The organism is Pseudarthrobacter sp. NIBRBAC000502772, from assembly GCF_006517235.1.
GTDB lineage: Bacteria > Actinomycetota > Actinomycetes > Actinomycetales > Micrococcaceae > Arthrobacter.
In genome coordinates, this window is sequence record NZ_CP041188.1 from 3,704,529 (window position 1) to 3,816,900 (window position 112,372).

At 64.4% G+C, this 112,372-nt stretch carries 110 protein-coding genes, 1 tRNA gene and 4 pseudogenes (2 of these 115 only partly in view); 54 read left to right on the top strand and 61 right to left on the bottom strand.

Translation table 11 applies throughout. The features are described 5' to 3' along the window. On the top strand, positions 1-504 hold the 3' end of the coding sequence (locus NIBR502772_RS17095; protein WP_141141084.1) for a DEAD/DEAH box helicase. Its footprint begins 1,191 nt before the window's first position; the window shows 504 of its 1,695 coding nt (coding positions 1,192-1,695); its start codon lies beyond the left edge, outside the window; its stop codon occupies positions 502-504. A gap of 8 nt (positions 505-512) precedes the next feature. After that, a complete protein-coding gene (locus tag NIBR502772_RS17100) occupies positions 513-1,385 on the top strand; it encodes a site-specific DNA-methyltransferase (protein WP_104062147.1) in 873 nt (290 codons plus the stop codon). On the opposite strand, the gene NIBR502772_RS17105 is transcribed toward NIBR502772_RS17100, so the two are convergent. Beyond that, positions 1,386-2,234 carry a PHP domain-containing protein gene (locus NIBR502772_RS17105; protein ID WP_141141085.1) on the bottom strand — a complete coding sequence of 283 codons (849 nt, stop codon included), beginning with the start codon at positions 2,232-2,234 and terminating at the stop codon, positions 1,386-1,388. Between the two features lie 70 nt (positions 2,235-2,304). Between NIBR502772_RS17105 and NIBR502772_RS17110 the strand changes: the two genes are divergently transcribed. The 4 genes from NIBR502772_RS17110 to NIBR502772_RS17125 all read left to right on the top strand — a co-directional run bounded on the left by NIBR502772_RS17110 (position 2,305) and on the right by NIBR502772_RS17125 (position 7,406). Next, positions 2,305-3,903 carry an aminopeptidase P family protein gene (locus NIBR502772_RS17110; RefSeq protein WP_141141086.1) on the top strand — a complete coding sequence of 533 codons (1,599 nt, stop codon included), beginning with the start codon at positions 2,305-2,307 and terminating at the stop codon, positions 3,901-3,903. Between the two features lie 204 nt (positions 3,904-4,107). Beyond that, on the top strand, positions 4,108-5,472 hold the full coding sequence (locus NIBR502772_RS17115) for an ABC transporter substrate-binding protein (protein WP_168223621.1): 1,365 nt from the start codon (positions 4,108-4,110) through the stop codon (positions 5,470-5,472). 33 nt (positions 5,473-5,505) lie between these two features. Then, positions 5,506-6,492: a carbohydrate ABC transporter permease gene (locus NIBR502772_RS17120; RefSeq protein WP_141141087.1), complete on the top strand. Its 987-nt coding sequence runs from the start codon at positions 5,506-5,508 to the stop codon at positions 6,490-6,492. Positions 6,493-6,572: 80 nt separating this feature from the next. Continuing rightward, positions 6,573-7,406, top strand: a complete 834-nt coding sequence (locus NIBR502772_RS17125; RefSeq protein ID WP_246848819.1) for a carbohydrate ABC transporter permease — start codon at positions 6,573-6,575, stop codon at positions 7,404-7,406. Between the two features lie 121 nt (positions 7,407-7,527). Here NIBR502772_RS17125 and NIBR502772_RS17130 read toward each other — a convergent pair whose 3' ends face one another. Beyond that, on the bottom strand, positions 7,528-8,496 hold the full coding sequence (locus NIBR502772_RS17130) for a general stress protein (RefSeq protein WP_141141089.1): 969 nt from the start codon (positions 8,494-8,496) through the stop codon (positions 7,528-7,530). Between the two features lie 77 nt (positions 8,497-8,573). Here NIBR502772_RS17130 and NIBR502772_RS17135 point away from each other — a divergent pair, with 77 nt between their 5' ends. From NIBR502772_RS17135 to NIBR502772_RS17145, 3 genes are read left to right on the top strand one after another with little or no spacing between them, the layout of a single operon-like run. Beyond that, a complete protein-coding gene (locus tag NIBR502772_RS17135; protein WP_141141090.1) occupies positions 8,574-9,857 on the top strand; it encodes a magnesium transporter MgtE N-terminal domain-containing protein in 1,284 nt (427 codons plus the stop codon). Then, entirely contained in the window at positions 9,850-10,620 is a 771-nt protein-coding gene (locus NIBR502772_RS17140) for a DUF1003 domain-containing protein (RefSeq protein ID WP_246848568.1), read from the top strand. The genes NIBR502772_RS17135 and NIBR502772_RS17140 overlap by 8 nt, the downstream gene beginning before the upstream one ends. Before the next feature lie 11 nt (positions 10,621-10,631). Continuing rightward, positions 10,632-11,759, top strand: coding sequence for an Mrp/NBP35 family ATP-binding protein (locus tag NIBR502772_RS17145; protein WP_141141091.1), 1,128 nt, complete (start codon positions 10,632-10,634; stop codon positions 11,757-11,759). A 31-nt stretch (positions 11,760-11,790) separates the two neighbouring features. Here NIBR502772_RS17145 and NIBR502772_RS17150 read toward each other — a convergent pair whose 3' ends face one another. The 3 genes from NIBR502772_RS17150 to sigE form a co-directional block, all read right to left on the bottom strand. Continuing rightward, positions 11,791-12,201: a Sec-independent protein translocase TatB gene (locus NIBR502772_RS17150; RefSeq protein ID WP_104062139.1), complete on the bottom strand. Its 411-nt coding sequence runs from the start codon at positions 12,199-12,201 to the stop codon at positions 11,791-11,793. A 69-nt stretch (positions 12,202-12,270) separates the two neighbouring features. Further along, positions 12,271-13,176: an anti-sigma factor gene (locus tag NIBR502772_RS17155; RefSeq protein ID WP_246848569.1), complete on the bottom strand. Its 906-nt coding sequence runs from the start codon at positions 13,174-13,176 to the stop codon at positions 12,271-12,273. 8 nt (positions 13,177-13,184) lie between these two features. Continuing rightward, positions 13,185-13,802, bottom strand: a complete 618-nt coding sequence (gene sigE / locus NIBR502772_RS17160) for an RNA polymerase sigma factor SigE (protein ID WP_058931858.1) — start codon at positions 13,800-13,802, stop codon at positions 13,185-13,187. A 227-nt stretch (positions 13,803-14,029) separates the two neighbouring features. Here sigE and NIBR502772_RS17165 point away from each other — a divergent pair, with 227 nt between their 5' ends. Further along, complete coding sequence (locus tag NIBR502772_RS17165; protein WP_056343985.1) at positions 14,030-14,662, top strand: O-methyltransferase; 633 nt, start codon at positions 14,030-14,032, stop codon at positions 14,660-14,662. 83 nt (positions 14,663-14,745) lie between these two features. Here NIBR502772_RS17165 and NIBR502772_RS17170 read toward each other — a convergent pair whose 3' ends face one another. From NIBR502772_RS17170 to NIBR502772_RS17185, 4 genes are all read right to left on the bottom strand, one after another. Further along, positions 14,746-14,913 (bottom strand): DUF3117 domain-containing protein, encoded by a 168-nt coding sequence (locus NIBR502772_RS17170; protein WP_009357720.1) that lies wholly within the window; start codon positions 14,911-14,913, stop codon positions 14,746-14,748. A gap of 235 nt (positions 14,914-15,148) precedes the next feature. After that, on the bottom strand, positions 15,149-16,396 hold the full coding sequence (locus NIBR502772_RS17175; RefSeq protein WP_371706695.1) for a hypothetical protein: 1,248 nt from the start codon (positions 16,394-16,396) through the stop codon (positions 15,149-15,151). Further along, complete coding sequence (locus NIBR502772_RS17180) at positions 16,393-16,791, bottom strand: DivIVA domain-containing protein (protein ID WP_104062137.1); 399 nt, start codon at positions 16,789-16,791, stop codon at positions 16,393-16,395. Before NIBR502772_RS17180 ends, NIBR502772_RS17175 begins: the two co-directional genes overlap by 4 nt. A gap of 23 nt (positions 16,792-16,814) precedes the next feature. Further along, positions 16,815-17,597 carry a TIGR00730 family Rossman fold protein gene (locus NIBR502772_RS17185; protein ID WP_056343990.1) on the bottom strand — a complete coding sequence of 261 codons (783 nt, stop codon included), beginning with the start codon at positions 17,595-17,597 and terminating at the stop codon, positions 16,815-16,817. 117 nt (positions 17,598-17,714) lie between these two features. Between NIBR502772_RS17185 and NIBR502772_RS17190 the strand changes: the two genes are divergently transcribed. From NIBR502772_RS17190 to NIBR502772_RS17205, 4 genes are all read left to right on the top strand, one after another. After that, a complete protein-coding gene (locus NIBR502772_RS17190; protein WP_104062136.1) occupies positions 17,715-18,470 on the top strand; it encodes an amino acid ABC transporter ATP-binding protein in 756 nt (251 codons plus the stop codon). 73 nt (positions 18,471-18,543) lie between these two features. After that, entirely contained in the window at positions 18,544-19,431 is an 888-nt protein-coding gene (locus NIBR502772_RS17195; RefSeq protein WP_141141092.1) for a glutamate ABC transporter substrate-binding protein, read from the top strand. Positions 19,432-19,526: 95 nt separating this feature from the next. Further along, a complete protein-coding gene (locus tag NIBR502772_RS17200) occupies positions 19,527-20,177 on the top strand; it encodes an amino acid ABC transporter permease (protein ID WP_056343998.1) in 651 nt (216 codons plus the stop codon). Next, positions 20,174-21,031, top strand: coding sequence for an amino acid ABC transporter permease (locus NIBR502772_RS17205; RefSeq protein ID WP_104062134.1), 858 nt, complete (start codon positions 20,174-20,176; stop codon positions 21,029-21,031). The genes NIBR502772_RS17200 and NIBR502772_RS17205 overlap by 4 nt, the downstream gene beginning before the upstream one ends. A gap of 65 nt (positions 21,032-21,096) precedes the next feature. Here NIBR502772_RS17205 and dapE read toward each other — a convergent pair whose 3' ends face one another. Continuing rightward, entirely contained in the window at positions 21,097-22,233 is a 1,137-nt protein-coding gene (gene dapE, locus NIBR502772_RS17210) for a succinyl-diaminopimelate desuccinylase (RefSeq protein ID WP_141141093.1), read from the bottom strand. A gap of 50 nt (positions 22,234-22,283) precedes the next feature. Between dapE and dapD the strand changes: the two genes are divergently transcribed. Together dapD and NIBR502772_RS17220 are read left to right on the top strand one after the other, a co-directional pair. Then, complete coding sequence (gene dapD, locus NIBR502772_RS17215; protein WP_141141094.1) at positions 22,284-23,324, top strand: 2,3,4,5-tetrahydropyridine-2,6-dicarboxylate N-succinyltransferase; 1,041 nt, start codon at positions 22,284-22,286, stop codon at positions 23,322-23,324. 7 nt (positions 23,325-23,331) lie between these two features. Further along, the gene (locus NIBR502772_RS17220) at positions 23,332-24,189 is read left to right on the top strand and encodes a hypothetical protein (protein WP_371706696.1); all 858 of its coding nucleotides are present in this window, start codon (positions 23,332-23,334) and stop codon (positions 24,187-24,189) included. A 55-nt stretch (positions 24,190-24,244) separates the two neighbouring features. Here NIBR502772_RS17220 and NIBR502772_RS17225 read toward each other — a convergent pair. Together NIBR502772_RS17225 and NIBR502772_RS17230 are read right to left on the bottom strand one after the other, a co-directional pair. After that, a pseudogene (locus NIBR502772_RS17225) lies at positions 24,245-24,855 on the bottom strand (hypothetical protein). 94 nt (positions 24,856-24,949) lie between these two features. Next, complete coding sequence (locus NIBR502772_RS17230; RefSeq protein WP_141141096.1) at positions 24,950-25,561, bottom strand: TetR/AcrR family transcriptional regulator; 612 nt, start codon at positions 25,559-25,561, stop codon at positions 24,950-24,952. A gap of 64 nt (positions 25,562-25,625) precedes the next feature. Here NIBR502772_RS17230 and galE point away from each other — a divergent pair, with 64 nt between their 5' ends. After that, complete coding sequence (gene galE, locus NIBR502772_RS17235; RefSeq protein ID WP_104062128.1) at positions 25,626-26,639, top strand: UDP-glucose 4-epimerase GalE; 1,014 nt, start codon at positions 25,626-25,628, stop codon at positions 26,637-26,639. 165 nt (positions 26,640-26,804) lie between these two features. Here galE and NIBR502772_RS17240 read toward each other — a convergent pair whose 3' ends face one another. The 3 genes from NIBR502772_RS17240 to fdxA form a co-directional block, all read right to left on the bottom strand. Further along, on the bottom strand, positions 26,805-28,088 hold the full coding sequence (locus NIBR502772_RS17240) for a citrate synthase (protein WP_104062127.1): 1,284 nt from the start codon (positions 28,086-28,088) through the stop codon (positions 26,805-26,807). A 229-nt stretch (positions 28,089-28,317) separates the two neighbouring features. Further along, entirely contained in the window at positions 28,318-29,466 is a 1,149-nt protein-coding gene (gene dapC, locus NIBR502772_RS17245) for a succinyldiaminopimelate transaminase (RefSeq protein WP_141141097.1), read from the bottom strand. Positions 29,467-29,479: 13 nt separating this feature from the next. Continuing rightward, the gene (fdxA, locus tag NIBR502772_RS17250; RefSeq protein WP_026265673.1) at positions 29,480-29,806 is read right to left on the bottom strand and encodes a ferredoxin; all 327 of its coding nucleotides are present in this window, start codon (positions 29,804-29,806) and stop codon (positions 29,480-29,482) included. 134 nt (positions 29,807-29,940) lie between these two features. On the opposite strand from fdxA, the gene NIBR502772_RS17255 reads away from it, so the two are divergent. Then, on the top strand, positions 29,941-30,186 hold the full coding sequence (locus NIBR502772_RS17255) for a hypothetical protein (RefSeq protein WP_246848570.1): 246 nt from the start codon (positions 29,941-29,943) through the stop codon (positions 30,184-30,186). A gap of 87 nt (positions 30,187-30,273) precedes the next feature. On the opposite strand, the gene typA is transcribed toward NIBR502772_RS17255, so the two are convergent. Continuing rightward, the gene (gene typA, locus NIBR502772_RS17260; RefSeq protein WP_104062125.1) at positions 30,274-32,202 is read right to left on the bottom strand and encodes a translational GTPase TypA; all 1,929 of its coding nucleotides are present in this window, start codon (positions 32,200-32,202) and stop codon (positions 30,274-30,276) included. 270 nt (positions 32,203-32,472) lie between these two features. Here typA and NIBR502772_RS17265 point away from each other — a divergent pair, with 270 nt between their 5' ends. Then, positions 32,473-33,318 (top strand): SGNH/GDSL hydrolase family protein, encoded by an 846-nt coding sequence (locus NIBR502772_RS17265; RefSeq protein WP_141141098.1) that lies wholly within the window; start codon positions 32,473-32,475, stop codon positions 33,316-33,318. Positions 33,319-33,451: 133 nt separating this feature from the next. Here NIBR502772_RS17265 and NIBR502772_RS17270 read toward each other — a convergent pair whose 3' ends face one another. The 5 genes from NIBR502772_RS17270 to NIBR502772_RS17290 all read right to left on the bottom strand — a co-directional run bounded on the left by NIBR502772_RS17270 (position 33,452) and on the right by NIBR502772_RS17290 (position 40,883). Continuing rightward, positions 33,452-35,155 (bottom strand): ABC transporter ATP-binding protein, encoded by a 1,704-nt coding sequence (locus NIBR502772_RS17270; protein WP_141141099.1) that lies wholly within the window; start codon positions 35,153-35,155, stop codon positions 33,452-33,454. Positions 35,156-35,166: 11 nt separating this feature from the next. Beyond that, positions 35,167-36,111 (bottom strand): ABC transporter permease, encoded by a 945-nt coding sequence (locus tag NIBR502772_RS17275; protein ID WP_141141100.1) that lies wholly within the window; start codon positions 36,109-36,111, stop codon positions 35,167-35,169. After that, entirely contained in the window at positions 36,101-37,030 is a 930-nt protein-coding gene (locus NIBR502772_RS17280) for an ABC transporter permease (protein WP_141141101.1), read from the bottom strand. Before NIBR502772_RS17280 ends, NIBR502772_RS17275 begins: the two co-directional genes overlap by 11 nt. A gap of 125 nt (positions 37,031-37,155) precedes the next feature. After that, positions 37,156-38,841 (bottom strand): ABC transporter substrate-binding protein, encoded by a 1,686-nt coding sequence (locus tag NIBR502772_RS17285; protein WP_141141102.1) that lies wholly within the window; start codon positions 38,839-38,841, stop codon positions 37,156-37,158. Positions 38,842-39,119: 278 nt separating this feature from the next. Beyond that, the gene (locus NIBR502772_RS17290; RefSeq protein WP_141141103.1) at positions 39,120-40,883 is read right to left on the bottom strand and encodes an ABC transporter family substrate-binding protein; all 1,764 of its coding nucleotides are present in this window, start codon (positions 40,881-40,883) and stop codon (positions 39,120-39,122) included. 168 nt (positions 40,884-41,051) lie between these two features. Here NIBR502772_RS17290 and NIBR502772_RS17295 point away from each other — a divergent pair, with 168 nt between their 5' ends. After that, positions 41,052-42,092 (top strand): LLM class flavin-dependent oxidoreductase, encoded by a 1,041-nt coding sequence (locus tag NIBR502772_RS17295; RefSeq protein WP_141141104.1) that lies wholly within the window; start codon positions 41,052-41,054, stop codon positions 42,090-42,092. 125 nt (positions 42,093-42,217) lie between these two features. On the opposite strand, the gene NIBR502772_RS17300 is transcribed toward NIBR502772_RS17295, so the two are convergent. Together NIBR502772_RS17300 and ychF are read right to left on the bottom strand one after the other, a co-directional pair. Continuing rightward, on the bottom strand, positions 42,218-42,736 hold the full coding sequence (locus NIBR502772_RS17300; protein WP_168223564.1) for a DUF1877 family protein: 519 nt from the start codon (positions 42,734-42,736) through the stop codon (positions 42,218-42,220). 198 nt (positions 42,737-42,934) lie between these two features. Further along, positions 42,935-44,020 (bottom strand): redox-regulated ATPase YchF, encoded by a 1,086-nt coding sequence (gene ychF, locus NIBR502772_RS17305; RefSeq protein WP_104062221.1) that lies wholly within the window; start codon positions 44,018-44,020, stop codon positions 42,935-42,937. Positions 44,021-44,150: 130 nt separating this feature from the next. On the opposite strand from ychF, the gene NIBR502772_RS17310 reads away from it, so the two are divergent. Further along, on the top strand, positions 44,151-45,359 hold the full coding sequence (locus NIBR502772_RS17310) for a DNA recombination protein RmuC (protein WP_141141106.1): 1,209 nt from the start codon (positions 44,151-44,153) through the stop codon (positions 45,357-45,359). 62 nt (positions 45,360-45,421) lie between these two features. On the opposite strand, the gene NIBR502772_RS17315 is transcribed toward NIBR502772_RS17310, so the two are convergent. Both NIBR502772_RS17315 and NIBR502772_RS17320 read right to left on the bottom strand, forming a co-directional pair. Further along, a complete protein-coding gene (locus NIBR502772_RS17315) occupies positions 45,422-46,501 on the bottom strand; it encodes a 4-hydroxy-3-methylbut-2-enyl diphosphate reductase (RefSeq protein ID WP_141141107.1) in 1,080 nt (359 codons plus the stop codon). A 9-nt stretch (positions 46,502-46,510) separates the two neighbouring features. Further along, positions 46,511-47,362: a hypothetical protein gene (locus NIBR502772_RS17320; protein WP_141141108.1), complete on the bottom strand. Its 852-nt coding sequence runs from the start codon at positions 47,360-47,362 to the stop codon at positions 46,511-46,513. Positions 47,363-47,565: 203 nt separating this feature from the next. On the opposite strand from NIBR502772_RS17320, the gene xseA reads away from it, so the two are divergent. Then, entirely contained in the window at positions 47,566-48,891 is a 1,326-nt protein-coding gene (xseA, locus tag NIBR502772_RS17325; protein WP_141141109.1) for an exodeoxyribonuclease VII large subunit, read from the top strand. Then, positions 48,872-49,090, top strand: a complete 219-nt coding sequence (locus NIBR502772_RS17330) for an exodeoxyribonuclease VII small subunit (protein ID WP_058931826.1) — start codon at positions 48,872-48,874, stop codon at positions 49,088-49,090. Before xseA ends, NIBR502772_RS17330 begins: the two co-directional genes overlap by 20 nt. Before the next feature lie 48 nt (positions 49,091-49,138). Here the strand turns inward: NIBR502772_RS17330 and NIBR502772_RS17335 are convergent, their stop codons facing one another. The 6 genes from NIBR502772_RS17335 to NIBR502772_RS17360 all read right to left on the bottom strand — a co-directional run bounded on the left by NIBR502772_RS17335 (position 49,139) and on the right by NIBR502772_RS17360 (position 54,901). Then, a complete protein-coding gene (locus tag NIBR502772_RS17335) occupies positions 49,139-49,993 on the bottom strand; it encodes a polyphosphate kinase 2 family protein (protein ID WP_141141110.1) in 855 nt (284 codons plus the stop codon). Positions 49,994-50,042: 49 nt separating this feature from the next. Then, complete coding sequence (locus tag NIBR502772_RS17340; RefSeq protein WP_058931824.1) at positions 50,043-51,263, bottom strand: pyridoxal phosphate-dependent aminotransferase; 1,221 nt, start codon at positions 51,261-51,263, stop codon at positions 50,043-50,045. Positions 51,264-51,397: 134 nt separating this feature from the next. Beyond that, a complete protein-coding gene (locus NIBR502772_RS17345) occupies positions 51,398-52,351 on the bottom strand; it encodes an ABC transporter substrate-binding protein (RefSeq protein ID WP_141141111.1) in 954 nt (317 codons plus the stop codon). Next, complete coding sequence (locus NIBR502772_RS17350; protein WP_141141112.1) at positions 52,348-53,094, bottom strand: ABC transporter permease; 747 nt, start codon at positions 53,092-53,094, stop codon at positions 52,348-52,350. The genes NIBR502772_RS17345 and NIBR502772_RS17350 overlap by 4 nt, the downstream gene beginning before the upstream one ends. Further along, complete coding sequence (locus NIBR502772_RS17355) at positions 53,091-53,801, bottom strand: ABC transporter permease (RefSeq protein ID WP_141141113.1); 711 nt, start codon at positions 53,799-53,801, stop codon at positions 53,091-53,093. The genes NIBR502772_RS17350 and NIBR502772_RS17355 overlap by 4 nt, the downstream gene beginning before the upstream one ends. Beyond that, complete coding sequence (locus NIBR502772_RS17360; protein ID WP_141141114.1) at positions 53,801-54,901, bottom strand: ABC transporter ATP-binding protein; 1,101 nt, start codon at positions 54,899-54,901, stop codon at positions 53,801-53,803. The genes NIBR502772_RS17355 and NIBR502772_RS17360 overlap by 1 nt, the downstream gene beginning before the upstream one ends. A gap of 230 nt (positions 54,902-55,131) precedes the next feature. Between NIBR502772_RS17360 and NIBR502772_RS17365 the strand changes: the two genes are divergently transcribed. After that, positions 55,132-56,172, top strand: a complete 1,041-nt coding sequence (locus NIBR502772_RS17365; RefSeq protein WP_141141115.1) for a pirin family protein — start codon at positions 55,132-55,134, stop codon at positions 56,170-56,172. Here NIBR502772_RS17365 and NIBR502772_RS17370 read toward each other — a convergent pair. Both NIBR502772_RS17370 and NIBR502772_RS17375 read right to left on the bottom strand, forming a co-directional pair. After that, positions 56,158-57,087: an N-acetylglucosamine kinase gene (locus tag NIBR502772_RS17370; RefSeq protein ID WP_104062219.1), complete on the bottom strand. Its 930-nt coding sequence runs from the start codon at positions 57,085-57,087 to the stop codon at positions 56,158-56,160. The genes NIBR502772_RS17365 and NIBR502772_RS17370 overlap by 15 nt on opposite strands. A gap of 126 nt (positions 57,088-57,213) precedes the next feature. Beyond that, positions 57,214-58,200, bottom strand: a complete 987-nt coding sequence (locus NIBR502772_RS17375) for a LysR family transcriptional regulator (RefSeq protein ID WP_141141116.1) — start codon at positions 58,198-58,200, stop codon at positions 57,214-57,216. 91 nt (positions 58,201-58,291) lie between these two features. Here NIBR502772_RS17375 and NIBR502772_RS17380 point away from each other — a divergent pair, with 91 nt between their 5' ends. After that, on the top strand, positions 58,292-59,578 hold the full coding sequence (locus NIBR502772_RS17380; RefSeq protein ID WP_141141117.1) for an MFS transporter: 1,287 nt from the start codon (positions 58,292-58,294) through the stop codon (positions 59,576-59,578). Between the two features lie 121 nt (positions 59,579-59,699). Next, positions 59,700-60,203: an Lrp/AsnC family transcriptional regulator gene (locus tag NIBR502772_RS17385; protein WP_056344094.1), complete on the top strand. Its 504-nt coding sequence runs from the start codon at positions 59,700-59,702 to the stop codon at positions 60,201-60,203. On the opposite strand, the gene NIBR502772_RS17390 is transcribed toward NIBR502772_RS17385, so the two are convergent. Further along, entirely contained in the window at positions 60,200-61,441 is a 1,242-nt protein-coding gene (locus NIBR502772_RS17390; RefSeq protein ID WP_141141118.1) for an MFS transporter, read from the bottom strand. The genes NIBR502772_RS17385 and NIBR502772_RS17390 overlap by 4 nt on opposite strands. Positions 61,442-61,608: 167 nt before the next feature. Here NIBR502772_RS17390 and NIBR502772_RS17395 point away from each other — a divergent pair, with 167 nt between their 5' ends. The 3 genes from NIBR502772_RS17395 to corA are packed head-to-tail and all read left to right on the top strand — an operon-like array spanning position 61,609 to position 63,577. Then, on the top strand, positions 61,609-62,145 hold the full coding sequence (locus NIBR502772_RS17395) for an Lrp/AsnC family transcriptional regulator (protein WP_210412313.1): 537 nt from the start codon (positions 61,609-61,611) through the stop codon (positions 62,143-62,145). Positions 62,146-62,154: 9 nt separating this feature from the next. Next, entirely contained in the window at positions 62,155-62,580 is a 426-nt protein-coding gene (locus NIBR502772_RS17400; protein WP_141141120.1) for a DUF1761 domain-containing protein, read from the top strand. 1 nt (position 62,581) lies between these two features. Next, entirely contained in the window at positions 62,582-63,577 is a 996-nt protein-coding gene (gene corA, locus NIBR502772_RS17405) for a magnesium/cobalt transporter CorA (protein WP_141141121.1), read from the top strand. 36 nt (positions 63,578-63,613) lie between these two features. Here corA and NIBR502772_RS17410 read toward each other — a convergent pair whose 3' ends face one another. The 3 genes from NIBR502772_RS17410 to NIBR502772_RS17420 all read right to left on the bottom strand — a co-directional run bounded on the left by NIBR502772_RS17410 (position 63,614) and on the right by NIBR502772_RS17420 (position 68,047). Beyond that, positions 63,614-65,209 carry an ABC-F family ATP-binding cassette domain-containing protein gene (locus NIBR502772_RS17410; RefSeq protein ID WP_141141122.1) on the bottom strand — a complete coding sequence of 532 codons (1,596 nt, stop codon included), beginning with the start codon at positions 65,207-65,209 and terminating at the stop codon, positions 63,614-63,616. A 230-nt stretch (positions 65,210-65,439) separates the two neighbouring features. Then, positions 65,440-67,062 carry an ABC transporter permease gene (locus NIBR502772_RS17415; protein WP_210412314.1) on the bottom strand — a complete coding sequence of 541 codons (1,623 nt, stop codon included), beginning with the start codon at positions 67,060-67,062 and terminating at the stop codon, positions 65,440-65,442. A gap of 1 nt (position 67,063) precedes the next feature. Next, positions 67,064-68,047 carry an ABC transporter ATP-binding protein gene (locus tag NIBR502772_RS17420; protein ID WP_141141123.1) on the bottom strand — a complete coding sequence of 328 codons (984 nt, stop codon included), beginning with the start codon at positions 68,045-68,047 and terminating at the stop codon, positions 67,064-67,066. 204 nt (positions 68,048-68,251) lie between these two features. Between NIBR502772_RS17420 and NIBR502772_RS17425 the strand changes: the two genes are divergently transcribed. The 5 genes and pseudogenes from NIBR502772_RS17425 to NIBR502772_RS17445 all read left to right on the top strand — a co-directional run bounded on the left by NIBR502772_RS17425 (position 68,252) and on the right by NIBR502772_RS17445 (position 72,484). After that, positions 68,252-68,716 (top strand): hypothetical protein, encoded by a 465-nt coding sequence (locus NIBR502772_RS17425; RefSeq protein WP_141141124.1) that lies wholly within the window; start codon positions 68,252-68,254, stop codon positions 68,714-68,716. Next, complete coding sequence (locus tag NIBR502772_RS17430; RefSeq protein ID WP_141141125.1) at positions 68,713-70,461, top strand: DUF5671 domain-containing protein; 1,749 nt, start codon at positions 68,713-68,715, stop codon at positions 70,459-70,461. Before NIBR502772_RS17425 ends, NIBR502772_RS17430 begins: the two co-directional genes overlap by 4 nt. A gap of 228 nt (positions 70,462-70,689) precedes the next feature. Next, positions 70,690-71,150, top strand: a pseudogene (locus NIBR502772_RS22640) (universal stress protein). Beyond that, positions 71,147-72,001 (top strand): universal stress protein, encoded by an 855-nt coding sequence (locus tag NIBR502772_RS17440; protein WP_141141126.1) that lies wholly within the window; start codon positions 71,147-71,149, stop codon positions 71,999-72,001. The pseudogene NIBR502772_RS22640 and the gene NIBR502772_RS17440 overlap by 4 nt, the downstream one beginning before the upstream one ends. A 24-nt stretch (positions 72,002-72,025) precedes the next feature. Next, complete coding sequence (locus NIBR502772_RS17445; RefSeq protein ID WP_141141127.1) at positions 72,026-72,484, top strand: pyridoxamine 5'-phosphate oxidase family protein; 459 nt, start codon at positions 72,026-72,028, stop codon at positions 72,482-72,484. Between the two features lie 36 nt (positions 72,485-72,520). Here the strand turns inward: NIBR502772_RS17445 and NIBR502772_RS17450 are convergent, their stop codons facing one another. From NIBR502772_RS17450 to NIBR502772_RS17470, 5 genes and pseudogenes are all read right to left on the bottom strand, one after another. Further along, positions 72,521-74,422, bottom strand: coding sequence for a heavy metal translocating P-type ATPase (locus NIBR502772_RS17450; protein ID WP_141141128.1), 1,902 nt, complete (start codon positions 74,420-74,422; stop codon positions 72,521-72,523). Positions 74,423-74,497: 75 nt separating this feature from the next. Next, complete coding sequence (locus NIBR502772_RS17455; RefSeq protein ID WP_141141129.1) at positions 74,498-74,941, bottom strand: SRPBCC family protein; 444 nt, start codon at positions 74,939-74,941, stop codon at positions 74,498-74,500. Between the two features lie 148 nt (positions 74,942-75,089). Next, positions 75,090-76,616, bottom strand: coding sequence for a DUF4389 domain-containing protein (locus tag NIBR502772_RS17460; RefSeq protein ID WP_246848571.1), 1,527 nt, complete (start codon positions 76,614-76,616; stop codon positions 75,090-75,092). 143 nt (positions 76,617-76,759) lie between these two features. Then, complete coding sequence (locus NIBR502772_RS17465) at positions 76,760-77,611, bottom strand: universal stress protein (RefSeq protein WP_141141130.1); 852 nt, start codon at positions 77,609-77,611, stop codon at positions 76,760-76,762. A gap of 281 nt (positions 77,612-77,892) precedes the next feature. Then, positions 77,893-79,277 (bottom strand): annotated as a pseudogene (locus NIBR502772_RS17470) (MBL fold metallo-hydrolase RNA specificity domain-containing protein). A gap of 221 nt (positions 79,278-79,498) precedes the next feature. Here NIBR502772_RS17470 and NIBR502772_RS17475 point away from each other — a divergent pair. Further along, positions 79,499-80,182: a response regulator transcription factor gene (locus tag NIBR502772_RS17475; RefSeq protein WP_141141131.1), complete on the top strand. Its 684-nt coding sequence runs from the start codon at positions 79,499-79,501 to the stop codon at positions 80,180-80,182. Positions 80,183-80,185: 3 nt separating this feature from the next. On the opposite strand, the gene NIBR502772_RS17480 is transcribed toward NIBR502772_RS17475, so the two are convergent. After that, positions 80,186-81,931, bottom strand: a complete 1,746-nt coding sequence (locus NIBR502772_RS17480) for a GAF domain-containing sensor histidine kinase (RefSeq protein WP_141141132.1) — start codon at positions 81,929-81,931, stop codon at positions 80,186-80,188. Positions 81,932-82,248: 317 nt separating this feature from the next. Here NIBR502772_RS17480 and NIBR502772_RS17485 point away from each other — a divergent pair, with 317 nt between their 5' ends. The 3 genes from NIBR502772_RS17485 (at position 82,249) to NIBR502772_RS17495 (ending at position 84,859) form a co-directional block, all read left to right on the top strand. After that, positions 82,249-83,253 carry a zinc-dependent alcohol dehydrogenase family protein gene (locus tag NIBR502772_RS17485; RefSeq protein WP_141141133.1) on the top strand — a complete coding sequence of 335 codons (1,005 nt, stop codon included), beginning with the start codon at positions 82,249-82,251 and terminating at the stop codon, positions 83,251-83,253. Positions 83,254-83,330: 77 nt separating this feature from the next. After that, positions 83,331-83,798 carry a universal stress protein gene (locus tag NIBR502772_RS17490; protein WP_141141134.1) on the top strand — a complete coding sequence of 156 codons (468 nt, stop codon included), beginning with the start codon at positions 83,331-83,333 and terminating at the stop codon, positions 83,796-83,798. Positions 83,799-83,983: 185 nt separating this feature from the next. Next, positions 83,984-84,859: a universal stress protein gene (locus tag NIBR502772_RS17495; protein ID WP_141141135.1), complete on the top strand. Its 876-nt coding sequence runs from the start codon at positions 83,984-83,986 to the stop codon at positions 84,857-84,859. A 222-nt stretch (positions 84,860-85,081) separates the two neighbouring features. Here NIBR502772_RS17495 and NIBR502772_RS17500 read toward each other — a convergent pair whose 3' ends face one another. Further along, a complete protein-coding gene (locus tag NIBR502772_RS17500; RefSeq protein WP_246848822.1) occupies positions 85,082-85,237 on the bottom strand; it encodes a pyridoxamine 5'-phosphate oxidase family protein in 156 nt (51 codons plus the stop codon). A 298-nt stretch (positions 85,238-85,535) separates the two neighbouring features. Here NIBR502772_RS17500 and NIBR502772_RS17505 point away from each other — a divergent pair, with 298 nt between their 5' ends. After that, entirely contained in the window at positions 85,536-85,958 is a 423-nt protein-coding gene (locus NIBR502772_RS17505) for an Hsp20/alpha crystallin family protein (protein WP_141141136.1), read from the top strand. A gap of 30 nt (positions 85,959-85,988) precedes the next feature. Here the strand turns inward: NIBR502772_RS17505 and NIBR502772_RS17510 are convergent. Beyond that, positions 85,989-86,168: pseudogene (locus NIBR502772_RS17510) on the bottom strand (6-phosphofructokinase); the annotation flags it as partial. Positions 86,169-86,600: 432 nt separating this feature from the next. Here NIBR502772_RS17510 and NIBR502772_RS22855 point away from each other — a divergent pair. Beyond that, a complete protein-coding gene (locus NIBR502772_RS22855; RefSeq protein WP_246848823.1) occupies positions 86,601-86,888 on the top strand; it encodes a DUF1508 domain-containing protein in 288 nt (95 codons plus the stop codon). 200 nt (positions 86,889-87,088) lie between these two features. On the opposite strand, the gene NIBR502772_RS17525 is transcribed toward NIBR502772_RS22855, so the two are convergent. Further along, complete coding sequence (locus tag NIBR502772_RS17525; protein ID WP_141141138.1) at positions 87,089-87,511, bottom strand: pyridoxamine 5'-phosphate oxidase family protein; 423 nt, start codon at positions 87,509-87,511, stop codon at positions 87,089-87,091. Between the two features lie 396 nt (positions 87,512-87,907). Between NIBR502772_RS17525 and NIBR502772_RS17530 the strand changes: the two genes are divergently transcribed. From NIBR502772_RS17530 to NIBR502772_RS22865, 5 genes are all read left to right on the top strand, one after another. After that, positions 87,908-88,405, top strand: a complete 498-nt coding sequence (locus NIBR502772_RS17530) for a universal stress protein (RefSeq protein ID WP_141141139.1) — start codon at positions 87,908-87,910, stop codon at positions 88,403-88,405. Between the two features lie 282 nt (positions 88,406-88,687). Continuing rightward, positions 88,688-89,434: a glucose 1-dehydrogenase gene (locus NIBR502772_RS17535; protein WP_141141140.1), complete on the top strand. Its 747-nt coding sequence runs from the start codon at positions 88,688-88,690 to the stop codon at positions 89,432-89,434. A gap of 91 nt (positions 89,435-89,525) precedes the next feature. Continuing rightward, on the top strand, positions 89,526-89,822 hold the full coding sequence (locus tag NIBR502772_RS22485) for a hypothetical protein (protein WP_168223566.1): 297 nt from the start codon (positions 89,526-89,528) through the stop codon (positions 89,820-89,822). A 49-nt stretch (positions 89,823-89,871) separates the two neighbouring features. Then, positions 89,872-90,093 (top strand): hypothetical protein, encoded by a 222-nt coding sequence (locus NIBR502772_RS22860; protein ID WP_246848824.1) that lies wholly within the window; start codon positions 89,872-89,874, stop codon positions 90,091-90,093. Beyond that, entirely contained in the window at positions 90,066-90,239 is a 174-nt protein-coding gene (locus tag NIBR502772_RS22865) for a hypothetical protein (protein ID WP_246848572.1), read from the top strand. The genes NIBR502772_RS22860 and NIBR502772_RS22865 overlap by 28 nt, the downstream gene beginning before the upstream one ends. 273 nt (positions 90,240-90,512) lie before the next feature. Here the strand turns inward: NIBR502772_RS22865 and NIBR502772_RS17545 are convergent, their stop codons facing one another. The 3 genes from NIBR502772_RS17545 to NIBR502772_RS17555 form a co-directional block, all read right to left on the bottom strand. After that, positions 90,513-90,983: a pyridoxamine 5'-phosphate oxidase family protein gene (locus NIBR502772_RS17545; protein WP_141141141.1), complete on the bottom strand. Its 471-nt coding sequence runs from the start codon at positions 90,981-90,983 to the stop codon at positions 90,513-90,515. Between the two features lie 129 nt (positions 90,984-91,112). Beyond that, positions 91,113-92,561, bottom strand: a complete 1,449-nt coding sequence (locus tag NIBR502772_RS17550) for a multicopper oxidase family protein (RefSeq protein ID WP_141141142.1) — start codon at positions 92,559-92,561, stop codon at positions 91,113-91,115. Next, positions 92,561-92,821 carry an SHOCT domain-containing protein gene (locus tag NIBR502772_RS17555; protein WP_104062542.1) on the bottom strand — a complete coding sequence of 87 codons (261 nt, stop codon included), beginning with the start codon at positions 92,819-92,821 and terminating at the stop codon, positions 92,561-92,563. The genes NIBR502772_RS17550 and NIBR502772_RS17555 overlap by 1 nt, the downstream gene beginning before the upstream one ends. A gap of 340 nt (positions 92,822-93,161) precedes the next feature. Here NIBR502772_RS17555 and NIBR502772_RS17560 point away from each other — a divergent pair, with 340 nt between their 5' ends. The 3 genes from NIBR502772_RS17560 to NIBR502772_RS17575 all read left to right on the top strand — a co-directional run bounded on the left by NIBR502772_RS17560 (position 93,162) and on the right by NIBR502772_RS17575 (position 95,086). Next, positions 93,162-93,632: a pyridoxamine 5'-phosphate oxidase family protein gene (locus tag NIBR502772_RS17560; protein WP_141141143.1), complete on the top strand. Its 471-nt coding sequence runs from the start codon at positions 93,162-93,164 to the stop codon at positions 93,630-93,632. A 342-nt stretch (positions 93,633-93,974) separates the two neighbouring features. Further along, a complete protein-coding gene (locus tag NIBR502772_RS23145; RefSeq protein ID WP_168223567.1) occupies positions 93,975-94,139 on the top strand; it encodes a hypothetical protein in 165 nt (54 codons plus the stop codon). Between the two features lie 242 nt (positions 94,140-94,381). Then, a complete protein-coding gene (locus NIBR502772_RS17575; protein WP_246848573.1) occupies positions 94,382-95,086 on the top strand; it encodes a potassium channel family protein in 705 nt (234 codons plus the stop codon). Between the two features lie 269 nt (positions 95,087-95,355). Here the strand turns inward: NIBR502772_RS17575 and NIBR502772_RS17580 are convergent, their stop codons facing one another. The 5 genes from NIBR502772_RS17580 to NIBR502772_RS22490 all read right to left on the bottom strand — a co-directional run bounded on the left by NIBR502772_RS17580 (position 95,356) and on the right by NIBR502772_RS22490 (position 100,590). After that, complete coding sequence (locus NIBR502772_RS17580) at positions 95,356-95,820, bottom strand: pyridoxamine 5'-phosphate oxidase family protein (protein ID WP_141141145.1); 465 nt, start codon at positions 95,818-95,820, stop codon at positions 95,356-95,358. 47 nt (positions 95,821-95,867) lie between these two features. After that, positions 95,868-97,229 carry a phenylacetate--CoA ligase family protein gene (locus tag NIBR502772_RS17585; RefSeq protein ID WP_141141146.1) on the bottom strand — a complete coding sequence of 454 codons (1,362 nt, stop codon included), beginning with the start codon at positions 97,227-97,229 and terminating at the stop codon, positions 95,868-95,870. A gap of 9 nt (positions 97,230-97,238) precedes the next feature. Further along, positions 97,239-99,776 (bottom strand): cation-translocating P-type ATPase, encoded by a 2,538-nt coding sequence (locus tag NIBR502772_RS17590; protein WP_210412315.1) that lies wholly within the window; start codon positions 99,774-99,776, stop codon positions 97,239-97,241. A gap of 175 nt (positions 99,777-99,951) precedes the next feature. Further along, positions 99,952-100,212, bottom strand: coding sequence for an SHOCT domain-containing protein (locus NIBR502772_RS17595; protein WP_210412316.1), 261 nt, complete (start codon positions 100,210-100,212; stop codon positions 99,952-99,954). 213 nt (positions 100,213-100,425) lie between these two features. Then, a complete protein-coding gene (locus tag NIBR502772_RS22490; RefSeq protein WP_168223568.1) occupies positions 100,426-100,590 on the bottom strand; it encodes a hypothetical protein in 165 nt (54 codons plus the stop codon). Between the two features lie 188 nt (positions 100,591-100,778). On the opposite strand from NIBR502772_RS22490, the gene NIBR502772_RS17600 reads away from it, so the two are divergent. Then, positions 100,779-101,756 (top strand): magnesium transporter, encoded by a 978-nt coding sequence (locus NIBR502772_RS17600; protein WP_141141147.1) that lies wholly within the window; start codon positions 100,779-100,781, stop codon positions 101,754-101,756. Positions 101,757-101,839: 83 nt separating this feature from the next. Here the strand turns inward: NIBR502772_RS17600 and NIBR502772_RS17605 are convergent, their stop codons facing one another. Then, positions 101,840-102,166 carry a hypothetical protein gene (locus NIBR502772_RS17605; RefSeq protein ID WP_141141148.1) on the bottom strand — a complete coding sequence of 109 codons (327 nt, stop codon included), beginning with the start codon at positions 102,164-102,166 and terminating at the stop codon, positions 101,840-101,842. 419 nt (positions 102,167-102,585) lie between these two features. Here NIBR502772_RS17605 and NIBR502772_RS17610 point away from each other — a divergent pair, with 419 nt between their 5' ends. Further along, entirely contained in the window at positions 102,586-103,173 is a 588-nt protein-coding gene (locus NIBR502772_RS17610; protein WP_141141149.1) for a hypothetical protein, read from the top strand. Positions 103,174-103,412: 239 nt separating this feature from the next. Beyond that, a complete protein-coding gene (locus NIBR502772_RS17615; RefSeq protein WP_246848574.1) occupies positions 103,413-104,672 on the top strand; it encodes a wax ester/triacylglycerol synthase domain-containing protein in 1,260 nt (419 codons plus the stop codon). Between the two features lie 3 nt (positions 104,673-104,675). Here NIBR502772_RS17615 and NIBR502772_RS17620 read toward each other — a convergent pair whose 3' ends face one another. From NIBR502772_RS17620 to galU, 5 genes are all read right to left on the bottom strand, one after another. Continuing rightward, the gene (locus NIBR502772_RS17620) at positions 104,676-105,179 is read right to left on the bottom strand and encodes a flavodoxin family protein (protein ID WP_141141150.1); all 504 of its coding nucleotides are present in this window, start codon (positions 105,177-105,179) and stop codon (positions 104,676-104,678) included. An 823-nt stretch (positions 105,180-106,002) separates the two neighbouring features. Then, positions 106,003-106,075, bottom strand: a tRNA-Ala gene (locus NIBR502772_RS17625). Positions 106,076-106,213: 138 nt separating this feature from the next. Further along, positions 106,214-107,119 (bottom strand): hypothetical protein, encoded by a 906-nt coding sequence (locus tag NIBR502772_RS17630; protein WP_141142139.1) that lies wholly within the window; start codon positions 107,117-107,119, stop codon positions 106,214-106,216. Between the two features lie 148 nt (positions 107,120-107,267). After that, entirely contained in the window at positions 107,268-107,885 is a 618-nt protein-coding gene (locus tag NIBR502772_RS17635; protein ID WP_141141151.1) for a GNAT family N-acetyltransferase, read from the bottom strand. A gap of 5 nt (positions 107,886-107,890) precedes the next feature. Beyond that, positions 107,891-108,796 (bottom strand): UTP--glucose-1-phosphate uridylyltransferase GalU, encoded by a 906-nt coding sequence (gene galU / locus NIBR502772_RS17640; RefSeq protein WP_104062552.1) that lies wholly within the window; start codon positions 108,794-108,796, stop codon positions 107,891-107,893. Between the two features lie 107 nt (positions 108,797-108,903). On the opposite strand from galU, the gene NIBR502772_RS17645 reads away from it, so the two are divergent. The 3 genes from NIBR502772_RS17645 (at position 108,904) to cpaB (ending at position 110,753) form a co-directional block, all read left to right on the top strand. Beyond that, complete coding sequence (locus tag NIBR502772_RS17645) at positions 108,904-109,524, top strand: 5-formyltetrahydrofolate cyclo-ligase (RefSeq protein WP_141141152.1); 621 nt, start codon at positions 108,904-108,906, stop codon at positions 109,522-109,524. Between the two features lie 116 nt (positions 109,525-109,640). Further along, the gene (locus NIBR502772_RS17650) at positions 109,641-109,907 is read left to right on the top strand and encodes an FmdB family zinc ribbon protein (protein WP_141141153.1); all 267 of its coding nucleotides are present in this window, start codon (positions 109,641-109,643) and stop codon (positions 109,905-109,907) included. Between the two features lie 99 nt (positions 109,908-110,006). Further along, positions 110,007-110,753, top strand: coding sequence for a Flp pilus assembly protein CpaB (gene cpaB / locus NIBR502772_RS17655; RefSeq protein ID WP_141141154.1), 747 nt, complete (start codon positions 110,007-110,009; stop codon positions 110,751-110,753). A gap of 19 nt (positions 110,754-110,772) precedes the next feature. Here the strand turns inward: cpaB and NIBR502772_RS17660 are convergent, their stop codons facing one another. Beyond that, positions 110,773-112,372, bottom strand: the end of a protein-coding gene (locus tag NIBR502772_RS17660) for an AAA family ATPase (RefSeq protein WP_141141155.1). It continues 2,507 nt past the right edge of the window; only the last 1,600 of its 4,107 coding nucleotides appear in the window; its start codon lies beyond the right edge, outside the window; the stop codon is at positions 110,773-110,775.

Consider the following 112,372-nt stretch of genomic DNA (forward strand, 5'->3'; position numbering starts at 1 on the left):
CCGCGCTGGGGCCTGATCAACAAGGCGCTGGGACTCAGCGTCCCGGAGCCCGTGGAAACGTACTCCTCCTCGCCGCACCTGTACGAAGAGCTGGACATCCCGGAAGGCACCAAGGGCCGCCTCCCCCGCAACAAGCGTGTGCTGGCCGGCGTCGACGCCGAGGTCCTCGAGGACCTGGGCGAGACCGGCAAGAAGAACACCCGTCCCAGCGGTGGCCGTGACAGCGGGCGCGACAGCAGCCGCGACGCCGGCCGCTCCGGTGCTCGCGACAGCAGCAGCCGCCGCACCAGCGAGCCCGGCGGACGCTCCGGCGACCGCCGTCGTCGTACCTCTGATGCGGCGACCGCCGGCACCAGCCCCGCCCCCGAACCGGCTGCTGCGGCTCCGGCCGAAGGCGAAGTGGACCCCCGTGCCCGCCGCAGCCGGACCCGCACCCGCCGCCGCAACGGCGAAGTGGTGGCCGGTGCCGACAACGGCCCGCAGCAGCGCAGCACCGAGGCATAACAGCCTCGATGACTGACACCGTCTGGGCGCCGGACGGCAGCAACCTGGTGGTTCACGCGGACAACGCGGAGTTCCTCCCCTCGCTGCCGGACGGCGCCTTCACCTTGATATACGTTGACCCGCCGTTCAACACCGGCAGGGTCCAGAAGCGCCAGGAAACCCGGATGGTGCTGAACACCGACGGTGACGGCGACCGCGTGGGCTTCAAGGGGCGTTCCTACGACACCATCAAGGGCGCCCTGCACCGGTACGATGACGCATTCAGTGACTACTGGTCATTCCTGGAACCCCGGCTCGTGGAGGCCTGGCGGCTTCTGGCTGACGACGGCACGCTGTACCTCCACCTGGATTACCGGGAGGTCCATTACGCCAAGGTGATGCTTGACGCGATCTTCGGCCGGGAATGCTTCCTCAACGAGATCATCTGGGCCTACGACTACGGTGCCCGCGCCAAGTACCGCTGGCCCACCAAGCACGACAACATCCTCGTGTACGTCAAGAACCCGGCGAAATACCACTTCGACAACGCCGAGGTGGACCGCGAGCCGTACATGGCGCCGGGCCTGGTGACACCGGCGAAGCGGGAGCTCGGGAAGCTGCCCACCGACGTCTGGTGGCACACCATCGTCTCCCCCACAGGCAAGGAAAAAACCGGCTACCCCACGCAGAAGCCCGAGGGCCTCATCCGCCGTGTGGTGTCGGCGTCAAGCCGACCCGGTGACTGGTGCCTGGACTTCTTCGCCGGTTCCGGAACCCTGGGCGCCGTGGCGGCCAAACTGGACCGGAAGTTCGTGTGTGTGGACCAGAACCAGCCGGCCATCGATGTGATGGCCAAGCGGTTGGGTGCCAAGGCAACCTTTACGTCGTTCCCGCCCAACTGATCACGCACGCACCACAGCGGTTCCCCTGCCAAGTTCCTCGATCCGCGCCAACACGTCCGCGGTGGTCAGGTTTTCTCCCAGCAGGTTCGGTTTGCCCGCTCCGTGGTAATCCGACGAGCCGGTGATCAGCAGCCCGTGCTTGGCTGCCAGGCCCCTGAGGAATTCCCGCCCCTCCTCGGGGTTGTCGCGGTGGTCGATCTCCAGGCCGACCAGGCCGGCGTCGATCATGTCGAGGTAGGTGCGCTCCCCCACGATCCGGCCCCGGCCGGACGCCACAGGATGCGCGAACACGGGAACACCACCAGCGGCACGGACCAGTTCGACGGCGGTGGCGGGGTCGGGTGCGTAGTGCTGGACAAAGTAGCGCGAATGGGACGTCAGGATGGACGTGAACGCCTCGGAGCGGTCTGCCACCACACCGGCCGCCACCAGGGCATCAGCAATATGCGGGCGCCCCATGGTCGCCCCGGGAGCCACATGGTGGATGACGTCGTCCCACGTCAGCGGGTAGTCTTCGGCCAGCAGGGTCACCATGCGTTCGGCCCGAGTGAGGCGCGCGTCCTTGGCCTTGGTGATCTCTTCAAGCAGCCCAGGGTGGGCGGGATCGTGCAGGTAACTCAGCAGATGCACACTGATGCCTTGCGCGGTCCGGCAGGAGACCTCCATGCCGGGGACCAGGGCCACCCCGTTTTCCAGCGCCGCAAGGGATGCTTCGGCCCAGCCGTCCGTGGAGTCGTGATCGGTCAGCGCCACCACGTCCAGGCCCGCCCGGGCAGCCGAAGCCATCACGTCGGCGGGGGTTTCGGTGCCGTCCGAAACGTTCGAGTGGGCATGCAGGTCAATCCTCACTTGCCCAGCCTAGTTGACCGCGTCCGCGCCGGTATTGGCCCCGGCTCGGTGCTGGTGAGACGATGGTGCCGTGAACGATGCCGAAAACACCCCGACCTCTGTCTCCCAGCCCCTCGACGAGCGCGTCAACAACCGCTCTCAGCGGCCCAGTTCCGCTGCTTTCAAGGCCTTTATGGCCAGTAACTGGGCGCCGTCCGGGCAGCACCTGCCGGCGCTCGACGCCGTGGCCAACTACGCCGCGGCCCGGCGCCAGGCCATCTCAGAGAAGTTCAAAGGCGAACGCCTGGTCATCCCCGCCGGTCCGCTGAAGGTCCGCTCCAACGACTGCGACTACCGGTTCCGTCCGCATTCCGGCTTCGCGCATCTCACCGGGCTGGGCCTGGATCATGAGCCGGATGCCGTGCTCATTCTGGAACCGGCCGGTGAAGGAAAGGGCGATGGCGGCAGTCACCACCGTGCGACGCTGTACTTCCGTCCGCTGGCCGGCCGGGATACAGAACAGTTCTACGCTGACTCCCGTTCCGGCGAGTTCTGGATCGGTGCACGGCCCACCCTGGCCGAGTTCGAAGCGCGCCTGGGCCTGGCCACCGCCCACATCGATGGACTTGAATCCGCGATCACCAAGAATGTGGGTGCCCCGGAGATCGGCGGCATCTCCATCCGGCTGGTTCGCAAGGTGGACGAGAACATCGACGCCCTGGTGGATACTGCCCGGTACAACACTGCCAAGGACCCGGACAACCTGGACCTGGCTGTCCTGGATGCACTGGATGAAAAGCTTTCCGAAGCGCTGTCTGAACTCCGCCTCCTGAAGGATGAGTGGGAAATCGAACAGATGATGACTGCAGTAGCTGCGACTGTCGAGGGCTTCGTGGAGGTAGTCAAGGCCCTGCCCCGCGCCCTGACCCATGCACGCGGCGAGCGCGTGGTGGAAGGCGCGTTCTTTGCCCGTGCCCGCGAGGTAGGCAATGAACTGGGCTACGACACCATCGCCGCCGCCGGCAACAACGCCACAGTCCTGCACTGGACGCGGAACACCGGCAGGATCAACGCCGGCGAACTGCTGCTGCTGGACGCCGGCGTTGAAGCGGACTCGCTCTACACCGCCGACGTCACCCGGACCCTGCCTGTCAACGGCACGTTCACCGCAGTCCAGCGCAAGGTCTACGAGGCAGTCCTGGACGCTGCCGACGCCGGATTCGCCGCTGCCCAGCCAGGTGCCAAGTTCCGGGACATCCACACCGCGGCCACCAATGTGTTGGCGGAACGTCTAGCCGAGTGGGGGCTGCTCCCGGTAAGTGTCGAGGAGGCCGTCAGCACGGAAGGCCAGCAGCACCGCCGCTGGATGCCGCACGGCACCAGTCACCACCTTGGCCTGGATGTCCACGACTGCGCCCAGGCAAAGCGCGAACTGTACCTCGACGGCATCCTGACGGAGGGCATGGTCTTCACCATCGAACCCGGCCTGTACTTCAAGAACGAGGACCTGGCCATCCCGGCGGAGTACCGCGGCATCGGGGTGCGGATCGAGGACGACATCCTCATGACGGCCGATGGTCCGGTGAACCTCAGCGCCGCGCTGCCGCGCAAGGCTGACGACGTCGAGTCCTGGATGGCAGGCATCTACCAGGAGCTGGACGGCGGCTTGGCAAGCGGAGACTTCCGCTAGGAGTCTTTGCGTCCAGCGCATCCCGGCAGCGATGCGCTGGACGACCATACCCCTTGGTGAAACTCTCATAACAGTTTTTGGCAATCGCTTGCCAAAAGTTGGCGTTGATGAATACGCTAGCCGCAGAGAATGAAAATCGTAGACTGAGTTTTAGTCTCGGGTCTCTGCCGCAATGTATGTCTTCAAAGGAGAAGTCTCATGGGTATGTCCAAACCGCGTCGCCTCGGCACTATTGCCGCAGCGGCCATTTCCGTCCTGATGCTTGCCGCATGCGGCGGATCGGGCGGCACAGGCGGTACCACCCCCGGCGCCTCGGGCGGCAAGGTGGACGGCACCGGAAAAAAACTCAGCGTCCTGATGAACGTCACCGCGCAGTACCCCCAGGAACAGCAGGCCTGGTTCAAGGAAATGAGCGCCAAGTTCAAGGCGGAAACCGGAGCCGAGATCCAGTGGGAGACGTTCGCCAGCGCCAATGACGAGATGACCCGGATCCAGACGTCCGTCGTCTCGGGCCAAGGACCTGACGTTTACGGACTCGGCACCACATTCACCCCCACGGCTTACTCCACCGGGGCGTTTGTGAAACTCGGTGACAACGAATGGAACCAGCTCGGCGGCAAGGACAAGTTCGTTCCCGCGGCGCTCGGCATTTCCGGGCCGGACGAGGGCAACCAAATCGGCATTCCGTTCGTGAGCCGGCCGTTCGTGATGGCCTACAACACTGAACTGCTGGCAGCTGCAGGCATCGACAAGCCCGCCACCACCTGGGATGAATTCACCGAGCAGGCAAAGAAGCTCACCAAGGGTGACCAGTACGGTGTTGCCGTGGCCTACAAGGACAACTTCGACCCCTGGAAGTACATCTGGGGCATGTCCATCCAGGCCGGCAACCCCATCATCGACGGCAGCAAGGTCCGTCTCGATGACCCCATCACCAAGAAGGCCTACGAGACCTACTTCGGCTGGGTGACCAAGGACAAGGTGGTTGACCCCTCCGCTGTTGGGTGGGCCAATCCGCAGGCCCTGGCCGCCTTCGCAGCCGGCAAGGCAGCGTACTTCCCCATGACGTCGCCGCTGTCCATCCCCGCACTGGACGCCTCGGCCGTCAAGGGCAAGTACAAGTACGCCCTGATGCCGACTGTTCCCCCGGGCGAGACCTCCAACCCTTCGGGCGGTAAGCCTGCCGCCAGCATCCTCTCCGGTGACAACCTCGTGGTCGCCGACTACTCGAAGCAGAAGGACCTCGCCTTCGCGTTCATCAAGATGATCACCGACAAGGAAGTCCAGCTCAACTACTTCAAGGTATTCGGCCAACTGCCCGCCAACCAGGAAGCCGCGAAGGAGCTCGCAACCAACGAAGTGATTGCACCTGCCCTCGAATCGGGTGCCAAGTCCGTGGCAACGCCCTTCAGCGGTGCCTGGGGCGATGTCCAGCTGTCGCTGACCAACGTGGTTGTCCAGTCCATTCCGGATCTTTCCTCCGGCGCAGTCAGCGAATCCAACCTGTCCCAGCGGCTCAAGGACGAACAGGCGAAATCGCAGACTGCACTGGACCGGGCCAAGAAGTAGGACCGACCCACCAACTGCGGAAGGTTACGAAAAATGGCTAGCAGCGTTACCGAGCCCCGGCCGTCGGACAGCAGTCCCGCGGCCGGGGCGGCCGCCGGACCCGGCGAAACCACACCCCTTGGGAAGCGCCGCAAGGGGCTGAGCGAGAAGAACCGGCCCCTGTGGCTCCTGATTCCCGGCGGGCTGCTGATGACGATCGTCATCCTCGTCCCCCTGGCCATGGGCATCTGGATGTCGCTGATCGATCTGGACCAGTACACCCTTCGCCAATGGGTCAGTGCCGAATTCATCGGCATCCAGAATTACATTGAAGCGGCGCTCAGCAGTGAGTTGCTCCGCTCGATCTGGCTGTCTGTTTCCTTCGCGGTGATCTCCACGGTGGTGACCATTCCGCTTGGCGTGGCCGCCGCCGTCGTAACCCAGAACGCCTACCGTGGCCGTGCCGTCGTGCGTTCCATCTTCCTGATCCCCTATGTCCTGCCGTCGTTTGTGGTGGCCAGCGTGTGGCGGACCATGCTGCAGCCGGACGGCATCGTGAACGTGACGCTGACCAACATGGGAATGGACGGGGGGCTGTGGCTTAACGGCCCAAACGCGTACTGGACGCTGGTGTGGGTGGAGATATGGGCGGCCTGGCCGTTCATCTACCTGCTGGCGCTGTCCGGCCTGCAGGCGGTGGACCACGAGGTCCACGAGGCGTCTGCCCTTGATGGGGCACTGTGGTGGAATAAGCTGCGCTACGTGATCTTCCCTTACCTGAAGGGACCGGTTTCGCTCGCCTTCCTGCTTGCCACCCTGAACCACATCAACAACTTCACCCTCCCCTATGTCCTGTTTGGTGCGCCGGCGCCGTCGGATGTGAATGTGCTGCCGATCCTGGTGTACGTCACCAGCTTCCAGAGCTTCCGGTTCGGCCTCAGCGCCGCCATGGCGGTCGTTTCGCTGATCCTGATCGCCATTCCGCTCTTCATCTACCTGCGCGCAGTCCGGCTTGATGTGCACGAAGGAGGAAAGAAATGACCATCGACACGGCGAACGCGATCGAGCAGCAGAAGAAGCAGCCCATCCGGCGTGACGCAGCCCTGGAGGTCACACGCCTCATGCCGAGGCCGCTGCTGGCCATCCTCACGGTCCTGCTCTGCGCCCTGGTCCTCGTTCCCATCGTGTACATCTTCCTGGCCTCGCTGAACACGGATGTGGGAGTCGCCAGCGGCGAGTTCTGGCCGAGCAGCTTCTCCTTGGACAGCTACACCAAAATCTGGGATTCCGTGGGTCTGGCGAAAGCCATCGGCAACAGCCTGATCGTTTCCGGGGCCACGGCCATTGTCTCCGCGATCATGGCCATTGGCACGGCGTACGTGCTGGTGCGGTTTGAGTTCGTCGGGCGCCTGACGGTGCTGCGCGGGCTGCTGGGTCTCCAGTCCGTCCCGGGCACCCTGATGCTCCTGCCGGTCTTTGTGCTCTTCTCCTCGGCCGGAACTTACTTGGGTGTGACCGTTATCGGCACGCTCTGGGGCCTGTTTATCGCCTACCTGACGTTCGCCCTGCCGTTCTCAACCTGGGTGATGGTCACGTACCTCCGCGGCCTGCCGCGGGAATTGGAGGAAGCGGCGCGCATCGATGGCGCTTCCAACCTCGGGATCCTGTTCCGGATCATCATCCCGCTCAGCTGGCCCGGGATCATCGTTTCGGCGATTTTTGCCTTCCTGCTGGGCTGGAATGACGTGCTTTTCGCGTCGGTGTTCACACGGCCGGACACGCACACTGCCGCAGTTGCGCTGCAGGTCTTCGCGTCCGCGGTTGAGGGTGGCGCAATCCCCGTGTACTCCCAGCTGATGGCTGCCTCACTGGTCTGTGCCGTCCCTGTGGTGGTCCTGTACTTCATGTTCCAGAAGTACCTCGTGGGCGGCCTGACCGCCGGCGGCGTCAAGTAAGGCCGCTTCGAACAACAAACAACTCCGCCCGGTACAGCCGTTGCTGTTCCGGGCGGAGTTGTTTGTTTATTGCGGCCTTGTTCCTCGGGCCGTGGGTCAATCTGGCCTCCGGCGACGCCGCTTAGGGTGTGGATTCGCCGGAGTCCTTGGAGGAGCCAGGCTGGGAGTGCGCCCGGGACCCATCCGCCGCGGGCTGCTCTGACCCGGTCTGTCCCTGTTCCGTGCCACGCTGGCCTGTGGTGGCCTGGTCTGAGACACGGACGCCGTACTGCGGCCGGCCGTCAGGGAGGTCCGGGTAGCGGACGGCGGCAGCGGGAGCCTTCGCCGGCTGGGCCGCTGCCTCCGGCTGCGTGACCTGGTCCGGGCCGGTGGCCTGGCCCACGCCTTCGGCTGTCCCTTGGCCCGACGTTCCGGCACCCTGCTGTCCGTAGGGGTCATTCCAACTGGCAGGGCGTGCGGGTGCCGGACCAGGCTGATTTCCCGGCTGGCCCGGCTCGCCGCGGTGCTGACCCTGGTGGCCCGTTTGGCCGTACTGCTGGTTCTGGTAGCCCTGGGGATTGTATGGGCCGGCTGCTGCGTCCGAGCGGGTCATGGGCAGTTGCTGGAGCAGCCGGCGCGCATCATGGGCAGCTTCCACCGAGACCACAACGTCGTAGCTGGTGGCCACCACCTGGCTTGTTGAGGTGAAATCCCGCTTTCCGCGCTGCATGGCATACGTGACGATGCCGAACAGCATAAAGAAGGCAGCCCCCATCAGCACAGACGCCAGGATGGAGAAGTAGCCGGGCGATGGTGCGAAGAAGGAAAGCATGACGCCAACGAAGAGTCCGAACCACATACCGCTGAGCGCCCCGGAGAGAGCCACCCGGGGGTAGCTGAGGCGGCCGGTCACCCGCTCAACCATCTTGAGTTCGTTGCCCACGATGGAAACCATCTGGACCGGGAACTGCTGGTCGGCGAGGTAGTCCACCGCCTTCTGGGCATCCAAGTAAGAGGTGTACGAGCCTACGGTGTCACCGGTGGGCACCGTGCGGGCGTCGTCGGGCCCACTGGGGCCACCGGCCTTGGGAGCACCAAAAATGTTTGACATACATCCATTCTTGCCCATCAGCATGTATGCCGCCTGTAAATTCAGCTAAAAGAGAGCAGACTCGGTAGCCTGTAGACGTGAGTACAAATCTTTCGCGCGTCTTCGTGGCCCGCCTGCTGGGTCTTGACGTCTTCGACCCCTTGGGCGACCGCCTGGGCAGGTTGCGCGATGTGGTGGTGCTCTCGCGTGGCAGCCGCGGCGCCCCGCACGTGGTGGGCATCGTCGTCGAAGTTCCCGGCAAAAAACGCGTCTTTGTGCCGATGACACGCATTACCTCCATCGACCAGACACAGATCATCTGCACGGGACTGGTCAACCTCCGGCGCTTTGAGCAGCGCGGCGCGGAGACGCTGGTGGTCGCGGAAATGTTCGACCGCCGCGTGACGCTCCGTGACGGCAGCGGCGACGCCACCATTGAGGACATCGCCATGGACCAGCACCGGTCCCGCGACTGGTTCGTGAGCAAGCTGTTCGTCCGCCGGGGCCACTCCCTGTCCCCGCTCAGCCGGCTGCGCCGGAACGAGACCATGATCATCGACTGGGCCGACGCCCTCCAAGGTGCCCGCACCGAACCCCAGGCCGCCACCCAGTTCGTGGCCAACCACGAGGACCTCAAACCCGCTGACTTCGCCGAGGCGCTGCAGGAAATGAGCGACAAACGCCGCTTCGAAGTGGCCAGCGAACTCCAGGATGAACGCCTGGCCGACGTGCTGCAGGAAATGCCCGAAGACGACCAGGTGGAGATCCTCTCCGCCCTCGACGTCGAACGTGCGGCGGACGTCCTGGAGGAAATGGACCCCGACGACGCCGCCGACCTCCTCGCCGAGCTTCCTTCTGCACAGGCGGAGGAGCTTCTCCGCCTCATGGAACCCGAAGGCGCCGAGGACGTCAGGCGGCTCCTCGAATACGACGAGGACACGGCCGGTGGCCTGATGACGCCTGTTCCGGTGATCCTCCCCCCGGAGGCAACTGTCGCCGAGGCACTGGCCCACGTCCGCCGTGAGGAACTCTCCCCCGCCCTCGCCTCGTCCATCTTCATCGCCCGGCCCCCATTGGAAACCCCCACTGGACGGTTCCTGGGCGTTGTGCACATCCAGCAACTGCTCCGCTATCCGCCGCCGGAACCCCTGGGCAACCTCGTGGACAAGACCCTTGAGCCGGTCTCGGACCAGGCCCACATCAGCGAGGTGGCGCGCACGCTCGCCACCTACAACCTGAACTGTCTTCCCGTGGTCAATGACGCAGGCCGGCTCGTGGGGGCGGTGACTGTTGATGACGTTTTGGATCATCTGTTGCCGGATGACTGGCGCGCCTATGACGGCGAAGCCCCGGTAAAAAAACTGGGAGGCCGCATTGGCTGACACCGGCGCCCCCAAGAATCCCAACAAGAAGGCAGCGGCCAAGGGCGGACTCGACACACCCCTGAGTGGCCGCCAGCGCATCCTGCCGAAGTTCTCACCCGACCCGGATGCATTCGGCCATGCGACGGAAGGCTTCGCCCGGTTTATGGGCACGCCGCAGTTCCTCGTCTACATGACGGTCTTCGTCGTCATCTGGCTGGTCTGGAACACGTGGGCACCGGCGGAGTGGCAGTTCGATTCACGCCTCCTGGGCTACACCCTCCTGACACTCATGCTTTCCCTGCAGGCCTCCTACGCGGCCCCGCTGCTGCTGCTGGCCCAGAACCGGCAGGACGACCGGGACAGGGTCTCCCTCCAGCAGGACCGCCAACAGGCGGCACGCAACCTGGCCGACACCGAGTACCTCACCCGGGAACTGGCGTCGCTGAGGATCGCGCTGCGCGAAGTGGCCACCCGCGACTACGTCCGGGCCGAACTGCGGACACTCCTCGAGGACATGCTGGAAGCGCAGGAGGAACTGCGGACCCACGATCCCGCCGGATCCGGCAGCCACGAGTCCCCGCGTGAGAAGGTCAAGGAAAAGCTGAAGGAAAAGCGCGACAAACAGCGGAACCCCCGCACGCAGCAGATTCCCAAGGTCAAACCCAGCCATGTCGCCAACGACACTGTCGCCAAGGACGCCGTCACCAAAGACGCCGTCGCTACCGACCCCGCAATCCAGGACCCGGCCGTCCCCAAGCACATCCCCACCACCGAAAGCTGAGCCCCGCCCGCATGAGCGCCTCCCTGGAGCAGGCAGTCCACGCTGCGCTGGCCACCGTGATCGATCCTGAGCTCCGCCGTCCCATCACGGAACTGGGCATGGTGGAGTCCGTGGATGTGGCTGCGGACGGCCGGGTCAGGCTGGCTGTCCTGCTGACCATCGCGGGCTGCCCCCTGCGCGGGACCATTACCGCAGACTCCGAGAAGGCGCTGTCCGCAGTCCCGGGCGTGACCGCCGTCGAGGTTGAACTGAAAGTGATGAACCAGGCCCAGCGGGACGCCCTGAAGGAACAGCTCCGCGGCGCCTCCGGGCAGCGCGGGATTCCGTTCAACGAGCCGGGGTCCCTGACCAAGGTGTTCGCGGTGGCAAGCGGCAAGGGTGGTGTGGGCAAGTCATCGCTGACCGTCAACCTTGCCTGCGCCCTGGCCGCCCAGGGCCTCCGTGTGGGCATTGTGGACGCCGACGTCCATGGCTTCTCGGTTCCGGCCCTGATGGGCATCACGCAGGCGCCCACCCGGGTGGACGACATGATCCTGCCCCCGGTGGCCTACGGCGTAAAAGTGATTTCCATCGGTATGTTCGTCGCCGGAAACCAGCCGGTTGCCTGGCGCGGGCCGATGCTCCACCGGGCCCTGGAACAGTTCCTGACGGACGTCTACTTCGGCGACCTCGACGCCCTGTTCCTCGACCTGCCGCCCGGCACCGGCGACATCGCGATTTCGGTGGCCCAGTTGCTGCCGAAGGCTGAGATCCTGGTGGTCACCACACCCCAGGCCGCAGCTGCCGACGTCGCCGAGCGCGCCGGTGCCATTGCCACCCAGACAGGTCAGACGGTGGCCGGCGTCATCGAGAACATGTCATACCTGGAAATGCCCGACGGCGGGAGGATGGAGCTGTTCGGAAGCGGCGGTGGGGCGGTCCTCGCCGAACGGCTGACAACGACGGTGGGCACCGATGTGCCGCTCCTGGGACAGATTCCGCTGGACATCCTGCTGCGGGAAGGCGGCGACGCCGGCACGCCCATCGTGCTTGGCCGGCCAGACACTCCGGCGGCCATTGCTTTGACCGGCATCGCCGGAAAACTTGCTGCCAGGCCCAGGGGCCTGGCAGGGATGAAACTGGGCCTGCAGCCGCGTTAACGCAACGTCGCCCATCAGAGGCAGCGGGGGCCTAGGTGGCTTCGGTATCGAACGGCGCGGGTTCGCCCGGAGGCAGCGACTGGACTACACGATCGGGACGGGAGGGACCCGTCCCGCCCGCGGCAACCGCCCCTGCACCGGCGACGGCAGCCACCGCTGCCGGCGCTCCGGCACTGACGGACTTGGTGTCGTCGTCCAGGAGGGCTTCCTTGATGATGCGCCGCGGATCGTACTGGCGGGGATCGTATTTCTTCCAGTCGACATCGTCGATGTCGATGCCGACTTCTTCCTTGATCTGCTCCCGGGCACCGGAGGCCATCCGGCGGACTTCCTTCACGAGATTCGCAAGTTTCTGGGTGTATTCGGGCAGCCGCTGGGGACCGATCACCAGGATGCCGATGATCAGCAGGAGGAAGAACTCCGGGCCGTTGATTCCAAACACTTTAGGAAGATTACCCTCTCCGGAGCCCCACTGACGATTCCTGCCCGCCAGCGTCGCACAGTGCCTGCATCACGGAGCCAGCATCTCCCCGAGTTTGCGGATTCCCCGCTCCAACCGGGCGGTGGGAGAGTCGTCCGCTGCGGTCGCCGGGGAGGAGGCAGGCGCGGTGCTGACACCCGCGTTAATTCCTTCTATGGCGAGGACGCTGAGCCGCTGCAGCACTGGAACGGCGTCATCAGCCTGCTCCGCCGGGAGGTCGGACTCAACAGTGAAAGTTCCTGCAGTGGTCTCCACGGTGGCCGTCCAGGGCGCCAAGCTGCTGACCAGCAGCTTCCCCTCGTTCTCACCGAAGTTCTGTTCGGAGTTCTGTTCGGAGTTCTGCCCGGCGTCCTGACCCGACTCCTGCTGGGCGTCCACGGGATGGTGTTCCACGATGGTGGCATAGTGTTGCCCATCAGTCAGGTGCATTTCCACCGCCGGCCGCCCATTCAGCGTTATGGCATTGGCGCTCCGGACATGGAAGCCGAGTGATGCCAGGTCCGGACAGACCCAGCCTTCAGAGCGTAGGGCCAACAACTGCGGAGCACTGATCTCCCTGCCGTCGGCCGGTAGCTGGGCCGTATGCTGCACCAGGCTCCCGCTGATGGCCGATTGGGCGACGGGCAGGCTGTCCCCCGCCAGCGCAAACGCGCTGACGGCAAGAATTCCAGCGGCTGCTGCTGTCCCGCCGGCGGCAAGTGCCACGGCCCGCGCGGCCCGGTACGGGCTCGGGGCTGGCTCGGCCGCGGCCGCGAGCAGCTGCGTCCTGGCCAGCAGCCGGGCCGTCAGGTCCTCGCTGGCAGGCGGCACGGCCGCGTCACGGAGCCGCTCGATGTACTGGCGTTCACGCTTCAGCGCCGCTGCACATTCTGCGCAGGTCTGCACGTGGTCGGCGCCGCGGTGATGCCGGCGGCCGAAGGGGTTCTGGGGCGTCATGGTGCCGATCAGAGGATGCTGGCGATGCGCGGCAGCGAAAGCTTCGGCGTGCGTCCTTGCTGTGGCCTGGGATCGCGGTGGGCCAGCTTTTCGCGCAGCATGGTCCGGCCCCGGTGGATACGGGAACGGACGGTACCCAGTTTGACGCCGAGGGCAGCGGCCACTTCGTCGTAGGACAGGCCTTCCAGGTCGCAAAGCACGACGGCGGCGCGGAAGTCCGGGGGCAGCTCCTCCAAGGCAGCCTGCACATCGAGGTCCAGGTTGTTGTGTTCGAAGCTCTGTTCCGGTCCGGGTTCACGCCCGGGGATCCGGGACTCGGCGTCATCGGCCAGCGCGTCAAACCGGATGCGGGTTTTCCGGCGCGCCTGGTCCAGGAACAGGTTGGTGGTAATGCGGTGCAGCCAGCCATCCAGTGTCCCTGGCTTGAAATTCTCCAGTGACCGGAAGACGCGGACGAACACTTCCTGGGTGAGGTCCTCGGCGTCGAACTTGTTCCCCGTCAGGCGGTACGCCAGCCGGTAGACCTTGGCGGAGTGGTTGGCCACCACTTCCTCCCAAGTGGGCCTGACCCATACAGCGGCGGAATCTTGCGTCGCAGGGACAGGCGCCATACCTGATGCTGACATCGTCCACTCCCATCGTGGATTGCTATCGCCCGGATACTGTTGACATCTTTTGTTCGGCGCCGATCACCTCACGGATGACCGGATATCCATCATTTCAAAGTTGGCTGGGAATTTCCTGACCGGGGCGGTTCTTCAGCCAGAGGCACAACGATTCCCTTCCGCGGCTGGCACCCCCGCACACAGTAGGCTGTACTAAACACTCCCCTGCCGCCCAGAAAGCGAATCACATGAGCGCCGACAAATCCACGAGCTGGTCCTATGCAGAAGATCTGCCCGCAGAGGATGAGGTTATGCTTCGTGCCAGGGAGCGCTCCTTCGAACTGGGCGTGACGCCCATCGGCGCAGGTGTTGGTGCGGTCCTGACGGTGTTGGCTGCGGGCTCGAAGGCCCAGACCGCCGTCGAAATCGGCACAGGCGCGGGTGTCTCGGGGGTATGCATCCTGCGGGGGCTCGGACCGCAGGCCGTGCTGACCACCATCGACGTGGACGTCGAACATCTGAAGGCGGCACGTGAAGCCTTTTCCGAGGCCGGCAGTCCGGCCAACCGCACGCGCACCATTTCCGGCCGCGCCGGTGATGTCCTGCCGCGCCTGACCGACTCCGCATATGACCTGGTGTTTGTTGATGCCGACAAGCCCGGCCTGCCCGGCTACGTGGAACAGGCCGTCCGGCTCCTGAAGGCCGGCGGGCTGCTCATCATCAACGACGCACTGGACAAGGACCGCGTGGCCAACCCGGCTGTCCGGGAGTCCAACACGGTGGTTCTCCGCCAGGTGGGCAAGGCAATCCGCGACGACGACCGCCTGGCGTCCGCGATGCTTCCCACGGGCGACGGCCTGCTGGTCGCGGTTAAGAAGTAGATCCACAGCAAATAAGCCAAGGTCCGCAGCGGGTTGGCTGCGGACCTTGGCCCTGCGGGATTATTCGGCAACGCCGAACAGGATTATTCAGTCACGCCGACGAGGCATTCCTTAAGGTTGGCCGCCTCCGCAGCGTTCAGTTCCACCACAAGCCGTCCGCCGCCTTCGAGCGGTACGCGCATGATCAGGCTACGGCCCTCTTTGGTGACTTCCATAGGGCCGTCGCCGGTGCGTGGTTTCATAGCCGCCATGAGGAATTTCCCCTCCATTTAGTCCCAGGACATATCAGCCCGGATGGGCTGTGTCCGCATGGTCAAATCAAGCCGCTATGGCGGCCCGTACTGATGCCGCCATGGCTGAACATTTCTGAATGCTTTTTGTCCCTGCTTACTTACTATTATCCCGTAATGACCCGCACGTAGCTAATCGATGGACATTTACGGCCGCGTCGGATTCCCCAATCCGCCGGCCAGGCGCCGCCCGCGATCACGGCGGATAATCGCCGCCGCCCGGAAGCTGCGCCCATGCCCACAGCCAGACGATCCACACGATCTGGAGCAGGACAAACATTGTCAGGACCGTGCCGCGGTATGCCTTCGACCGGGACAAGAGCGCGGCAGCCAGGGCCAACGGGAACAGCGGGAGCAGCATCCGGAAAGTACTGGTCTGGGGGTGGAGGAACACCAGGAGGTAGCCCATGTAGCAGGCGCACCACAGGCGCAGTTCCACACCAAGCCGGACCACCGGCGGGGAGAGCAGCAGGAGGGCAAAGAGGCCCGCAAAGACGAATGGCGCCACGATCCCCAGGACGGGGCCAAAGAGGTCGACGCCGGCGTCGAACCAGGGCTTGAAGGGCACCAGGTCATGGCCGCGCCACACTGTTTCGGTTTTGGTATACGCCTCAAAATCTCCGGTGGCGGCCCAGGCCGCTGCCGGCCACAGCAGTGCCGAGGCACCGCACACCACGGTTAGGCCCGCCAGGGACGCCAGCTCCCCGAGGCTGTGGGTGCCCGGCCGCTCCCCGCGCCCCCGTTCGACCAGTCGCCAGAGGAAGAGAAGCCCCACCATGGCGGCAAAGGGAACACCCACGGGTCGGGAGAGGCACAGCAGCAGGACCACCGGCATGGCAACGAAATAACGGCGCCTGATGACGAGCAGCAGGGCGGTGGCCAGCAGGAAAACGGTAAGGGGCTCCGCGTACGGGACCTGGAGAATGGCGGACACCGGAAAGGTCGCGAAGAATGCCACGCCCCAAAGCGCCGCAGTGTGCGAAGCCTTGTGCCTGAACAGGCAGTACAAAACCAGCGCCGCACCCAACCCCGCCAGCATGGCGACGACCGTCAGCGCCGCGGCAGGGCTGATTCCGGACAGGCCTGCGAGCGCACGGCCCAGGGCCGGGAAGAGCGGATAGAAGGCCCACGCATTTTCCTGCACGTTGCCGGCGGCATCCGTTGGAAGCGGTGAGGGATAACCGTCGGTGATGATCCGGCCGTACCATCGCGCATCCCAGATATTGATGAAGTTCCAGTAGTCAGGGCCGGCCGGAAACCACGGGTTGGGCCCTTGGTGCAGGGCTGCTGCCATAAAGATGCAGGCGCTGACCAGCCGGGCAGTGGCGTAGAGGGCGGCAACCTGCAGCCACCAGGGCCAGCGTTGGACCGCCCACTTGGCGCGGGCGCCGAATGCGGTGATCAACGCCGTCGGGCCCGTCCGGTCCCCCGTGTCAGTGCTCAAGCGCCGGCCTCCGGGCGTGCCGCCCGTTCCGATTCCAGCAGCCGCGCCCGGAGCCTGCCCATTTCTTCGTCTTTGGCCGCGATCTGGTCCCGCAGTTCGTCGAGGACCTGGTCCACCTGATCCATCCGGTATCCACGCAGGCCGAGGGAGAAGCGGACCCGGTCGACGTCGGCAGGTGCAGCGTCCGCGGGCAGCAGCACCGGCGGAAGGTTGGCGGGTGGCTGCCCGAACCCCGGGTAGAGAATCGGATTCTCCGGGACCTCGGAGCCCGCGGCCGGTTCACTGCCCCGGCGGAGGCTGCGCAGAATGCCGCGGCGGCCACCGGCGCCTGCCCACAGGGTGGCGGCGATCAGCACGATGGCGAGGTAGACCAGGAAAAAACTCACAGCACCCATCGTGCCAGATACGGGCCGACGGCCTATTCGGGCCGTTGCTCGCCGTTGGTGGAAACCGGGGGCGTCCAGTGCAGCACCAGTTGCACCGCTTCGGCGGGATCGTCCACCACCTGGATGAGGTCCAGGTCCTTTGCGGAGACCATTCCCTCGGCCACGAGGGTGCCCTTGATCCATTCGATCATCGGCCCCCAGAAGTCGACGCCGAGGAGCACGATCGGGAAGGAGGTCACTTTCCGGGTCTGGACCAGGACCATGGCTTCAAAGAGTTCATCCAGCGTTCCCAACCCGCCGGGAAGAACGATGAAGCCCTGGGCATACTTGACGAACATGGTCTTCCGGGCGAAGAAGTAGCGGAAGTTAATGCCGAGGTCCACCCACTGGTTCAGGCCCTGCTCGAAGGGCAACTCAATGCCCAGGCCGACGGAGACGCCGTTGCCTTCCACGGTGCCGCGGTTGGCGGCCTCCATGGAGCCCGGGCCGCCGCCGGTAATGACGGCCACACCCGCGGCTGCCAGCTTCCGGCCTACTTCCATGCCCATTTCGTAATACGGGCTGCCGGGCTTGGTGCGCGCCGAGCCGAAGACACTGACGGCGGGCCCCAGATCGGCAAGCGCGCCGAACCCCTCCACGAACTCGCTTTGGATCCGGAGGACACGCCAGGGGTCTGAATGGACGAACTGTCCTGCGCCTTTGGTATCAAGCAAATGCTGGTCGGACATTTCCACAGCAGCCTGCTTGCGACGGAGTTCAAGGGGCCCCTTACGGCGCGGCTGGGAAGTTTTGGCCGGATCTGCGTTGATGCTCATCCCCCAAGGCTAATGCCAAGGCCAGCGTGCCTGTGGCAGGTATCTCTTGAATCACGATCCGCGCGAACTTGGCGTGATTCACCTCATAACCAGCCAATGTTCGCTAGATTCTTCTTTATGACTACTCATGTGCCCGGCGATGCGCTCGTCTCCCTGAATGGTGTGAATAAGCATTACGGTCAGTTGCACGTTTTGAAGGACATCAATCTCCACGTCCGTAAGGGCGAAGTGGTGGTGGTCATTGGCCCGTCAGGCTCAGGAAAGTCCACGTTGTGCCGTGCCATCAACCGTCTGGAAACCATCGAAGGCGGCACCATCAGCATTGATGGAAAGGTGTTGCCGGAGGAGGGGAAGGAACTGGCCCAGCTCCGCGCCGACGTCGGGATGGTCTTTCAGTCCTTCAACCTCTTCGCGCACAAGACCATCCTTGAGAACGTGACGCTTGGTCCCATCAAAGTCAAAGGCGTTGCCAAGGCCCAGGCCGACAAGGAAGCCATGGCATTGCTGGAGCGCGTGGGCGTGGGGCATCAGGCCCCCAAACTCCCGGCGCAGCTCTCCGGCGGCCAGCAGCAGCGCGTGGCCATCGCCCGTGCCCTGGCGATGAAACCAAAGGTCATGCTCTTTGATGAGCCCACCTCCGCGCTGGACCCCGAGATGATCAACGAGGTCCTTGACGTGATGATCCAGCTGGCCAAGGAAGGCATGACCATGGTTGTGGTCACGCACGAAATGGGCTTCGCCCGGAAAGCCGCCGACCGTGTGGTTTTCATGGCGGATGGCCAGATCGTGGAGGATGCCAAGCCGGAGGAATTCTTCACCAACCCGAAGAGTGACCGCGCGAAGGACTTCCTGTCCAAGCTGCTCACCCACTGATTCTCCATCACCGAACACACACTCCAGTTCGCACCCAGGCCGTGACCCACGGCCGACCAATGAAAGGAATGTCATGAAGGCATTTATGACCCGCCGGAAGTCGTTCTTCGTGGCGGCCACTGCTGCCCTGGCGTTGTCCCTGAGCGCATGCGGCGGCACCACCCCCGGCACCACCAGCGATCCCACTGTTGCCGACAAGCCGACGTTTGCCGCCGGCACCACCATGGCCAAGCTGTCCGCCGCGGGCACCATCAAGATCGGCACAAAGTACGACCAGCCGCTGTTCGGCCAAGTGGGCCTGGACGGCAAGCCGGTGGGCTTCGACGTCGAGATGGGCAAGCTGATCGCAGCCAAGCTGGGCATCGCCGCCGACAAGATCGAATGGTCAGAGACTGTCTCAGCCAACCGCGAACCCTTCATTGAGCAGGGCAAGGTGGACCTTGTCATTGCCACGTACACCATCAATGACAAGCGCAAGCAGGTCGTCAGCTTCGCGGGCCCGTATTACGAGGCCGGCCAGGCGCTGATGGTGAACAAGGACAACACGTCCATCACCAAGCCTGAGGACGTCGCAGGCAAGAAAGTCTGCTCCGTCACCGGTTCCACCCCGGCCGCGACAATCGTGGACAAGTACAAGGCCGAGCTCGTTCCGGCAGCCACTTACTCCGCTTGCCTTGAGCCGCTGCGCAACAAGCAGGTCGAAGCGATCACCACCGACAATGTGATCCTGGCCGGCTTTGTGGACAAGGAACCGGATGCCTTCAAGCTGGCCTCGGATGAAACCTTCACCAAGGAGCCCTACGGCATTGGCCTGAAGAAGGACGACACCGAATTCCGCAACTGGATCAACGACCAGCTCGAGGCGTTTGGCAAGGATGGGTCCTACAAGAAGGCCTGGGAAGCAACGGCAGGCTCGGTCATCAAGACCGCCCCTGAACTTCCCGCCATCAACCGCTACTAGGTAGCCACGGCGGCTTCCGGGGAATTCGTTGAACGCGTTCCCCGGAAGCCGCCGGCCTGCTTTTTGACCGCCTACGCCCAGAGCCGAAGGATCCTATGGAAGTCATCATTGAAAACCTCCCTCTTTATTGGGAAGGCCTTCTCCGCACTCTTTTCCTGTCCGTCGTCTCCGGGATCATCGCCCTTATCCTCGGAACACTCCTGGCGGCAGCCCGCGTTTCCCCCGTTGCGGCACTCCGGGGATTCAGCACCGTCTACGTGGAAATCCTCCGGAACACTCCACTGACCATTGCCTTCTTTTTCGCAGCGATCGTTCTGCCCCGCCTCGGCGTGACATTCCAGCAGTTCGAGGTCGCAGCGATCATCGCCCTCAGCGCCTATACAGCGGCCTTCATTGCTGAAGCCGTCCGCTCGGGCGTTAACAGCGTCCCGCTCGGCCAGGCTGAGGCCGCGCGCAGCATCGGCATGAACTTCGGCCAGGTCCTGAATCTCATCATCCTGCCGCAGGCGCTTCGGACCGTGATCCCGCCGCTGATCAACATCCTGATTGCCCTCGTCAAGAACTCGTCCGTCGCCGGCGCGTTCTTTGTCCTGGAACTGTTCGGCTACGGCCGCCAAATGGCCAACGCCAACGGCGACCAGGTCATGGCAGTACTGCTCGGCGTTGCGTTCTTCTATCTGCTCCTCACCATTCCGCTGGGCATCCTTGCCAGCACGGTGGAACGAAAGGTGGCGATTGCCCGATGACTTCAGTCCTCTACGACGTTCCCGGCCCCAAAGCGCGCCGGGTCTCGCTGATCGGTTCCGTGGTTGGAACCGTGCTGATCCTTGGACTTCTGGCATGGATTGGCATGACTCTCGCCCAGCAGGGCATTTTTGAAGGTCGCCGCTGGGCGATCTTCACCCGGGGCGACGTCTGGACCCTGCTCGCCAATGGCCTCGGCGCCACGCTCACCGCCGCCGCCCTCGCCGCAGTGATCGCGTTTCCCCTCGGCCTGATGTTCTGCCTGCTGCGCATCTCGCTGGTCGCCTGGATCCGGATTCCCGCCCGCGTGGTCCTGGAGTTCCTGCGTGGCATGCCGGTTGTGCTGATGATGCTCTTCGTCCTGCTGGTGTTCGGGACAAGTTCCTTCGTCGCAGTGGTGGCCGGGCTCGTCCTCTACAACACCGCTATCTTCGCGGAGATCATCCGGGCCGGCATCCAATCACTGCCAAAGGGACAGCGGGAGGCGGGCCTGACCATCGGCCTGACCAGCTTCCAGTCCCGGATGCTCATCGAGCTGCCGCAGGCTGTCCGCCGTATGATGCCGTCGCTGGTTGCCCAACTCGTGGTGCTCCTGAAGGACACCTCCCTGGGCTACATCGTGGCGTACGGTGAACTTCTGCGCGCAGTGCAGGTCATGGCGGACTTCCTCGGGAACGCGTTCCTGTTCCCCATCTTCTTTGTGGCTGCCGCCATCTACATTGTGATCAACATCTGCGTTTCCCGGCTCGCAATCTGGATCGAGCGCCGCGGTTCCACGAAGACGGCAGGCGGCGTTGCCAAAGCGCCGACCGCTGTGGTCGCACCGGAACTACCGGATGTACGCGAATCCAAGTAGCCACATCCACCCCACAAGCAGAAGGGTCCGCAGCCTGCAGGCTGCGGACCCTTCTGCTTGCAGGCTTACGCCGCGAGCCAACTCCGAAGCGCCCGCAGGCACTCCCGGATGGCGTCGGCGTCGACGTGCTCGTTGTCCTTGTGGGCCAGCAGCGGATCGCCGGGGCCGAAGTTCACTGCCGGGATCCCCAGTTCGCTGAAACGCGCGACGTCGGTCCAGCCGTATTTCGGTTTCGGCTCGGCTCCGACGGCGGCCACGAAGGACGCGGCAGCCGGGTGGTTCAGTCCCGGGCGCGCACCGGCGGCAGCGTCCGTGCGGACCACAGCGAAGCCCGCCAGCAGTTCGCGCACATGCGCCTCCGCCTGGTCCGGCGTCTTGTCGGGGGCGAAGCGGTAGTTGATTTCGACGACGCAGCGGTCCGGGATGACGTTGCCGGCCGTGCCGCCATTGATCTTCACGGCGTTGAGGCTCTCGCGGTAGTCGAGGCCGTCCACGTTAATGGTCTGCGGCTCGTAGGCTGCCAGCCGGGCCAGGATGGGTGCCGCTGCGTGGATGGCGTTGCTGCCCATCCACGCACGGGCAGAGTGTGCTGCCTCACCCACCGTCGTGGCCTCAAAACGGCTGGTGCCGTTGCAGCCACCCTCGACGGTGCCATGGGTCGGCTCCAGGAGGATGGCAAAATCGCCGCCCAGGAGGCTGCCGTGGTTGCGGACCAGCCGGCCCAGTCCGCTCTTGACCTCTTCCACTTCCTCGTGGTCGTAGAACACGAAGGTGACGTCGCGCTGGGGTGCCGCGCCGCCGTCGAACATTGTGGCCGCCAGCGCGAGCTGCACGGCGACGCCGCCCTTCATGTCCGTGGCCCCGCGTCCGTAGAGGATGCCGTCCCCCGGGATGCCTGAATCCCAGGTGGACGGGACGGTACCGCGCGCGCCTTCAGTAACCGGCAGCGGCACTGTGTCCAGGTGTCCGGCGAGGATGACGCGTTCCGTCCTGCCGAGTTCCGTGCGGGCGATGATGGCGTCACCGTCGCGGACCACCTGGAGTTCCGGGATGGCCCGCAGCGCCACTTCGACAGCGTCCGCCAGTTCCGTCTCATTCCCGGAGACACTGTTGATGTCCATCAGGGCGGCGGTCAGCACGGAGACGTCCTGGCGGAGGTCCAAAGGCGCGGTGATCGATTCAGGGGCGGTTTCGGCAGTCACGTTGCCAGTCTAGTTCGAACCCGGTGCCCGCCTCTCGGTACACTGGGGCCATGACTGAGACCGCTACCTCCGCCGCGCCCAAAGACCAGAACGCAACTTCCGAAGCCCGCTCCGCCTACGGCTTCGGGTTGGCAACCATCGCCACTGCCACGGGCGAGGATAAGGCCGAAGCCACGGTCCTGGACGTCTGGTTCCCGGCGCCGGCGCTGGGCATCGCGGCCGATAACCTGCGTGCCGTGGAGAATGCGGACGAAACCCTGGTCCAGCTCGCCGAGAGCGGCATCGACGCTGACCGCGGGACCGAGCAGAAAGTGGTCTTCGTCCAGATCAACCTTGACGAAGCTCCGGCTGACACCGCAGACGCGTACCTCCGGCTGCACCTGCTCTCCCACCGGCTGGTCCGGCCCAACACGATCAACCTGGACGGCATCTTCGGCAAGCTGCCCAACGTGGTGTGGACCAACTTCGGCCCCGCCGCGGTGGAAGGCTTCGAACTGACCCGCGCCAGACTTCGCCGCCGTGGTGCCGTCACCGTCTACGGCGTGGACAAGTTCCCCCGCATGGTGGACTATGTGGTGCCCGCCGGCGTCCGGATCGCCGACGCCGACCGTGTCCGTCTCGGTGCCCACCTCGCCGAAGGCACCACCGTGATGCACGAAGGCTTTGTGAACTTCAACGCCGGCACCCTGGGCGCCTCCATGGTGGAAGGCCGCATCTCCGCCGGCGTCGTCGCCGGCGACGGCAGCGACGTGGGAGGCGGCGCGTCGATCATGGGCACCCTCTCCGGGGGCGGCAAGGAAAAGATCGTCATCGGTGAGCGCGTCCTGCTGGGCGCCAACTCCGGCGTCGGAATCAGCGTCGGCGATGACTCCGTGGTGGAGGCCGGCCTGTACGTCACCGCGGGAACCCGTGTGCTTGTTCCTGGGCCCAAGGACGAGAACGGCGAAGACACCGCCAAGATCGTGAAGGCAGCCGAGCTGTCGGGCGTCCCCAACCTCCTGTTCCGGCGCAACTCCACCACCGGGGCCGTCGAGGCGCTGCCGCGCAAGGGCCAGACGGTGGAACTCAACGACGCCCTCCACGCCAACTGACCCGTCGGTGGCACGTGGACGCAGTTTCGTTCGCCCCACCGTGCTGCTGCTTACCCTGGCGCTGGCGGGCGCCGGCATCTACACAGCAGTCTCCTTCCTGCAGCGCTCTGAAACCCTGGTCTCGGAGCGCTGCACGGCCGACGTCGGGACCCAGAGCGCAGAGCTTGCAACGGACCAGGCGGTTAATGCCTCACTGATTACAGCGGTGGCGGTGCAGCGCGGGCTGCCTCCCCGGGCAGCCAGCATCGCCCTTGCCACCGCCATGCAGGAATCCAAGCTGCGCAACATCACCCATGGCGACCAGGCCGGCCCTGACTCCCGCGGACTCTTCCAGCAACGTCCCTCGCAGGGGTGGGGAACCGAGGCCCAGGTGATGGACCCGTACTACGCTGCCAATGCTTTCTACGATGCCCTGGTCAAGGTTCCCGGCTACGAGTCCCTGGAAATCACCGACGCCGCCCAGCGTGTCCAGCGCTCGGCTTATCCCCTCGCATACGCCCAACACGAAGATATGGGCCGGTCCTTCGCGTCCGGCCTGACCGGTCAGGCGCCCGCCTCCGTGCTGTGCATGTTGCGCGCCCCGCAGGAACCGGGCATCCCCGCCGCCGTCGAGTCCGAGCTAGCCCAGGCGTACGGGCCGCTCGCCATCACCACGGAGAATGATTCGCTCGTGGTGGCAGCCGACGGCACCCAGGCCTGGTCCGTGGCGCAGTGGGCAGTTGCCAACGCCAAGGGCCTGGCGGTGACGCGCGTGGATGTTGCAGGCCGGAGCTGGGACCGTGGGGATCAGGGCGGCTGGCAGGAGTCCGACGCGCCCGCCGGGCAGGTCCGCATTACGGTGGCACCGGCCGGCACCGGCAGCTGACGGCCTGGCAGCTAAAGGCCGGGGTGCTGATGCCCCGGATGCTGACCGCCCACCCTCAGACCAGGATGTCCACCACGGGCTGGACGTAGCTGCGGAAGAGCTCCGGCGCGGACATGAGGTTATGGCTCATGATGATCTTGTCCGGCTCCACATACCAAGCCCGCTGTTCGTTCAGCGGCAGTTCGATGATGGTCAGGGTGAAGTCCCGTGACCGCCGGCCCACCTCCAGCAGGCGGTCATCCACCATGTCGCCCAACAGCTGGTCCGAACCGCTGGCCACCCGTTCTGCTTCCAGCCGGACGTACTCGCTGCGGCGTTCCCGTGCCCAGGTCAGCGCGGACCCGAAATGCGCCTGCAGGACGCGCTGGAGGGCGGGGGAATTTCCGAATTCTTCAAAATCCGGTGGGGACAGCTCCGGTGACGTCTGGGGTGCGCCTTCAGCAGCTGCTCCCACCAGGCTTCCCATTCGGTCTTGAGTGCGCTCAGCCCGCCGACGTCGGAGGTGAGATGCGAGTGGTCGGCATGGCGGATCTTCGGCGCGGCATGCGACAACGCGGGGTGGCCGGCGCCGTCGAGTCCTGCCGCATCACGGACAAAGAGCGCGATCATCAGAGGCCCGGACGTGTCCGTAGTAATCTGCCAGCCGGAACCACCTGTGTGATGCATCCCTACTCCTCCTGTGGCCTGCCTTTACCGGCCTGACCAGCCGGTTCCGCTCCCCCGGCTCCCAGTCTATTCCCGATGCCACCGGACGGTAATGTCAGGCGGCCAGGCTCTTCAGGTGCCGGTCCAGGACGTCATGGCACATCTGTGCCGTCATCCAGGCGGGCTGCAGGAGGGCGTGCATGCACAGCCCGTCCAGCGTAGCCAGCAGCCTCTCTGCCTCGACCGCCAGCGACTGCTGCCCGTCGCCGTCGTCCGGTACCAGGGCGGTGATGACCTGCCCGACGACGGCGGCCACCTCCCGGTGGCTCCGATCGGCCTCCGCCTCGAGGAAGGGACGGATCCTGGCGGCGTTTTTGAAGGCCATCCACACACAGGCGTCCACGGCCCGTTCCTCGTCAAGCGGCAGAAATTCACCCAGCAGGGTTAAAACCGCCTCATGATGCGGGCCGGTCCCGGGTTTGCTGGCGGCCATAGCCGGCAATGCCGCGGTGAGCCGGCCCGTGATCCGGTCCACAACGGCGGCAAAGGAATGGCTGAGCAGTTCTTCACTGCTGGCGAAGTAGTGCCGGACGGAGCCTACGGCGAGGCCTGCTTCGTCCGCCACCTCCCGCAGTGACGCCCGCTCAAGGCCGTCGACGGCGATGATCCTGAAGACCGCGTCAACAATTTCTGCACGCCGGGCTACGGCATCAACAATTTTGGGCACCCCTATTATTTAGCACACCCGTGCTTAAATCCACGCATCCGCGGAATTGGGATAGCGTGGGGGCATGAAAATTCTGGTCACAGGTGGCACCGGGTACATCGGTTCGCACACAGTCTTGTCCCTGCAGGAAGCCGGCCACGATGTGGTGGTGATCGATAACCTGGTGAACTCCAGCGAGGAGTCACTGCGCCGGGTTGCCGAACTGAGCGGCAAGACCGCCGAATTCCACAACGTGGACCTGGTGGACGAAGCCGCAGTGGAAGGCGTCTTTGCCGCCCACACGATCGACGCCGTGATCCACTTTGCCGGGCTCAAGGCGGTTGGTGAGTCGGTCCGCGAACCGCTCAAGTACTACTACAACAACCTTGTGGGCACGCTGAACCTGATCCGGGTGATGGACCGCCACGACGTCCGCTCCATCGTGTTCAGCTCCTCCGCCACAGTGTACGGCGAGCACAATCCCATTCCCTATGTGGAAAAGATGGAGATCGGCGCCAACAACCCCTACGGCCGCACCAAGGAACAGATCGAGGACATCCTCGCCGATCTGGGCGCTGCTGACACGCGTTGGCACATTGCCCTGCTGCGCTACTTCAATCCGGTGGGCGCGCACCCGTCAGGCCGCATCGGCGAGGACCCCCAGGGCATCCCCAACAACCTGGTGCCCTTCATCGCCCAGGTGGCCGTGGGACGCCGCGACAAGCTCATGGTGTTCGGCGGCGACTACGACACCCCGGACGGAACCTGCCTGCGGGACTACATCCACGTCGTCGACCTCGCCGAAGGCCACGTGGCAGCCCTCAACCACGTGGCAGACCGCTCAGGCGTCTACCGCTGGAACCTTGGCTCCGGGAAGGGCTCCTCCGTGCTGGAGGTCCTGCGGTCCTTCGAGAAGGCCGTGGGCCAGCCCATCCCCTACGAGATCACCGGACGCCGCGCGGGCGACCTCCCGGCGTTCTGGGCCGACGCCACCTCCGCCCTGGCCGACCTGAGCTGGTCCACCACGAAGACCGTGGACCAGATGTGCGAGGACCACTGGCGCTGGCAGAAGAACAACCCCCTGGGTTACACGTCATAAACAGCAACTGAACAGCAACGCGGGGTCACTTACTGCCCGATCCGAAGGGAAAATCAGGCAGTAAGTGACCCCGCGTTGCAGTTGCCGGTAACGTACGACGGCGGCCGGTCACCTTCGTGGAGAAGGTGACCGGCCGCCGTCGTACTGCCGATGAGCCGGTGGGGATTAGCGGACCGGGTAGTCGCGCTCGGGCTCGCCGATGTACAGCTGGCGCGGGCGGCCGATCTTGGTGTTCGGGTCGCTGATCATTTCACGCCACTGGGCGATCCAGCCCGGCAGGCGGCCGATCGCGAACAGCACGGTGAACATCTTCTCCGGGAAGCCCATGGCCTTGTAAATCAGGCCGGTGTAGAAGTCCACGTTCGGGTAGAGCTTGCGCTGGATGAAGTAGTCATCGTTCAGCGCCTTCTCTTCGAGGCGCATGGCGATCTCGAGCAGTTCGTCGTTGCCGCCGAGCTTGGTGAGGATTTCGTGGGCCGTGGCCTTGACGATCTTGGCACGCGGATCGTAGTTCTTGTAGACGCGGTGTCCGAAGCCCATAAGGCGGACGCCGTCTTCCTTGTTCTTGACCTTCTCCATGTAATCCTCCGGCTTGGTGCCGTCGGCCTGGATCTGGCGGAGCATCTTGAGCACTGCCTCGTTGGCCCCGCCGTGGGCGGGACCGAAGAGTGCGTTGATGCCAGCAGACACCGAGGCGAAGAGGTTGGCGTTGGAGGAGCCCACCAGGCGCACCGTGGAGGTGGAACAGTTCTGCTCGTGGTCAGCGTGCAGGATGAGGAGAAGGTCCAGCGCCTTGGCGATGACCGGGTCCACTTCGTACTGCTCGGCCGGCAGGCCGAAGCTGAGGCGGAGGAAGTTCTCCACGAGGTTGTGGGAGTTGTCGGGGTACAGCATGGGCTGGCCGATGCTCTTCTTCAGGGCGTAGGCGGCGATGACCGGCATCTTGGCCAGCAGCCGGTACGTGGAAACCTCTACCTGCTCAGCGTTGAACGGATCCAGCGAGTCCTGGTAGAACGTGGACAGCGCCGACACGGCCGAAGAGAGCACAGGCATCGGGTGGGCATCACGCGGGAAGCCGCTGAAGAAGCCCTTGAGCTCTTCGTGCAGCAGCGTGTGGTGACGGATACGCTGGTCGAAGGCTTCCAGCTCCGTGGGTGTCGGCAGGTTGCCGTAGATCAGCAGGTAGGACACCTCAAGGAAGCTGGAGTGCTGCGCCAGCTGTTCGATGGGGTACCCGCGGTAACGCAGGATGCCGGCATCGCCGTCGATGTAGGTAATTGCGGACGTGGTTGCTGCGGTGTTCATGAAGCCGGGGTCAAAGGTGACTGCGCCCGTCTGCTTGAGCAGCTTGGAAACGTCGTAGCCTTCGTTTCCTTCAACAACCTGGATGCGCGGGAGCTTGAGCTCGCCTCCTGCATGGTGCAGGGTTGCGCTGTTGGTCTCAGTCATGGAGTCCCCTTCATGAGGCGCGAGGGCCTCTGTCGAAAGCTTGATCCAACATCCGGTGAGCCGTGGCAGTGACCCTGTTCATCCAGGAATCCAATACCCGGGCTGCCTTCTTGTAGAAAGCCACCATTGATAGTCACTTAAAAAGTACCGTCCGATTGCGGGTGTCACTAATCGGAGGCGTGCGAAACCCCCGTAAAATGCCGCCTTTGTGTTGCGAGTCACATGATTGTTACGGCGTCGTGGCCAGTCTGGCCACGGCGGCGTCAATCCGTTCATCAGTGCCCGTCAATGCGACACGCACAAACCCGTTGCCGGCTTCGCCGTAAAAGACGCCTGGCCCCACCACGATGCCTCGCTCAGCAAGCCGGGCCACGGTGTCCCAGGTGCTCTCTCCGGCGGTGGACCAAAGGTACAGTCCGGCGTCGGAATCTTTGATCTCCAGCCCGAAGCCCTGCAAAGCCGGGACCAGGCGCTCCCGGCGTCCACGGTAGCGGTCCTTCTGGGCCTGGACGTGGGTGTCCTCGCCCACCGCAACCCGCATTGCTTCCTGCACCGGGTAGGGGACGATCATGCCGGCATGCTTGCGGCTGTTGACGAGGTTGGCCATGATGCCCGGGTCACCGGCCACAAACGCTGCGCGGTAACCTGCCACGTTGGACTGCTTGCTCAGCGAGTACACGGCCAGAAGGCCCTCGTGGGACCCGCCGGAAACGCGCGGATCCAGGATGCTGGGCACGGGCTCGCCACCGCGCTGTGCGTCCCACGCGCCCCACCCGAGTTCGGCGTAGCACTCGTCCGAGGCCACCACGGCGCCCAGTTCGCGGGCCTGCGCCACAAGCGCTTTGAGGGACGCAACATCCCTGACGCTTCCGGTGGGGTTGCCCGGGGAGTTTACCCAGATCAGCCGCACGCGTGCGCGGGTGGCATTGTCCAACTCGTCGAGGTGGTCGGTCGCGACGGAGGTGACGCCGGCGAAAGTAGCCCCGATGTCATAGGTGGGGTAGGCAACCTTGGGGCGGACGACGACGTCGCCCGGCTTCAGCCCGAGCAGGAGCGGCAGCCACGCCACCAGTTCCTTGGAGCCGACGGTGGGCATAACGTTCTTAGGGTCCAGGCCGGGGACGCCGCGGCGCCGCTCGAACCACGCCGCAATGGCTTCCCGCAACGGAACGGTGCCGTGGACCGTGGGGTATCCCGGGGCGTCCGCGGCGGCCCTGAGGGCATCCTGGATCACAGCGGGAGTGGGGTCCACAGGCGTGCCGATCGACAGGTTCACGGCCCCGCCAGGGTGCTCAGAGGCTTTGGCCAGGTACGGTGCCATGGCCTCCCACGGGTAGTCGGGCAGGCTGAGGCCAAAGCCGTTCACGGCAGCGGTCAACGCGATGCCCGGCTCAGTGGTCTTGGTTCTGCGGCGGCAGGGCGGCGATCATCGGGTGATCCTTGCCCGTGTTGCCCACCTTGGCGGCGCCACCGGGCGAGCCCAGGTCATCGAAGAATTCGACGTTGGCCTTGTAGTAGTCAGCCCACTCTTCGGGGGTGTCATCCTCGTAATAGATGGCTTCCACCGGGCACACCGGCTCGCAGGCACCACAGTCGACACACTCATCGGGGTGGATATACAAGGAACGCTCACCCTCATAGATGCAGTCAACGGGGCATTCCTCGATACATGCCTTGTCCTTGACATCTACACACGGCTGCGCGATTACGTACGTCACGTCCCTTGCCTCTCCACGATATTTCCCGGCAGTGGCCGGCACTTGAATCCGGCACCGGCCGGACTATTGACTTCTGAGCCTATTATCTCCCAGCCCGTCCACGCGAACCTAGCCGGCCGCCTTAGTATGAACTGGTGAGTCCCGCCCAGCCTACGCCCCGAGAATTTCTGGCCACCGCCGCGCCCGGAACACGGGTTGTAGTGCGTTACCGGATTGACGGCGGCCTGACGGACGCCCTGGGGCATCTGGTGGCCACTGACGGCGGCGGCTGCACAGTCCGCACGCGGAAGGCCGACGTCGTGATCCCCTTGGACGTGGTGGTGGCTGCCAAGGAAGTGCCGCCGGCGCCCGAGCGGCGCCCAGCCCGCGTCCGCAACTGAAACTCCCCTGACACAAGAGAAACTGCCGGCATGACGGCGGGGTTCCCGCCTGCCGTGCCGGCAGTTTCTGTGATGTGCTATTTAGGACTAGGCCTTGGCGCGTGCCCGTGTGGACTTGGCGCGTTCGCTGGCGTCCAGGATGAGCTTCCGGATACGGATGGACTCCGGGGTCACCTCAACGCACTCGTCTTCGCGGGCGAATTCCAAGGATTCTTCCAGAGTCAGGTTGCGCGGCGGCGTCATGTTCTCGAAGGTGTCCGAGGACGCTGCACGCATGTTGGTGAGCTGCTTTTCCCTGGTGATGTTCACGTCCATGTCATCGGCGCGTGAGTTCTCGCCAACGATCATGCCTTCGTAGACCTCGGAGGTGGGCTGCACGAAGAATGACATGCGTTCCTGGAGCTTGATCATCGCGAACGGGGTGACCACGCCAGAGCGGTCGGCCACGATCGAACCGTTGGTGCGGTACTCGATGGGGCCGGCCCACGGCTCGTAGCCCTCGGCGATGGAGGAAGCAATGCCGGCACCGCGGGTGTCGGTGAGGAACTTGGTGCGGAAGCCGATCAGGCCACGGGCCGGAACGATGAACTCCATGCGGCACCAGCCGGTGCCGTGGTTGGCCATGTTGGTCATGCGGCCCTTGCGGGCTGCCATCAGCTGGGTGACGGCACCGAGGTACTCTTCCGGCACGTCGATGGTCATGTGTTCCATCGGCTCGTGGATCTTGCCGTCGACGGTTTTGGTGACAACCTGCGGCTTGCCGACAGTCAGTTCGAAGCCTTCACGTCGCATCTGCTCAACCAGGATGGCCAGCGCGAGCTCGCCACGGCCCTGGACTTCCCAGGCGTCGGGACGCTCGGTGGGGAGAACCTTGATGGAGACGTTACCGATCAGTTCCTTGTCCAGGCGGTCCTTGACCTGGCGGGCCGTGACCTTGGCGCCCTTGACCCGGCCGGCCAGCGGCGAGGTGTTGATACCGATGGTCATGGAGATGGCGGGATCGTCCACGGTGATCAGCGGCAGCGGCTGCGGGTTGTCGACGTCGGTGAGGGTCTCACCAATGGTGATTTCCTCGATACCGGCAACGGCGACGATTTCGCCCGGACCTGCAGACTCGGTGGGAACACGGTCCAGTGCCTTGGTGGCCAGCAGTTCGGTGATCTTGACGTTCTTGAGCTCTCCGTTGGCGCGGGCCCAGGCAACGGTCTGGCCCTTGCGCAGGGTGCCGTTGTAGATGCGCAGCAACGCGAGGCGGCCCAGGAACGGGGAGGCGTCCAGGTTGGTCACGTGTGCCTGGAGGACACCGTTCGGGTTGTACGTCGGGGCCGGGATGTGCTCGATGATGGTCTTGAACAGCGGCTCAAGGTCTTCGTTGTCCGGAGCGGAGCCGTCGGCGGGCTGGTCCAGGGAGGCGCGGCCCACCCTCGCTGCTGCGTAGACAACCGGAACTTCAAGGATCTTGTCGAGGTCCAGGTCCGGAACTTCGTCGGCGAGGTCCGAGGCGAGGCCCAGGAGGAGGTCCATGGACTCGTGGACAACTTCCTCGATGCGGGCGTCGGGGCGGTCCGTCTTGTTGACGAGGAGAATGACCGGCAGGTGCGCGGCCAGGGCCTTGCGCAGCACGAAGCGGGTCTGGGGCAGCGGGCCCTCGGAAGCGTCCACGAGGAGTACAACGCCGTCCACCATGGACAGGCCGCGCTCTACTTCGCCACCGAAGTCGGCGTGGCCGGGGGTGTCGATGACGTTGATGGTGATGGTTTCACCGTTGGAGGACGGTCCGTTGTAGGCCACGGTGGTGTTCTTGGCCAGGATGGTGATGCCCTTTTCGCGTTCCAGGTCACCGGAGTCCATGACGCGGTCTTCGAGGTGGTTGTGTTCGGCAAAGGAGTTGGTCTGCTTGAGCATGGCGTCGACCAGAGTGGTCTTGCCGTGGTCAACGTGGGCCACGATCGCGACGTTGCGGAGGTCACTGCGCGATGCAGTGGCTACCGCGGTGTTGGTGGTGGTTTCAGACATGCGTGATTGCTCGATTCAGTGGTGAAGTCAGCTGTTGTTTCGCGACATTTCCAACCGGAACGCACGACGGATTAGCCCAATAACACAGGGCTCCTTCCCTCATTCTAAACGCTGAGCCTATTGTTGGCCTAAAAATCTCGGATCGGCCCAGTCCGGCCGGTGGGTAATTCCGGCGCGCCGCGGCCCAAAGAGTGACCAAGCTCACTGGATTTTTGTGACTTGATGCACCATCATTGCTGTGATAACCACAGCAAGCCCGGAGAATCCCTGATGCGAAAAGCCTCGGCTCTGACCCGCTTTGTCGCCTCTGGAATCGGGGTAGCCGCGCTTCTGGGCGGCTGCGGACAGACCCCAGCAGCAACACCGGACTCCGGCGTGCCATCCCCGGCGCAGGCGGCCGCGGCCGGCGCATACCACGCCCGCAGCGGCGATCCGATCAGCCTGCCTGACGGTTCTGTGTACCGGAACCCGGCCAGCGGGCGTGACGAGGTGGTGGTGCCGGACATGCGGCACACTGCCCTCCTGATCGGCGATTCCCAATCCGAACCTGCTGACGGGTGGCCGCGTCTTGGCCTTGCCGCCGTTGGTTACAAGGTCCACTTCTGCGGGCTCGGCGGCACGGGATTCGTGGCGTCCAACGGCAAGACGGGCAACTACATCGACGCCTTGCAGCGCGGCGACTGGAAACTGCCGTACGGGACGCCCGCGCTGATCGTCATCCAGGGCGGCGGCAACGACGCCGCGCACGGCGCCACCGATGCCCAGATTGTGGCCAACGCCGACCGCCTGATCGGGGCACTCCGGGAACGCTATCCAGGCGCCAGGATGGCCATGATCGGCACCCTGGCCCGCGGCGTCAACTACGGTGGCGGACGGAGGACCCAGGTGGACGCGCTGCTGGGCACGGTGTCCGCCAGGAACGGCATACCCTTTGTGGGCGTGGGCGACTGGCTGTCGAAGTACAACCTCGCGAAGAACCTGGCAGATGCCGTCCACATGGATGCCGCAGGCCGCAGGTCACTGGGCGGGCTGCTCGGATCCAGGCTCAGGCAGCTGGGGCTCGAAGGCCCACCGCTGGACGGAACGGCCCCGGTGGCGGCTTCCCCAGCGGGCTGAACAGACTTTTAGCGGGCGGAACTCGCCCTTGGCGCGCTGAACAGAGCGTTAAGCAATGGAGCCGTTAAAACGGAATGGAGCCGGCGCGCTGAAGGCACCGGCTCCATCCTTAACCCGGGATACTGCGGCCGGATCAGGCCACTTCGGGCGGGAGCATCAGCTTCGCACCGGGAATGGCATTGAGCAGCGCCTTCGTGTACTCCTGCTGCGGAGACTCGAAGACGTCGTCCGTGGAACCGGTCTCCACCAGCTTCCCCTTTTCCATCACACAGACGTGGTCGGCAATCTGCCGCACCACGGCCAGGTCATGGGTGATAAAGAGATAGGTCAGCCCGAGGTTGGCCTGCAGGTCCGCGAGCAGGTTAAGTACCTGCGCCTGGACCAGCACGTCCAGCGCGGACACGGCCTCGTCGCAGATGATCACCTCCGGATCCAGTGCCAGAGCACGGGCAATGGCAACGCGTTGGCGCTGGCCGCCGGAGAGCTCGTTCGGGTAACGCTGCATGGCGGACTGCGGCAGTGCCACCTGGTCCAGCAGTTCCCGGACCTTCTTCTCGCGGCTGGCCGCGTCACCAATCTTGTGGACCCGCAGCGGTTCCTCAATGGTGCGGAAGATGTTGTACATCGGGTCCAACGAGCCGTACGGATCCTGGAAGATAGGCTGAACGCGCCGCCTGAACTTGAACAACTCCCGTGTGTCCAGGCCTGACGTGTCCACGCCGTCGAACAGGATCTTGCCATCGGTGGGCTTTTCCAGCTGCAGTACCATCTTGGCTACGGTGGATTTGCCGGAGCCCGACTCCCCCACAATCGCCGTCGTGGTGCCGCGCCGCACTTCGAAGCTCACCCCGTCCACCGCCGCGAAGTCGGTGGACCCAAAGCCCTGTCGGAGCTTGTAGACCTTGCGCAGGTCCTGGATCTGCAGGACGTTATCGGCGGCCGCTGCCTCCGCAGCGGGAGCCAGCAGGTCAGACGCTTCGAGACCCTGCTCCTTGGCGACCTGGATCCTTCGGCTAGCCAGTGACGGAGCAGATTCAACCAGCCGCTTGGTGTACGGGTGCTGCGGATTCTGGAGCAATGCCAGCGAAGGCCCGGCCTCCACTACCTGCCCCCGGTACATCACCACAACCTTGTCCGCCCGTTCGGCGGCCAGCCCCAGGTCATGGGTGATCAGCAGGACAGCCGTGCCCAATTCTGTGGTCATGGTGTCCAGGTGATCCAGGATCTGCCGCTGGACAGTAACGTCCAGTGCCGACGTCGGCTCATCCGCGATCAGCAGGCGCGGCTGGCAGGACAGCCCGATGGCAATGAGGGCACGCTGGCGCATACCGCCGGAAAACTCATGCGGGTACTGCTTGGCGCGCCGGTGGGCATCCGGCAGTCCCGCCTCGGACAGCACTTGGGCGACATCATCCGGGCCACTGGGCCTGCCGTTGGCGCGGAGGGTCTCCTTGACCTGGTAACCGATCTTCCAGACCGGGTTCAGGTTGGACATCGGGTCCTGCGGGACCATACCGATCGTGTTGCCGCGCAATTCGATCATCCGCTGCTCAGTGGCGTGGGCAATGTCCTCGCCGTCGAGTAGGATCTGCCCGGCGGAAACGCGGCCGTTGTTGGGCAACAGGCCGATGGCAGCGAGTGCCGTCGTCGACTTGCCCGAGCCCGACTCCCCCACGATTGCCACGGTTTCTCCCGGCATGATGGTCAGGTGCGCGTTGCGGACTGCCTGGACTTCACCACTGCCGGTGGTGAACGTGATGGCCAGGTCGCGGATTTCCAGCAGTGGCTTCACTCCCGCAGACGCTGCCTCATCGATGTGGATTTCTGGAGTAGTCATCTCTTTCTCTCTCATCGCTGCCGGCTCTTGGGGTCGAGGGCGTCGCGTACCGCGTCGCCCAGCATAATAAAGCTCAACACGGTGATGGACAGCGCTGCCGCCGGAAAGAGCATGATTTCCGGCCTGGTTCGAATAGAAGCCTGCGCGCCGGCGATGTCATTACCCCAGGACATGATGCTCTGCGGCAGGCCAATGCCCAGGAAGGACAAGGTGGCTTCCGCCACGATAAAGACGCCCAGCTCGAGGGTGGCAAGGACGATAATCGGTGCCAGGGCGTTAGGCAGAACGTGGCGGACCAGGGCACCAAACTTTGAAACGCCCAGGGAACGGGCAGCCGTCACAAAGTCGGCATTGCGCACTTCAATGACCGCACCGCGGGTGATGCGTGCCATCTGCGGCCATGCCAGCAGCGCAATCACAAAAACGACGCTCCAAACGCTCTTGTTTTCGCGGAACAACGGCAACTGGGTGATCACCAGTGCGCCGAGGATCAGCGGCAGGGCGAAGAAGACGTCGCCCAGGCGGGCAAGCACGGCATCGACCCAGCCGCCGTAGTAGCCCGCAAGAGCCCCGACGGTCACACCAATAACCAGGACGCAGAGCACAGAGAGCAGACCCACTGAGAGCGAAGCCTGGGTTCCATGGACGACTCTGGAATAGATGTCGCAGCCCTGGAAGGTGAATCCGAAGGGATGCCCGTCCGTGGGGCCGCCTTCCGAGTTGGCCAATACACAGCCATCATTCGGAGCGACGGAGGAGAAAAGGCCCGGGAACAGCGCCACCACGGCAAGTGCCACGATGAGCAGCGCCGAAATTATGAACAGTGGACGACGGCGGAGCTTGCGCCAGGCGTCCGCCCACAGGCTCAGCGGTGCCTGGTCTGTCTTGACGGTGTCGGTTGCCAGCAACGGAGTTTCGTCGATGGGCGCCACAAAGTGGCTGTTATTACTGGTCATAACGGATCCTCGGGTCAAGCCAGGCATAAAGGAGATCAACGAGCAGGTTGGCCACCACGAAGACCAGCACAAGAACGCTGACGATGGAGACGATGGTGGGGCCTTCGCTCCGCAGGACGGCCTGGTAGAGCTTGTTGCCGACGCCGGGGACGTTGAAGATGCCCTCGGTCACGATCGCACCGCCCATAAGGCCGCCGAGGTTGGCGCCAAGGTAGGTCACCACCGGAATCAACGAGTTACGCAGGATGTGTGCGATGACCACCCGAGGCCGCGACAGGCCTTTGGCGGTAGCAGTCCGCACGTAGTCAGCGTTCATGTTTTCGCTGACAGAGGCGCGGGTCAGGCGGAGAACATACGCGAAGGACACCAGGCCCAGGACCACTGCCGGAAGCAGCAGGCTGCCCCAATCAGCGTTGGCCCCGACCGTGGGTTTCGCCCACTCGAGTTTTACGCCAAAGACGAGTTGAAAAACGAAACCCAGAACAAACGTGGGGACCGCGATGACAACCAGCGAAACTACCAGGACGGTGGAGTCAAACCAGCCGCCGCGGCGGAGGCCGGCGAAGACGCCGAAGGCTACGCCGAAGATTGCCTGGATGGCCAGTGCCTCAACGGCAAGCATTGCCGTCACTGGGAAGACCCTGGCCAAGCTTGCCGCGATTGGCTGGCCGGTGAAGTCGTTGCCGAGGTTGAACGTGAAGAGGTTCTGCAGGAAGAGCCCGTACTGGACCCAGAAGGGTTGGTCCAGGTGGTACTGGCTGCGCAGGGTGTCGATGACTGCCTGCGGGGGCTGGCGGTCTCCGAAGAGCGCCGCAATGGGATCGCCGGGAAGGGCGAAGACCATGTAGTAAACCAAAAGCGTGGTGCCAATGAAGACGGGGATCACTTGGAGGAGTCGTCGCAGAATAAAGCGGACCACCGGATCACCAGCCTTCTGGATGCGAAGAGAGGTGTTTCATTTGTGCCTTCCTGCCGTGCAGGACAATGGGGGCCCGGCTTTGTGCCGGACCCCCATTCGCCTGGCGGCAAGTTAGATCCTGGAGACTACTTGGCCGTGATGTTGTAGTAGAGAATTCCGCCATTCCAGCCGGTTTCGGCCTTCACAACGTTTTCGCTCCACACGATCGGCTTTGCCTGGTCCCAGAGCGGCAGTCCGGGAAGGTCCTCGAAGAGCACTTCCTGGGCCTCGTTGAACTTGGCATTGGCCTCATCCGTAGTCTTGGCGGCAAGCCCTTCCTGGAGCAGCTTGTCGAACTTAGGGTTCGAGTACTTCTCGTAGTTGGAGGAAGCGCCCGTTGCCCAGACCGGTCCGAGGAAGTTGTAGAGCGACGGGTAGTCGCCCTGCCAGCCGGCGCGGCTCAGGCCCGGGAGGGACTGGGACTTGCGCAGGTTCAGTACTTCAGCGAACTTGGCGAAGGGCTGGATTTCGGCCTGGATGCCGAGGTTGTTCTTGAAGCCGTTGGCCACGGCGTCAATCCATTCCTTGTTGCCACCATCGGTGTTGGAGGCAATCTGCAGCGGCTTGGAGGCGTCGTACGGCTGGATCTTGTCAGCCTGCGCCCAGAGGTCCTTGGCCTTGGCAGCATCGAACTTGAGGATTTCGCTGCCCTTAAGGCCTTCCTTGAAGCCATCGATGACCGGCGGGGCAAAGGCCTTGGCCGGGGTGCGGGTGCCGTTGAAGACCACCTTGGCGATCTCTTCGCGGTTGATGGCGTAGGACAGTGCCTGGCGGCGCAGCTTGCCGGCTTCACCCTGGAAGTTCGGGTTGTAACCCGGGATGTTCAGGGTGGAGTTGGTGGCCACGGCCTTGGTGGCGTTGCGGTCCTGGAAGTCCGTGACGTAGGTCTTCAGTGCGTTGGACGGCAGTACGTCGGTGACGTCCAGGTTGTTGCCCTGAAGGTCCGTGTATGCGGGGCCCGGATCGGTGTAGAACTTGAAGGTCACGCCGCCGTTCTTCGATTCGCGGGGACCCTTGTAGTCGGCGTTCTTGACGAGGGAGATCGACTGGTCGTGTACCCAGGAGCCGGTCTTTTCGAACTTGTACGGACCGTTACCTACCGGGTTTTCGCCGAAAGTCTTCGGATCCGCCAACGCTGCGGACGGCAGCGGGAAGAATGCTGAGTAGCCAAGGCGGAGCGACCAGTCAGCTTCCGGCTGTGCGAGCTTCACCGTGAGGGTCGAATCGTCTGTAGCTGTCAGACCCGACATCGTTTCCGCGGTGGGCGCCGGCGTGGTGGTCTTCTTGCCATCGGCCGCTGTTTCGGTGGTCACGGCCGAGACATCTGCATAGCCTTCGATGGACTCGAAGAAGAACCCGTTGTTCTGCAGGTTCTTGGAGTTCGCCGCGAAGTTCCAGGAATCAACGAACGTCTTGGCGGTGATCGCTTCGCCGTTCGTGAACTTCTGGCCCTGCTTGATCTTGATCGTCCAGTTCTGGGCGTCGGGCGACTCAATGGACTCTGCAAGCGAGTTGACCGGCTTGCCGTCGGCGTCGTAGCTGCGAAGGCCTTCGAACAGCAGCTCGACAACGCGGCCGCCATAAACTTCGTTCGTATTTGCCGGCAGCAACGGGTTCTGTGGTTCGTTGCTGTACGCGGTGATCACCTTGTTGGGATCGCCGGCCGACTGGCTGGCACCGTCATTGCTGCCGCCTCCAGCGCCGCAGCCTGTCAGGGCAAGGGCAGCGATCGCCACCATGCCGAGTGCTTTGGAAGTGCGCGTGAAACGCATTCCGCCTCCTATGAGTTGTGGGAGATATTCAGGGGAAATCTTTTGCTCCCCGGCAGGCCGATCACAGGTTCTCACTGTGACGTGGCCTACATATACGAGTAGCCTAACCGCACAAAGTCCAAATACTGGTACTCCGTTGCCAAACCGTAACCAGTTAACCGCCAATAACTAGCCGGTACCCGGAAGTTGCGCAAGTCACATGCTACTCGCTGGTAGGGGATGCTGCGAATCGAGGACGGGGCCGGGCTCCCACAGCGGTGACAAGCCCCCAGGACGCCCTATTTCAGGCGCCACTCCCACACATTCCACCAAACGCCCAAAGGGCCTGAGCTGGGCTTGATACCCGTCACGCGGCTGCTGAAAGCCACGGTTCCAGTGGTCTGGTACAGCGGCAGGCCGTAGGCGCTGTCCCACACGCGTTTGTCGATGTCAGCCAACAGTTCGTCCTGCTTTGCAAGGTCCGTAGTGCCGGACAGTTGCTCCATGGCTTTGTCTGCGTCGCCGTCGGAAAATCCGTTGAAGTTGCTGCCGCCACCGGTCTTGAAGATCTGCGGGACGCGGCTGACGCCGACCCCGGGTCCGATGGAACCGAGGATGGCGGCGTCGTAGCTGCCGCCGCCGAGCGCTTTCGCCCAGTCCGAGCTGCCGAGGCCCGCGTCTTCAACAGTGAATCCGGCGAGGCGGGCGGAATCGCGGATCAGGGAGAAGACCCGCACGCGGTTGGGGTTGTCCCTGTTGTACAGAATGCGGACCGTCGGAGCGGCATCCCGCAATTGCGACTTCGCGCCTTGGATGTCCACGTCAGAGTATTCGGCCGAACCGTTGTTTTTCACGGCGTCCGGATACTTCGGATGGGGTGGCAGGAAGACGTGCGAGTCCAGGGGTTTCGCGTCGGCGACAAATCCGCCCACCACGTCATCCACGATCTCCTGGCGCGGAACAGTCTTCAGGAAGGCCTCCCGGACATCCTTGTTGGCGAACGGTCCTGAAAAGTTGAGATCGAGGTGGTCGTAGCCGGACTGGCTGAAGCGCTGGACGGTATTGCCCTGCTCCACCAGCCTGTCGAAGAGGCTTTCGGTGCCGGCAGAGGGCTGCGGGGCAATGATGTCCGCCTGGCCGTTCCTGAGCGCGGCAATGGCGGTAGAGGCGGCACCGGTGAACCGTACGGTGATGTCATCGAGGTAGGGCTCCGGTCCCCAGACATAGTCCCTGTTCCGGACCAGCCGGATCGAGGCGTCCGGAACGATGTCCCGGACGATGTAGGGGCCGCTTGAAAGGTACATGGCCGGGTCATCAGGAAGCGTTTTGGTGTCGAAGCCTGAGTTCCAGAAGTTGCTGACCCGCTTCAGAGGGGCGTTGACCGAGGGCTGTTCCGTGTCGCCCCGGGGCGAGCCCTTGATCAGGTCCACGAGGTCGTCTTCGTCGTTAAGGCCGCTCTTGGCGGCGACAACATGGGCGGGGAGCCCGACGTCGAACGCTACTTCCCAATCAGCGTACGGCGCGGCGTATTCCAGCGTGATGGAACGCCCGTCACTCCCGATCTCCGGGAGTGCGGTGGCCCCCAGGCCGCTCTTGTCAGCCGCGGCCGAAAAGTACGTAGTCCCGGTCCCCGCCCTGGGTTCCGCGTCGTCGAAGTAGCCCGAGCCGGCGGCCCAGGACAGGAGGAGGTCGCCGGCGTCAATGGCTTCGCCGTCGGACCATTTCACACCCTCGCTGACGGTGTACTTCACCTTCAGCGGCTTGTCGGAGATTTTCTCGATCCGGCCGAATTTCTCGTTCCGGACCACCTTTTCGGTGTCATCCACGTAGTAGAACCCGGAGTGGGTGATGTGGCCGATCTTGGTGTTGATGTCCGTGTTTCCGTCGGCACTGAACGGGTTAAAGGACGTGAAGGCGTTCACCTCGGCCACAGTGGCGCTGCCGCCGCGGTTCGTCTCACCGACCACCACCGGCGGCGCACCCCCGGAAGCGGAGCACCCCGAGATAACCAGCGCCGCAACGACGGCCCCGGTGATGACCTGAATCAGACGCCTCAGGGGCATGCCGTCTCCTTTGCCTGTCCGGAATCAGACGTTGAAGCGGAACATACCTATTAATGCCCGCATGACGTTGAATGTCCTTGTTTTTCCTTGAATTCTAGCGGTTCAGGGCGTCGGCCAATGTCCGCCTATCATGAGCATCAGACGCACACCGATCCTTGAAGGAAGCCCATGCCTGTCTCCTCACGACCTCTACGCAAGCTTGGATTCCTTACGATTGGCCTGTTCGATCCGGCGGATCCGGCCGCAGGGCACGAATCGACGCTGCAGGTCATCGAACTGGGCGAGCGGCTTGGATTCGACAGCGCCTGGCTCCGCCACCGCCATCTGCAGTTCGGAATCTCCTCCCCCATTGCGGTCATGGCCGCGGCCAGCCAGCGCACATCCCGGATCGAGCTTGGCACCGCCGTGACCCCGCTGGGCTGGGAAAACCCATTGCGCCTGGCCGAGGACCTGGCCACCGTGGATCTGCTCGCCGGCGGACGAATCAATCCGGGACTCAGCGTAGGTGAACCAATGAACTACGACACGGTGAAACACGAGCTTTACCCGGATTCCGCTGAGCTGGAGGACTTCAGTTATGCCCGCGTGGACCGGCTTGCCCGTTTGATTGCAGGGGAGCCGGTCCGGGAATTTTCCGGCAAGCAGGGTGTCGTCGAGGAATTTTCCAATCGCGTCGAGCCGCACTCTTTCGGGCTGCGTGAACGGCTTTGGTATGGTGCGGCAAGCAAGAAATCGGCCATCTGGGCCGGGGCCAACGGATTCAACCTGCTCTCCAGCAGTGTGATCTTCCCCGAGGCTGACCAAGAACCGTCATTCGCCGACATCCAGCAATCACAGATCCGCGCCTACCGTGAAGCCGCCGCGAATTCCGCCCAATCGCGCGGACAAGCCCGGGTCTCGCAAGGACTGGTGGTGATCCCGACCGATTCGGCTTCAGCGAAACAGCGGGAAAAGTACCTGCGGTACGTCGACGAACGAACTCCCCGCACCCGGGCGCCGCAGGGGCCGAAGAGGATGCTGTTCGCCCAGGATCTTATCGGCACCAGCGATCAGATTGCCGAACAGCTGTACGCACACGCCGGGTTCCAGGAGGTCGACGAAGTGGCATTTGCGCTGCCCTTCAGCTTCGATCACGAGGACTACGTCCAGATCCTCACCGACATCGCCACGACATTGGGTCCCGCCCTGGGGTGGACGCCAGCAGGTTAAGGATTCAAGCCTGCCGGCTGGAATCACGCGGTCCTACATAGAGCTGCTCCGAACAGGACGGGATCAGCTGATCATTGCCGGGGTGTCTGTCTTGTCTTGCGGATCTGGTGTGGTCATTGCTGGGATCATCCGATCATGTAGACCATGCCGCGTCCCTCGTCAGCGAGGTTCGCCGTAAAGGTCCGCGCCTTCCGAAGGTAGCTCCGGACATAGTCGACCTCACCAGCAACGTCCGGACTGAAGCAATGCGATTCCCGCAGCCGCAACTCCACGTCCTCGGCGCAGACCTCTTCCAGGTCCCTTGCGACAGCCAACACCTCCGGTGGGGTCAGTGTCCGCACCCAAGGCTCCCAACCCATGCCGTTCATGACCACTGCGCCTTCGAACATCCGATAGGCACGACGGGTGATCAGGTCTGGTTCCGCTGGTGCAGTGAGGCACTGCAATTGCCGCCATGCTTTGTCGAGGTACAGCATGTCCCGGTTCGGCACCGCTTGCTCAAACGTCGGGGTGCTGATCGTGGCACCCTGTTCGAATCCCCATGCATCGGCGAGCGGATCATCGGAGAGAAAGCTGAGAGGATCGGCAAGCGCTTGGTCGGTCAGGTTGCCGTCGAATGCGTACGCGTAGTATCTGATTCCCATTCGCCAAGCATCGCCGGGCTGCGGGCTGCACGTAACCGCCACATTCGGGTATGTGGATAACCCTGTGGTTCCTTGGCAGCAAAGGGGCCAGCTCTCTCCTGGTGGCATGCTTTATGGCCACCAAAACGACTAACGCGATCAGTGCCAACACGAAAATCGCGCCCAGGCTGTGCCAAGGCGCGATTCTCGCAGATGGGGCTAGACGTTGAAGCGGAACTCCACTACATCGCCGTCAGCCATCACGTACTCTTTGCCTTCGATGCGTACCTTGCCACGGGACTTGGCTTCAGCCATGGAACCGGCCTCGATGAGGTCATGGAAGGAAACCACTTCAGCCTTGATGAAGCCACGCTGGAAGTCGCTGTGGATGACGCCTGCTGCCTGCGGCGCGGTGTCGCCCTGGTGGATGGTCCAGGCGCGTGTTTCCTTCGGACCGGCTGTGAGGTACGTCTGGAGGCCCAGGGTGTGGAAGCCGACGCGTGCCAGTTGGTCGAGGCCGGACTCGTCCTGGCCGTTCATTTCCAGCATTTCGCGCGCTTCCTCCTCGTCCAGCTCCACAAGGTCGGATTCGAGCTTCGCGTCCAGGAAGATGGCGTCCGCCGGGGCCACCATGGCCCGCAGTTCGTCCTGCTTCTCCGGGCTGCCCAGGATGCCTTCGTCGGAATTGAAGACGTAGATGAACGGCTTCGCGGTCAGGAGGCTGAGCTCCTTGAGATACTCCATCTCCAGCTTGTCGCTCTTGATCGAGGAGAAGACCGTGTCCCCGCGTTCCAGGACCGCCTGCGCAGCCTTGATGGCTGCCAGCTCGGCAGCTTCCCGCTTCTTGATCTTGACTTCTTTTTCGATCCGGGGAATGGCATTTTCGATGGTCTGAAGGTCAGCGAGGATCAGCTCGGTGTTGATGGTTTCCATGTCCGAGCGGGGATCCACTTTGCCGTCAACGTGGATGACGTCGGGGTCATCAAACACCCGGACCACCTGGGCAATGGCCTCGGCCTCACGGATGTTGGCAAGGAACTTGTTGCCCAGGCCTTCGCCCTCCGATGCGCCCTTTACGATGCCGGCGATGTCCACGAAGGACACCGGAGCGGGCAGGAGGCGCTGCGACCCAAAGATGTCAGCGAGCTGCTGGAGCCGGGGATCCGGCAGGTTCACGACGCCGACATTGGGTTCGATGGTAGCGAACGGATAGTTCGCAGCCAGCACCTGGTTCCGGGTCAGTGCGTTGAAAAGAGTTGATTTGCCGACGTTGGGCAGTCCGACGATGCCAATAGTAAGAGCCACGAGCATTGATTCTACCGGTTGCCGGACGCATGGGCCCCAGGCGGTCCCCCGCAGTGTCGGCACATGGTGGAACGCCTGGTGGAATATGTCGGTTCCGTAAATTGTCACAGGGTCATGCCACAGTGTGGATATGGATGCTTTAGCCCTGATTCTTGCCCTGTTGATGCTGCTGGTAGGTGCCGTCGCCGGCGCCGCCGCCACCTACTTTTCCCTCCGCCGGCACAGTCGTGCCCTGGAGGAGGACTTCGACGCTGTTTCGTCGCGGCTTTCCGAGGTCAACGCCCAGTTCGCCGCCGCGGACGCGGAGCGCCGCCTGCTCTCGATGCAGAACCGGGAACTCGGCGAGTCCCGCAACCAGGACGGGAGCGTCCTCCGGGCACTCGCCCCCGTGGCGGAAAAGCTGACCGCGGTGCAGCAGCAGGTGGCACTGCTGGAACGCGACCGCCTGGAACAGTACGGCCAGTTGGCGCAACAACTTCAAGAGGCCAGGCTTTCCGATGCCCAGCTGATCCGGTCCACGCACGCCCTCGAGTCAGCGTTGCGCTCCAACAGTGCTCGTGGACAGTGGGGCGAAGTTCAATTGCGCCGAGTGGTCGAGGCATCGGGCATGCTCAAGCACGTGGATTTCCTGGAGCAGGTCCACAGTGCCGGGGCCGATTCAGCGGTCCGTCCCGACCTCGTCGTCCAACTGCCGGGCCAGAAGCAGCTGGTGGTGGACGCGAAGGTTCCGTTGTCCTCCTACCTGGAGGCCCAGGAGCTGGGTGCGCGCCAGGACTCGGGTACAACCGGGAATCCCGGCAGCCAGCAATCCCTGCTGGCCGCCCACGCCAAGGCGCTGCGGGCCCACGTGGACTCGCTCAGCAACAAGAAGTACTGGGACATCCCCGGGAACTCCCCCGAGCTGGTGATCTGCTTCCTGCCGGCCGAATCCATCCTGGCCGCCGCCCTGACCGCCGATGCGACGCTGTTGGACCACGCGCTTTCCAGGAATGTGGTTCTTGCCTCGCCCAGTACGCTGCTCGCAGTGCTCAAATCGGTGGCTTTCACGTGGCGCCAGGATGTGCTGACGGACAGTGCGCGGGAACTGTTCGACCTCGCCCGTCAGCTGTACGAACGAATGGGAACGCTCGGCGATAACGTGGGCAAGCTGGGTTCGTCACTCAAGTCTTCGGTGGACCGGTACAACGCCCTGATCGGCACCCTGGAAGCGCGGATCCTGCCCACCGCACGGAAGCTCAATGCCATGGATGAATCCGGGCTGCTCACTCCGCCGGCACTCGAGGTCACGCCGCGTTCGTTGGCGGCCCCGGAGTTTCAGCAGGACGAAGCCGCCGCCTGACGGTGGGAATGGGTGGTTGAGCTTTGGTTTCGACAAGCTCAACCACCGGAGGTCGGGAGATGTCAGTCGCGGGAGCGGCGGCCGCCGAGCGCCCGGCTGACGTCTCCGGCTTCCTTAAGGGTTGCGCGGAGTTCCTTGGGCAACGAGAAAAGGAGGTCTTCTTCGGCCGTGACTACTTCTTCCACGGAGCCGTACCCGTAGTCGGCCAGCAGGCGCAGGACGTCCGTGACCAGGAGCTCCGGAACTGAAGCCCCTGAGGTGACGCCGACGGTAGCCACGCCTTCAAACCATGCCTCGTCCACTTCGTTGGCGAAGTCCACGCGGTAGGAGGCCTTGGCACCGTACTCCAGGGCGACTTCCACCAGACGGACAGAGTTCGAGGAGTTGGCCGATCCCACCACAATGACCAAGTCAGCCTGGGGTGAGATTTTCTTGATGGCCACCTGACGGTTGGTGGTGGCGTAGCAGATGTCGTCGCTGGGCGGATCCTGCAGGGTGGGGAACCGATCCTTCAGCAGCCGGACCGTTTCCATGGTCTCGTCCACGCTGAGGGTGGTCTGGGACAGCCAGATGACCTTTTCCGGATCCCTGACGGTTACCTTGTCCACTTCGTGGGGACCGTTGATGATCTGGATGTGTTCCGGTGCTTCGCCGGCGGTGCCCTCGACTTCTTCGTGACCGTCGTGGCCGATCAGCAGGATGTCGAAGTCGTCCTTGGCGAACCGCACGGCCTCCTTGTGAACCTTGGTCACCAGCGGGCAGGTGGCGTCGATGGTGCGCAGCCCGCGGTCTTCGGCTGACTGGACGACGGCCGGGGATACCCCGTGGGCGGAAAAGATCACCAGGGCGCCTTCCGGGACCTCGTCGGTCTCGTCGACGAAGATGGCTCCCTGCGCCTCCAGCGAGCTCACCACGTGGACGTTGTGCACGATCTGCTTCCGGACATATACCGGCGGACCGTAGTGCTCTAGGGCCTTCTCGACGGCGATAACGGCCCGGTCCACACCGGCGCAGTAGCCGCGGGGCGCAGCCAGGAGGACCTTCTTGGGACCGGTCACCGGAGCCGCGGCGGCTACCTCCTCAGGCGAGCGCCGCCTGCGCGGGACAGTTGGCATCGAGAGGGACACAGCTGAGGAAGTCATCTCTCCATGCTACCGGGTGGGGGCCCGCCGCCCTGGCGAAGCGATCCGGATCACAACGGCCGCAGCGACAAGCACAGCGCCGGTTATCGCGGCACCACCGACCCAGGATTGGAAGCTGCTGGACGCGGCCGCCACAAACGCATCCTTGAACATGTCCGAAAGCCCGTTGCCGCTGGCCGTCCCCACGACGGCATCCCTGGCGACCTGCGAGCCGGCAGCCCACAGGCCCGCCAGTGCCAGCGCCCCCAGTCCCACAGCGAGAATCACGGTCCACCGACGGCGCGCGGACACCAGCGCCAGCGCAAAGGCGATTCCCGCTCCAATGGCAAGGGAGTAGCCGAGCGGCGCGTAGGCGGACGCTCTCTCGACCATTTGGCGCTGCTCAGGCTCGCCAACGTTGACCAGCGTCTGCTCCGGCGCAGTCAGCGGGAGTCCCGTGGTGCGTGCGAGCTCCTCCGTCGCCAGCGCCACCAGGGGTGCCACGTCCAACGTAAGCGACGACGGCGAGTCAGGTTCGGCGGGAGCCGATGCGGGTGCGGCGAAGCTGAGCCGGTGGCTCTTCCGCAGTGTTTCCTCCCAGGCCGCCGGGTAGCCGGGCAAAGCTGTGAGGGAACCGGCCGCCGCCTCAAGCACTGGCGTGACCAGACCTGCCAGGGCGTCCGGGATGGCCCCTGCATCGATGGTGCCCACAGCGGCTGCGGCGAGCCGCTGCTGGAATTCTGCGTCCTGCCCCAGGGGAGCGGCCAGGGCCACAAAGCCATCCTCCTGAACCACGTTGCGGTCAAGCCAGATGGCGGGTACGGCCAGGGCGGACAGCAAAACGCCCACGACGACGGCGATGGCTGAAACGAAGGTGCGCAAAACGGGTCCTCACGGGTTGGCGGCAGCACAGCCATCATAGAGCTGGTGTCTGGACAAAGAATGTCAGTCTCGGGTGATACAGCTTATGGATAAGGTTGAATGGCAACCGCCAGCTCACTGACGGCCGCCTTTCAAGCACGAACCGCTACCTGCCGAACAAAGGACCACCATGCCGCCACCCACAGTTTCCCGGGGCAGCGGACATGTCTGAACAGGCTGCGCTGCCGGGCACTGCTGCCACCACGTTGCCCGCCACGGCCGGTGAGACCAGCCCGGACAATCCATGGCCGCTGCAGTTGCTGTCCCAGAAACTCAAGGCCCATATCGATCGCACCCCGTCCGCATGGGTCGAAGGCCAGGTCATCGAATTGAACCGCCGCGGGGGTAACGCGTACCTCACCCTCCGGGACGTGGACGCGGAAGTTTCCCTGCCGGCGTCGGTCTGGACCAAGGTTCTGGACCGGCAGAACATGCCCCTGGAGCGTGGATCCCGCGTGGTGGCCTTGCTCAAGCCGGAGTTCTGGCTGAAGACCGGGCGGCTCAACATGCAGGTTCGGGACATCAGGCCTGTAGGGCTTGGCGACCTGCTGGCGCGGATCGAACGGTTGCGCCAGGCTCTCTCCGCCGAGGGGCTGTTTGCCGACTCACGGAAGAAACCACTGCCGCTGCTCCCGCACCGTATCGGCCTGATTACCGGACGGGACTCCGACGCCAAAAAAGACGTCGTCCAAAACGCCGCACTGCGCTGGCCCGCAGTTGAATTCGAGATCCGGGAAGTGGCGGTCCAGGGCAACACTGCGGTCTCGCAAATTATCCGCGCCCTGCAGGAACTGGACAGCCGCCCCGATGTGGACGTCATTGTCATCGCCCGGGGCGGCGGAGCCTTGGAGGACCTGCTGCCTTTCAACAGCGAGGAACTGATCCGTGCTGTCGCGGCCACGGCCACCCCGGTGGTCAGCGCCATCGGACATGAGGCGGACCGTCCCCTACTCGACGACGTGGCGGACCTGCGCGCGTCGACGCCCACTGATGCGGCCAAGCGAATCGTGCCTGACGTTGCCGAGGAACTGGCCGGCGTGCGCCAGGCACGGGAGCACCTGCGCAGGAGCATCGGCAGGCTCGTGGACAGGGAGTCGGACCGGTTGTCCGCACTCCATTCCCGGCCTGTTCTGGCCACCCCGGAAGCCATCGTCACCGGACGCGCGGAGGAAATCGAACGCCTCCTGCGGAGATCATCGGCCGCTGTCAGTTCAACGGTGGTACGGGCGGCTGACCAGCTGGTTCACCTGCAGGCCCAGGTCCGTGCCCTGTCACCACAAAAGACGCTGGACCGCGGCTATGCCGTGGTCGAACTGGCCAACGGCCGGCCGGCCCGTGCCACTGAAACTGCCGGCCACGCTGTGATCCGAGACCCGTCGGAGGCGCCGTCGGGAACTGCGTTGTCCGTACGCGTAGCCCATGGCCTGTTCGGCGCCACTTCCACTGGGGAACTTCAACAAGGAGAAGCACATGCCCGAAACAAAGCCTGACCCGGAAATCCAAGCACTGAGCTATGAGGAAGCCCGCGAACAGCTGGTGCAGGTGGTGGGGAAGCTTGAGGCGGGCGGCGCCAGCCTCGAGGAATCCCTGGCACTCTGGGAACGCGGCGAAGCCCTGGCAAAGCGCTGCGAGGAGTGGCTGGAGGGCGCCCGCAAACGGCTCGCTGCCGCCCGCGACCAGCCGCTCTGACCAGTCACAGAAGGCGGCCCACCCCTCGGAACGACGCGCCCCAACAGGTCAGGACCGTTCAACCAGTTCCCGTTCGATCGGGACGTCGAACTCCGCCTTTGGCCATTCCAGCTTCATGTCAGACAGCGCGCCCAGCACCAACTGCTGCACCGCGATCCTGGCGTACCATTTCTTGTTGGCCGGAACCACGTGCCAGGGTGCGGCTTCCGTGTTGGTCTCGTCGAAGGCAGCCTGGTAGGCGGCCATGTAGTCGCCCCAGAAGGCTCGTTCCTTGAGGTCACCGCTGCTGTATTTCCAGTGCTTGGCGGGGTTGTCCAGCCGGGCAAGGAGCCGTGCCTTCTGTTCATCCTTGCTGATGTTGAGCATCACCTTGATGATTTTGGTTCCGGCATCGGTCTGGCGCGCCTCGAACTCATTGATGGCCCGGTAGCGGCGCCTAATTTCGTCAGGCGTCGCCCAGTTATGGACCCGGTGGATCAGGACGTCCTCATAGTGGGAGCGGTCGAAGATGCCCACCATGCCCGCTCCGGGCACCTCCTTCTCGATCCGCCAGAGGAAGTCATAGGACTTTTCCTCCTCGGTGGGGGCCTTGAAGGCTTTGAACTGGACGCCCTGCGGATTCATGGTGGCCATGACATGGCTGACGATTCCGCCCTTGCCCGCGGTGTCCATGGCCTGCAGGATCAGCAGAAGCCGTTTTCTCCCGCCGAAGCGCGACTCCGCGAACAGCTTTTCCTGAAGTTCGGCCAACGCGCCGTCCAGTTCAGCCAGAATTGTCTGGCCATCGGCTTTGTTGCCCTTGTAACCGGGCGTCGCGTCGGAGTCAGCGTCGGCCAGCGAGAACCCTTTCCCCACCCTCAGCGTATCGACAGGGTGCTTCTCGAACTCAACGACGTCGGCCATTGGGGTCCTTTCCCAAGGTTCCACGCGCCGAAAGACGCGTCACCACAGGCTAGTTCCCTTGATACCGGCTAAGGAAGTCCCCCATGCGTCCGATCGCTTCTTCAATGTCCTTGACGTTCGGCAACGTGACCATGCGGAAGTGGTCAGGCCGGACCCAGTTGAACGCCCGTCCGTGTGACACCAGGATCTTCTGTTCCTTCAGCAGGTCCAGGACAAATTTCTCGTCATCACGGATGTGGAAGACTTCCGGATCCAGGCGCGGGAACAGGTACAGCGCGCCACGGGCCTGCTGCGTGCTCACACCCGGGATCGCGTTGAGCATGTCGTAGGCCTTGTTCCGCTGTTCCAGCAGCCTGCCGCCGGGGAGGATGAGGTCATTGATGCTCTGGTAGCCGCCGAGCGCGGTCTGGATGGCGTGCTGGGCGGGCACGTTGGCACAGAGGCGCATGTTGGCCAGGAGGCTGATGCCCTCCAGATAATCGGAGGCATCCTTCTTCGGGCCCGAGATGGCCATCCAGCCGGCACGGTAGCCGCAGACGCGGTAGGCCTTGGACAGCCCACTGAAAGTGAGGCAAAGGACGTCGTCGCCCGTCAGCGCGGCCATGTTGATGTGCACGGCGTCCTCGTACAGGATCTTTTCGTAGATTTCATCCGCGAAAAGGATCAGTCCGTGCTTCTCGGCCAGCGCCACGATCTTCTTCAGCGTCTCTTCCGGATAGACCGCGCCCGTGGGGTTGTTGGGGTTGATCACCACGATGCCCTTGGTGCGGGGCGTGATCTTGGCTTCAAGATCCTCAAGGTCCGGCTGCCAGCCTGATTCCTCATCGCAGAGGTAGTGCACGGGCTTCCCGCTCGCCAGGGCCACGGAAGCGGTCCACAGCGGGTAGTCCGGTGTGGGGATCAGCACCTCGTCGCCGTCGTTGAGCAGCGCCATGAGGGACATGGTGATCAGTTCGCTGACGCCGTTGCCCAGGTAGATGTCGTCCACATGGATGTTCTGGATTCCGCGGGTCTGGTAGTACTGGGAGACCGCAGTCCGGGCCGAGAAGATGCCCCGGGAGTCGCTGTAACCCTGGGCATGGGGCAGATGGCGGATCATGTCCACCAGGATCGCGTCCGGGGCTTCAAATCCAAACGGCGCAGGGTTTCCGATGTTCAGTTTGAGGATCCGGTGACCCTCCGCCTCCATCTGCTGGGCGGCCTGAAGAATCGGTCCACGGATGTCGTAAAGGACGTTGTGAAGCTTGGTGGACTGCTTGAATTCTGCCATCCATCAAATATGCCATATGACGGATGTACTTCTGTTGAGACCTCAGACACAGACGTGTAGAGAGCGGACGACCGCGGCTGCCGGCCCGTGTGGGTCCGGCAGCCGCCGTCGTGATTGCGTTGTGGAGTCAGGTGCTACTTGACGATGCCCTTGTCCTTGAGCCACGTGGCGGCGGCGTCTTTGGCATTTTGCTTCTGGCTGCCGCTGACTGCGCGGTTGAGGTTGACCAGGTCCTCAGTGGTGAGGATCTTCGACACGGCATTGAGCGCGTCCTTGGCCTTGTCGGTCATTTTTGCCTTGTTGTACAGCGGCAGGACCTGCTGGGCCTTGAAGTTGTTCTTGGGATCCTCCAGGACCACCAGGTCGTTGTCCGCGATGGACGGTGTGGTGGTGTAGATGTCAGCCACCTGGACGTCGTCGGTCAGCAGTGCCTGCAGGGTCAGGTTGCCGCCGCCGTCGCTGAAGGGCTTCAGTGCCTTGAGTTCGCAGCCGTAGTTCTTTTTGAGTCCCGGGAAGCCATAGGCGCGGGTTTCGAACGTGGCCGGCGCCGCCATGGTCAGGTCCTTGCAGACCTTGGCGAGGTCCTCAATGGACTTCAGCTGGTACTTCTCCGCGGTGGCCTTGGTGACCACCATGGCGTCCTTGGACTCGGCCTTGGATGCCTCCAGGACTGCCAAACCCTCGGGGAGCTTGCCCGGCAGCGCCTTGTAGATGTCGTCGGCCGAGACCTCGGCAGCTTCAGGATCCACATGCGAGAGCAGGTTGCCGGAGTAATCCGGGACAAGGTCAACCGAGCCGTCCTGGACCGCTTTGAAGTAGATTTCGCGGGCACCGATGTTGGGCTTGGTGGTTGCCGTGACCCCTGCAGCAGTCAGCGCGCCGGCGTAGATCTCAGCGACGATCTGGCTCTCCGGGAAGTCAGCCGAGCCGACCACCAACGAGCCGCCGCCGGCGCTTCCGGCGCTGGTGCTGGGGGTGGCCAACGGGTCACTCCCGCCGCAGGCCGTCAGCGCGACGGCCAGGCCGACGCCGGCAGCCATGCCAGCCAGTCCCCGGCGGGTAAGGATTGTCCTGGTGTTGTCTTTCATGGGGTACCTCCTTGAACGGCAGCTGGCGCAGGCGCGGCAGCTGGGAGATCAGCGGAGGCCTTTTGGCCACCGTGCAGATCGGTTTTGAGGCCGGGCGAAAGAAGGGCTCTTTGCACCGCGGCCAGGATGAGGTCAACAACGATGGCCAGCCCTGCAATCAGCAGCGACCCGGCAAGCATCCGCGGGAAGTCCTGCAGCGCCAAGCCGTCAAAAAGGTAGCGGCCCAGCCCGCCCAAGGGCAGGTAGGCAACCACCGACACCGTGGCGATGACCTGCAGCACGGCGGTTCGGACACCGCCGAACATGACCTGCAGCCCGTTGGGCAGCTCAACCCGGAACAGGATCTGCAGCTCGGTCATGCCCATGGCCCGGGCAGCGTCCACCACGGCCCGGTCCACACTCGAAATGCCGGCATACGTTCCGGCAAGGAGCGGCGGCACGGTCAGGATGACCAGCGCCCACACCGGCGGCATCAGGCTGCTTCCCGCAAGGAGGGCGAAGAGGACCAGCAGGCCCAGTGTGGGCAGGGCCCGCAGCGCCCCTGCCACCGCTACGGCCACCACGCGTCCGCGGCCCGTGTGCCCGATGTAAAGCCCTGCCGGAACCGCGATGGCCGCGGCAATCACCAAGACCAGCCCGCTGTATTGGAGGTGCTCCAGCAGCCGGACCGGGATGCCGGAACTGCCGGTCCAGTGCAGCGGATCGGCAATCCAGGCGAGGGTGTCCACAAAAATGTTGCTCATGGCGCGGCCCCTGTGTGGATGTTGGCGTCGGCCAGGTAGCTGGCGGCGGAAGGCGCCGCGGCGCCGGACGCTTTAGCGGCGCGGGTCCACGGCGTCAGCAGCCTTTCCAGGACGACCAGTACAGCATCCATCAGCAGCGCGAGCACCAGGATGGCGATGATTCCCACCACCACTTCCGTGACGAAGTTCCGTTGCAGTCCGTCTGTAAACAGCATGCCCAGGTTCCCCACCCCCAGGAGTGCCGCGACACTCACCAGGGAGATGTTGCTGACGGAGACCACCCGCAGCCCGGCGAACATCACCGGAAGGGACAGTGGCAGGTCGATCTGGACAAAGCGGAGCCACGGCTTGTACCCCATGGCGATCGCAGCCTGCCGGAGATCCTCCTCCACGGAGTCAAAGGCATCCAGGGCGGCCCGGACCAGCAGCGCCACAGCGTAGATGGTCAGGGCCACAATGACGTTGAGCGGGTCCAGGATCCGGGTTCCGAGAATCGAGGGCAGGATGATGAACAGCGCCAGCGACGGGACGGTGTACAGCAATGAACTGGCGGTCACCACCACCGACCTGAGCGCCGAGTGGGTCCGCGCCAACTGCGCCAGCGGAATGGAAATGACCAGCCCCAGGACCATCGGGATGAGGGCCAGGACCAGGTGCTGGCCCGCCAGTCCCATGACCATGCCGCTGTTTGCCAGGAACCACTCCATCAGAGCGCAGCCTGCCTGACCTGGCGGGCTTCCTCAATGACGCCGAGGACTTCCTGTGCCCTGATGGTTCCCAGGACCTTGCCGTCGCCGTCCACCGCCACACCTTGGCCGGACGGGGACGAAAGGGCCGAGTCCAGCGCCCGCCGCAGCGTCTCGCCGGGGCGGAAGAGTGACCCGCCCGGGATGAGCTCTGAGTCCGTCCCCGGCCTCGCCCAGCCCAGCGGGCGCAGGTCCGGATCCACCACGAGCTGCCAGTCAGTCACCGCAGCGGGATCGCCGGCGAACTGGCCGCCACTCATCACGAGCGTGGGCACCGGGTGGATGGTCACGGCGTCGGACGTGGTGAACCCGAGGTGGCGGAAGCCGCGGTCCCGCCCCACGAAGGACGCCACAAAATCATTGGCCGGTGCCCGAAGGATTTCCTCAGGGGTGGCGTACTGGGCCAGCCGGCCGCCGACGGCGAAAACGGCCACCTTGTCGCCGAGAATGGTTGCCTCGTCGATATCATGCGTGACGAAAACGATGGTTTTTGCGAGGTCCTTCTGCAGCCTCAGGAGTTCATGCTGCAGTTCGTTACGTACCACGGGGTCAACGGCGCTGAACGGTTCGTCCATCAGCAGGACTGGCGGATCGGCGGCCAGCGCCCGGGCCACACCGACGCGCTGCTGCTGGCCGCCCGAGAGCTGGGAGGGGTACCGTTTCCCGAGCGCGGAAGCCAGCCCGACGACGTCGAGCAGTTCCGTGGCGCGCTTGCGGGCCTCAGCCTTGGAAACGCCGTTGAGCCGGGGCACGGTGGCGATGTTGTCCAGCACGGAACGGTGCGGCATCAGCCCGGAGGACTGCATGACGTAGCCCATGGACCGTCTCAGCTCCGCGGCAGGAACCGAGGTCACGTCCCGCCCGTCCACGGTGATCACGCCGGACGTCGGTTCCACCATGCGGTTGATCATCCGCAGCGAGGTGGTTTTTCCGCAGCCGGACGGCCCTACAAAAACGGTGATGGAGCCCCTGTCGATGGACATGGTGAGCTGGTCCACAGCGGGCTGCCCGCCCTGATACTGCTTGGTGACGCTCTGGAACTCAATCATGGCTTGGTCCATTCCGGACGTACCTGTTCTGTTGGACGGCATCGGACAGTGTTGGGTCATAAGCTCACTGATATTTACGGTAACGCAATCCGTTCACAGCGTAACCGGATCCGAAGGCAATCCGGGCAAGAGAATTCCTACTGTTAACCATTCGTTGGACAGCCGCCCGCGGATGGGTCCTTCGATCACAAGGTGCCGGTGCTGCGCTTACGCCCGGCTCTGCCCGCGCCTAGAGTTGGACTGTGACCAACTTGGAAGTGGCTCCGCAACAGGAACTTTGTCCACCCGCAGGCCCTGAAGGGACTTCCGGACCGTGCCTGCAGCTCTGGCCCGAACGGGAGGTTCCGCTGGGCGGCGTGCGGGCCATGAACGTCCGGCGCACGCTCCCGCAGCGCGGCCTGCCCACCATCGGAGCCTGGTGCTTCCTGGACAGTTTCGGTCCGGACCGCATCGCCATGTCCGTACTCCCCCACCCGCACACGGGCCTGCAGACGGTCACCTGGCCGCTTGCGGGGAACATCCGGCACCGGGACAGCGTGGGCAGCGATGTTGTGGTCCGGCCAGGTGAGCTGAACATCATGACCGCCGGGCACGGGGTGTCCCACTCCGAGTTCGCCGCGCTTCCAGATTCCGATGCAGGTCCCGACGCCGGCGCGCCGCTGCCCGTGCAGCGCGGCCTGCAGCTCTGGGTAGCGTTGCCGGATACTGAACGTCATCGCGAACCTGCGTTCGAGCAGCACCGCGAACTGCCTTCCGTGACGGGGCCGGGTTTCACAGCGACGGTGATGGTGGGCGAATTCGCCGGGGCGGTGTCACCGGCCACGATGTACTCCCCCATCATCGGAGCGGACATCTCCTGCGACGGCCTGGCCGTCCTGCCGCTGAACGCTCACTTTGAGCATGCCGTCCTGGTGCTCGACGGCGGGCTGACGCTGGACGGGCAGGAGGTCCCGCCCGGGCCGCTGGGCTACCTGGGCGCGGGACGTTCGGCGCTGGAGTTCCAGGCCCTGCCCGGCACACGGTTCCTCCTGATCGGCGGGGAGCCGTTCCAGGAGGAACTGCTGATGTGGTGGAACTTCGTGGGCCGCACGCACGACGAAGTGGAGCAGGCCCGTGCGGACTGGGAAGCCCAGGCCGCACTGCCTGACGCTGCAGCCCGCGGAGCCCGCTACGGGCTGGTTGAAGGGCACGGCCCGGATGCGGGCGCCGAAGCCGGACGCATCCCCGCCCCCATCATGCCGGCCGTCAGGCTGACACCCCGGAAGCGGTCAGTGGGCCCCTGACGCTTCCGAGACTAGCTTCAGGACGCCAAACACAGGGTCCTGGTCCAGGACACGGACATCGGAGACGCCGGCGGCCGCTAGGTGGCTCCGGAAAGAGTCCTGCAGCGGAATCACGTTCATGCCGAGTCCGCTGCCGAGAATTACCGGGCCGTCGATTCCAAGCTTCCGCAGGGCCTGCGCAGCCAGGCCGGCAAGGTCTTGGCCGGCCTGGTCCAGGAGCTCTTGGCTGACCGTGTGGCCCGCCGCAGCCGCCTCCACCACCAGGCGTGCCTGCTGAGCCCAGAACCGGCGGCCGGTGTCCGGGGAATGGAAGAGCGCAATCAGCTTGTTGGGGTGGTCCACTCCGCAGGCTGCAAGCAGCGCCTCGGTCAGCTGGTCCGCCGGGAGTCCCTGGTTCATCCGGCGCAGGCTGTGCCGGACCGCCTCACGGCCCAGCCAGTAGCCGCTGCCTTCATCCCCAAGCAGGTAGCCCCAGCCGCCGGCCCGGGCTTCGTCGCCGGCGGCATTCCTTCCCCAGGCTGCAGAGCCGGTTCCCGCGATCACGGCCACGCCGGTACTGGCGCCGCCCGCGGCCAGCAGCAGCCGTGAGTCGTGGACCACCGTGACTTTGGCTCCCGGAACATGGGGTTCGATCAGCGCGGCAAGGGCTGCGGCGTCGTCGTCGGTGTCTATGCCACCGGCCCCGGCATACACCTGGGCCACCTGGCCGCCGCCGATCCGGGAGAAGAGATCCGCGAGGTTCATCGCCGCCTGTTCGCGGCTGACGTTCTGGACGTTGGAACTGCCGGCGGACTCGTCAGCCACGGCAACGCCGTCCTCAAACCTGACGCCGCGGGTCTTTGTACCTCCGATGTCCAGGCCGATGATGACCCCCGCGAGGGGACCCGGGGCGGCCGCGGACGTGGCGCCGCCCAGCGGGTGGTGTCCGGAAGTTGTGGTCTGGGGGTGCTCGCTATCAGTCACGTCCCCCAGCCTACTGAAACGCTGCCGGCGAAACGCTGCCGGGCCGCGGGACGACGTCGTGTCTCAGCACCGCGCCGCCTATCCCCTGCCTGAACGGGCGGCCACGAGGCCCGCCAGCAAGTGCGGGCCCTCCTGCAGGACCATCTCCCGGAAGAAGCGCACAGGATCGGGCTCGGCGTCGGGGCCGGGTTTCCGCCGGCGCCAGCCCAGCCCGATTTCGCGGAACGCCAGGCCGGATTCCAAGGCAAGTTCGACCCAGCCCAGGTTGCCGGTCTCCGGGCTGATGTGGCGCCCCGGGGCATTGCCGCCGGGCGGCAGGATGCTGACGCCAAGTCCCGCGGCGACCAATCCACGGGCGGTGTGGGTGTCCTGGCTTTCGAAGGCGATCCGCGGCCGGAAGCCTGCCTCGCGGAACAAGGCATCCGTCAGTGACCGCATGCCGTAACCCGGCTCCAGCGCGACGAAGGGGTCCCGGCGGATGTCCTGCATCCTGACGGCGTCCCGTCCGGCCAGCGGGTGCCCGTGGTGAACCACCAGCCGGAGGGGCTCACGGTAGAGCGGCGCCGAAGCGATGGTGCTGCTTGCCGCCGGAACAGGGGCGGTCAGTGCCAGGTCCGCCTGGCCCGAGGCCAGCTCCGCCAGGCAGGTGTCCCGCGCCCCCTGGCTGAGAATGAAGCCGGCCTCCGGGTGGCGGCTGCGGAAGACACTGATGAGCACGGGCAGGGTGGCCTCCCCGAACGTGTGCTGAAAGGACAGCGACACCTTCCCCCGCACCACGTCCGACTCGTGCCGGACCAGGTCCAGTCCGGCCTGGAACTCGGTCAGAGCCGACTCGATGTACGGCAGCAGCGTCCGGGCGGCCGCTGTGAGGCGGATGCCCCGTCCGTCCCGGATCAGCAATTCTGTTCCGACGACGGCGCTGGCCCGGGACAGTGCCCGGCTCACCGTGGACTGGGGTACTCCAAGGAGCTCGGCCGTTTCCGTGACGTGCTGGGTCCGGCCCAGCTCGGCCAGGATGGGGAGGAGCGGCAGGAGCTTCACCAGCTGTTTGTGGTCCGCGTGCATGGGCTCCACCTTCCAAACGTTCCACTCTAGATATGAATTGTCCCTAAAAGATGCATTGGAAGCATACATTGCCGAAGCCTACCCTTGAGCCATGCCACAGAATGCCGCCATCCCAGGAACGTTCAGTCCAGCGCAGGATCACTGGGCGGGACATCCCAAAGGCTCCGCCGCCTACAACAAGATTCTGGCCGGCCTGGCCTTCGCAGGCGTGGCAACGTTCGCCCAGCTCTACTCCACCCAGGCGGTCTTGCCGCTCTTGGCGGCAGAACTGAAGGTAACAGCGGCAGAGGCCGCATTGACCATTTCGCTGGCCACCGTGGGCCTGGCCATCACCGTCATTCCGTGGTCCTTCCTCGCGGACAGGATCGGCAGAGTGAAGGCCATGGCATGGGGCATCTCCGCCGCCACTATCCTGGGCCTGCTGGTACCGCTCGCTCCCACTTTCGGCGCCCTGCTTGCCTTGCGGCTGCTGGAAGGCATGGCGCTGGGCGGGATCCCGGCCATCGCCATCGCCTACCTGAACGAGGAAGTGAACAGGGCCCATGCGGCCGTGGCCGCAGGCAGCTACGTTGCCGGCACTACGCTGGGCGGGCTGGCCGGCCGGCTCGTGGCAGGCCCGGCAGGTGAGCTGTGGGGCTGGCGCACGGCCGCCCTGGCCGTTTCCCTGCTGGCAACAGTGGCCGCGGTACTCTTCCTGGTTCTGGTACCGCAGGCGAAGGGATTCACCGCCGCCAAAGCCGCCGGGCTGCTCGGTGCCATGGCGACGCTCGGCGGGCATGTGCGCAATCCCCGGCTGCTGGCGCTCTACATCCAGGCTTTCCTGATGATGGGCGGGTTTGTGGCCGTCTACAACTACCTCGGCTTCCGGCTGTCCGCTGAGCCTTTCACGCTGCCTGCCACCCTGATCAGCCTGATCTTCCTGGCGTACCTTTCCGGAACGTTCTCTTCCCGCTGGGCCGGCGGGTTGACGGTCAGGTTTGGCCGCAGGAATGTGCTGCTGGCTGGCATCCTCCTGATGGTGGCCGGGCTGGCGCTGACGCTTACGCAGCTGCTCGCCCTGATCCTTGCCGGCCTGGTGATTTTCACCGGCGGCTTCTTCGCGGCCCACAGCATCGGCGCAGGCTGGACCGGAAGCATCGCCACCACCGGCCGCGCCCAGGCATCGTCGCTCTACAACCTGGCCTATTACCTGGGCTCCAGCGTCATCGGCTGGGCCGGCGGACTGGTGTTCCAGTCCCTGGGCTGGACGGCGCTTGCCGTGGCAATCATGGCCCTGGCGTGCATCACGGCGGTGACAGTCGCCGTCGTACATCCCCTGGGGCACGACGAAGCCGCACGGACCGCCGCACAAGGGCAGGCAGAAGCCGCGCGGCCGTAGAACTATCCGCCATTAAATGGCACGTGTGTCTGGCGATTGTTCGGCAGGGAAGGTTGCGATCCGGGGTGATCAACAGGAATCCGGCGTCTAGGATGAACTGACGGACATTCAAGGAGATTCCATGAGCAGCAACCCAAAAAGCATCCGGCCGGCCAGCCACTTTGAGCCGCTGGATGCCATCGATGAACGGCTTCTGGCCGCCTTGGTGGACGATGCACGGATCTCCAACAAGCAGTTGGCAGAACTGGTGGGCATTGCACCGTCCACCGCGCTCATGCGGACCCGCGCATTGTCCGAACGTGGCATTGTCCAGGGATTTGAGGCGAAGCTCAGCCTCTCGGCCATCGGCAGGTCCGTCCAGGCGCTTGTGGCCGTCCGGTTGAGGGCCCACGACAGGGACCAGATCGACCGGTTTACAGCCCGCGTTCCGCACCTGCCCGCGGTCCTCTCCACCTTCCACACGTCAGGCTCCGTGGATTACCTGCTGCACATCGCCGTTGCCAGCACCGAGGACCTGCGGGACTGGGTCCTGGACAATCTCGCCACCGACCCCGTGGTGGGCCACACCGAGACCACCCTCGTCTTTGAGCACATCCAAGGGAACCACGGCCCGCTGCCGGACTAGGCTGTCCGCTGCAGCGCCGTCCGAAGCGTGACGGCGGACAGCGCCAGTGCAGCGGCGCTGCACAGCACCACGAAGCCCGCGACCGCCGTCGGCAGCCCGAACACCGCCGTTGCCCAGCCCAGCCCGATGACGGGTACGGCGCTGCCCAGGTACGTGATGACATATACGGTGCTGATGACCTGGGCGTGCTGTGACGTTTCCACTTTGGCGGCCACATCATTGAAGACCGTCCGGAAGGCGACCCCCTGGCCCAGCCCCGCACAGACGCTGGCGGCGGCGAGCATCAGCGGACTGCTCCAAGCGGCCGCGGCAGCCAGGAGCAGCACCGAGGCGCCCAGGACCGCCAGCCCCGCGGGCACCACAAAGCGGCCCCGCACGGACAGCAACTGGCTCAGGGCGGAGGCTGCCAGCGTCATCCCGGCCAGGGCGCCGATCAACGGCCGTGAATCGGTCTGAATGATCGGGGCGAAATAGGCCGGTGCCAGCGACAGGCAAAATCCAAAGACGGAGAAGCTGAGGAAGCCCACAGCCGCCGCCAGCCAGAAAGCGCCCCTCGCCTCACTGGATACCGAAGGCCGGCGGGGAGCCAGGGCCAGGACGGGCCGCCGGCCGACCGGAGGCTTGATGGCCGGCCGGGCCTGAAGCAGGTACAGCGGCACCAGCATTGCCGCCAGGGCGAGCGAGTGAACATAGTACGGGGCTGTGGTGGGCCCGGGCAGCAGCGACAGCAGGCCGCCGATGACCGGACCGGCTGCTACCCCTCCCGCCGTCGCCAGCAGGGTGAAACGGGTGGCCCACTCCGGCCGGGTCGGGAGCAGTTCCCGCAGTGCGGCTGCGCTGGCACCCGTGGCCAGGGCAACGGCCACACCCTGAAGGGCCCGTCCGGCAGAGAGCGCCACGAGGTTTTCGGCCTGCGAGAAGACCCAACTGCCCGCCAGTCCGGCGAGTACAGCCAGGATGAGCGCCGCCCGCCGGCCGATGTGGTCCGACCAGTGCCCGGCCAGCATCAACGTTGCAACCAGGGCCAGGACATAGCTGGCAAAGGCCGCCGTGACGCCGAGTGCCGATAGGCCAAGGTTTGCCTGTAGCAGCGGATACAGAGGCGTAGCCAGGTTCGCACCGACCAGCAAGGTGAAGATGACAGCGCCGGCCATCACCAGCCGTGCGCTGGTGGATGCATCCCAGCCCTGGCGCCCGGCGGTGGCCGGACGCATGCGGAGTTCATTGAAGACTGTCATTGGCGCTGCCTTGGCGTCGACCGGGGAGGGAGGTCCTTGTGGGAGGCCGCCCCGGGGGGAATTGATACCTAAAGAATGCTTCAGAGGTGACCGTTTGGGCGCTTGTCCGTGGAACAATTGAGCAAAATACGCAAATCATGGTGTCTCCAATAACTGAAAGTGACAGTTTGCCCACCCTTGATCCCACTGACCTGAAGATCCTCCTGGAACTCATCCACGATCCCCGCATCCAGATCGGCGAGTTAGCCGAGGTGCTGGGGATTGCGCGCAACACAGCGCAGTCGCGGGTCCGGCGCCTGCTCCGGGCCGGAGTGCTGCACGACGGCGGCCGCGAGATCGACCTCGAGGCCGTGGGGTACGACGTCGTCGCCTTCGTCACGATCGAAGTGACGCACCGGGAACTGGACGGAGTCGTGGGCGCCCTCCGGCTGCTCCCCCAGGTCCTGGAGGTCCATGAGATCTCGGGGCGAGGTGACGTGTGGTGCCGTGTGGTGGCCACCGATACGCACAACCTGCAGTCCGCCCTCCGCCTGATCCTCCGCATCAAGGGCGTCATCCGGACCGAAACTGTCCTGGCTCTCCACACCCATATCCCTTACCGGACTGAACCCCTGATCAGGCGCCTCGCACAGGCCGCGCCCGGCACCCCAACACGGCCCAGGCAATTGACCGAGGGCGGCGGCGGGCCAGCCGAAGGCAGTTAGGATTCGAGCATGGATTGGGCTTCGCATATTTCACAGATCAACTGGCTCGCCGTGGCGTTGGCCTTCGTCCTGAGCATGGCCATCGGCTTTGTCTGGTACCTGCCTGCCGTGCTGGGCAAGCGGTGGATGGCCGCCATCGGAAAGACTGAAGAGGACCTCAAGAACATCAGCGGCGGCGCGGGGATCTGGGTTCCCATGATGGTCACTGCCGCCTTGACCGCCGTCCTGCTGGCTGTTCTGATCAGCAAGCTGGGCCTGGACAACGCAGCGGCGGGCGGCTTGTTCGCGCTGGTACTCGGGCTGGTGTTCCGCGCCGGCGGGCACGTCACCCACAACGGGTTCGCCGGCCGCCCGACAACGGTCACCCTGATCGATTCCGGACACGACCTGCTCGCCATGACGGTGGCTGGCGCGATCATCGGGGCAATGTCCTGACGTGACCATCATCGACAATGCCGTCTACGTGGACGGCGTCCGCAGCGCGGAACCGGAGAGCCTGGAACAGACCTTTGAAACGCTCGCCGAGCGCGGGGGCATGGCCTGGATCGGGCTATACCGGCCCACGGCGGCGGAAATGACGGCCGTTGCCACCGAATTCGGGCTGCACGCCCTGGCGGTGGAGGACGCCATCTCGGCGCACCAGCGGCCCAAGCTTGAACGCTATGAGGACAACCTCTTCACGGTGCTCCGCCCGGCGCGGTACCTGGACGCCACCGAGACCGTGGAGTTCGGCGAGCTGCACATCTTCACCGGCCGGAATTTTGTGGTCACCATCCGCCATGCCGAGATGGCCGGCGTTGCCCGGGTGAGGCGCCGTCTGGAGGGCCGGCCCGACCTGCTCCGACACGGCCCGGAGGCCGTTCTCTACGCGCTGCTGGACCTGGTGGTGGACGACTACGCACCGGTGGTGGCCGGGCTGGAAAACGACATTGACGAGATCGAGGACCAGCTCTTCAGCGGGGACACCACCGTCTCCCGCCGCATCTACGAACTGGCCCGCGAAGTGATCCAGTTCCAGCGCGCCATCCATCCCCTGCCGGACATGATGCAGCAGCTCAAGCGTGGCTTTGAAAAGTACGGCGTGGACTCTGAACTGCAGCACAGCCTGCGGGACGTCGAGGACCATGTGGAGAGAGTCATCTCGCGCGCCGATTCATTCCGTGATTTGTTGCAGAACGCCCTCACGCTGGACGGAACGCTGACCGCCAACCGGCAGAACCAGGCCAGTGCCGAACAGAACGAACAGGTGAAGAAGATCTCCTCCTGGGCGGCGATCTTCTTTGCACCGTCCTTCGTGGCCGGCGTCTACGGAATGAACTTCGACCACATGCCCGAACTCCACTGGGCCCTTGGCTACCCGATGGCCATCGCGCTGATGGCCGGCACCGCAGGCCTGATGTACGCCATTTTCAAGAGGAAAGGCTGGCTGTAGGGGCGGCGGCTGCGGGCCCCCGGGCTCCGCCGAGCCTCAGGCGGCGTGGAGTTCCACACTCCCGTGGCCTGAGTCTGCAGCGCTGAATACCAGCCGGCGGTTGGCAATCTTGTCGGTGAAGAAGCGGTCGTGGCTGACCACCACCACTGCTCCCGGGAAATGCAGCAGGGCGCGTTCCATAACCTGGGTGCTGGAGAGGTCCAGGTGGTTGGTGGGCTCATCCAGCAGCAGCACCGAAGCACCCGAGAGCAGGCATTGGGCCATGGCCACCCGGGCGCGCTGGCCGCCTGAGAGGTTGCCGATCTTCTGCTTAAGATCGGCTTCGGAGAACTGGAACATGGCAAGGAACCTGTTCACCGACTTCTTCGTCGCAGTCAGGGCCAGGCTGTCAGGCATCGCGTTGACCGCATGGGTGACCGTGTCGTCGTCGTCCAGTTCTTCCAGGACCTGGTTGTAGGAGACCACTCCGGCGCCCTTGGCCCAGGCCACGCTGCCTGAATCGGCCGGCTCTTCGCCGGTGAGCGCCCGGAGCAACGTGGTCTTGCCGCTGCCGTTGGACCCGACGACGGCGATGCGGTTACCACGCCCGATCTCGAAACTGAGGCCGCTGAACAGCGTCCGGCCGCCGTAGGCCTTGCTCAGGGACTCCACCCGGCACAGGACATCCTTGACGTACAGGCCGCCGTAAATCTCCGTGATGATCTGGTCCACGGGCCGGGGCGCCCGGGACTTCTTGATCCTGGCCAGCTGGTTTGCCAGTCCCTTGCCGGCCGCCTTGGCCGCTTCCCGCCGGTCGGAGATGCCTTCGGCCTCGAAGGCCAGCAGCTCGGACTCGTGAACGAACTGGCTCTCCAGGCTCTTGAGCTTGAACTGCTTCGCCACCACATATTCGGCGAAGTTTCCCGGATATTCGTGGAGGTGGAAGTTCTCCACTTCGATGATCCGGGTGACAACGGAGTCCAGGAACTTCCGGTCGTGCGAGACGATGATCGCAGCGCCTTTAAAGGTCCGGAACCAGCCTTCGAGCCATTCGACGCCGGCCACGTCAAGGTAGTTGGTGGGTTCATCAAGCAGGAGGACGTCCGGGGCTTCCAGCAGGATCTTTGCCAGCGCTGCCCGGTTCCGCCAGCCGCCGGAGAGTTCATCGATGGCGCAGGTGCGGTGGTGGTCGCTGAAGCCGAGAGTGGTGAGCACTTTGTCGATGCTGCGCTGGTAGTCCCAGCCATCCAGCCGGTCCATCGCCTCAAAGAGTTCGGACTGGCGGTGGATCAGTTCATCCAGCCGTGCTGCGTCCGAGGAGTCGGCGGCGATGGCCGTATCGATGCCGGCCAGCTCGGCTTCGATCTCCTTCACGTGGGCGAACAGTCCGTCCAGGACCTCCGCGATGGTGGATTCGCCGTTCAGCTCGGAGAACTGGGAGAAGTACGCAGCCTTGGTTCCGAGCTCGACGGCGACGGTCCCGGAGTCGGGAGCCACCTGGCCCTGGATCAGCTTCAGGATGGTGGACTTGCCCGAACCGTTCTTGCCGATCAGGCCGACCCTGTCCCCTGCTTCAAGCTTGAAAAAGGCCTCGCGGAGAACTTGGGTTTTGTCAAAGCTCACGTTGACGTCGTTCAGCCGGATCAAACTCATTGATGGTGTCCAATCCAGTCATGGTAACGCTTGGAAGCGGTGGGGATCCTGCAAGCCTATTCGAATCAAGCATCCTGCGCAGACATGGCGTTGCGCCCGCTGGGCCGAAAGTAACCTTGATAGTCGCACTCGTCCCTCAAGAAAGGCAACGCGCGATGCCTGACTGGTATTTGGGCAGCGCGTCCAAGATGGCGTTCACCGCAGCACCCGTGACCTGGCCGTGGAGACCGTTATTCGGTGCCCACCTCCCGGCGGCGCATCGCAGCCAGCGCCGTCGCAGCGAGAACTCCCGCGATGCTAAGCATCCAGAAGCCACCGCTCCAGTCCGTCCCCTGGGCGGTCGTGACCGGGGTGTGCGTGAAGGGCGAGAGGTCGCGGACGGCCTGGTCGAAGCCGAGCATCCCGCCGTAGATGCCGAGGGCGACCCCGAGGCCCAGTAGCGTCCAGCCGAGCGGCATCGTGGCCCGCGGCCAGAGGACGAACACCACGGCGGGCAGGGCGAGGTAGATGAGTGCGGCGGGGAGTTGGTTGAGGGCCGTCTGCCAGACGTCGCCGACTTCGCTGGACGTGTCCCCGGATGCTGCCAGCGACACCCACGCCCCGAAGGCTGCGAAGCCCAGGACGAGCACCACGGATACTGCGCCCAGCCCCAGGAAGCTCCCGAGCCAGCGCACGCGGCCCACCGCTCCCGACAGAACGAGCGTGCCGGTCCCCGCCACTTCCTCCTGGCGCAAGCGCAGGACGGCCTGCAAGCCGCAGACCGCGGCGAGGACACCGGCAATCGAGAACAGGGCCGCGATGAGTAGTTGGGTCATTGAGATTCCCTGTGCCTGGATCATTGCGCGCAGGGCGGCCGTCACGGAAGGGCTGGTGGTTACCGAAGATTCTACGGCCGATCCGAGGGAGCCGGTGAGCAGGCCTGTTGCGAGGCCGGCAACGCACCAGCTGGCGATCGCCCCTTGCTGGAGCCGCTGGGCGAGTGCGAACGGCCCCCGGAGGCCCGGCCTCGCATCAGTCCGCCCTGATCTGCCCGCGAGGACGCTGGCGCCGACGTCGCGTCGCGCCATGATCATGACGACGGCGGCGAGGCTCGCTGCCGCGAAAGTGAGGTGGAGCAGGAGGGGCCAGGCCCGGTTGCCCGTGTAGGCGAACGTCTGCTGGCCCCAGCCGATCGGTGATACCCAGCTTGGCCAAGCGGCCGTGACCGTGAGGCCGTCCTCGCTGATCTGTCCGGTCGCGTCGCCGAATCCGCGGAGCAGGTAGGCGAGGACGACGAATGCAGATGCGATGCCGTTCGCTCCGCGTGAGGTGCTGAGGAATTCGGCGGCAAGGAGTCCGACGCCGAGGAAGGCGACACCCACGGCTCCTGTCGCTGCGCCGGCGACGAGTGAGCCGGCAGGGTCGAGGCCGCCGGCGAGGAAGGCCAGGGCGACGGCCGTCGCGACGAGTGCGTTCGCCACCAGCCCGTGCACCGCCGTGGCGGCGAGGGGGGGCCACCGAACGGCGGGCGTCGCGGAGATAAGCTCTGCCCGACCGGACTCCTCCTCGGCCCGCGTGTGACGGACGGCCAGGAACGTGCTCATCAGCCCGGCGAGGAGGGCGAGGAAGGCGTAGATCAGGAAGAACGTGAAGGCGCCAAGCTCAGCGCCTCGGACCAGGCCACGAAGCACGAGAATCACCGGCGTCGCCGTGGCCAGCCGCAGGATTTCCGCCCGGGAGGCTTCGTCGCCGTACGTCCGGGCGACTGCCGCGGTAGCAAACAGGGCAAGCAGCCCGATGGAGAGCACCCAAGCGACGAGCTGCCACCTGTCACGGCGGAGCCGCTGCATGTACAGGACCAGGAAGATCCTCATTTCAGGCGCCGCTCCGCGCCTCGGCGCGGTGGCGACGGCGGTGCGGGCCGCCGTCGTCCGCGTCCGGGACGGCAGAGGCGACCTGGTCGCCGTAGTGGCGCAGGAACAGCTCCTCGAGCGACGGGGGAGCGACGAGAAGCCCCTTGACCCCCATGCTGCCCAGCAGCGGCAGGACCTCGTGGACGCTGTCGGAATCGGCGCCGAACTTGACCCGGCCTTCGGCGATGGTGAGATCGTGTACCGGGGAGAGGCTGGCCAGGGCAGTAATGTCCGTACTGTCCTGGGTGAAGGAGACTTCCGTTCGGGTGAGGTGTCGGAGGGAGTCGAGCGTCCCGCCGTCGACGATCCTTCCGGCGCGGATGATACTCACCCGGTCGGCCAGTTGCTCGACCTCGGAGAGGATGTGGCTTGAGAGGAGGACTGTGGCGCCTTTCTCCTGCGCCAGCCGCCGGATTTCGCGCATGAAGACGGCCTCCATAAGGGGGTCCAGGCCGCTGGTCGGCTCATCCAGGAGGTAGACCTCCGCCTCGGTGGCGAGGGCCGCAATGAGGACCACCTTCTGTCGGTTGCCCTTGGAGTAGGCGCGGCCCTTCTTACCCGGGTCGAAGTCGAAGGCCTCGCAGAGTCTGTGCCGTTTCTGCCTGTAGGCTTCCTGGTCGGCTGTGCCTCCGCGCAGGCGCGACAGGAGATCGATCGCTTCGCCTCCGGATAGGTTGGGCCAGATATTCACATCGCCCGGCACGCTGGCCACCCGGCGGTGGAGTTCGACGGCGTCGGTCCAGGGGTGGAGGCCCAGAACCGTTGCGCTGCCGGACGACGCTCGGGCCAGGCCGAGGAGGATGCGCAGCGTGGTGGACTTCCCAGCGCCGTTGGGGCCGAGGAAGCCGTGGATCTCGCCTGCCATGGCCTCAAGGTTGAGACCGTCGAGCGCTTGGACCCGACCGAAGTTCTTGCGGAGATCGACCGTGCGGATAACGGTGTCCATATGATCGACGCTACGCAGTTTCGCTCACATTGTGAACTCTCGGAAGCCTCTTGCTTTTCACCGGCCTTTTGTGAGTTCCTCCCGGGGCAACCGCTATGCCGATCAGGACCGGCCCCTGAACGACACAATCATCAACAGTGCAAACGGGACGCGTAGGGCCGGAAGGCACATACGAAGTGGGGTGTTGTGCGCGATACTGACGGGATGAACGCTGCGGCGGGAAAAACTGACCGGATTCTCATCGCCATCATCGCGGCCATTACATTGCTGGTTGTGATCGCGCTGGCAGTTGTTTTCACCCGCGGGGAGCCGGAGGTGCTGAATGAGGCAACGCCGCCGGGCGTTGTCCAGCGGTACAGCACGGCGGTCATTGACGGCGATACGGCCACTGCCAATTCCTACCTCACGCAGGTGGCACGCTCCTCCTGCAGCGGTTACCGGGAAAGCGGCCCGTTGCCTGCCCGGGTCGTCCTGATTTCCACAACCGAGAGGGACAATACGGCTTTGGTGAACGTCTCGGTTGTCACTTCAAGCCCGGGTGGCCCCTTCGGACCATCCGAGTACGACGCCGAAGGCCGCTTCTCCCTGGTGAAGGTCGATGGCAAGTGGCTGATCGACCAGGCACCGTACCAGCTCATGTCATGCCCCGGAACAAGCCTGAAGCCATGAACGCAACAGTCCGGACAGCTGTACCAGCGGCGGGTTCTGCCCTACTCACTCTGCGCCGCTTGATCCTGTACGTGTTGCTGTTTGCCCTGGTGGTGATCGCCGCTATCGGGTTGAGCGGCCTCCTGGAGCGCCTGTTCAGCACGGGCGCCGTGTTGGCGTCCACAGATGTGGCCGGGCTTGCCCGTTCCCTCGCCTTCACATTGATTGGAGGTCCGCTGGCCGGGCTCCTGTGGTGGGTAGTTTGGCGGAGGCTCGACGACGCCGCGGAACGCGCGGCAGCAGGGTGGGGCCTGTACGTGACCGCGATTTATGCGGTGTCTCTCATCGTAGCCACGAGTTCCCTCCTGGGAATGGCGGCGTCCTTCATCGGTCCCCAGGAACCCCGGTGGTATTCGCCGTTGTCAAACGGACTTGTCTGGGCCGCAGTATGGTTCTGGCATCGCTGGATGTGGCGGCACCCCGTCAAACATCCCGTCCATCTTGACGACGTCCCGGCTGTTGTCGGCACAGTCTTCGGACTGCTCACGGGCGCGTTTTCCGCCATCACCGCCCTGGGTGGCTTGCTTGACGTCGCCATCCGGGGCTTCACCAGCCTTACCCCAGGGGCGGAAGCGTGGTGGCAGTCTGTGCTGCGGGCGCTCGTCTGGGCCATTGGCGGAAGTATCGTGTGGTGGTGGCACTGGTTCAAGGGTGGCGGGCGCAAACTGGAAACCGCCCTGGTGGATGTTGCACTGATCAGCGTTGGGATCTTCGCAGCCGGAATCACGGCGCTTGGCGGGGCCGCCGTCGTGGTTTTTGTACTCCTCAGAACTGTATTCGACCGGGGCGAGTCGATGAATGAACTGCTGGCTCCCCTCGGCCCTGCTGTCGCCGCTGCAGCCGTCGGAGCATTGGTGTGGCGCTATCATCGCGTCAGCGGAACCCACCGTTCGGTGGCTACGCGCAGTGCAGGCCGGCTGGTGACGTCAGGAATTGCCCTGGCGGCAGCTGCCTCCGGCATCGGCGTCGTCATCAACGCAGCTCTTGCCATGGCCGTTTCACCCCTGGCCGGAAGCGGCACGCGCACCCTGCTGCTGGGTGGCATCAGTTCCCTCCTTGTGGGAGGCCCCGTCTGGTGGCGGGCGTGGAAGCCGGGCCTGCAACCGCACAGCATGGATGTCATTCCTCCGGGCAGGCGGGTTTACCTCGTGGTGGTCTTCGGCATCAGTGCCGTGGTGGCGCTCGTTGCCCTGCTGGTGATTGGATACCGGCTCTTCGAGTTCATCTTGGGCGACGTGTCCGGAGGCAGCCTGCTGGACCGCATCCGGGCACCACTCGGCCTCCTAGTAGCAGCCGGCCTCGTTGCCGCCTACCACTTTGCCCTTTGGCGGCGTGAGCACGCCCACCTGGCGGCCGCGGCCCCGTCCGGCGCGCACACCATTGAGAGGGTCACCTTGGTGACGGCATCGGATCCGGAGGCGTTGTCCACCGCAATCACCGCCGCGACCGGCGCCAAAGTCACTGTGTGGCGACGGGCCGATGCCGGCAACGGACCACTGCCGGCGGAAGCGGCCCTCCCCTCGGAACCAGGGCTCGTGGAGCTGGCAGTAAGTGCCCTTTCCGGCGTCACTGCCGCCAGCGTCCTGCTGGTAATCGGTCCGGCCGCCGGCCAGGCAGCCCGGATCGAGGCAATTCCCCTGGAAACAGAAGAACCCGCCCGGAATTGGCGCCGGGAAGCGGCGGCGTCCCCACCAGAAATCAAGTGATTGCAATGGGCGGAGTAGCGCATTTCGATCTTGCCTTCGATCCTGTGGGTATGCAGACGCGGCCGCCGAACCGGATGCCCTGGATGACGTCATCGCCGACAGCAATGCGGTTGCTGAACCGCTCGAGCACCAGTTCGTCGCGTTTCTAGGTGACTTTCGGCCCTACAGGTCCGCAGTTTTGCGCCCCACGCTGGAGAGGCAGCAGGCGCGTACGGAAGGGAAGCGGTCATGGAGGATTCAGCAGCAGGGAGCCCCAGGTTCGTCGTGGGGGTGGACGGGTCCGAGGCCTCGGTGGAAGCCCTCCGCCAGGCCCAGCGGCTGGCTGCCCCCTCGGTGCCAAAGTGCTGGCCACCGCCTACTGGGAGGATCCGCAGGTTTACGCCGGATACGTGGCGATGGGAATCGACCGTTTCGAGGAGCGCGTCATGGTCATCCTCAACGAAGCCTTGGAACAGGCATTCGGGCAGGACATCCCGCCAAACGTCATTCCGCGCGCCGTACGGGGCCATCCCAGGGACTCCCTCATCGACGACAGCCGCCACGCGGACATGATCGTTGTTGGCAGGCGTGGCCATGGAGGATTCGGCGGCCTGCTCCTGGGATCTGTCAGTTCAGCATGTGTTGCCCATGCGCACTGCCCCGTATTAGTTGTCCATAGCCCCGACGAGAAGAAGGAAGACCAGCCGTGAGAACGTCTAAACCGATCGCCGTCGCCACCAACGACTCTCCGCAAAGCCAGGCAGCCGTGACGTGGGCTGCCAGCCGGGCTGCCAAGGCTGGCCTTCCGCTGATCATTCTGTACGTTGTTGACGACCGATGGGTGGCCGAACCGATCCCGTGGACCGGGGCGCTGCTGGAGAAGGGTGAACAGCTGCTGGAGACCGCTGCCGGGCGCGTGAGGGGCACGCTTCCGGTTGAGATCACCACCAAAGTCTTGGAGGGAGGAATCGCGGGCTCGCTGCGAAAGTACTCCACCCAGGTATCGATGCTGGTAGTCGGGTCCGGCGCTCCGCATTTGGGTGGTTCGCTGACGGACCGGGCTCTACAGGTCGCCGCTGCAGCGAAGTGCCCGGTCGCGGTCATCGGAGACCGGGACGTCGAAGGCCGGCAGGGAGTGGTTGTGGGCATTGACGGATCCGAAGACGCCACCCAGGCCGTTGCGTTCGCTGCCGCGGAGGCCGACCGGGAGGGCCAAGAGCTTACGGTGGTTTATGCCATCTGGGAACCCGACAAATGGGTCGACAGCGGAGCTCTCACCGGGACGCTGGCCCAGCGAATTAAGGACGAGGAACAGATGGTATTGTCCGAAACGGTCTCTGGCCTCGGCGAGGATTACCCGGACCTTGTAGTGCACAAGGTCCTGGACACGGAGCTGGAACCGGCTGGGGCGCTGGTAAGAGCCGCCGCTAAAGCCCAGCTGCTGGTGGTGGGGAGCCGTGGAAGGGGCGGTTTCAAACGGCTGCTGCTCGGTTCCACAGCTCACGGAGTTCTGACGCACCTTCCATGCCCCACGGTGCTAACGCCAATCCACCGTAAATAGCACCAGACGTAGTAGCCTGCGAGCATGCAAAACGACACTTCAGGACGCCAGACGGAAGTCCTCAACGTTCATGACTGCTGGAAATACCTCCGATCAGCTTCGGTCGGCCGGGTTGCCGTATCAACGGCAAACGGGCCGGAGATCTTCCCGGTGAACTACGTCCCCGACTACGGGACCGTAGTCTTCCGCACCGGACCCGGAACCAAACTGGACGCGGTGCTCGGCGGGGCCACGATCGTTCTGGAAGCGGACGGCCTGAATGCATACGGCACCATTGCGTGGAGCGTCATCGTCAAAGGACCTGCCGAAGTAGTGGATAGCGCGCAAGACGTTCAGGAAGCGGCAGACGCCGGCCTGTCGCCGTGGGAGCCTGGCAGCAAGGACAACCTGGTCCGGGTGACACCGTCGGAAGTCAGCGGCCGGCGCTTTGTCATCAATCCCACGTCCCGGTGGTGGCCTCCGCTGGACTCACAAAGGACCTGAGCGTCCCACCGAAAGGTGAAGTCTCGACGTCGGCCGTTATCTCCGCGCTGCAACGCCCGCCGGCGCGCCGCCCACCGCCGCCGTGTTGGGTCGGCGTCGATCGTGCAGGGCGCGCAGCGCGTTCAGGATCGTGGCCAGGTCGACCAGCTCCTGGAGGAGGGCGCCGGCCACAGCTGGAATGTAGCCGAATACCGCTGCAACCATCAGGCCGATGCTCAGCAGAATGCCTGTCCAAATGCTCGCCAGCGCTATCCGGACCGTGCGCTGGCCGATGTCGACGGCCAGCGCGGCTTTAGACAAGTCATCGAGCATTATGACGACGTCAGCCGACTCGCTCGCCGCAGTTGACCCTTTGGCACCCATGGCGACACCAATATCGGCGGCGGCCAGGACCGGGGCGTCGTTGACGCCGTCACCCACCATCATGACCGGGCGTTCCCGCAGGCCCGCGACAACGGAAACTTTGTCCGCCGGCAGGCAACTTGCCTGGAATCTCGCTATCCCGGCCTGCGACGCAATCTGCTCGGCAGTGGCCGGCGCGTCGCCGGTGAGCAGAAGGGTCTCCTGAACGCCCAGCCGGCGCAGGTCGGCAAGCGTAGTCACTGCATTGTCCCGAAGCGGGTCGCTCATTGTCAGGGCGCCTGCGAAGAGTCCGTCAATGCCCACATAGATCGCCAGTTGCCCACGGGCCACCTCGGCCTCCTCGAACCCTGAAGTGACGGACCTGACGAAGTCAGGTTTACCGACCACCACCGATTGATCTCCGCAGTTGGCGACGACCCCCTGGGTGGCGTGTTCAGAAGCGTTGCCTCCCTCCAACAGGTCAAGGCCGCGGTGGCGCGCAGCATCCATCACAGAGGAGGCAAGGACATGGGAGGAGTACTGCTCCGCCGAAGCGGCCAACTGCAGAAGCCGGTCCTCGGTAATCAGCTCGGATGCCGCCCGCGAAACGTTGATGCCTTGCAAGGCGGGCCGGCCGTGGGTTAGTGTCCCCGTCTTGTCGAACACGGCCGTCCGCACCCGGGCAAGCTGTTCAAGGGTTCCACCGTTCTTGATGATGATTCCCGAGTGTGCCGCCCGGCTGGTGCCCGCAAGAAACGCCACCGGAGCGGCGATGAGCAGGGGGCAAGGAGTAGCCACAACGAGGACCTGCGCGAACCGCGCCGGGTCCTGGCTGAAATACCAGCCCGTCCCGGCCAGGGCGAAGGCGAGGATCGTGAACGGAAATGCGTATCTGTCAGCGAGCCGGACCACTGGCGGCCGGCTCGACGCCGCCTCCTGGACCAACGCCACGATCTTGCTGTACTGCGAGTCGTTCGCTGTGGACGTCGCCTTCATATGCACGGCGTTCTCACCGTTGACGGATCCGCTGAGCACCGTGTCGCCCTCCGCGTGCTCCACCGGCAGACTCTCACCCGTCAAAGTCGATTCGTCGAAACTGCCGGTTCCCGCGAGCAGCACCCCGTCCACGGGAACCACTTCCGAGGGTTTGATCAGGAGAACATCCCCGGGGCGGACATCCCCTGCCGGGATGTCTTCCGGCGGCAGGCCCGGCAGCTCGCGGTGGGCTGTCTGCGGCACGCGCTCAAGCAGGGACTTGAGTTCCCGGGTTGCGCGCCCGTGTGCGATCTCTTCCAGCGCTTCCCCTCCGGCCAGCATCAGCACGATGATCAGGGAGGCCACGTACTCCCCCACTGCCACCGTCGAAGCGATGGCAGTCACAGCCAGGAGATCGATTCCCCACCGGCCCTTCAGCAATGATTTGACCATGGAGCCCGACCTGGCCATGGCTACCAGAAGTGCGTAGGCGCTCGCCGTCCACTGGGCTGCCGGAGATTGCACCGCGGACAGGAGGACCGCAACGAGCAATCCCACAGCCAAAGTAGCGGCCACCAGCGGAAACCGCACAACCGAACTTGTTAGGGCGGACAGGGCCATGCCATTGACGTTAATGCCGCCGGCCGGTTACCGACAGGGCACTTCGGACCGGTTGCTTCTGGAACTGGGGTAGACCTAGCGGTTCGGCTCGACTTCCAGGCGCTGCTTAAGGCTGCCCCAGATGGCCTTCTCTTGCCTGCGTCCGATGGCCACGAACAGCGGGCTCGCGAGCTTGAGGAGGCCCTTCGGGCGAAGGTCCCAGGTCCAGCTCATGCGTGTGTCCATACCCTCGGGGCTGAAAGTCAGCGACCCTGTAATGTCCGCAGTCGTCATCCTGGCCACGGTCCCCAGGCGCGAGGGACGGGTGTAGTCGGTGACCTCCAGCTCCATGGGCATTGGCCGCCTGCCGGACACGACGGTCGCCCGCCAGATGGTCCCTTTTCCGATCGGCCCGTCCGTCACCTTGTCCACGTTTGTCATCTGCGGGTTGTAGCTCGGCTCATTGCGTTCGTCGGCCACGAAGTCGAAGACCTCCTCAACCGGCCGGCGGATGGTGATCGACCCCTCGATCCTGACCATGATGTTCTCCTCGCGCCGGGCTCAGCGCGCACGCTTGGAGCACGTTTCGACGCTAACAAGTGTAGGATCCACGCACGGGTTTTGTCTGCGGGCCGTCAGGCCGAATGCGAGGACCCGCGGTACACGCCGTCAGGCGGAACCGTCGCCGCTATGGCCGCGCGTTGCTGGCACTCGGGCCCTCCTGGCTGTCGCTGGCACCCGGCTGCCGCGCCTGGACGTCCCCTGCGCCCTGGTCCAGGCGGAACGGCGGGTATTCATCCCGCATCAGGGCCGTGTAGGCAACGACCCGGTAGATCCACCGGTTGAAGCCCAAAAGCAGGTCGAACAGCGGACGCTGGTAGCGACCGCTGAACAGCAAGATCACCGCAGCGACAAGAACCAGGAAGCCCACCAGCGAAAACCCCGTAACGGTCTCGTACCTGACACCGGAAGCCTGTCGGTCGCTCCAGCGAACAGTGCTGGTGCCGGTCAGCGCCGCAATGATTATCAGGTGGGGCAGCGCCAGGAGCCACCACTTAACCAGCACGAGGCCACGGGAAAGCCGCTCGGGGTAATCAACCTCGAAATCGGCCGGGTAGTCCGTCTTTGCCAGTGTAAACGGCGGGTACTTGTCCGTTCCCAGCGCGGAGTAGGCATAGAAAGCCACTCGCCAGTTCCAACGCAGGACGCCTACGTTGAAATCGAAAAGGGAACGGGGAAAGCGGCCTGTAAACAGGATGGCGAAGCCCGCGATGACGGTCACTATGACAAAAGCGAACCAGAGGAAGAACAGCACAATGAAGTGCGGTATGGCGAGGAACCACTTCACCAGCCACAGCCATCTGGACAGGACCGGGTCGAGTTCTCCCCATAGCCTTGCCGGGTACGGCGCCGTCTGCCCAGCGGAATGGGACGGGAGTTGCTGGACAGCCGAACCGGCATACACCTCGGGCGCTGTGGCCGCAGGCATTGAAGCAGCCGCCGGCGGTGGCAGAGCGGCTCCAGGCGGGGCCGCCCCCGGCGCATGCCTGCCCAGTCCTTGGGCGCCAAAGATCAACAGCGGAACCCCGATAACAAGCAGAATGGCTCCTGCTGCCAGTAGTCCGGCGGCTATGGGGCCAAGAAACTCGGACCGGAACCCGGCCTGCAGGTCCGCGCTAATGTCCGGGCTGGCATCGGCATTCATCACCACCACCGACCAGTTCCCCGACTGGATATTCCAGTCCAGTTTCTGCTCGCCGGCTCCCGAAGCGGACGCCACCCAAAAGTCCTGCCCGGACGGAAGGGCCGGTTGTTGTGTTCCCTGCGTTTCCCGATACTCAACATGGAAGGGCCGGAATCTAACGTCCAGCAGTTCGGAGTAGTTGGCCCCGGACAAGTAGCGCTCCACGTCAGACCTGGGGGCGATACCGACAAAGATCTCCTTGCCGGGATTAGCGGATTCTGCAAGAATCCGGATGCTGCCCACATCAAAGGGTAAGGGCCCTGGGTAGGCGTCATCACGCATGTTGTCCGGCCCTGCGGAGATGATCGCTGAGGAATCAACGTCGAATCGCTCACTCGGTGAGGTCAGGTAGCCGCCGTCGTTCTGTAGTGAATTGACCCACGAGGCACCTATGCCGCCGAAGAGCAACCCGATACCCAGCATTGAGAACAAAATTCCCAGAATGAGCATGGTGATGGAACGGGCCCGCATGAAAGTACTCCCGTCGTCGATATCCGGATATTCCGGCCAGTCCCCGCCGCGTCTGGCTCCCTCCACAGTCCGCCCCGGGGACCGCGGCCAGTAGGGCCATAGGTCACTGCAAGGGCAACTGGGGGCATCAATCAGGGGGGCGGTTAGGATGCAGGCCGGGTGATGATGGTGGGACAAGGCAACTGCATCAGAACCTTTTCGGCGATGGATCCGATGGGTTTCCGAAGTCCGCCCCGTCCCCAGCAGCCAATCACCAATAGGCTTGCTTGTCTTGCGGCACGAATGAGCACGTCGGCGGGAGCGCCGTCCGATTCCAGCGCCTCGGAAACAGTCAGCGCCGGAAAGTGCTCCCGAATGCTCCCGGCAGCTTGTGAAATGAGGGTCCGCGGGTCAGGCTTAGGGCCGTAACCGGGTTGGGTTCTGCCGCCTACGTCAGCTGGAGCCAACACTTTCGACACTGTATGCAGAATTGTCAGAACCTCTCCCATCCGGTCTGCTTCCTCCGCCGCCAGCTTCAGGGCAATCTCGGAGTCAGCCGTCCCGTCAATGCCAACCACCACCCCTGTTCGGCTTGCCGCCTTGGGAGCGGGGATGACGGCGACTGGACTTCGGCACAGGACTGCGACCTGAAAGCTCACCGACCCAAACCTTTCTCCCCGGCTGTCTGCTGAACGGTCCGAACCGAGAACCACCATTTCGGCGCCAGCGGACAACCCGTTCAGCACCGGTGCCGGCTCGCCCGGCTGCCAGCTGGTGATGATTTGCAGCGTCGGATGCCGCGCGGCCACTCTGCCGCGCTCAAGGCCCAGCTGCACCTGCGCCTCGGCAATGGCCTCCCCGTATTGCACCGGCAATCTGTAGTTCGAGGGTTCGGGCACCACCCGCACCAGATGCAGCCGCAGGCCTAGCCGGTCCGCCCTCTGCGCAGCCCAGTCCGCAGCCCTTTGACTCGTGCTGGACCCGTCAGCTCCAGCCAAGACTTCATGCGCCTTCAACTCCTGCCCCCTTCATCACGCCGCTCAACAAGTGTCTCGCTGAGGCGCTGAACGGCTAGTGCCTTTAGCCCCCTGCCGCCGGGGCTTTGATCCCTGTTGCCCGTACCTGGCGACAGTGTCTACTGGATGGATACGCAGAACGCTGCGTTCCAGAAAAGGACATCCATGACCAACATCACCATTTTCGGCAGCGGGCATATGGCCCGCGCACTCGCCATGACGATGCTGCGAGCAAACAACCCGGTAGATAAGGGTGCCCGGTGATCCCGCCTTCAGGCACTCTAGCGCGGGTTTTTCAGCGGCACTGCTTCCAGATACTCAGGGACCCGGACGTTCCAGCCCAGTTCACGTCTGATGCGGACCCTCAAAGCGTCAGACGCGTCCGGCTCGCCGTGGGTGACGTAGGTCATACGCGGAGCTTGCGGGGCTGCGCGCATCCATTCGATGATTTCGTTGGAATCAGCATGCGCCGACAGGCTGTCCAACATAACGATTTCGGCATTGATGGGAACGTCCTCACCGAAGATCCGTAGCTGCCTTGCCCCGCCCGCGAGGGCGGCGCCACGGGTTCCCGCGGCCTGGTATCCGCTGAGCACCACCACATTTTTGGGGTCCGGCCCGTAAGCCTGCAGATGATGCAGGATTCGGCCTCCGGTGAGCATGCCGCTCGCCGAGATGATCACCATGGGGCCGCCGCGCAGGTTCAGCAGTTTGGAGTCGTCAACGCTCCGGGTCATGGTGGCCACCCGGTACATCTCTTTGTACTCGCGTTCCTGCAGCCGGTGTTCTTCGGGGTGCCTCTGGTACATTCCCGACGCGTCGATGGCCATCGGGCTATTGAGGTAAATGGGGATGTCCGGGATCGCCCCGCGCCGCCGGAGGCGCGAGAGATGCAGCATAAGGGTCTCCGCCCGGCCCACCGCAAAGGCGGCAACGAGGACAACCCCGCCCCTGTTGGCTGCTCTGCCTATAACTTCGCCAAGTTCGTCCTCGGGATTGATCTCCGGGTGGACCCGGTTGCCGTACGTGGACTCGGCCACCAGGACGTCGGCGGCTCCAAGCGCCCGCGGGCGGTGCATCAGTGGATCATGGGGCCGGCCGAGGTCCCCGGTGAAGTGCACCCGCGTGCCCTGGACCGTCAGCCGTATCTGCGAGGCGCCCAGGATGTGCCCTGCCGGAACAAAAGTGGCCTGGATGCCTCCCCAAGGTCGAGGGGTGATTCAAAACCGTGCGGCTCGAAGCTGTTCAGGGACCGCACGGCATCCGCGGCTGTGTAAACCGGGACGGCGGGGTGATGGGATGAATATTCGTGCAGGTCCGCGTAGCGCGCCTCCTCCTCCTGGAGGTGTCCGCTGTCAGGCAGGAGGAGCGTGCACAGTTCCGTAGTGGCTGCAGTGGCATGGACTCGCCCCCGGAATCCGTCCCTGACCAGGGCAGGGACGTAGCCTGTGTGGTCCAGGTGGGCGTGGGTCAGCAGGACTGCGTCAATGGACGCCGGGGGTACCGGAAAGGGTGCCCGGTTGCGGACACGGATGCGTTTGATCCCCTGGAACAACCCACAGTCGACAAGAATCCGATGTCCACCCGAATCCACGAGGAACCGGGATCCCGTCACGGTGTCGGTTGCCCCCAGGAAACGGAGAGTGGCCTCGTTCCTATTCTTCATTCCTGCTCTTTTCCGAGAAAAACGGATGGACCGCGGAACCGAAACGGTCGGTGGCACAACGTTCTCCCGGTTCCAGCGGCAGGGTAGGGCCATTGGTCACAGGGCGCCAGCGGTTCGGGTCATTGGACCCTTGTGGCATCTTGGCTGTTCCTAAAGAATTAGTCAGGCGCAGGCGGGGGCACCCTTGTTGCCCTTGGAACGGCGGCGCGGAAGGGATAGCAATGAACGCCAGTGCAGCATCGGAGCACGAGGTTTCCTCGCCCAACACAGGCATTGGGGTGTTCATCCTGGACGATCATGAACTGGTCCGCCGGGGACTTCAGGACCTCCTGGAGAGCGAAGGGTTCGTCGTCGTTGGCATGTCCGGCTCTGCCGCCGAAGCGGCACGTCGGATTCCGGCACTGCACCCGGACGTGGCAATTCTTGACGCCCGGTTGCCGGACGGGACGGGCATTGAGGTATGCCGCGATGTGCATTCAGTGGACGAAACGATTAATTGCCTGATCCTCACAAGCTACGACGACGAGCAGGCGCTCCGGGGTGCGGTCCTTGCTGGGGCATCCGGGTACGTTCTCAAGCAAATAGGTGGTTCCGACCTGATCGGTGCGCTGCGGCGGGCCGCCCGGGGCGAATCCCTTTTTGACGTCGACCTCAAGACGAGGATTATCCAAGGACTGGCAGAGCCGGAGAAAGTGGACCCGCGAGTTGCATCGCTGACTCCCCAGGAGCGACGGGTCCTGGAGTTAGTGGGTGAAGGCCTGACAAACCGCCAAATCGGCGAACGCATGCTGCTGGCCGAAAAGACAGTGAAGAACTATGTCTCGTCCCTGCTTGCGAAGCTGGGTTTCGAGCGGCGGACGCAGGCCGCGGTCCACATGGCGCAGCATTCCTCCCCTGAGCACTAGCAGTCAAAAAACTGGAGCCCTCCAGGTCAATGCCGTTCCCGTCTCGGGGGAGCTGGACACCTCGAAAGTGCCGCCCAGCGTCCGGGCCCTGTATTCCATGTTCGACAGTCCATTGCCAGGCGGTGGCACGATGAATCCCGTGCCGTTGTCTTGGATCACGACGCAGACGAATCCGTCCTCCACGGAAACCGAAACGCGGATCGATTCCGCTCCCGAGTGGCGGACAGCGTTGCTCAGCCCTTCGGTGATGACAGCCAAAATGTTCAGGGCCGTTTCCTCGTCCCGGATCGCGTCGATAGGCCCAGTCAGTGTCAGGAGCGGAACGAAAGGCAGGGACTGCGTGCCGCTGCGTACCGTCTGGAGGACACGGCTGCTGAGAAGTTCCTTCCCGGTCTCGGAGTCACTCAGCGAATAGATGGTGTTGCGAAGCTCCCGGATGGTCTCGTCAAGTTCGGCGGTCACAGTCTGGATCGTTCTGGCTGCGGAGTCATCGGTGATGAAACGCCGGAGGCTTTGGATGCTGAGCCCCGCTGCGAACAGGCGCTGAATGACGAGGTCGTGGAGGTCGCGGGCGATCCGGTCCCTGTCGCTGAATACGGCAATCTGTTCCCGCATACGGTGTGCCCGGGCCAGTTCGAGCGCCAGCGTCACATGCGACCCGAACACGGGACCCATTTCCATGTCCGTCGTGCTGAATGTCCCGGAAGCCCGTTCACGCTGGAGAACCAAGAGCCCGTGGTGGGTACCGCGGGCGCTGAGGTCTATGACCAGCAGCCTGCCCGCAACGAGCCCCTCGCCGCCGCCGAGAGCGGACGATGCGTCTTCAATCAAGGCGGCCTTGCCCGTAGCCAGGACGGTGTCGATTTCGACAGAGTCAAACGACAGTAGCCGTCCAACCCACTGCGGAGCGAGGTTTCCCGCAGCTCCCGCGATGCGGTACAAGTTGGAGGTGTCCTCCTGGACCAGGATTAGGGCAAGGTCGGAACTGGACTCCCGGAGTGCCCTTGCGGCGATCAGGTCTAGTCCCCCGTTCAGGCCCTCCAACGTCTCCTCGTCGCCCATCATCTTTCCGGTCACATCCATGCACGCCTGCAGCCATGCGGTTCTTCGCCGGGCATCGTCATAGAGCTTTGCGTTTTCAATGGCGACGCCGGCGGCCGCGGCAAGTGCCTCGGCCAGCTCCTCGTCTTCGTCCGTGAAATCGTCGCCGCCCCTCTTTTGGGTCAGGTAAAGGTTGCCGAAAACAACGTCCCTCACACGGACAGGCACGCCGAGGAAAGATTTCATCGGCGGATGATTCTTGGGAAACCCGTAGGCATCCGGATGCTGGCTAAGATCGTGCAGCCGCAGCGGCTTCGGATCGCGGATCAACAGACCCAGAACGCCATGTCCCGTAGGGAGCGGGCCGATCTTACGGGCGAGTTCCTCGTCTATTCCCACAGTGATGAAATGACTCAGGGCACGGTCGCTTCCAATCACTCCTAAGGCTCCATATTCAGCGTGAAGGAGGTGGCATGCTGAATCGACCACCCTGTGCAGAACGGCCTCCAAGCTAAGGTCCTCAGCCAAGGCGACGACGGCACTCAGAAGCCCTTGCATCCGCTGTTGGGCGCTCACCAGCTCCCCGGCATGGTCAACAAAGTCGCTAAGACGTTCGTCCGTCCGGGAGCCGGGAACAGGTAGCCAGGGACCCGCCCCGGTAGGTTGAATGGGCTGGTTCAATGAAACCGCCTTGTTCGATGGAGACATCCATGTGGCCCGGTCTGCCGGTGCACACAGACTACTCCCCACGAGGAACGATCACCTATGATCGTCTGATTGATTAGGGGTCTTTGTACCCTATATGGGGGAGAAACTGCTCGTATCATCTTGGCCATGGCCACAGATGCATCGATGCCGGAGACCGCCGTGAATCACTGTTCTTCCGGACGGGTGCGGGCACCAAGGTTGCATCCGGCCTGGGCCAGCAGAGGGCAACTGAAGCCGACGGTGCCCACACGGACGGCGGTGTGGCCTGGGGCGGTCCTTTGGACGAGGCCACCTGCGCCGGTCTGGGGTGACACCCAATGAGGGCATGGTGGGTTGAGGATCCTGGCCCCATCGCGTCAGGCCCATTGCGGATGGGCGAACGCTCCGATCCGTCCCCGGGGCCGGGCGAGGTGCTGCTCTCTGTACTCGCTTGTGGAGTCTGTCGCACAGATCTCCACCTGGCTGAAGGAGACCTGCCGCCCCATGGCTCCCGCCGGATCCCAGGTCACGAGGTGGTCGCCGAGGTGGTGGGGCTGGGAGCCGGAAGCTCCAGGTTCCGGCCCGGCGAGCGTGTGGGAGCAGCCTGGCTGGCCCGCACGTGCGGCTCCTGCCGTTTCTGCCGTCGCGGGTCCGAGAACCTCTGCCTGGCACCGACATTTACCGGATGGGACACCGACGGCGGCTACGCGGAGCTGATGACCGTCCACCAGGATTACGCGTACCGGATCCCCGAAGCATTTACCGATGAGCAAGCGGCGCCCTTGCTGTGCGCGGGGATCATCGGATACAGGGCGCTTCGTTCGTCCGGCCTTCCACCGGGAGGCAAACTCGGCATTTACGGCTTTGGCGCGTCGGCCCACCTGACGGCACAGATGGCCATCTACGAGGGTGCAAGCGTCTATGTCATGACACGGTCGGCGGCGGCGCAGAGGCTGGCCCTTGAATTGGGGGCGGAGTTCGCCGGGCCCGCTGAAGCCGACCCGCCCGAGCTGTTGGACGCGGCCATTCTCTTCGCTCCTGCGGGCCGGCTTGTACCAATCGCGCTTCGCGCTCTGGACCGCGGAGGTGCCCTCGCCGTCGCCGGCATCCACTTGAGCGACATCCCTGTCTTGGACTATCAAAAGGACCTTTTTCAGGAGCGCCGCCTGCGCAGTGTCACGGCCAACACCAGAGCCGACGGGCGGGAATTCCTCGCACTGGCGGAGCAAATACCGCTACGCCCCACCACTATCCCCTATCCGTGGACAAAGGCAGACCAGGCATTGCTGGACCTGTCCCGGGACCGGTTCACAGGTGCCGCCGTGTTGCTTCGGCCAGCCTGAGGCGCAGCCGGAAACCGTGCGCCCTTCAGTGACCTTCGGCCCTAGGCGACCGCCGGATCCTGGGGGAACGTACTGCCATGAGTGATAACGATCACATCCTTGTCGGAATTGACGGTTCCGAATACTCCCCCGCGGCGCTGCGCCTCGCCGGGCGCCTGGCTTCGGCACTGGCCGCACCGTTAGACGTAGTCACTTGCCTGGGCTTCTCCGACTTCTACCTGCCCGCGCACCTGCCTCCGGGTTATATCGATACCACGGCTGAGCTTGAGGCGATCGCCAAACGCCTTATGGAACAGGCCATCGACAGGGCCTATGGCGCGGAGCGCCCAGAACATCTCACGACAGCTGTGAAAGTGGGATCGCCTGCGAAGGTCCTGGTTGAAGAAAGCCGGAACGCCCAAATGCTCGTTGTCGGGCGCCGCGGCCACGGCGGCCTCTTTGGCCAACTCATGGGCTCCGTCAGCGCAGCCTGTGCAGCCCACGCGCACTGCCCTGTGCTGGTGGTCAGCCAGGAGGCCGAGGAACACGATGCCACCGGCGGCTGAACTGACGCCAATCGTGGTGGGAGTGGACGGAAGCGTTCCGTCCATACCCGCTCTGCGCTGGGCGGCTGCGTTGGCGCCGCTGTTCAACTCCAGTATCCAGGCCGTTTCCTCCTGGCAGTTCCCAATCGCTTTCGGCACTTTCACCCCGGTTGTCTTGGATGGCGGCGGCGAGGCCCGGTCGAACCATGCCCTCCCCTGACCGCGTGGTGGTTGGCTACGACGGGTCAGTTGAAGCGGCCTTGGCTGTGCGCTGGGCTGCCCGGCACGCAGCGCTCATGGACTGTGAGCTGCACGTGGTCCACTGCTCGCTCTGGCCGTTGCTGACCAACGACCTTGGACCCGTCAAAGGCATATCCGGCAGCGGGCTGCAACATCAGGCGCAGGCCATCCTTGATGAGGGGCAAGCTGAGGCGCTGTCCGTGGCGCCCCGGGTCAGGATCCGGAGCAGCCTCCTGTACGGACTCCCCGCGGTCCATCTTCGTCGAATCGCGGATAATGCGCGGATGCTGGTTCTTGGCAGCCGCGGGATCGGTGGCTTTATGGGACTTCTGGTGGGATCAGTAAGTCTGGAACTCGCGGCGACGGCGTCCTGTCCCGTTGCGGTCATCCGGTTCGATCAGAACCCGGAAGGGCGCATCGTGGTGGGAATTGACTCTTCCGGCTCGGCGGGCGCCCTGCGTATTGCCTGTGCCATGGCCAGTGCTACGGGAGCGGACCTGATGATCATCCACGTCATCCGGCCCCACGACGGCATGGCCAACGCTGGCGGAGGCGGCCAAAAATCGGCCAGTCGCCTCCTCCAGATGGCGGCTCACGACGCCCGAGCCCTGGCTCCGGACGTGACTGTCAACCAGCACCTGGCCCAGGATGCTTCCGTCCCGCGGGCACTCCTCAACGCCGCCCGCGGTGCCGCCCTCATCGTCGTCGGCAGCAAGGGCCGGGGACTCCTGAGAGGAACTATCGGGTCAACTGCCCATGCAGTCCTTCACCACACCACGGGACCTGTATTAATCTCCCGGCCCATGGAGCCCGGCAGGACCGCGGGCAATGTGACAACTTGAGCCGCCGCCGTCGCCATCCTTGAGGTCTTGTCACTGAGCCAGGTCCACGCACGGCGGCACCCTGTCGATCGACTGGCGCAAGGAGACGCGGCCCTAGACACAGTTCGCCGAAAGATCCGCGGCCCGGAGACCTCCGTAGTGATCTGAACTAGGTGCTCTTTGAGTCCGGACTGCCAGGGTTCGCGGTCAGGAACGGCTTTCTGGAGACTGGCTGGGTCCACGTCAACGACCCAGGCATTTCCTTGACACAACGCTCCACACGTCTGTGGCGTAAGCGTTCAGCCCGTCTGTCTCAAAGGCCACCACGACGCCGCTGAGCAGGGCACGAAGTCTCGTTCCGGGCGCCGTGCGGATAACCACCGTTTCCCCGACGGTCATGAAGTTCACGGGAAGAATCTCGGGGACCGCACCGTTGATCACGGCCAGCGCCCGATATAGGACGACTGCAGGTACTTCCAGCAGTCATCCAGGGCGAGAACTTTTGCGTGAGGCTCTGACGAGCTGCCCATGGAACTGATCCATGCCCTCCGGTCCCAGCGTTCACGAACCACACGGTCAGCGCCTTCTTCCCAGGCAGACAGGACCAAAGCCTCTGGGTCCTGTCTGCCGTGTCCGCAACCCTTAAGGAGTCGGGCACATCTCCTGCCCCGACGGGCATCTGAGCAAGGAGGAAGACATGGCTGATTTGATGAAATGGTTTGACACCCGGCGCTTCCCCGTCGAGATGATTGAAAGACTTTTCGAAGGTGACACCGTGGCCTCGGGGATCCGCGTCGAAGAATCGGTTGAAGGCGACACCCTCGTGGTCCGGGCCGAACTCCCAGGAATCGATCCGGACAAGGACGTCAGCGTCACCATCGTTGACGGTGCCCTTGAGATCAAGGCCGAGCGCAGGGAGAAGTCCGAGCAGAAGGATAAGAACAGTTACCGCTCGGAGTTCCGCTATGGTTCATTCGTCCGGAGGCTCGCTCTGCCCGACGGCGTTCAACAGGAGGACATCACTGCCTCCTACAAGGACGGGGTGCTGGAGGTCCGGACGCCCGTGCCTACGGCTGCCCAGCAGCCGCCGGCGAGGAAGATCGAGATAACGCGCGGCTAGAACGCGGCTAGAAGCAGGGTCCGGCACGGATCAGCCGAACAGGACCGCTGCCTCCCGGTAGCGGTCCTCAGGAACGGTCTTGAGCCGGCCCAGTGCAACCTCGAAGCCGACGTTCACGGTGCTGGTACCGCGCTGGGAGACCATGGTCCCCCAGCAGCCGTATGCAGCGGAATCCACGGCTGCCGTTCCCAGCCTGGTAGCCAGCACCTTCCCTTAACCGGCAACAAATGGGAACTGTCGTGTGTGTCACCGGCGCCCAGACGGACCCGTTCGGAGCCGACCTGCAGCCAGATGGCGACGGCGTCGCCTGAAACAGGCCTCGATTACTCAGCCGCGCAGTCGAATTGTAAGGCGCCTATCCGCATAATCGCTAAGTAGAGACCCCAAGCCCTTGATCCCAGACCCAGGCATCCGACAAGTGAAGAGACGTCCGACGAAATGCCTTCTCGACTGGTCTCCCCACCCTCCGGGACGATTTCGAATCACCTCGCTCGAGCTGTTCGGCGATCTGGCGCGCCTGCTCATGTTCCCCACGTATTCGATCCGGACACCTATCTTGACGGCAGGTGCCTCTGGCGGTTTAGGTCCTTGGACTCTGTCGGCGGGAAGGCAATGTGTTCAGAATCGGAGTAGTAAGTGGAGATGAAGGGTGGCGGTCATGATGTGGGGCTGCGGGACAAACATGGGCTGGATTTGGCTCTGGGGCTTTCTCATGCTCATGGGGACCGCAGACTTGGTTTTGCCATGAAAGACCAAATTGAGGTTTATACCGACAACGCTGGTTTCTTCAGGTTCAGGATCAAGAGTGGCAACGGGGAGGTCATTGTCACAAGCGAAGCTTACGGTGGTAAAGACGAAGCTCTGGAGAACCTTGAATCAGTGAAGAACAGCGCCGCTTCTGCTCCGGTCGTGGACCTCACCGGATCCTGAAAAGTGGGCTGCCGCGGAGTTCTCGGACATTGGTCCCCTACCGAGACCATCTCCAAGCCCGTGGCCTCCATGCCATGGGCGCCGACGGGCCGTTGCGCAGCGGTGAAGAAGACAACGCGGCCAGCTGGACCAAGCAGCTGCTGACGACGCTTCATCGGAAGCCCTCGCATGAACGGCGGCCTCCGCGCGGTGATCAGTTCTCAGTACCGCTCCGGTTCGTCTCCCAGTTCAAAATGGCGGCCGTGAATGACGGTCGGAGTGATCTCCACATATGTGTACTTGCGCGTCGGAATCCAGGGTTTGAGCGGGAGCTTGTCAGCCTCATCGATCTCAGACTGTGACTCGATGACTCTGGCGGTTCCCACCACCACCACACTCCAAGCCTCCTCGTCGATCACTTCGTCCACTTCAAAGGCGACTCTTTCGTTCACCGTCAGTTCGGCGAGCTTAGTTCCTGGATTTGTTCGCATCAGCAATACCCCGGCGTGCGCGAGGAAATTTATGGGGTAGATGTCGGGCTTACCCAAAGCGCAAACGGCCAGGCGGCCGTGTTGGCATCGCTTGAGTACCTTCCACGACTGTTCGTCGGACAGTACCGCTCCAGGACGTTCATCACTTTCCATAGCCTGATCCTCCTGCGTTCTGCGATGGCCGCCCTGCCCTGTCGGAGGAAGCGTGCCATCTCGTGGATCTAGTCTTCCCGTGATCCGCTGCCATCGACAGGGTCCGAAGTCACATCTGATTTTGCAGCGTTGAAGCGCAGTGTTCAGCCGACGTAAGACCTATCCTGATGCCGGGCGTCCACCAGCCCAAGCGATATAAGCAGCCTCGACTCAAGGGCGGTCATACGGCTGGCGTTAGGAGCAGTTAGGTAGAGGCTTTGGACCCGAGGCATGAGGAACTGCGGCGCCAACCCGGCAATCCGTGCTCATCCGGTCAGCGACCTTTGGCCCTAACGACGACCGATCAACCGGACCAGTCTTAGATCACAGCCACCAACGGACGAGCCGGAGACCTCCATGGCCAGGAAACAGCCCCCACGGATCATTGTTGGAGTTGACGGTTCCCGAACCTCCATTGAGGCTCTTCGGGAGGCGCAAGAACTGGCCGTGCCATTGGGCGCCACGGTCGAGGCATGGACCTGCTGGGAGTTTCCCATCGGCTATGAGGCCTACCTCGCGATGGGAGTTGACGGATTCGCCCGCCCCGCGGAGGAGTCCCTCGAAGTAGCCGTCCGAAAGGCCTTCGGCCCCGAGCAGCCTCGAAACGTGGTCTCCCGGCTGGTGCACGGCCCTGCACGCTCTTCACTGATTGAAGCCAGCAGGAAGGCGCTTCTACTTGTAGTCGGCCGACGGGGACACGGCGGCTTCAAGGGACAACTGCTGGGCTCGGTCAGTTCTGCCTGCGTCGCCCACGCACACTGCCCAGTGCTGGTGGTTCATGCCGCGGAAAAGGGCCAACACGACGGCTCACAGCCCTCCCCTCCAGTCCGCAAAACCAAGGATCTGGCATCATGACCGCGGAACAGTTGCTGAAAGACGATCCACGCCTCGCCGCGAAGCTCTTTCCAACCTCCTTGGAACCTGCCCTGACGCGGCGCACCACTACGGGTGGACCAGGTTCCGCTCTGGAGCCCTGGGCTTCATTATCACGGTCATCTGGGCATCTGCAGTCATTGGGCATTCGTGGCCGCACACTTGGATGCGCACAAAGGATGAGAGCGGTGCCGTTGCTTACCCCGGAACAGTGTTGCAAACCAAAGTCACCACTATCCGCCGCCGCCAAGGAAGGAACATCACATGGAACGCGTCATTGACAAAGTAGCCCTGATCAGCGGGGGCGCACGCGGCATCGGCGCCGCTGTGGCCTCAAGGTTGCACGGTGAAGGCGCGAAGGTCGTTATAGGCGACGTTCTGGACGACGAGGGAAAGGAAGCCGCGGAGCGGATGGGCTCGGGCGTCCTCTACGTTCACCTCGATGTGACCAGTCCGAAGGACTGGGAGGCCGCAGTTACGACCGCCGTCGAGACGTTCGGAGGTCTTCACATTCTGGTGAACAATGCAGGCATCGTGAACTTCGCCTCGATTGAGGACTACACCCTGGAGCAATGGAACACCGTCATCGCCGTCAACCTGACCGGCACCTTCAACGGGATCAAGGCGGCCATACCGGCACTTAAGCTGTCCACGGGTGGGGCCATTATCAACATTTCCTCGATTGCCGGCATGCGGGGATATGAGCAGATCCCGGGATACACGGCCTCGAAGTTCGGCGTGCGCGGACTCACGAAGAGTGCTGCGCTCGACTTGGGGCACCACGGCATCAGGGTGAACTCAGTCCATCCCGGTGTTATCTCCACTCCGATGACGGCCGGCATGACGTTTGACATGAGCCATGTAGCGCTTAACCGAATAGGCCATCCCGGGGAAGTTGCGGACCTCGTCCTTTACTTGTCCTCGAACGAATCGTCGTTCGTTACCGGAGCCGAATTCGTCATCGACGGTGGTGACACAGCAGGGACGGTAACCCCGCGCGAGGAAGGCTAGTCCACGCGGCAGCCGATATCTCCCCTGTCTCAATATGCCTTCACAAGCGGCAGCTCTCCCAGGTGTGTCCGTCACCATCGGTTGCACGCGTATGGCCGCATTCGCCGCCACCGGTAGCTTCGAATGCCTCCCTCAATTCAGCGACACCCGCCCAGTAAGCGACATGTCGAGGGCTTCCGTTGTCAAAGGGACAGCCAGGGTCCTTGAGCACAGCACGGATATTGCCGCCGCTGAGGCGCTGAACCTCAAGACGTGGGTCCCGACGCTCGAAGACTTCTACGTGGAAATCAAACCGTCGCGTGTCAGGGGGGAGGTACTTCAACCTGGGCGAACAGCCGGAGCGCTTCTGACGCGGCAGGAGTTCCTGCTCCGTGTTCGAGGGTTCTGACCGGCTGTCTGAGGATGCTCTTCAGCTTCACCCCGACCTCTGTCCCGATGTGGCCACCTTCAGAGTTGAGCGCACGGACGAACGTGACGTCAAGCCTTCACTGCCGGGCCAGTACGTGACCATCAAGATGAAGATGCCCGACGGCGTCCACGAGCCCCGCCAGTACAGCCTCACCAAAGCCGACGACGGCCGCCACCGGCAGTTCGCCGTCAAGCGGGTCCGGACGCCCGGCCCGACGGAGAGATGTCCAACCTCCTCCACGACTCCGTGAACGTCGGAGACGAGGTGGTTCTCTCCGCACCGTTTGGCGACGTGGTCATGGAGTACACCGACCGTCCCGTGGTGCTCGCCAGCGCCGGAATCGGCATTACGCCGATGGCAGGCAGGCTGTCCCGCCTGGCGAAAGCGGGTGCGTAGCGAAAAGTCCTGTTCCTCCATGGCCTAATGTCCCAAGCCTGCCCCCGGCACAATCAACACGGACAGGCGGATAGAACCCAGCAGAGTTGCTCACCAGAAACGTGCTGCCGTTAACTGCGGAATGATAAGGCTTAGACGCCGAAGGGTGAGGGCCGAGCCCACCGGACCCAGGTTCACCGACCGCAAGCCCACCGTGAACGATCTGATCGGGGCGCAACTTTAGTTCGAACCGCCTAAGCTATTCAGGTTCAGCAGCCCCTGGCGTTCTCTGTATTACTCAAGTCCCGCGCGGGTGGCCTCGTCCACGGACGTGCGCCACAACATGGACGTGGTGACGCTGAAGCGCCTGCCTGTTACCGATTGGGGAACGATCCGGATCAGATGGTCTTGTCCAACCCCCTGCCAGGGGAAAAGTGCGCGGCGGATTTCGTCCATGGCCGGACCAGTGGGCGTTGTCTCCTCAGCCCGACCTTTGACCACAACGCTCCAGGCCAAGCCGAATTCGGCGCTCACCGCGTCCGCCTCCAAAGCAACGACGGCGTCGGCTTCAATCGCCTGCTGCTTTGTTCCGCTGCCCGTGCGGAAGACGAGTGTCCGGTTGTCGATCGTGAAGTTCACCGGGAAGACGTCGGGATGGCCATCGACGATGACCGCGAGCCGTCCCACGGGCGTTTGTCCCAGCAGCCTCCAACAATCGTCCGGATCGAGAATCTCTGGCTCAGGCACTATCTTCTTGTCGGTCATGTGGAGATCCTACGGGGGGGTTGCTCTGCCCAAACAAGGCCCAAAGACCCAAGAGCCGCCCGTAAGAAAACCGTCGCAGAATGAGTCCGCTCAGGCATTGATGTGGGCCGAAAGCGACCGTGAAGCTGCTCAACGAACTTCGATGACGCCCATCATTCCCTGGTCTTCGTGGTCGAGGATGTGGCAGTGGTATACGGAACGGCCCCTGAAGTCCTCGAAAGCCACCCTGACCTTCACCTGCCCGTTCGACGGGACGTTGACCACGTCCCGTCGAACAACGGAATCCAGGAGCTGACCGTTTTCCTCGATGAGCTGCATCGGCCACACATGGAGGTGGAACGGGTGATCCATGGGACTGGTGTTGACCAGCGTCCATTCCTCTACGCTGCCGGCCGCAACGGTTGTGTCTGTTCTGGCCTCGTTGAACTCCCCTCCGTTGATGGTGAAGCGCATCATGCCCATTCCCGTGCCGAGAGTCAGCTGCCTGTGGGCTGCCGCGGGGGAGGATCTCAGGTCATCCGGTTCCGCCCGGGCGGCCACGGCATTCAAGGGTTCAATGGGTTCGCCGGCTACGTGCAGTGTCGCCAAGGCGACTCGGTTTGGATCCTCCGGACGCGGCCCGCCGGGTCCGCCACTACCCATCATCCCCGGCATGGTACCGCGGTCGTAGTAAGTCGCGCGCAGGAAAGAGTCACCGGCGGCCGTGGTGACCAGTAGGTCTGCCCGGTTTCCCGGTGTCAGCAGCAGCTCTTCCACGTCTACCGGCTTCTGGAAGCGGCCGGAGTCGATGCCCAGGAGCTGCAACTGCTGACCATCGAGCCGCAGCCGGAGATAGCGGGACACGCACGCATTGACGATCCGCCCCCTTTCGCGCTCTCCTGGGCGGACGCTGACCTGCGGGTTGCTTTGACCGTTGACGAGGATGAATTCGCCCTGGCGGCCCATCATCCGTTCCATCTCTGAGACCGGCGGGATGTTGCCCAGTCCGTCCAAGGTGATATCGGACACCAGCAGCACCCGTTCCCGGCTGGCCGCAATGGGCTGGGGGTCCTCCACGATGATCGCTCCGAAGAGGCCGGCGAAAATCTGATCGGCGACCATGCCGTGACGGTGCGGGTGGTACCAGTACACGCCCGGCGGGTGCTCGGCAGGAAGCCTGTACTCGTAGTCAAAGGTTCTGCCGGGATCCACGGACACGAAGACATTGTCGCCGTTGCCCTGCGGGGAGACATGGAGCCCGTGCACATGCAGGTTTGTTGGCCGATCCAGGTTGTTGACAAGCCGGACGTTCAGGACATCTCCCGGCCGCAAACGAAGAGTTGGGCCCGGGATCAGCTCGTTATAGGCAAGGGCCAAGGCCTGCAGCCCTGCGAGCGGTATGCGCCCCGGCCCCGCGACGAGACGGACGTCCAGCCGGCCGCCTTCGCTGCGCAGATCCGGTGGCTGGGTCAGCTCACCTCCCGTGACGGGGGCGGGCCGGGATGTCAGTGTCCAGAACAGGCCTGCCCCGCCCACGACGGTGCCCGCTACGCCAAGTCCGCCCAGCAGCAGAGCGTTGCGCCGGCTGATGGGCTGCACTACGGCCCCTCACCCAGCACCCGGAGCTGGGCGCGGTACTGCTCCGCGGTCAGCTCTCCCTTCGCGAAGCGTTCATCCAGGATCTGGCGCGCCCTGCTCCTTCCCGGTGGGGGCCCGCCCGGCCCCTGCCGGCCGCTCTGGCCATATCCGTTACCGCTGCCAAACATCCGGACGGCAAGCAGAACCAATACCGCGGTCCCCGCGAGCATGAGAAAACCCCAGAGCCATATCCAGCCCATGTTCCCGTAACCCCACATCATGACCGGCACCTTTCGGACTGAGCCAGTTACTATTCCGATTCTGAACCCGATGCCGGCCCTCCGCCAGAGCCCGAAGGCCTGGACCGCCCGTTACTGGTTCCTCATCGCCGTCGCTGCCGTCGACGGCCGGACCAATAGCGCCATTACACGGAGCTAGGCCAGGAGATCCAGAAGACGGAGGGCCTTGTTGGCGGAGCTCTTTTCCGTCCTCTCCTCGGAGATGTTCAGGCGGCCGAGCATACACACAGTACGGATAAGGCAGTTGACCCAGGTCCTCCGCCCGCCAGGGAGGAGAACCCAGGCTCTGTGCATTGGAAGCACTTGTGCCTAGGATCGGCATATGGAGAACAAGCCGAGTGAAACTACGACCGAGCGGTTGGCTGTCCACGAGTGCTGGAGTCTATTGCGGCTGGTATCTGTGGGCCGCCTGGCGGTATGGGTCGGAGACGGCCCCGATATTTTTCCCATTAACTACACGACCGACCACGGCACGATAGTCTTCCGGACAGACTCGGGGACGAAGCTTGAAGGCGCCTTGGGTGATTATCCCGTAGCTATGGAAGCCGATGGGGTTAATCCGGAAACAGGAGTGGCTTGGAGCGTTGTGATCCGCGGCAAGGCAGAACTTCTGACAAAAACAAAGGATGTTCTCGACACGTTCTCCCTGCCGCTGTTTCCCTGGCAAGCAGGAAAGAAAGACCACTTCGTACGGGTAATGCCCGATTCAATCTCCGGGCGCCGGTTTAGCGTCGCGGCCCCCAACACGTGGTGGACGCCCATTCAAGGGACCAAACCCACGGCCAGTGAATAACGAACCAGTATTCCCAGGCCCGGAAGAACGCACACCCCGGCGGGCACGTCATGGATGAGCGGCAGCAGCCCAGCGCTTCGGCCAATACTTGGCATGATGAACGGGTCACTCATGGCGTGGTCTTTATCTTTCCGCCGGAATTGCCGCGATTCTGTTCGTCGTGCTATTGATATCGGCACTGGTCATTGATTTCTGCCAGCCTGCCGATGTAGGAGGACGCCAGATATTTCCAGCAGTCCTCCACGGTAAAACTTCGGCTTTCGGTCCCGGCTGTGAAGTGCCCATGGCCGTGATTCTATGCGTCCGGCTCGGGCGTGAGTAGAGCCCGAGTACCAGCTGTCGGTGTGGCGCAAGACAATATCCCCTGGTATCCGCGCCCTTTCTTACTCAGGCCAGCTGAACATGGTCATCGTCGCCAACACCGGCGCCATCCCCGATCTGGAGGTCTTTAGCTCCGGGTTTTCCCAAGCGTTTTCCCACCTTCGAAAGGGCTCGCAAGGGCGATGACGACCGCAGGCTACAGAGGCAACACTCATAGGGTTCTCCCGACCATAAGATAAGGCATGGACTTCGAGGATGCGCTCTGGACGGTGTTGGGAGCCGTGCTGATTCTGCTAATGGTTGCAGACGTCTTCCATACACTCCTTTACCCGCACGGGTCCGGCCCGGTCTGCAGGACAATAATGCGCGGATTCTGGCTTCTCTCCAGATTGAGAGGGCGCGCTTCCACGATCGCGGCTCCCTTGGCAATGGCCGCTGTTATTGGCGCCTGGGCAGGGCTGGCCGTCATGGGCTGGGCTCTGCTCTACCTGCCACATTTGCCGGACGGATTCGTTTACGAAAGCGGTGTGCCGCAACGGGGTGACTTCGTCGAAGCGGTCTACATCTCCATGGTCACTCTATCCACCGTTGGGTACGGCGAAATAGTGGCAGGCCATCCTCTGCTCAGGCTGGTGGCGGCATCCCAGGCCGTTACCGGGTTCGGGTTGCTCACGGCCACGGTCTCCTGGATCCTGCAAACCTACCCGGCTCTTAGCCGTCGCCGGGCTCTTGCCCACCGCCTGAACCTGTTCAGGGAAGCGGCCGGTCCTGAGGGCGCATCTTCACTGGATCCACGGCATGCTGCCGGGCTGCTCGAATCACTGGCCGGGAACGTGGCTTCGGTCAGCATAGATTTGCTCTCATTCCATGAAACCTATTACTTCCACGAAGTCGAGCAGAGGGGTTCCTTGCCGGCCACCGTCACTTACGCACAGCAACTCGCGTCCGAAGCCCAAGCCAGTGAAAACAAGGAACTCCGATTTGCCGGACGGATGTTGGATGCAGCCCTGGAAGATCTCGCCGCAGTACTTCGCGGCAAATTCGGTCATCCAGGGACGACGTCCTCGGCCGTGTTTGACAGCTACGCACTGCACCACCGGCACCGTCAGCCCCGCGAACCGAACACAAAATAGCCTCCCAGCGTTGCCCAGACTGACGTCGCATGTGCTCGGGTCCGAAATATGGCTAGCGCTGGGGCTCCGGCCATTGTCGTATAGGGTTGGGCAACGGGAGCTGCCATCGCCTGGTCCATCGGAATGCTGGCCCCGCAGTAGGGGCGGCATGGACCTTAATGACCGCTTATGCTGCCGTTGGTCATCGTCCTCGGAAGCGTTCTCTTGCTCTCAATCCCCGCGCTGCAATGGATGGTCCTGCGACGTTTCGGTCGCCAGGGATCACCCACCTATTCGAAGGCGGACCTACGCCGATCAACCTCGGAAATCTTCCAGATGTCAGGCTTTACGGTATGGAACAGGCGTCCTGTTATGGATTCGGGAATCACGCGCATGTATATGTTCTTTTCCCCTGGCTCCCAAGGCTGCAGACCCAGAGTGTCTGCAGCCTTCTTTTCGAGAGGGTCAAGAACGATCCGGATTTTTCCTTGGGCCACCACGCTCCACGCCATCTGCGTCCGCGGTTTATACCCGTCAACTTCTAACGCGGATTCAACGTCTAGACCCGCCCAAAACTTGCTGCCGACCGCTGACCTGAAGACCAAAGTCTCCCCGTCGACAACGTAATTAATCGGGAAGATGTCCGGACGGCGCTGGACGACGACTGCGAGCCGACCAACAGTGTCCGACCGCAAGAGATCCCAGCAGGCTTCCGGGCCGAGACGCTCAACCGCATTCTTGCCAGCCTTTTCCATGGCGAGATGGTACCCCTGATGGCAGACCCCGGTTAGGGGCTTACGTCCTAGTGCGGTGCGGCAAGCCCTCGTACGAACGGCGCTTTACCAAGGGCTGTCCGTTCGAGGTGATCGGCCAGCTGCACGTCCACCCGGGTTTCCACAACGCCGGCCGCGTTGAGCGCGCCGATGACAGCGGCGCGGACTCCCTCGATGGATGCCCCGGGAGCGAGGCCTGCCAGGAGGACCCGGAGCCCCGAGGCCTCCTGAATGACTTGCCACCCCGCGCTGCCGGCTTCATCGAGTACGTGGTGGAACACGATCGGGTGGATGCTGACCGGTCCTTGCCTGCCTGGCAGGTTCAGAATGTCTTCGAGCCGCCCTTCGATGTCTCCCAGCAAAGTGAAAGCGCGCCCGCACGGGCAGCCTCGTCCGCCCAGTCTGACGGAGTCGGACATTTCGTACCGGATTAGCGGCAGGGTGCGGGAGAACAGCACGGTCACGAGGAGCCTCGCCCCAGTAGTGCCGGGCGGCACGGGGTTCCCGTCCTGGTCCACCGGTTCGATGATCAGCAGGTCCTCGTAGACGTGCCGGTTCCGGTAGGTGCAGGGGGAGGCGATCCCGGCCGTTTCGGTGGCGGCGTAAACGTCGAAGGGCGCGCTTCCCCACGCCGCTTCGAGTTCCGCTGCGGTGTGCGGGGTGAGCACTTCGGAGGCGGACATCACGCCCTGGGGTGAGATGTGCAGACGTCCGGCATGCTGCTCCGCGGCGAGAGGTTTCAGTGCTGAGGCGTAGCCGACCAGGATCCTGGGTTGGAACCGGTTCAGCGCGGCGACCGTGTCCTCCATGGGTGCGGTGACGTCCAGCCGGAGGGTGGGGACAAGCCGGGAGCGCAGGGACGCTCCGACGACGGCGGACTGGTGGGTGGGGACGCGGGAGCTGACCAGTGCCATTTTCAGTGGCCGGGTCGGCCCTGCGGAGATCCCGGCCCAGTCGTTCGCCCGGGCATAGGAGGCCAGGACGGTGCCCCATTCGGAGCGGTTCCAGATGAAGGTCCCGCGCCGGCCCGTGGTTCCTGCCGTCGCCGCAGCCCACCACCGGCCCTGCCATGGCACTCCCGGGTCTCCGCCGCTTTCGGTCAGTGACCGCAGGTGCGCCTCCAGATCCGCCCGCCGCAGGTCCGGGGTGGTGACTGCCTCGTCGAAGTGGGCCATCAGGTCAGCCTTCGTCACAGGAGGCAACTGATCCAAGGGCGCGTCGTGCAGTCCTGTGTGGTGGCGCCGGTAGAACTCCGAGCCGGCGTAGGCTGCGCGGCGCAGCTCCTGCAGGGCATGGTCCTGGTGGGCGGTGATCCGGGCGGCGTCCCAGTGATCCCTTCTCCGCCACGCGGCCCGCAGGAACACCACCCGGGAGATGAGGCGGAGGTCCATAGTGGGGGCCTAGTGGGTCCCGGCCGGGGCCAGCGGCCGGACCGGGCGGGCCGTGCTTGCCTCCGGTGTTTCGGGCCGGGGCAGCCGCAGCCTCTTGAGCAGCAGGGCGTTGACGGCGACCAGGAAACTGGAGCCTGACATCGACAGGGCCGCGATCTCCGGGCTGAGGACAATCCCGGCGAACGCGAAGACCCCGGCTGCGATGGGCAGCGCTATCGCGTTGTATCCGACGGCCCAGCCAAGGTTCTGGCGCATCTTCCGCAAAGTCCCTTTGCCGATCCGCAGGGCGATCGGCACATCCAGCGGGTCCGAGCGCATCAGCACGACGTCGGCCGTTTCGATGGCCACGTCGGTGCCGGCGCCGATCGCGATGCCAAGGTCGGCCTGGGCAAGGGCGGGGGCGTCGTTGACACCGTCCCCGACCATGGCGACTTTCTTCCCCGCCTGTTGCAGTGCGGCGATCTTCGCTGATTTGTCCCCCGGGAGCACTTCGGCGATGACGGTGTCGATGCCGAGCTGGCCTGCGATCCTTTGGGCGGTGGCTTCGTTGTCTCCGGTGAGCATGACGACTTCGATCCCGGCCTCGTGCAGGGCAGCGACGGCGGCCGGCGCGGTTTCCCTGGCGGCGTCCGCCATGGCGATCACCGCAGCGGCGCGGCCGTCGACGGCGACGAGCACAGCGGTCCGTCCGGTTCCTGCAAGTTCGTCGCGGACCGCGGCAAGCGGACCAAGGTCGATGCCTTCGTCGGACATGAGCTTGCGGTTGCCGACCAGGACCCGGTGTCCCTCCACGGTTGCGCCGGCCCCGTGGCCGGGGACGTTCAGGAAGTCGGTGGCGGCCAGGTCGGTGGCGCCGTGTCCCTGGGCGTGCCGGACCACTGCCGCGGCAAGAGGGTGTTCGGATTCCTTTTCCACGGCGGCGACCAGAGCCAGCAGCTCGTTTTCATCGATGCCCTCAACGACGACGTCGGTAACTTCCGGTTCGCCCTTGGTCAGGGTGCCCGTCTTGTCCATGACGACGGTGTCGATCCGGGCGGAGACCTCCAGCGCGGTGGCATTCTTGAACAGGACACCGCGCTTAGCACCGAGGCCGGTGCCCACCATGATGGCCGTCGGCGTGGCAAGCCCCAACGCGTCGGGGCAGGTAATGACGACGACGGTGATGGCGAACAGCAGGGCCGCCTGGACGCCGGCGCCGAGGGCGAGCCAGGCGGCGAACGTCACGGTCCCTCCGATCAGTGCGACCAGGACCAGCCAGAACGCGGCCCTGTCGGCCAGCCGCTGGCCCGGTGCCTTGGAGTTCTGGGCTTCCTGGACGAGGGCGACGATCTGGGCCAGGGCGGTGTCGGCTCCGACCTTGGTGGCCCGGACCCGCATCGTGCCGGTGGTGTTGATGGACGCGCCGATCACCTCCGAACCGATGGTTTTGGTCACCGGAAGGCTCTCGCCCGTGACCATGGACTCATCGACCTCCGACTGGCCGTCCTCGACCTCCCCGTCAACGGGGATTTTCGATCCCGGCCGGATCAGCAGCAGGTCCCCCGTCTGGACCTCGGAGGTGGGGATCTCGACCGTGTCCCCGTCGCGGATCACCACCGCGACCGGAGGGGCAAGCTCGAGCAGCGTACGGATGGCTTCGTTCGCTCCGCCCCTTGCGCGCATTTCAAACCAGTGGCCCAGCAGCACGAAGGAGGCCAGGACGGTGGCGGCTTCGTAGAACACCTCACCACCGCCGGTGAGGGTGACCCAGACGCTGTAGAGCCAGCCGGTGCCGACGGCGATCGCGACCAGGACCATCATGTCCAGGGTGCGGGCCTTCAGCGCCCGGTAGGCGCCGTCGAAGAAGATCCAGGCCGAGTAGAAGATGACCGGCAGGGACAGGGCCAGGGCCAGGACATCATCGCGGAGCCCGAACGGCGTCGGGGCGGTGAAACCGAACATGTCCCGGCCCATCGGCGACCACAGCGTCACGCCGATCGACAAGATCGCGGCGACCAGGAACCGGTTGCGCATGTCCTTGACCATGTCATCCATCGACATTCCGGCATGGTGTCCGCCGTGGCCCATCATCTCCTGCGGCGTCCGGGGCATCTCGCCGTGACCTCCCGGGCCATGGCCGGCATGGCTGTCCGCCGGCGGATGGGCATGCCCGGCACGGGGTTCCGCCGGTTCCGGCGCCTGTCCCGGGTGCATTCCCTGGTGATCAGGCTCCACCGGATGCACAGGCTCATGCTTCATCTTGGGGGTGCGCATGGTTTCGTCCATGGGGTAGCAGACGTGGTCGGGGACCGATTCGCCCCGGCAGTGGTACCCGCAGTCCCGGATCCACCGGGAGATCTGCTCCACGGAGGTCACGACCGGGTCAAAACTCACGGTCGCGGTCTGGGCGACCGCGTTCGCGTCGACAGCGGCGACTCCTGGCCGCTGCAGCAGCACGTGTTCCACGACTGCTTTGGACGTGGCCCAGTGCAGGCCACGCACTTCCACGACAGTGCTCTTCAGAGGCGTGCTCACTGCTCCCGCGGCGGGCTTCGGACCGGCAGTCATGGTGTGTCCTTTCGCAGGGGTATCTGAGGAGGACAGCGGCGCGGTTCACCCGCTGTCGGACCTTCACTGCGTAGAGGCTCCCGCCCGCGACGACGATTTCCGGTTACCCCGAACGTATACCCCTAGGGGGTATACGTCAAGGTCTTCGGCCGGACCTGGCGGACAGGCCGGCAGGTCATGCTCCGCGGCCGCGGCGGAGCACGGTGAGGCGGGCAGTGTATTCGCTCTCGTCGATTTCGCCGCGGGCAAACCGTTCGGCGAGCAGATTCTCCGCGATGCCCGGTCCCGGGGCGCCGCCCTCGTACCGGCGGCCTCCGGCTCCCATGGTGCGGGCGAAGAGGATGATGGCGGTGATGACGGCGCCCCAGAACAGGACGAAGCTCACCCCCATCAGAATGTAGCCCCAGACACCCATGTTCCCGTCCCAATACATCATTGCTGTTTCCTCCCTGCACCGGACGCACCAGTGCCCTGCGGTTCACTATCGTCCCGCCCGGTCTGCGGCGTCAGAGTCTTTGGTCCTCTTGCCCTGGCCGGTCGGCGGAGCACAAGCCAGAGCGAGGCCAGGACCAGGCCGGTGGCGGTAGCTCGCTGGGGAGGAACAGGGAGACGCCGATGCCAATGACGGGCACGAGCAGCGTCCAGGCAGTCAGGAGGTCCAGGCGGGGTGCACGCCTTCCGTGAACCAGGCCAGGAACGCTGCCGCCGTCCCGACGAGGGAGAGGAAGAGCATGAATGTGATGAACTGAGGGGTCCAGTTGATCGCCTGTACCAGCGGCGAGCAGGACCAGCCAAGCACCTGAACCGGCGCCACTGCTGAGTCCGACCACTAGCAGGCCGACGAATCCGGCGATGATCCCGAGCAGCGTCCGTGCCAACAAACATTGCGCGAAAGCAACCGCGGTATAGGCTGGAAGTTCTGTACGATGTTCACGGCGGCGGCAAGGCGTGGCTCCAGGCTCCTGCGCAAGTATCGCGCCTCAAACTGTCGAAGGATGCCCGATGACGGTTCTCGACCCTGCCAGGTCCGGTCAGTTCCGCACGGCAGCCCAACACGCTTCGCGCCGGGTGCCTATCGCGCAACGCGACGAGCTGGCCAGCCACGTCCTGGACGCCATGCGTGGCCAACACTACGAAAGTGCTGCAGCGGTCGCGGTCCTCGATGGTGACCAGCTGCTCGGCCTGGTCACCATCGAGCGGCTGCTCGCCGCCCAACCCACCGCTCCGATTAGCCTGCTGATGGACGCCAACCCTCCCGTTGTCGCGTCCTCAACCGTTCAGGAGCAGGCGGCTTGGAAAGCCGTCCACCACAACGAGCCCACCCTCGCCGTCATTGACGAGGGTCGGTTCGTCGGTCTCGTACCCGCCACCGCCCTTCTTGAGGTGCTGTTGACAGAACATGACGAGGACTTGGTCCGTCTGGGCGGATTCCTGCGATCTGCATCACCTGCTCAGATGACCACGGTGGAGCCGGTGCTGCGTCGCCTTTGGCATCGCCTCCCATGGCTGGGTGTTGGGCTCGTCGGCGCGTTGCTGGCGGCCGGGATCGTGGGCAACTTTGAAGCCGATCTGGCTGAGCATGTCCTCATCGCTTTCTTCGTCCCCGGCGTGGTCTATCTCGCCGACGCGATCGGAACGCAGACGGAAGCGCTCGTCATTCGTGGCCTTTCGCTTGGGATAGGCGTGCGGCGCATCGTCGGGCGCGAGATCGCCACCGGTGCGCTTCTGGGTCTGATCCTCGGAGGGGTGTCACTGCTCCTTGTGGGATCAATCTGGCGGGACTGGCATGTCGCGTTGGCCGTCGCGCTCTCACTGCTGGCTGCCGCTTCGATCGCTACCGTCATTGCCCTGGTTTTGCCCTGGGGGATCAGCAAACTGGGCAAGGACCCGGCCTTCGGCTCCGGGCCCCTCGCCACGGTGACACAGGACCTCCTGACCGTGATGATCTACCTCACTACCGCCTCAGCCCTCGTGGTGTGACGTCCCGCCGCTGCGATCGTCTCGTGCCATGGCGGCTCTGCCGGGCGGTCTGTCCGCACAGGACTCATGCTGTTCCGGCCCCGCTACTCGCCTCTTTGGATGCCCGGAAGCGTGGTGTCGTCGGTTATCCGAGCAGGAAGGGGTCCACCGCGCAGATCGCGGACCGGATAGCCGAAATCTTGCGGCGTTCGGGAAACGACGTGGACGTAAGCCAGGCCCTCGTCGGTTCCCATCCTATCGAGGTGTTGCGGTCGGTCGAGGAAGTCCAGTAGTCCGGCGCGGGTAGGCGAGGCAGCTGCGAGGCTGGCGCCGACAACCACGGCGACCATCGCCATCGGAACCAAGCCGCTCGTGTCCCCGCTCACGACGATCAGCACCATCGCGGCGATGAAGCTCGATCCCATCAGCAATGGAGAAGACCAGTGCCGGTAGGGTCAAGAACAACCCCTTCTTGTTCCCGCGCAGGGCGAGCACCCCGATGATAATCCTGCCCGGCAGGACCACGGACAGGTCGATGACATGGATGGGGTTCATTGTCAGCCCAGCTATTTCCAGGCTCGACGGTGCCTGCCCCGAAAGGGTAGCTGGAACTAGTTCGCTCAACCACAACAGGGCGAAGAGCCTGCCGGTGACGATCAGGACCCACCCGGCGAAAACGCGGGCCCAGAGCTGCGTCGCTCTAAGGGAGCCAGCGCGCATCCTAATCGCACTCACGAGCCTACCGAGCACGCCCAGCTAGTCCGTGCAGAGGGTTCCCTGTGATCGCGCGCGCGAGTGGATGCCGCGCCCGGCGCCTCTCGTTGAGGTTCGCCGGTGTTAGTCTCTTGCCATGCGCGCAAAATTCACGCTTCGGTGGATCGTCGCGGTGACGATCGGCGAGGCGACGGGGTTCGCCGTCACTGCGGGCGCGGGGATCCTCACGATCGTCATGGGGATCGGGGCCCCGTGGAGCCTGATCCTCGTGGTGGCAGCCGGTGCGATCGAGGGTGCGGCCCTGGCGACCGGACAGTATCTCGCGATGGAACAGAACCGACCGCGAAGGGGCTTGTGGCTCGGCGCGACGGCAGTCGCGGCATCCGTTGCCTGGCTGCTCGGCATGCTGCCGAACACGATCGGGCTCCGCATCGATTCCTTCGGTACCATCGCGTTGCTGGTTGTCGGGGCGCTCGTGCTTCTCGGCAGCATCCCGTTCGCCCAGTGGCTGGCCATGCGACGGCCGGGCACGTTCCGCTGGGTGCCGATCAACATGGGCGCCTGGCTCGTGGCGATCCTGTGGACGGCTGCGCCGTCGCCCTTCATCGACGAGGGGAGCCCGATCCCGCTCGTCGCAGCACTCTACGTCCTCGCTGGCTTCCTCATGGCTGTCACGATCGCTGCGCTGACGGCCCCCATGGCCAGGTCGTTTTTCGGCCGATAGCCGCGCTCGTGTGCCCGCGGTCGAAGAGCCCCCATCGCGAAGCCCGCAACCGCGGTCCAGAACGCCGCCGAAGCGCGCCGGAGGAGCAGGAGCACAAAAGCGAGCAGCCGGGTTCCCCCGACCACGACGAGGTGGATGATACGGCGATTCCCGTAGCGACAGAGTGCTGCGGCGTCCGGACTGTCGCTCGTGGCATGTCAGGCCGGGGATCTCACGGCTATTGTCGTAACATGCACCCCGTGACGCAAAGGCTTGCCCCGGTCGACGAGGCGAACCTGGTGCTCGATCACGTCGGCCAGGTCAACGTGTTCCTCGTCGCCGGTCTGCTCGCGCCGGGCGGTTTCCTGGCTCCGGATGGCACCACGGATATGGCCGAGCTGCGGGCGGCTCTCCGCGAGCGGATCGCGGCGCTGCCGGCGCTGTGCAGAAGAGCTGTCCTGGTGGGTCGTCGACACCACTGGATCGACACCGCGCCCGACCTCGAGCACCACATCCGCCTCGTGGAGCCCGTCGATGGTCTTGCGGGTCTCGAGCACAAATGCGCCGAGCTCATGAGTCAGCCGCTCGGGTTGGATCGTCCGCTGTGGGAGATCCTGGTGGTGCCGAGTGCGACGGCGGGAGAGCTCGGAGTCGTGCTGCGCATCCATCATGCGGTCGCCGACGGGATGGCGGCGGTGGCGATCGTGCAGCAGCTCTTCGATGCGGGGGAGCCGCGGGAGGCACCGGCGATGGCACGCCGTGTGCGGGTGCTGACGGAGGCGCCGAGTCGAACGCTGTGGCAGACCGTGCGTCGGTTGCGTGTCGGTCTGCACCGCATCCGCAAGACATTGCGGGGTCGTGACATCGGCGCCACGGTGCTGCTGGGTGAACGCAGCGCGCACCGCGGGGTCGTCTTTCTGCGTACCGACATCGAGGCGCTCGAGACAGCGGTGCGCACGCAGGGTGCCACGGTGAACGATGCCCTGCTCGCTGCTGCGGCGTCCGGCTTCCGAGCCGCCCTGACGGCAGCCGGTGAGCCGATTCCCGCCCGGCTGATGGTATCGGTGCCGGTGGCGCTGCGGCGACGCGGGACCGCGGGGAACCAAGTGGGGGTCATGCTCGTGGGGCTGCCGCTCCGCGAGCCCGACCCCGGTGAGCGCTTGCGGCTCATCGCCGCGCAGACCCGCGAGGAGAAGGCCCGGGCGAGGGACCAGGGCACGCTCGAGTTCATGCGCGGCCCGATCGGCGCGCGCATCCTGGACCGCGTTGCTCGGCGGCAGCATCTCGTCGCCGGGATCGTCACCAACGTGCCGGGCCCCGAAGGCGCTTTCCGCCTCGCGGGGGCTCCGGTCGTCTCGCTCTGGCCGGTTGGGGTGCTCGCCGGCAACGTACGGTTCGGTGTCGCGGCTGTCTCGTACACCGGCAACCTGTTCTGCGGCATCCACTTCGACGCGACGAATGTGCCGGGCGCCGCGTTCGCGCGCGCCATGGGCGAGGAGATGGCGCGCCTCGGTGCGTGAGCCTCAGTGGTGGGATAGGAGTCTCGCGAGCTCCGCTCCCCAGCGTCGCGCGCGTTCCAGTTCCCCGTCGGCGACCGGCCCTGCATAACCGTGCACGCCGAACGTCTCGGGCTTCGCGACCGGCCGGAATCCCAGCCCGACAAGCCGTTTCATCGCCTTCTTCGCCGCCGACCCCGGGAGCCGAGGACTGACGACCCGCGTATCGAACGTCGCCACGGGAACTGCGCGACCCGGCGAGGTGTGCGCTTCGATCCACTCGCGGATGCCTCGTGCCGGGACGTGCTCGGCACCCTGTTGCTTCGCCGACTCGCGTGTCGACCCGGTCGACATGGAGAACGCGTGGGTCGGTCCGCCGACCACGAGAAGATCAACGTCGGAGTCCAGCGCGCTCGGCGCCGACGCCGCGTCCACTACGTCAGTGCGTTCGCCACCGATTCCGGCGGCGATCTCACGCGCGAGCTGCTCCGTGTTTCCCCAGAGCGATTCGAAGACTACTACTGCACGCATGATGCTCCTCCCTCTCCTTTGCCGACAGTGTAGTGCCGCCCACGCCACGGCGCACCCCGAAAGGCGCGTTCCACAGAGTCCGGTATGGTCACGACCAGACAATGCCACATCGCGAAACGGAGAGATCGGAAGAGATGCCAGCCCGTCGTCGCCGGTCTGGAACGACATCGACGAGATCGAGGACAAGCTGTTCGGCGCCGGCCCGGACGTGGCCCGCGCATCAGGACATCGATCTTCGAGCAGAACCGGCAACTATCACCATTTCCGGAAGTGTAGTCATGGAAAAGGGCCGCGGCGCCTACCGGCAAGACCGTCCGAAGACCAGAGCCGGCTTCTCCACCATGAAGGTGCCTCCATTTGCCGCGCAAACCCTCCGACGCAGGCATGCAGCCGAGCAGCCCAGGCCCGAAGACATGTTGTTCCCGTCCTCCACAGGAACCGTTCGCAGCCCACATAACTTCCGCAGGCAATGGCGGGACTCCCGCGCTGGATCCCCTATGAATGGGTAACCCTGCATGTCTTCGGTAAATCCGTTGCCACTCTCATCGACAAGGAATACAGTTCCACACAAGCTGCCGCCCAGTTGAGTCATTCCGGAACCGCAGTCACGGAGAAGCATTAGATCGCAACGGCAACCGAATCGCCGGATCTCACTGAGGCACTCCAAGAGTCTGGCAAAGAGCCACCGCCTCATCCGGAACGAAAGTCCGTGTGAACGCTGGAACTCTTCCCAAAGCGTGTGGTTTCCGTGTGGTTGGCCCGAAAACTGGCAAGAGAAAAGCCCTCCAACCCAACGTTTCCGCAGGTCAGAAGGCTTTTGCAGTGGAGCTAAGGAGATTCGAACTCCTGACCTCTTCGATGCGAACGAAGCGCTCTACCAACTGAGCTATAGCCCCGGAACAGTCCGTGTCCCCGGGAAGGAACGGCGGTACCGGTGACCTTAGGCTACAAATTTTCGTCCCGCATTGCGAATTGACACTCCGCGCCCGGACTAATGGGCGGTTGGGTCTGCTCCGGGCGAACCCGGTCGGGTATCAGGCGCGGCGGCGCTGCAGGACGTCGTCGAGGTTGCTTAGGGCGCTCTGCGCCTTGGTGAGGGGCTTGGCGGCGGGCGCGCCGGGCGTGGTTGCGGGAGCGCCCTGCTTCAGGGACGGTTTACCGACGGCTTTGGGTGCCTCGGGAAGGTCAAGCGGCTGGGGCGCCGGACGCTCGGCCTTGGCGGCCTCAACGTACACCGGCTTTGGCACGTCCACCGGTTCCCAGGTTGTGACGGCCGGCGCCAGCGAAGCGGCGGCGGCGCTGGCATCTCCGGCGGCTACCGCAACAGCCAGTGCGGCTTCCCGGAGCTCCATCGCGGTAAGGGGCTTTGGCTTCGGCTTGGCCTGGTGGGCCTCGGCATCAAAGAGACGGTTTTCCGGCCGGGCGGCGGGACGCACTGCGGTGTCTGCGGCCGCCGCTCCCTGACGCCGGGCGGGGGCGCTCATCGCTGAGCGGAAAGCTGCGTTCACTTTGGCTTTGCGGTCACGCACAGCCAGGAAACGCAGCAGGAAGACGGCTGCAATGGTGGTGGCAAGGCCCGTGACCGGCGGCAGCGCGCTGCCGATTCCGAACGGCAGGAGAACACCCGAAACAAACGCGGTCAGCAACGCCAGGACACCAACGAGGGCGATCCCTGTCCTGCCATAGCGGATCCGGAACGCGCCGCGCGTCGTCGCGTTGCCGGACGTTTCCGTGGCGGTTTCGGGGCTCTTCCTGATCTCCATGGCTTTCTCCTGCTGGGCGGCGATGTTCAATACCGTCCCGGCTCTCGGGTCCGATGATTCAATGGCTGGTACTTCCGCCAGGAAGTCACCAGCGGCCTGGGCCTGGTGCCGGCGGTTCCGCAGAACGTAGGGCGCAACCCATACGATCCAGAGCACAACGGCAACCACAAGGATCACTGAGCTGCTTAGGGGGAAGTCCACAATCAAAACCGTATGAGCATTAGGGCAGCCGCCCCCGCATTAGCAACGGTGTGTCGCCGGCAACGTGGCAATTCACTGGATTTATGACCGTGGAAGTGCCCATGCAGGGTTCAGGTCCGGCGGGTCAGGACCGGGACGCGAGCCATGGGGCGAGCAGCCCCTCCGGGACCTCGTCAGCGGTCAGCGCGAAGGTCCTGTGGTCCGCCCACTCCCCGTTGATGTGAAGGAAGCGCGGACGGTAGCCTTCGTCACGGAATCCCAGCTTCTCAACCACGCGCAGGCTGGGGCCATTCTCGGGCCGGATGTTGATCTCCATGCGGTGCAGGCCGAGGGTCTGGAAGCAATGGTCTGTAGCCATGGCCACCGCCGTGGGTGCGATGCCGTGACCCGCGCGCGCCTGGTCAACCCAGTACCCCAGCGTGGCCATCATGGCCGAACCCCACACAATCGAGGACACGGTCAGCTGGCCAACAATGACCGGGGCAGCCAACCTGGGTGTGCGCTCAGTGATGAGGAACGGCAGGGCCGTCCCCTGGGCGGCCTGGATTTTCAAGGACCGCACCATCTGCCGGTAGTCAGGCAGCGCACCGCCTGGTGCCGGGTTGGATGCTTCCCAGGGCGCCAGCCACTCGCTGTTGCGCCCACGGACCTCGGTCCATTCCTTCTTGTCCCGGTACCGGATGGGGCGCAGGATCAGGTCGCCGCATTCGAGTGTCACGGGCCAGATGGATCCGGGGCGCACGGCAGTTATTTAGCGAGGCCGGCCGCGAAGCCCGGCAGCCACTCCCGCAGCCCGGGGCCAAGGTCGTCGCTGTCGATGGCGAGCTGGACGCAGGCCTTGAGGTAGCTGAGCTTGTCACCGGTGTCGTAGCGGCGGCCGCGGAAGACCACGCCGTAAACCCCGTAGCCATCACCATCGCCGGCTGCCAGCTCCTGCAGGGCATCGGTCAGCTGGATTTCCCCGCCCCGGCCCGGGCCGGTGTGCTCGAGCACGTCAAAAACTGCCGGGTGGAGCACGTAGCGGCCAATGACTGCCAGGTTTGAGGGCGCCTCATCCACGCTGGGCTTTTCGACGAGCTTGTTGATCCTGACGTAGCCTTCACCGTCGATCTCCTGCACATCGGCGCAACCATAGGCACTGATCTGGGAGGGTTCCACCTCGATGAGGGCCACCACGGATCCGCCGGTCTTGGACTGGACTTCGATCATGGTGCTGAGGAGTTCGTCCCGGGCATCGATCAGGTCATCGCCGAGGAGGACGGCAAACGGTTCGTTGCCGACGTGCTGCTTTGCACGCAGTACCGCGTGGCCCAGGCCGTTGGGGTCACCCTGGCGGACGTAGTGGATGTCACCGAGGTTGCTGGCTGCCTGGATGGACTCAAGTTTGGCCAGGTCGCCCTTGGCTTCCAGCGTGTCCTCCAACGAAGGAACCCTGTCGAAGTGGTCCTCCAGGGCACGCTTATTGCGTCCCGTGATCATCAGGATGTCGTTAAGGCCAACGTTGACAGCCTCTTCAACCACGTACTGGATGGCAGGCTTGTCCACCACCGGGAGCATTTCCTTGGGCATGGCTTTTGTGGCCGGCAGGAACCTGGTGCCGAGGCCGGCAGCTGGAATAACGGCCTTGCGTACTGTCTGCTGAGTGGTAGTCACTGGACTAATCTAACGGAGGGGCTGACCATTCAGTAATTGGTGGTGGCTCCTGAGCCAGCGCGGCGCAGACGCTGCAACGGCCACCCGAACGGCAACGAAGGAGCGGCATGCCCCAAGGCAGCAGTGAAGCCAAGGCGGACATCCGCGCACAGCATCGTGCGCGCCGCGCCGCGACGGACCCCACGCAACGCGACGCAGTAGGCGCCGCCCTGGCGGTCCACGGCACTGCTTGGGCTGAACAGCTCACCGGTGGGACGCCGTCGACCTTTTGCGCCTATCTGGGCGTGGCCCCGGAGCCGCCCACGCTGCCCCTGATCATCGAACTCCACCGGCATGGCCACAGGGTCCTGCTCCCTGTCTGCGAGCCCGGCCGCCGGCTGAGCTGGACCTACTGGACTCCCGGCGTCGAGTTTGTCCGCAGCCGCTACGCCCCCGTGCTGGAACCGGCCGGACCGCGCCATGGCCTCGGCATCATGGCCTCCGTTGCTGCACTCTTCGTCCCCGCTACGGCCGTGGACAAGGACGGCAACCGCATAGGCCAGGGCGGCGGCTACTACGACGTCCTGTTGGGCTCCCTCGCCGGGAACGGCCTTGAGATCCCGTTTGCGGCCATCGTCTTCGATTCCGAACTGCTCCCGGCCGGAAGCATTCCCGCCGAAGACTTTGACCGGAGGGTTCCGGCCGCGCTCACGCCCTCAGGTTTGATCCGGCTGCCGGACCCGGCCTGACGGAAGGCTGCCTACCGGGGGTGATAGAATTGGCACTCAGGCCCTACGACTGCTAATGGACGGTTTCCGCTCAGCGCAGCACAGGACCTCTCGTTTGCCCCCGAGGAGGATCACCAGTGCCCACTTATGCTTACGCCTGCAAGGATTGCGGCCACGCCTTCGACGTTTTCCAGTCGTTTACCGACAGCACCCTGACTTCATGCCCGGAGTGCCAGGGCGCCTTGCGCAAGAAGTTCAACAGCGTGGGCGTGGTCTTCAAGGGCTCCGGTTTCTACCGGACCGACTCCCGGGATGCCAAGGGAAGCACCGTTTCGGCTGCCCCCTCCGCCCCCGCGGCCGCACCGGCGCCGGCACCTGCCACGGTTGCCGCTGCCGCCAGCTGACCTCCCGCCAAAAAAGACGTACGACGTCGGCAGCACGGTTTTCCACATAGCCACCTTTGCTTCTGTCGGGCTCGGTTGCCGGAACGTAGCGTGGTTCCCATGCCCGCTACCCTCTTTCGTTCCAGCCGTGGATCCGCCCCGCCGGGACGCCCTGCCCGCCGTCCGCTCCCGTCAGCACGACCCCGGGGCGCGGGTGGCCACAGGCTGTTGTCCTGGCTGGGCCGGAACCGGCGCCTCGCAATAGCGCTCCTGCTCTGCCTTGCTGCCGGGATCACGGTCCATCAGCTCACTCCCCCGCCCGCCGATACGGTCTCGGTGTTGGCGGCGGCGCGGGATCTCCCCGCAGGCACGGCCTTGACAGCCACGGACCTGACGGCCACGAAAATCCCGCCGGGGATGCTCACTGCCGGGTCCATGTCCGACACCGGTGACGCCGCGGGAAAGCAACTGGCAGCCCCATTGCGGAAGGGCCAACTGGTGACAGACTCCCTGCTGCTGGGTCCCGGCCTCCTGACCGGAACGCCACCGGGCTCCGCAGCCGTGCCCTTGAGGATGGCCGATCCCTCCTCCATCCAGCTCGTATCGCCCGGGCAACTGGTCAACGTGGTGCTGACCGGGGCGAACGGCTACGACCAGCATTCCCCCTCGGAGGTGCTGGCTTCATCCGTTCCCGTCCTGTGGACGTCAGGACAAGGCGGCAAGACGGGTCAGTGGTTGGGCACCGGCGAGACCGACGGGCTGATCGTCGTGGCAGCAGCCCCGGAGCAGGCTGCCCGGCTGGCGGGAGCCTCCACTCAGGGCAAGCTGTTTTTCGTCCTGGTGGGACCCGAGGGCGGGGCCGGGTGACGCCGCTGCAGCCTGGAGGTCAGCCCCAGTGCGGCGGCTTGTTTTCCTTCAGCCATGCGTCGTGATCGTTGTCGGGGCCATCGCCCCAGCGCTTCGGGTCATCCTCCGCAGCCTTGTTGGGCAGGATGCCAGCTGTCCCAGGCAGCTGGCGCTCCGGCACAGCCGCGTTCCCGTTTCGTGCGTCGTCCGCCTGGTCGTTACCGTGTGTATCTGCCTGGTCGGCGTTCCGTGGGGTCACAACAACCGCCTCCTCACTGGCCAGGCGTCCGGCCTGGTCGTCGTTCCTGTCGTTTCCTTCGCTCGCAAGCGCGAGCGGGTCCACGTCCTCGTCAAAGAATCCGCCCGAAGCCGCGCCCCGTCCGGGCGGCAGAATATTCTCAAGGCCCAGGTAACCCGCGATCCGGTCCGCGCAGGCGGACGGGTCCGTGAAGACTTCGATGGTCCACAGCGGCATGTACCGCCAGCCCATCCGTTCCAGCAGCTGCGGACGGAGCCGGCTCCGCTCACGGACACTCATGATGCGGTATTGCTCCGTGCCATCCGATTCGATGGCCACCGGCCGCGGAATCTCGGCGTCGTCCTGCCCCATGGTGCTGAGCGGGTCTGCTGCGGCCACCACGTCAATCACGCCGTCGTACTGGTGCCAGACGCGGGCACCGCGGGCACGCAGCCGGTCACCAAGATCGGCGACGAGGGGATCGGCCCCAAGCGCCTGCTCACTGGCGGCGGCACGCGAGGCCGGAGTTCCGAGATCGGTCTTTCCCGCAATCTCACGGTTCAGGAGCTCGTAGAAGTCCACCGCGCCGTAGGACAGCCGCGTGTGATCGAGGTCTTCGGGCTGGAAACACGTCAGGACGTGGAGTGAACGCCGTGCACGTGTCATCGCCAAAGCGAATTTTTCCCGCCCGCCCTCAGCGGACAGGGGTCCGAAATTGTGCAGCGCCCGGCCGTGCGGAGTGCGGCCGAAACCGGGTGAGAAGATCACGTGGTCACGGACCAGGCCCTGCGCCCGCTCAAGGTCAACCACCCGGAACGACTCGGATCCTGCGCTGAAGAAGCTGGCCAGGCCCGGGTGGTTCGGGAGCTGAAGACGGATGGACTCACCGATCCGGGCAGCATGGCGAAGGCTGGCGGTGACCACTGCCAGCGATGTACGCGGCCGTGTCCGCGCGTGCTCAAAGACCAGCTGCACCACCCGGTTAACCTCGGCCACAACGGATTCGACGCCTTCGTGGTCGGCACTGGGCAGTCCGGTGCCGTCGGGAAGGTACTCCACCAGCAGCGCCCTGTCCAAGCCCGTGGCGGACTGTCCCTCGGGGAGCCTGCGGAGGGCGCCGTCGTAAGAGTTCTTGCTCAGCTGCAGGACCAGGTCCTCGTCAACCGCGCGGTAGACAAAATTCAGCCGCCAGACAGGCAGGATGGCAGACAGCGCCGAGAACGCGCTTTCGACGCGCTGGTGGGCCGCTTCACCGGCGGCCAGCCGCTCAACACCCACAGTGAACGTCCGGGGGCTGGCAATCTTGGCATCACCGAAAGCAATGACCTGCCTGGCGCGGGCGATGGCGGGCAGGACGGCCTGCAGCGACGTCGCTTCGGCGTCCAGGATGACCACGGCGTCG

Bases quoted from the DNA above. Each gene is read 5' to 3' on its own strand.
- NIBR502772_RS17300 (WP_168223564.1), bottom strand. From the start codon at position 42,736: ATGGGAATCAGATACTACGCGTACGCATTCGACGGCAACCTGACCGAC.
- NIBR502772_RS17480 (WP_141141132.1), bottom strand. From the start codon at position 81,931: ATGTCTCCATCGAACAAGGCGGTTTCATTGAACCAGCCCATTCAACCT.
- NIBR502772_RS17125 (WP_246848819.1), top strand. From the start codon at position 6,573: ATGCCGAGGCCGCTGCTGGCCATCCTCACGGTCCTGCTCTGCGCCCTG.
- NIBR502772_RS17400 (WP_141141120.1), top strand. From the start codon at position 62,155: ATGGATTGGGCTTCGCATATTTCACAGATCAACTGGCTCGCCGTGGCG.
- NIBR502772_RS17475 (WP_141141131.1), top strand. From the start codon at position 79,499: ATGAACGCCAGTGCAGCATCGGAGCACGAGGTTTCCTCGCCCAACACA.
- NIBR502772_RS17535 (WP_141141140.1), top strand. From the start codon at position 88,688: ATGGAACGCGTCATTGACAAAGTAGCCCTGATCAGCGGGGGCGCACGC.
- NIBR502772_RS17200 (WP_056343998.1), top strand. From the start codon at position 19,527: ATGGAAGTCATCATTGAAAACCTCCCTCTTTATTGGGAAGGCCTTCTC.
- NIBR502772_RS17560 (WP_141141143.1), top strand. From the start codon at position 93,162: ATGGAGAACAAGCCGAGTGAAACTACGACCGAGCGGTTGGCTGTCCAC.
- NIBR502772_RS17555 (WP_104062542.1), bottom strand. From the start codon at position 92,821: ATGATGTGGGGTTACGGGAACATGGGCTGGATATGGCTCTGGGGTTTT.
- NIBR502772_RS17340 (WP_058931824.1), bottom strand. From the start codon at position 51,263: ATGGCAGAATTCAAGCAGTCCACCAAGCTTCACAACGTCCTTTACGAC.
- NIBR502772_RS17155 (WP_246848569.1), bottom strand. From the start codon at position 13,176: ATGACGCCCCAGAACCCCTTCGGCCGCCGGCATCACCGCGGCGCCGAC.
- typA (WP_104062125.1), bottom strand. From the start codon at position 32,202: ATGTCTGAAACCACCACCAACACCGCGGTAGCCACTGCATCGCGCAGT.
- NIBR502772_RS17120 (WP_141141087.1), top strand. From the start codon at position 5,506: ATGGCTAGCAGCGTTACCGAGCCCCGGCCGTCGGACAGCAGTCCCGCG.
- NIBR502772_RS17580 (WP_141141145.1), bottom strand. From the start codon at position 95,820: ATGGAAAAGGCTGGCAAGAATGCGGTTGAGCGTCTCGGCCCGGAAGCC.
- NIBR502772_RS17380 (WP_141141117.1), top strand. From the start codon at position 58,292: ATGCCACAGAATGCCGCCATCCCAGGAACGTTCAGTCCAGCGCAGGAT.
- NIBR502772_RS17115 (WP_168223621.1), top strand. From the start codon at position 4,108: ATGTCCAAACCGCGTCGCCTCGGCACTATTGCCGCAGCGGCCATTTCC.
- NIBR502772_RS17145 (WP_141141091.1), top strand. From the start codon at position 10,632: ATGAGCGCCTCCCTGGAGCAGGCAGTCCACGCTGCGCTGGCCACCGTG.
- NIBR502772_RS17335 (WP_141141110.1), bottom strand. From the start codon at position 49,993: ATGGCCGACGTCGTTGAGTTCGAGAAGCACCCTGTCGATACGCTGAGG.
- NIBR502772_RS17295 (WP_141141104.1), top strand. From the start codon at position 41,052: ATGCCTGTCTCCTCACGACCTCTACGCAAGCTTGGATTCCTTACGATT.
- NIBR502772_RS17620 (WP_141141150.1), bottom strand. From the start codon at position 105,179: ATGCGTGCAGTAGTAGTCTTCGAATCGCTCTGGGGAAACACGGAGCAG.
- xseA (WP_141141109.1), top strand. From the start codon at position 47,566: ATGTCTGAACAGGCTGCGCTGCCGGGCACTGCTGCCACCACGTTGCCC.
- NIBR502772_RS17525 (WP_141141138.1), bottom strand. From the start codon at position 87,511: ATGGAAAGTGATGAACGTCCTGGAGCGGTACTGTCCGACGAACAGTCG.
- NIBR502772_RS17595 (WP_210412316.1), bottom strand. From the start codon at position 100,212: ATGATGTATTGGGACGGGAACATGGGTGTCTGGGGCTACATTCTGATG.
- NIBR502772_RS17345 (WP_141141111.1), bottom strand. From the start codon at position 52,351: ATGAAAGACAACACCAGGACAATCCTTACCCGCCGGGGACTGGCTGGC.
- NIBR502772_RS17355 (WP_141141113.1), bottom strand. From the start codon at position 53,801: ATGGAGTGGTTCCTGGCAAACAGCGGCATGGTCATGGGACTGGCGGGC.
- NIBR502772_RS17610 (WP_141141149.1), top strand. From the start codon at position 102,586: ATGCGCGCAAAATTCACGCTTCGGTGGATCGTCGCGGTGACGATCGGC.
- NIBR502772_RS17270 (WP_141141099.1), bottom strand. From the start codon at position 35,155: ATGACTACTCCAGAAATCCACATCGATGAGGCAGCGTCTGCGGGAGTG.
- NIBR502772_RS17485 (WP_141141133.1), top strand. From the start codon at position 82,249: ATGAGGGCATGGTGGGTTGAGGATCCTGGCCCCATCGCGTCAGGCCCA.
- NIBR502772_RS17455 (WP_141141129.1), bottom strand. From the start codon at position 74,941: ATGGTCAGGATCGAGGGGTCGATCACCATCCGCCGGCCGGTTGAGGAG.
- NIBR502772_RS17195 (WP_141141092.1), top strand. From the start codon at position 18,544: ATGAAGGCATTTATGACCCGCCGGAAGTCGTTCTTCGTGGCGGCCACT.
- NIBR502772_RS17530 (WP_141141139.1), top strand. From the start codon at position 87,908: ATGGCCAGGAAACAGCCCCCACGGATCATTGTTGGAGTTGACGGTTCC.
- NIBR502772_RS17130 (WP_141141089.1), bottom strand. From the start codon at position 8,496: ATGTCAAACATTTTTGGTGCTCCCAAGGCCGGTGGCCCCAGTGGGCCC.
- NIBR502772_RS17585 (WP_141141146.1), bottom strand. From the start codon at position 97,229: ATGGACCTCCGCCTCATCTCCCGGGTGGTGTTCCTGCGGGCCGCGTGG.
- NIBR502772_RS22865 (WP_246848572.1), top strand. From the start codon at position 90,066: ATGTCCAACCTCCTCCACGACTCCGTGAACGTCGGAGACGAGGTGGTT.
- NIBR502772_RS17500 (WP_246848822.1), bottom strand. From the start codon at position 85,237: ATGACCGTCGGGGAAACGGTGGTTATCCGCACGGCGCCCGGAACGAGA.
- dapD (WP_141141094.1), top strand. From the start codon at position 22,284: ATGACTGAGACCGCTACCTCCGCCGCGCCCAAAGACCAGAACGCAACT.
- NIBR502772_RS17430 (WP_141141125.1), top strand. From the start codon at position 68,713: ATGAACGCAACAGTCCGGACAGCTGTACCAGCGGCGGGTTCTGCCCTA.
- NIBR502772_RS22855 (WP_246848823.1), top strand. From the start codon at position 86,601: ATGAAGGGTGGCGGTCATGATGTGGGGCTGCGGGACAAACATGGGCTG.
- NIBR502772_RS17315 (WP_141141107.1), bottom strand. From the start codon at position 46,501: ATGACTTCCTCAGCTGTGTCCCTCTCGATGCCAACTGTCCCGCGCAGG.
- NIBR502772_RS17425 (WP_141141124.1), top strand. From the start codon at position 68,252: ATGAACGCTGCGGCGGGAAAAACTGACCGGATTCTCATCGCCATCATC.
- NIBR502772_RS17180 (WP_104062137.1), bottom strand. From the start codon at position 16,791: ATGGGTGCTGTGAGTTTTTTCCTGGTCTACCTCGCCATCGTGCTGATC.
- NIBR502772_RS17505 (WP_141141136.1), top strand. From the start codon at position 85,536: ATGGCTGATTTGATGAAATGGTTTGACACCCGGCGCTTCCCCGTCGAG.
- NIBR502772_RS17410 (WP_141141122.1), bottom strand. From the start codon at position 65,209: ATGAGTTTGATCCGGCTGAACGACGTCAACGTGAGCTTTGACAAAACC.
- NIBR502772_RS17545 (WP_141141141.1), bottom strand. From the start codon at position 90,983: ATGACCGACAAGAAGATAGTGCCTGAGCCAGAGATTCTCGATCCGGAC.
- NIBR502772_RS17420 (WP_141141123.1), bottom strand. From the start codon at position 68,047: ATGGACACCGTTATCCGCACGGTCGATCTCCGCAAGAACTTCGGTCGG.
- NIBR502772_RS17285 (WP_141141102.1), bottom strand. From the start codon at position 38,841: ATGCGTTTCACGCGCACTTCCAAAGCACTCGGCATGGTGGCGATCGCT.
- NIBR502772_RS22485 (WP_168223566.1), top strand. From the start codon at position 89,526: ATGGCCGCATTCGCCGCCACCGGTAGCTTCGAATGCCTCCCTCAATTC.
- NIBR502772_RS17310 (WP_141141106.1), top strand. From the start codon at position 44,151: ATGGATGCTTTAGCCCTGATTCTTGCCCTGTTGATGCTGCTGGTAGGT.
- NIBR502772_RS17385 (WP_056344094.1), top strand. From the start codon at position 59,700: ATGAGCAGCAACCCAAAAAGCATCCGGCCGGCCAGCCACTTTGAGCCG.
- NIBR502772_RS17190 (WP_104062136.1), top strand. From the start codon at position 17,715: ATGACTACTCATGTGCCCGGCGATGCGCTCGTCTCCCTGAATGGTGTG.
- NIBR502772_RS17170 (WP_009357720.1), bottom strand. From the start codon at position 14,913: ATGGCGGCTATGAAACCACGCACCGGCGACGGCCCTATGGAAGTCACC.
- cpaB (WP_141141154.1), top strand. From the start codon at position 110,007: ATGCCCGCTACCCTCTTTCGTTCCAGCCGTGGATCCGCCCCGCCGGGA.
- NIBR502772_RS17205 (WP_104062134.1), top strand. From the start codon at position 20,174: ATGACTTCAGTCCTCTACGACGTTCCCGGCCCCAAAGCGCGCCGGGTC.
- NIBR502772_RS17460 (WP_246848571.1), bottom strand. From the start codon at position 76,616: ATGCGGGCCCGTTCCATCACCATGCTCATTCTGGGAATTTTGTTCTCA.
- NIBR502772_RS17445 (WP_141141127.1), top strand. From the start codon at position 72,026: ATGCAAAACGACACTTCAGGACGCCAGACGGAAGTCCTCAACGTTCAT.
- NIBR502772_RS17590 (WP_210412315.1), bottom strand. From the start codon at position 99,776: ATGACTGCCGGTCCGAAGCCCGCCGCGGGAGCAGTGAGCACGCCTCTG.
- NIBR502772_RS17265 (WP_141141098.1), top strand. From the start codon at position 32,473: ATGCGAAAAGCCTCGGCTCTGACCCGCTTTGTCGCCTCTGGAATCGGG.
- NIBR502772_RS17165 (WP_056343985.1), top strand. From the start codon at position 14,030: ATGAGCGCCGACAAATCCACGAGCTGGTCCTATGCAGAAGATCTGCCC.
- NIBR502772_RS17645 (WP_141141152.1), top strand. From the start codon at position 108,904: ATGCCCCAAGGCAGCAGTGAAGCCAAGGCGGACATCCGCGCACAGCAT.
- galE (WP_104062128.1), top strand. From the start codon at position 25,626: ATGAAAATTCTGGTCACAGGTGGCACCGGGTACATCGGTTCGCACACA.
- NIBR502772_RS17350 (WP_141141112.1), bottom strand. From the start codon at position 53,094: ATGAGCAACATTTTTGTGGACACCCTCGCCTGGATTGCCGATCCGCTG.
- NIBR502772_RS17290 (WP_141141103.1), bottom strand. From the start codon at position 40,883: ATGCCCCTGAGGCGTCTGATTCAGGTCATCACCGGGGCCGTCGTTGCG.
- NIBR502772_RS17375 (WP_141141116.1), bottom strand. From the start codon at position 58,200: ATGCACGCGGACCACAAACAGCTGGTGAAGCTCCTGCCGCTCCTCCCC.
- NIBR502772_RS17390 (WP_141141118.1), bottom strand. From the start codon at position 61,441: ATGACAGTCTTCAATGAACTCCGCATGCGTCCGGCCACCGCCGGGCGC.
- NIBR502772_RS17415 (WP_210412314.1), bottom strand. From the start codon at position 67,062: ATGAGGATCTTCCTGGTCCTGTACATGCAGCGGCTCCGCCGTGACAGG.
- NIBR502772_RS17490 (WP_141141134.1), top strand. From the start codon at position 83,331: ATGAGTGATAACGATCACATCCTTGTCGGAATTGACGGTTCCGAATAC.
- NIBR502772_RS17495 (WP_141141135.1), top strand. From the start codon at position 83,984: ATGCCCTCCCCTGACCGCGTGGTGGTTGGCTACGACGGGTCAGTTGAA.
- NIBR502772_RS17575 (WP_246848573.1), top strand. From the start codon at position 94,382: ATGGCCGCTGTTATTGGCGCCTGGGCAGGGCTGGCCGTCATGGGCTGG.
- NIBR502772_RS17100 (WP_104062147.1), top strand. From the start codon at position 513: ATGACTGACACCGTCTGGGCGCCGGACGGCAGCAACCTGGTGGTTCAC.
- sigE (WP_058931858.1), bottom strand. From the start codon at position 13,802: ATGTCAGCATCAGGTATGGCGCCTGTCCCTGCGACGCAAGATTCCGCC.
- NIBR502772_RS17360 (WP_141141114.1), bottom strand. From the start codon at position 54,901: ATGGACCAAGCCATGATTGAGTTCCAGAGCGTCACCAAGCAGTATCAG.
- NIBR502772_RS17450 (WP_141141128.1), bottom strand. From the start codon at position 74,422: ATGGCCCTGTCCGCCCTAACAAGTTCGGTTGTGCGGTTTCCGCTGGTG.
- NIBR502772_RS17275 (WP_141141100.1), bottom strand. From the start codon at position 36,111: ATGACCAGTAATAACAGCCACTTTGTGGCGCCCATCGACGAAACTCCG.
- NIBR502772_RS17600 (WP_141141147.1), top strand. From the start codon at position 100,779: ATGACGGTTCTCGACCCTGCCAGGTCCGGTCAGTTCCGCACGGCAGCC.
- NIBR502772_RS17240 (WP_104062127.1), bottom strand. From the start codon at position 28,088: ATGACTGAGACCAACAGCGCAACCCTGCACCATGCAGGAGGCGAGCTC.
- NIBR502772_RS17185 (WP_056343990.1), bottom strand. From the start codon at position 17,597: ATGAGCATCAACGCAGATCCGGCCAAAACTTCCCAGCCGCGCCGTAAG.
- NIBR502772_RS17330 (WP_058931826.1), top strand. From the start codon at position 48,872: ATGCCCGAAACAAAGCCTGACCCGGAAATCCAAGCACTGAGCTATGAG.